Source organism: Neobacillus vireti, from assembly GCF_001026695.1.
Lineage (GTDB): Bacteria > Bacillota > Bacilli > Bacillales > Cytobacillaceae > Neobacillus > Neobacillus vireti.
The window spans coordinates 79,998-195,340 of record NZ_LDNB01000002.1; the positions used below are offsets into that span (position 1 = coordinate 79,998).

115 protein-coding genes, 1 riboswitch and 1 other annotated feature (1 of these 117 only partly in view) are annotated in these 115,343 nt (G+C 39.2%); of the genes, 73 read left to right on the plus strand and 42 right to left on the minus strand.

The window, feature by feature from the left end:
* Nucleotides 1-234: 234 nt before the first annotated feature.
* Nucleotides 235-1,140 carry a nuclease-related domain-containing protein gene (locus AA980_RS00710; RefSeq protein ID WP_024027515.1) on the minus strand — a complete coding sequence of 302 codons (906 nt, stop codon included), beginning with the start codon at nucleotides 1,138-1,140 and terminating at the stop codon, nucleotides 235-237.
* A 251-nt stretch (nucleotides 1,141-1,391) separates the two neighbouring features.
* Here AA980_RS00710 and AA980_RS00715 point away from each other — a divergent pair, with 251 nt between their 5' ends.
* Nucleotides 1,392-3,011, plus strand: coding sequence for a long-chain fatty acid--CoA ligase (locus AA980_RS00715; protein WP_024027514.1), 1,620 nt, complete (start codon nucleotides 1,392-1,394; stop codon nucleotides 3,009-3,011).
* A gap of 139 nt (nucleotides 3,012-3,150) precedes the next feature.
* Nucleotides 3,151-3,942, plus strand: coding sequence for an enoyl-CoA hydratase (locus AA980_RS00720; protein ID WP_024027513.1), 792 nt, complete (start codon nucleotides 3,151-3,153; stop codon nucleotides 3,940-3,942).
* 30 nt (nucleotides 3,943-3,972) lie between these two features.
* Here AA980_RS00720 and AA980_RS00725 read toward each other — a convergent pair whose 3' ends face one another.
* A complete protein-coding gene (locus tag AA980_RS00725) occupies nucleotides 3,973-4,158 on the minus strand; it encodes a YhzD family protein (protein ID WP_024027512.1) in 186 nt (61 codons plus the stop codon).
* A 122-nt stretch (nucleotides 4,159-4,280) separates the two neighbouring features.
* Between AA980_RS00725 and AA980_RS00730 the strand changes: the two genes are divergently transcribed.
* From AA980_RS00730 to AA980_RS00755, 6 genes are all read left to right on the plus strand, one after another.
* The gene (locus AA980_RS00730; protein ID WP_024027511.1) at nucleotides 4,281-5,180 is read left to right on the plus strand and encodes an ABC transporter ATP-binding protein; all 900 of its coding nucleotides are present in this window, start codon (nucleotides 4,281-4,283) and stop codon (nucleotides 5,178-5,180) included.
* Complete coding sequence (locus AA980_RS00735; RefSeq protein ID WP_024027510.1) at nucleotides 5,173-6,426, plus strand: ABC transporter permease; 1,254 nt, start codon at nucleotides 5,173-5,175, stop codon at nucleotides 6,424-6,426. Before AA980_RS00730 ends, AA980_RS00735 begins: the two co-directional genes overlap by 8 nt.
* Before the next feature lie 287 nt (nucleotides 6,427-6,713).
* Nucleotides 6,714-7,934: a metallophosphoesterase family protein gene (locus AA980_RS00740; protein ID WP_024027509.1), complete on the plus strand. Its 1,221-nt coding sequence runs from the start codon at nucleotides 6,714-6,716 to the stop codon at nucleotides 7,932-7,934.
* A gap of 17 nt (nucleotides 7,935-7,951) precedes the next feature.
* The gene (locus tag AA980_RS00745; protein ID WP_024027508.1) at nucleotides 7,952-10,954 is read left to right on the plus strand and encodes an AAA family ATPase; all 3,003 of its coding nucleotides are present in this window, start codon (nucleotides 7,952-7,954) and stop codon (nucleotides 10,952-10,954) included.
* Nucleotides 10,955-11,005: 51 nt separating this feature from the next.
* Nucleotides 11,006-11,944, plus strand: coding sequence for a 3'-5' exoribonuclease YhaM (yhaM, locus tag AA980_RS00750; protein WP_024027507.1), 939 nt, complete (start codon nucleotides 11,006-11,008; stop codon nucleotides 11,942-11,944).
* Between the two features lie 200 nt (nucleotides 11,945-12,144).
* On the plus strand, nucleotides 12,145-12,324 hold the full coding sequence (locus AA980_RS00755; RefSeq protein WP_024027506.1) for a sporulation YhaL family protein: 180 nt from the start codon (nucleotides 12,145-12,147) through the stop codon (nucleotides 12,322-12,324).
* A gap of 42 nt (nucleotides 12,325-12,366) precedes the next feature.
* Here AA980_RS00755 and AA980_RS00760 read toward each other — a convergent pair whose 3' ends face one another.
* Together AA980_RS00760 and AA980_RS00765 are read right to left on the minus strand one after the other, a co-directional pair.
* Complete coding sequence (locus tag AA980_RS00760; RefSeq protein ID WP_024027505.1) at nucleotides 12,367-13,224, minus strand: peptidylprolyl isomerase; 858 nt, start codon at nucleotides 13,222-13,224, stop codon at nucleotides 12,367-12,369.
* Nucleotides 13,225-13,450: 226 nt separating this feature from the next.
* Nucleotides 13,451-13,630: a hypothetical protein gene (locus tag AA980_RS00765; protein WP_007084261.1), complete on the minus strand. Its 180-nt coding sequence runs from the start codon at nucleotides 13,628-13,630 to the stop codon at nucleotides 13,451-13,453.
* A gap of 197 nt (nucleotides 13,631-13,827) precedes the next feature.
* On the opposite strand from AA980_RS00765, the gene AA980_RS00770 reads away from it, so the two are divergent.
* Nucleotides 13,828-14,166: a DUF1878 family protein gene (locus AA980_RS00770; protein ID WP_024027504.1), complete on the plus strand. Its 339-nt coding sequence runs from the start codon at nucleotides 13,828-13,830 to the stop codon at nucleotides 14,164-14,166.
* A gap of 7 nt (nucleotides 14,167-14,173) precedes the next feature.
* On the opposite strand, the gene AA980_RS00775 is transcribed toward AA980_RS00770, so the two are convergent.
* Nucleotides 14,174-14,749, minus strand: a complete 576-nt coding sequence (locus AA980_RS00775) for an HTH-type transcriptional regulator Hpr (RefSeq protein ID WP_024027503.1) — start codon at nucleotides 14,747-14,749, stop codon at nucleotides 14,174-14,176.
* A 256-nt stretch (nucleotides 14,750-15,005) separates the two neighbouring features.
* Between AA980_RS00775 and AA980_RS00780 the strand changes: the two genes are divergently transcribed.
* A complete protein-coding gene (locus tag AA980_RS00780) occupies nucleotides 15,006-15,197 on the plus strand; it encodes a hypothetical protein (RefSeq protein WP_024027502.1) in 192 nt (63 codons plus the stop codon).
* A 59-nt stretch (nucleotides 15,198-15,256) separates the two neighbouring features.
* Here the strand turns inward: AA980_RS00780 and AA980_RS00785 are convergent, their stop codons facing one another.
* A complete protein-coding gene (locus tag AA980_RS00785; protein WP_024027501.1) occupies nucleotides 15,257-15,784 on the minus strand; it encodes a tryptophan transporter in 528 nt (175 codons plus the stop codon).
* 148 nt (nucleotides 15,785-15,932) lie between these two features.
* Nucleotides 15,933-16,352 (minus strand): HIT family protein, encoded by a 420-nt coding sequence (locus AA980_RS00790; protein WP_024027500.1) that lies wholly within the window; start codon nucleotides 16,350-16,352, stop codon nucleotides 15,933-15,935.
* Between the two features lie 582 nt (nucleotides 16,353-16,934).
* On the opposite strand from AA980_RS00790, the gene AA980_RS00795 reads away from it, so the two are divergent.
* From AA980_RS00795 to AA980_RS00805, 3 genes are all read left to right on the plus strand, one after another.
* Nucleotides 16,935-17,675 (plus strand): ABC transporter ATP-binding protein, encoded by a 741-nt coding sequence (locus tag AA980_RS00795; RefSeq protein ID WP_024027499.1) that lies wholly within the window; start codon nucleotides 16,935-16,937, stop codon nucleotides 17,673-17,675.
* Complete coding sequence (locus AA980_RS00800; RefSeq protein WP_024027498.1) at nucleotides 17,668-18,879, plus strand: ABC transporter permease; 1,212 nt, start codon at nucleotides 17,668-17,670, stop codon at nucleotides 18,877-18,879. Before AA980_RS00795 ends, AA980_RS00800 begins: the two co-directional genes overlap by 8 nt.
* 100 nt (nucleotides 18,880-18,979) lie before the next feature.
* Nucleotides 18,980-19,702, plus strand: coding sequence for an EcsC family protein (locus AA980_RS00805; protein ID WP_024027497.1), 723 nt, complete (start codon nucleotides 18,980-18,982; stop codon nucleotides 19,700-19,702).
* 20 nt (nucleotides 19,703-19,722) lie between these two features.
* Here the strand turns inward: AA980_RS00805 and AA980_RS00810 are convergent, their stop codons facing one another.
* Both AA980_RS00810 and AA980_RS00815 read right to left on the minus strand, forming a co-directional pair.
* Nucleotides 19,723-20,901: an amidohydrolase gene (locus AA980_RS00810; RefSeq protein ID WP_024027496.1), complete on the minus strand. Its 1,179-nt coding sequence runs from the start codon at nucleotides 20,899-20,901 to the stop codon at nucleotides 19,723-19,725.
* A gap of 65 nt (nucleotides 20,902-20,966) precedes the next feature.
* Nucleotides 20,967-21,464 (minus strand): antibiotic biosynthesis monooxygenase family protein, encoded by a 498-nt coding sequence (locus tag AA980_RS00815; RefSeq protein WP_024027495.1) that lies wholly within the window; start codon nucleotides 21,462-21,464, stop codon nucleotides 20,967-20,969.
* Between the two features lie 249 nt (nucleotides 21,465-21,713).
* Here AA980_RS00815 and hemE point away from each other — a divergent pair, with 249 nt between their 5' ends.
* The 9 genes from hemE (at nucleotide 21,714) to AA980_RS00860 (ending at nucleotide 33,727) form a co-directional block, all read left to right on the plus strand.
* Nucleotides 21,714-22,760, plus strand: a complete 1,047-nt coding sequence (hemE, locus tag AA980_RS00820) for a uroporphyrinogen decarboxylase (RefSeq protein ID WP_024027494.1) — start codon at nucleotides 21,714-21,716, stop codon at nucleotides 22,758-22,760.
* Nucleotides 22,761-23,107: 347 nt separating this feature from the next.
* Nucleotides 23,108-24,040, plus strand: a complete 933-nt coding sequence (gene hemH, locus AA980_RS00825) for a ferrochelatase (RefSeq protein ID WP_024028507.1) — start codon at nucleotides 23,108-23,110, stop codon at nucleotides 24,038-24,040.
* Between the two features lie 36 nt (nucleotides 24,041-24,076).
* Entirely contained in the window at nucleotides 24,077-25,519 is a 1,443-nt protein-coding gene (gene hemY / locus AA980_RS00830) for a protoporphyrinogen oxidase (RefSeq protein WP_024028506.1), read from the plus strand.
* 209 nt (nucleotides 25,520-25,728) lie between these two features.
* Nucleotides 25,729-27,948 (plus strand): YhgE/Pip domain-containing protein, encoded by a 2,220-nt coding sequence (locus AA980_RS00835; RefSeq protein WP_024028505.1) that lies wholly within the window; start codon nucleotides 25,729-25,731, stop codon nucleotides 27,946-27,948.
* A 103-nt stretch (nucleotides 27,949-28,051) separates the two neighbouring features.
* A complete protein-coding gene (locus tag AA980_RS00840; protein ID WP_024028504.1) occupies nucleotides 28,052-28,786 on the plus strand; it encodes an MBL fold metallo-hydrolase in 735 nt (244 codons plus the stop codon).
* 16 nt (nucleotides 28,787-28,802) lie between these two features.
* Nucleotides 28,803-29,792 carry a lipoate--protein ligase gene (locus tag AA980_RS00845; protein WP_024028503.1) on the plus strand — a complete coding sequence of 330 codons (990 nt, stop codon included), beginning with the start codon at nucleotides 28,803-28,805 and terminating at the stop codon, nucleotides 29,790-29,792.
* A 142-nt stretch (nucleotides 29,793-29,934) separates the two neighbouring features.
* Nucleotides 29,935-31,497 (plus strand): fatty acid--CoA ligase family protein, encoded by a 1,563-nt coding sequence (locus AA980_RS00850; protein WP_024028502.1) that lies wholly within the window; start codon nucleotides 29,935-29,937, stop codon nucleotides 31,495-31,497.
* 79 nt (nucleotides 31,498-31,576) lie between these two features.
* On the plus strand, nucleotides 31,577-32,353 hold the full coding sequence (locus tag AA980_RS00855; RefSeq protein ID WP_024028501.1) for an enoyl-CoA hydratase-related protein: 777 nt from the start codon (nucleotides 31,577-31,579) through the stop codon (nucleotides 32,351-32,353).
* A gap of 99 nt (nucleotides 32,354-32,452) precedes the next feature.
* Complete coding sequence (locus AA980_RS00860; RefSeq protein WP_024028500.1) at nucleotides 32,453-33,727, plus strand: M48 family metallopeptidase; 1,275 nt, start codon at nucleotides 32,453-32,455, stop codon at nucleotides 33,725-33,727.
* Between the two features lie 184 nt (nucleotides 33,728-33,911).
* On the opposite strand, the gene AA980_RS00865 is transcribed toward AA980_RS00860, so the two are convergent.
* On the minus strand, nucleotides 33,912-34,148 hold the full coding sequence (locus tag AA980_RS00865) for an IDEAL domain-containing protein (RefSeq protein ID WP_024028499.1): 237 nt from the start codon (nucleotides 34,146-34,148) through the stop codon (nucleotides 33,912-33,914).
* Nucleotides 34,149-34,341: 193 nt separating this feature from the next.
* Here AA980_RS00865 and AA980_RS00870 point away from each other — a divergent pair, with 193 nt between their 5' ends.
* The gene (locus tag AA980_RS00870; protein ID WP_024028498.1) at nucleotides 34,342-34,917 is read left to right on the plus strand and encodes a competence protein ComK; all 576 of its coding nucleotides are present in this window, start codon (nucleotides 34,342-34,344) and stop codon (nucleotides 34,915-34,917) included.
* Nucleotides 34,918-34,936: 19 nt separating this feature from the next.
* On the opposite strand, the gene AA980_RS00875 is transcribed toward AA980_RS00870, so the two are convergent.
* Nucleotides 34,937-35,302 carry a hypothetical protein gene (locus AA980_RS00875; protein WP_024028497.1) on the minus strand — a complete coding sequence of 122 codons (366 nt, stop codon included), beginning with the start codon at nucleotides 35,300-35,302 and terminating at the stop codon, nucleotides 34,937-34,939.
* Nucleotides 35,303-35,568: 266 nt separating this feature from the next.
* On the opposite strand from AA980_RS00875, the gene AA980_RS00880 reads away from it, so the two are divergent.
* From AA980_RS00880 to addA, 5 genes are all read left to right on the plus strand, one after another.
* A complete protein-coding gene (locus tag AA980_RS00880) occupies nucleotides 35,569-36,513 on the plus strand; it encodes an LCP family protein (RefSeq protein WP_024028496.1) in 945 nt (314 codons plus the stop codon).
* 40 nt (nucleotides 36,514-36,553) lie between these two features.
* Nucleotides 36,554-37,219: a TVP38/TMEM64 family protein gene (locus AA980_RS00885; RefSeq protein ID WP_024028495.1), complete on the plus strand. Its 666-nt coding sequence runs from the start codon at nucleotides 36,554-36,556 to the stop codon at nucleotides 37,217-37,219.
* Nucleotides 37,209-37,763 carry a signal peptidase I gene (gene lepB / locus AA980_RS00890; protein WP_024028494.1) on the plus strand — a complete coding sequence of 185 codons (555 nt, stop codon included), beginning with the start codon at nucleotides 37,209-37,211 and terminating at the stop codon, nucleotides 37,761-37,763. The genes AA980_RS00885 and lepB overlap by 11 nt, the downstream gene beginning before the upstream one ends.
* A 242-nt stretch (nucleotides 37,764-38,005) precedes the next feature.
* Nucleotides 38,006-41,479, plus strand: coding sequence for a helicase-exonuclease AddAB subunit AddB (addB, locus tag AA980_RS00895; protein ID WP_024028493.1), 3,474 nt, complete (start codon nucleotides 38,006-38,008; stop codon nucleotides 41,477-41,479).
* Nucleotides 41,472-45,254, plus strand: a complete 3,783-nt coding sequence (gene addA, locus AA980_RS00900) for a helicase-exonuclease AddAB subunit AddA (RefSeq protein WP_024028492.1) — start codon at nucleotides 41,472-41,474, stop codon at nucleotides 45,252-45,254. The genes addB and addA overlap by 8 nt, the downstream gene beginning before the upstream one ends.
* Nucleotides 45,255-45,297: 43 nt before the next feature.
* On the opposite strand, the gene AA980_RS00905 is transcribed toward addA, so the two are convergent.
* The 6 genes from AA980_RS00905 to AA980_RS00930 all read right to left on the minus strand — a co-directional run bounded on the left by AA980_RS00905 (nucleotide 45,298) and on the right by AA980_RS00930 (nucleotide 47,358).
* On the minus strand, nucleotides 45,298-45,516 hold the full coding sequence (locus AA980_RS00905; RefSeq protein WP_024028491.1) for a spore germination protein: 219 nt from the start codon (nucleotides 45,514-45,516) through the stop codon (nucleotides 45,298-45,300).
* 62 nt (nucleotides 45,517-45,578) lie between these two features.
* On the minus strand, nucleotides 45,579-45,965 hold the full coding sequence (locus AA980_RS00910) for a spore germination protein GerPE (RefSeq protein WP_024028490.1): 387 nt from the start codon (nucleotides 45,963-45,965) through the stop codon (nucleotides 45,579-45,581).
* Nucleotides 45,946-46,152, minus strand: a complete 207-nt coding sequence (locus AA980_RS00915) for a germination protein (protein WP_024028489.1) — start codon at nucleotides 46,150-46,152, stop codon at nucleotides 45,946-45,948. Before AA980_RS00915 ends, AA980_RS00910 begins: the two co-directional genes overlap by 20 nt.
* Entirely contained in the window at nucleotides 46,149-46,766 is a 618-nt protein-coding gene (gene gerPC / locus AA980_RS00920; protein WP_024028488.1) for a spore germination protein GerPC, read from the minus strand. The genes AA980_RS00915 and gerPC overlap by 4 nt, the downstream gene beginning before the upstream one ends.
* A 113-nt stretch (nucleotides 46,767-46,879) precedes the next feature.
* Nucleotides 46,880-47,119 carry a spore germination protein GerPB gene (locus AA980_RS00925; RefSeq protein WP_024028487.1) on the minus strand — a complete coding sequence of 80 codons (240 nt, stop codon included), beginning with the start codon at nucleotides 47,117-47,119 and terminating at the stop codon, nucleotides 46,880-46,882.
* Between the two features lie 17 nt (nucleotides 47,120-47,136).
* Nucleotides 47,137-47,358 (minus strand): spore germination protein, encoded by a 222-nt coding sequence (locus AA980_RS00930; RefSeq protein WP_024028486.1) that lies wholly within the window; start codon nucleotides 47,356-47,358, stop codon nucleotides 47,137-47,139.
* Between the two features lie 285 nt (nucleotides 47,359-47,643).
* Nucleotides 47,644-47,730: riboswitch (cyclic di-GMP riboswitch) on the plus strand.
* Nucleotides 47,731-47,880: 150 nt separating this feature from the next.
* Here AA980_RS00930 and AA980_RS00935 point away from each other — a divergent pair.
* The 5 genes from AA980_RS00935 (at nucleotide 47,881) to AA980_RS00955 (ending at nucleotide 51,353) form a co-directional block, all read left to right on the plus strand.
* A complete protein-coding gene (locus AA980_RS00935; RefSeq protein WP_024028485.1) occupies nucleotides 47,881-49,107 on the plus strand; it encodes a CpaF family protein in 1,227 nt (408 codons plus the stop codon).
* A gap of 177 nt (nucleotides 49,108-49,284) precedes the next feature.
* A complete protein-coding gene (locus AA980_RS00940; RefSeq protein WP_024028484.1) occupies nucleotides 49,285-50,211 on the plus strand; it encodes a fumarylacetoacetate hydrolase family protein in 927 nt (308 codons plus the stop codon).
* Nucleotides 50,212-50,316: 105 nt separating this feature from the next.
* Nucleotides 50,317-50,667, plus strand: a complete 351-nt coding sequence (locus AA980_RS00945) for a YisL family protein (protein WP_024028483.1) — start codon at nucleotides 50,317-50,319, stop codon at nucleotides 50,665-50,667.
* A 139-nt stretch (nucleotides 50,668-50,806) separates the two neighbouring features.
* Nucleotides 50,807-51,079, plus strand: a complete 273-nt coding sequence (locus tag AA980_RS00950; RefSeq protein WP_024028482.1) for a ubiquitin-like small modifier protein 1 — start codon at nucleotides 50,807-50,809, stop codon at nucleotides 51,077-51,079.
* 52 nt (nucleotides 51,080-51,131) lie between these two features.
* Nucleotides 51,132-51,353, plus strand: coding sequence for a hypothetical protein (locus tag AA980_RS00955; RefSeq protein WP_024028481.1), 222 nt, complete (start codon nucleotides 51,132-51,134; stop codon nucleotides 51,351-51,353).
* Nucleotides 51,354-51,389: 36 nt separating this feature from the next.
* Here AA980_RS00955 and AA980_RS00960 read toward each other — a convergent pair whose 3' ends face one another.
* Nucleotides 51,390-53,219, minus strand: coding sequence for an aldehyde ferredoxin oxidoreductase family protein (locus AA980_RS00960; protein ID WP_024028480.1), 1,830 nt, complete (start codon nucleotides 53,217-53,219; stop codon nucleotides 51,390-51,392).
* A gap of 212 nt (nucleotides 53,220-53,431) precedes the next feature.
* Here AA980_RS00960 and AA980_RS00965 point away from each other — a divergent pair, with 212 nt between their 5' ends.
* Entirely contained in the window at nucleotides 53,432-54,460 is a 1,029-nt protein-coding gene (locus AA980_RS00965) for a ThiF family adenylyltransferase (protein WP_024028479.1), read from the plus strand.
* A gap of 48 nt (nucleotides 54,461-54,508) precedes the next feature.
* Here AA980_RS00965 and AA980_RS00970 read toward each other — a convergent pair whose 3' ends face one another.
* A complete protein-coding gene (locus AA980_RS00970) occupies nucleotides 54,509-55,072 on the minus strand; it encodes a DUF2777 domain-containing protein (RefSeq protein WP_024028478.1) in 564 nt (187 codons plus the stop codon).
* A 502-nt stretch (nucleotides 55,073-55,574) separates the two neighbouring features.
* On the opposite strand from AA980_RS00970, the gene AA980_RS00975 reads away from it, so the two are divergent.
* Nucleotides 55,575-57,098 (plus strand): alpha-amylase family glycosyl hydrolase, encoded by a 1,524-nt coding sequence (locus AA980_RS00975; RefSeq protein WP_024028477.1) that lies wholly within the window; start codon nucleotides 55,575-55,577, stop codon nucleotides 57,096-57,098.
* Nucleotides 57,099-57,136: 38 nt separating this feature from the next.
* Here AA980_RS00975 and AA980_RS00980 read toward each other — a convergent pair whose 3' ends face one another.
* Entirely contained in the window at nucleotides 57,137-58,009 is an 873-nt protein-coding gene (locus AA980_RS00980; protein ID WP_024028476.1) for an SDR family oxidoreductase, read from the minus strand.
* Between the two features lie 97 nt (nucleotides 58,010-58,106).
* The gene (locus AA980_RS00985) at nucleotides 58,107-58,598 is read right to left on the minus strand and encodes a YajQ family cyclic di-GMP-binding protein (RefSeq protein WP_024028475.1); all 492 of its coding nucleotides are present in this window, start codon (nucleotides 58,596-58,598) and stop codon (nucleotides 58,107-58,109) included.
* A gap of 135 nt (nucleotides 58,599-58,733) precedes the next feature.
* Here AA980_RS00985 and AA980_RS00990 point away from each other — a divergent pair, with 135 nt between their 5' ends.
* The gene (locus AA980_RS00990) at nucleotides 58,734-59,597 is read left to right on the plus strand and encodes a CvfB family protein (protein WP_024028474.1); all 864 of its coding nucleotides are present in this window, start codon (nucleotides 58,734-58,736) and stop codon (nucleotides 59,595-59,597) included.
* Nucleotides 59,598-59,668: 71 nt separating this feature from the next.
* On the plus strand, nucleotides 59,669-59,800 hold the full coding sequence (locus AA980_RS26005; protein WP_024028473.1) for a DUF3941 domain-containing protein: 132 nt from the start codon (nucleotides 59,669-59,671) through the stop codon (nucleotides 59,798-59,800).
* 31 nt (nucleotides 59,801-59,831) lie between these two features.
* On the opposite strand, the gene AA980_RS00995 is transcribed toward AA980_RS26005, so the two are convergent.
* Entirely contained in the window at nucleotides 59,832-60,695 is an 864-nt protein-coding gene (locus AA980_RS00995) for a DegV family protein (RefSeq protein WP_024028472.1), read from the minus strand.
* Nucleotides 60,696-60,800: 105 nt separating this feature from the next.
* On the opposite strand from AA980_RS00995, the gene AA980_RS01000 reads away from it, so the two are divergent.
* Complete coding sequence (locus tag AA980_RS01000; RefSeq protein WP_024028471.1) at nucleotides 60,801-61,643, plus strand: YitT family protein; 843 nt, start codon at nucleotides 60,801-60,803, stop codon at nucleotides 61,641-61,643.
* A gap of 93 nt (nucleotides 61,644-61,736) precedes the next feature.
* On the opposite strand, the gene AA980_RS01005 is transcribed toward AA980_RS01000, so the two are convergent.
* The 3 genes from AA980_RS01005 to AA980_RS01010 form a co-directional block, all read right to left on the minus strand.
* Complete coding sequence (locus AA980_RS01005; RefSeq protein ID WP_024028470.1) at nucleotides 61,737-61,922, minus strand: DUF3813 domain-containing protein; 186 nt, start codon at nucleotides 61,920-61,922, stop codon at nucleotides 61,737-61,739.
* Nucleotide 61,923: 1 nt separating this feature from the next.
* Complete coding sequence (locus AA980_RS27435; protein WP_024028469.1) at nucleotides 61,924-62,076, minus strand: hypothetical protein; 153 nt, start codon at nucleotides 62,074-62,076, stop codon at nucleotides 61,924-61,926.
* 111 nt (nucleotides 62,077-62,187) lie between these two features.
* Entirely contained in the window at nucleotides 62,188-63,003 is an 816-nt protein-coding gene (locus tag AA980_RS01010) for a Cof-type HAD-IIB family hydrolase (RefSeq protein WP_024028468.1), read from the minus strand.
* Between the two features lie 234 nt (nucleotides 63,004-63,237).
* On the opposite strand from AA980_RS01010, the gene AA980_RS01015 reads away from it, so the two are divergent.
* The gene (locus tag AA980_RS01015) at nucleotides 63,238-63,546 is read left to right on the plus strand and encodes a metal-sulfur cluster assembly factor (protein ID WP_024028467.1); all 309 of its coding nucleotides are present in this window, start codon (nucleotides 63,238-63,240) and stop codon (nucleotides 63,544-63,546) included.
* 182 nt (nucleotides 63,547-63,728) lie between these two features.
* On the plus strand, nucleotides 63,729-64,853 hold the full coding sequence (locus tag AA980_RS01020; RefSeq protein WP_024028466.1) for a TIGR04053 family radical SAM/SPASM domain-containing protein: 1,125 nt from the start codon (nucleotides 63,729-63,731) through the stop codon (nucleotides 64,851-64,853).
* Between the two features lie 53 nt (nucleotides 64,854-64,906).
* On the opposite strand, the gene AA980_RS01025 is transcribed toward AA980_RS01020, so the two are convergent.
* On the minus strand, nucleotides 64,907-65,599 hold the full coding sequence (locus tag AA980_RS01025; RefSeq protein WP_024028465.1) for a Crp/Fnr family transcriptional regulator: 693 nt from the start codon (nucleotides 65,597-65,599) through the stop codon (nucleotides 64,907-64,909).
* 367 nt (nucleotides 65,600-65,966) lie between these two features.
* Between AA980_RS01025 and moaA the strand changes: the two genes are divergently transcribed.
* Complete coding sequence (gene moaA, locus AA980_RS01030) at nucleotides 65,967-66,983, plus strand: GTP 3',8-cyclase MoaA (RefSeq protein WP_024028464.1); 1,017 nt, start codon at nucleotides 65,967-65,969, stop codon at nucleotides 66,981-66,983.
* A gap of 39 nt (nucleotides 66,984-67,022) precedes the next feature.
* Here the strand turns inward: moaA and ric are convergent, their stop codons facing one another.
* The gene (ric, locus tag AA980_RS01035) at nucleotides 67,023-67,721 is read right to left on the minus strand and encodes an iron-sulfur cluster repair di-iron protein (protein ID WP_024028463.1); all 699 of its coding nucleotides are present in this window, start codon (nucleotides 67,719-67,721) and stop codon (nucleotides 67,023-67,025) included.
* Between the two features lie 246 nt (nucleotides 67,722-67,967).
* Between ric and AA980_RS01040 the strand changes: the two genes are divergently transcribed.
* The gene (locus AA980_RS01040) at nucleotides 67,968-69,233 is read left to right on the plus strand and encodes a molybdopterin molybdotransferase MoeA (protein WP_024028462.1); all 1,266 of its coding nucleotides are present in this window, start codon (nucleotides 67,968-67,970) and stop codon (nucleotides 69,231-69,233) included.
* The gene (gene mobB / locus AA980_RS01045) at nucleotides 69,221-69,760 is read left to right on the plus strand and encodes a molybdopterin-guanine dinucleotide biosynthesis protein B (RefSeq protein ID WP_051427115.1); all 540 of its coding nucleotides are present in this window, start codon (nucleotides 69,221-69,223) and stop codon (nucleotides 69,758-69,760) included. The genes AA980_RS01040 and mobB overlap by 13 nt, the downstream gene beginning before the upstream one ends.
* Nucleotides 69,761-69,787: 27 nt before the next feature.
* On the opposite strand, the gene AA980_RS01050 is transcribed toward mobB, so the two are convergent.
* Genes AA980_RS01050 through AA980_RS01065 form a run of 4 tightly spaced genes read right to left on the minus strand, consistent with a single transcriptional unit; the run spans nucleotide 69,788 to nucleotide 73,913 of the window.
* Nucleotides 69,788-70,879, minus strand: a complete 1,092-nt coding sequence (locus AA980_RS01050; protein WP_024028460.1) for a GerAB/ArcD/ProY family transporter — start codon at nucleotides 70,877-70,879, stop codon at nucleotides 69,788-69,790.
* A 24-nt stretch (nucleotides 70,880-70,903) separates the two neighbouring features.
* Nucleotides 70,904-71,134, minus strand: coding sequence for a hypothetical protein (locus AA980_RS01055; RefSeq protein ID WP_024028459.1), 231 nt, complete (start codon nucleotides 71,132-71,134; stop codon nucleotides 70,904-70,906).
* Nucleotides 71,131-72,339 (minus strand): Ger(x)C family spore germination protein, encoded by a 1,209-nt coding sequence (locus AA980_RS01060; RefSeq protein WP_024028458.1) that lies wholly within the window; start codon nucleotides 72,337-72,339, stop codon nucleotides 71,131-71,133. The genes AA980_RS01055 and AA980_RS01060 overlap by 4 nt, the downstream gene beginning before the upstream one ends.
* Nucleotides 72,339-73,913: a spore germination protein gene (locus tag AA980_RS01065; RefSeq protein WP_034724016.1), complete on the minus strand. Its 1,575-nt coding sequence runs from the start codon at nucleotides 73,911-73,913 to the stop codon at nucleotides 72,339-72,341. The genes AA980_RS01060 and AA980_RS01065 overlap by 1 nt, the downstream gene beginning before the upstream one ends.
* Nucleotides 73,914-74,105: 192 nt before the next feature.
* On the opposite strand from AA980_RS01065, the gene AA980_RS01070 reads away from it, so the two are divergent.
* Nucleotides 74,106-74,834: a YwiC-like family protein gene (locus tag AA980_RS01070; protein WP_024028456.1), complete on the plus strand. Its 729-nt coding sequence runs from the start codon at nucleotides 74,106-74,108 to the stop codon at nucleotides 74,832-74,834.
* Between the two features lie 36 nt (nucleotides 74,835-74,870).
* Here the strand turns inward: AA980_RS01070 and AA980_RS01075 are convergent, their stop codons facing one another.
* The gene (locus AA980_RS01075; RefSeq protein ID WP_024028455.1) at nucleotides 74,871-75,563 is read right to left on the minus strand and encodes a Crp/Fnr family transcriptional regulator; all 693 of its coding nucleotides are present in this window, start codon (nucleotides 75,561-75,563) and stop codon (nucleotides 74,871-74,873) included.
* Nucleotides 75,564-75,844: 281 nt separating this feature from the next.
* Here AA980_RS01075 and AA980_RS01080 point away from each other — a divergent pair, with 281 nt between their 5' ends.
* Both AA980_RS01080 and clpB read left to right on the plus strand, forming a co-directional pair.
* Nucleotides 75,845-76,024, plus strand: a complete 180-nt coding sequence (locus AA980_RS01080) for a YjzC family protein (protein ID WP_024028454.1) — start codon at nucleotides 75,845-75,847, stop codon at nucleotides 76,022-76,024.
* A 124-nt stretch (nucleotides 76,025-76,148) separates the two neighbouring features.
* Nucleotides 76,149-78,743 (plus strand): ATP-dependent chaperone ClpB, encoded by a 2,595-nt coding sequence (clpB, locus tag AA980_RS01085; protein WP_024028453.1) that lies wholly within the window; start codon nucleotides 76,149-76,151, stop codon nucleotides 78,741-78,743.
* 55 nt (nucleotides 78,744-78,798) lie between these two features.
* Here clpB and AA980_RS01090 read toward each other — a convergent pair whose 3' ends face one another.
* On the minus strand, nucleotides 78,799-78,984 hold the full coding sequence (locus tag AA980_RS01090; protein WP_024028452.1) for a DUF2929 family protein: 186 nt from the start codon (nucleotides 78,982-78,984) through the stop codon (nucleotides 78,799-78,801).
* A gap of 195 nt (nucleotides 78,985-79,179) precedes the next feature.
* Here AA980_RS01090 and AA980_RS01095 point away from each other — a divergent pair, with 195 nt between their 5' ends.
* Complete coding sequence (locus AA980_RS01095; protein ID WP_024028451.1) at nucleotides 79,180-79,902, plus strand: hydrolase; 723 nt, start codon at nucleotides 79,180-79,182, stop codon at nucleotides 79,900-79,902.
* A 94-nt stretch (nucleotides 79,903-79,996) separates the two neighbouring features.
* Nucleotides 79,997-80,842, plus strand: a complete 846-nt coding sequence (locus AA980_RS01100) for a hypothetical protein (protein ID WP_024028450.1) — start codon at nucleotides 79,997-79,999, stop codon at nucleotides 80,840-80,842.
* A 93-nt stretch (nucleotides 80,843-80,935) separates the two neighbouring features.
* Here the strand turns inward: AA980_RS01100 and AA980_RS01105 are convergent, their stop codons facing one another.
* The gene (locus AA980_RS01105) at nucleotides 80,936-81,232 is read right to left on the minus strand and encodes a hypothetical protein (protein ID WP_024028449.1); all 297 of its coding nucleotides are present in this window, start codon (nucleotides 81,230-81,232) and stop codon (nucleotides 80,936-80,938) included.
* Between the two features lie 191 nt (nucleotides 81,233-81,423).
* Here AA980_RS01105 and AA980_RS01110 point away from each other — a divergent pair, with 191 nt between their 5' ends.
* The 9 genes from AA980_RS01110 (at nucleotide 81,424) to AA980_RS01150 (ending at nucleotide 91,802) form a co-directional block, all read left to right on the plus strand.
* Nucleotides 81,424-82,356: a beta-ketoacyl-ACP synthase III gene (locus AA980_RS01110; protein ID WP_024028448.1), complete on the plus strand. Its 933-nt coding sequence runs from the start codon at nucleotides 81,424-81,426 to the stop codon at nucleotides 82,354-82,356.
* Between the two features lie 51 nt (nucleotides 82,357-82,407).
* Nucleotides 82,408-83,646 carry a beta-ketoacyl-ACP synthase II gene (gene fabF / locus AA980_RS01115; protein WP_024028447.1) on the plus strand — a complete coding sequence of 413 codons (1,239 nt, stop codon included), beginning with the start codon at nucleotides 82,408-82,410 and terminating at the stop codon, nucleotides 83,644-83,646.
* 211 nt (nucleotides 83,647-83,857) lie between these two features.
* Nucleotides 83,858-84,625: a DUF2268 domain-containing protein gene (locus AA980_RS01120; RefSeq protein WP_024028446.1), complete on the plus strand. Its 768-nt coding sequence runs from the start codon at nucleotides 83,858-83,860 to the stop codon at nucleotides 84,623-84,625.
* A gap of 173 nt (nucleotides 84,626-84,798) precedes the next feature.
* Nucleotides 84,799-85,821, plus strand: a complete 1,023-nt coding sequence (locus tag AA980_RS01125) for an ABC transporter ATP-binding protein (protein WP_024028445.1) — start codon at nucleotides 84,799-84,801, stop codon at nucleotides 85,819-85,821.
* Complete coding sequence (locus AA980_RS01130) at nucleotides 85,821-86,831, plus strand: ABC transporter ATP-binding protein (RefSeq protein WP_024028444.1); 1,011 nt, start codon at nucleotides 85,821-85,823, stop codon at nucleotides 86,829-86,831. Before AA980_RS01125 ends, AA980_RS01130 begins: the two co-directional genes overlap by 1 nt.
* A 77-nt stretch (nucleotides 86,832-86,908) precedes the next feature.
* A complete protein-coding gene (opp4A, locus tag AA980_RS01135) occupies nucleotides 86,909-88,630 on the plus strand; it encodes an oligopeptide ABC transporter substrate-binding protein (RefSeq protein ID WP_024028443.1) in 1,722 nt (573 codons plus the stop codon).
* 183 nt (nucleotides 88,631-88,813) lie between these two features.
* Complete coding sequence (gene opp4B, locus AA980_RS01140; protein ID WP_024028442.1) at nucleotides 88,814-89,779, plus strand: oligopeptide ABC transporter permease; 966 nt, start codon at nucleotides 88,814-88,816, stop codon at nucleotides 89,777-89,779.
* A gap of 11 nt (nucleotides 89,780-89,790) precedes the next feature.
* Complete coding sequence (opp4C, locus tag AA980_RS01145) at nucleotides 89,791-90,702, plus strand: oligopeptide ABC transporter permease (protein ID WP_024028441.1); 912 nt, start codon at nucleotides 89,791-89,793, stop codon at nucleotides 90,700-90,702.
* Nucleotides 90,703-91,055: 353 nt separating this feature from the next.
* Nucleotides 91,056-91,802, plus strand: a complete 747-nt coding sequence (locus AA980_RS01150) for a YjbA family protein (RefSeq protein ID WP_024031035.1) — start codon at nucleotides 91,056-91,058, stop codon at nucleotides 91,800-91,802.
* Between the two features lie 64 nt (nucleotides 91,803-91,866).
* Here AA980_RS01150 and trpS read toward each other — a convergent pair whose 3' ends face one another.
* Nucleotides 91,867-92,856 carry a tryptophan--tRNA ligase gene (trpS, locus tag AA980_RS01155; protein ID WP_024031034.1) on the minus strand — a complete coding sequence of 330 codons (990 nt, stop codon included), beginning with the start codon at nucleotides 92,854-92,856 and terminating at the stop codon, nucleotides 91,867-91,869.
* A gap of 53 nt (nucleotides 92,857-92,909) precedes the next feature.
* Nucleotides 92,910-93,164: a binding site (T-box leader), on the minus strand.
* Between the two features lie 55 nt (nucleotides 93,165-93,219).
* A complete protein-coding gene (locus AA980_RS01160; RefSeq protein ID WP_024031033.1) occupies nucleotides 93,220-93,576 on the minus strand; it encodes a DUF3899 domain-containing protein in 357 nt (118 codons plus the stop codon).
* 222 nt (nucleotides 93,577-93,798) lie between these two features.
* Between AA980_RS01160 and AA980_RS01165 the strand changes: the two genes are divergently transcribed.
* From AA980_RS01165 to AA980_RS01185, 5 genes are all read left to right on the plus strand, one after another.
* The gene (locus tag AA980_RS01165; RefSeq protein WP_024031032.1) at nucleotides 93,799-95,514 is read left to right on the plus strand and encodes a peptide ABC transporter substrate-binding protein; all 1,716 of its coding nucleotides are present in this window, start codon (nucleotides 93,799-93,801) and stop codon (nucleotides 95,512-95,514) included.
* 113 nt (nucleotides 95,515-95,627) lie between these two features.
* Complete coding sequence (gene opp3b / locus AA980_RS01170) at nucleotides 95,628-96,560, plus strand: oligopeptide ABC transporter permease (RefSeq protein ID WP_024031031.1); 933 nt, start codon at nucleotides 95,628-95,630, stop codon at nucleotides 96,558-96,560.
* Entirely contained in the window at nucleotides 96,557-97,585 is a 1,029-nt protein-coding gene (opp3C, locus tag AA980_RS01175; protein ID WP_024031030.1) for an oligopeptide ABC transporter permease, read from the plus strand. The genes opp3b and opp3C overlap by 4 nt, the downstream gene beginning before the upstream one ends.
* A gap of 17 nt (nucleotides 97,586-97,602) precedes the next feature.
* Nucleotides 97,603-98,706 (plus strand): ABC transporter ATP-binding protein, encoded by a 1,104-nt coding sequence (locus tag AA980_RS01180; RefSeq protein ID WP_024031029.1) that lies wholly within the window; start codon nucleotides 97,603-97,605, stop codon nucleotides 98,704-98,706.
* Nucleotides 98,707-99,645 carry an ABC transporter ATP-binding protein gene (locus tag AA980_RS01185; protein ID WP_024031028.1) on the plus strand — a complete coding sequence of 313 codons (939 nt, stop codon included), beginning with the start codon at nucleotides 98,707-98,709 and terminating at the stop codon, nucleotides 99,643-99,645. It abuts the gene before it with no gap.
* 228 nt (nucleotides 99,646-99,873) lie between these two features.
* Here the strand turns inward: AA980_RS01185 and AA980_RS01190 are convergent, their stop codons facing one another.
* Nucleotides 99,874-100,059, minus strand: coding sequence for a hypothetical protein (locus AA980_RS01190; protein WP_047771184.1), 186 nt, complete (start codon nucleotides 100,057-100,059; stop codon nucleotides 99,874-99,876).
* Between the two features lie 586 nt (nucleotides 100,060-100,645).
* On the opposite strand from AA980_RS01190, the gene spxA reads away from it, so the two are divergent.
* From spxA to pepF, 5 genes are all read left to right on the plus strand, one after another.
* Nucleotides 100,646-101,041, plus strand: a complete 396-nt coding sequence (spxA, locus tag AA980_RS01195; RefSeq protein ID WP_024030332.1) for a transcriptional regulator SpxA — start codon at nucleotides 100,646-100,648, stop codon at nucleotides 101,039-101,041.
* A 255-nt stretch (nucleotides 101,042-101,296) separates the two neighbouring features.
* On the plus strand, nucleotides 101,297-101,968 hold the full coding sequence (gene mecA / locus AA980_RS01200) for an adaptor protein MecA (protein ID WP_024030333.1): 672 nt from the start codon (nucleotides 101,297-101,299) through the stop codon (nucleotides 101,966-101,968).
* A 63-nt stretch (nucleotides 101,969-102,031) separates the two neighbouring features.
* On the plus strand, nucleotides 102,032-103,543 hold the full coding sequence (cls, locus tag AA980_RS01205) for a cardiolipin synthase (protein WP_034724822.1): 1,512 nt from the start codon (nucleotides 102,032-102,034) through the stop codon (nucleotides 103,541-103,543).
* A gap of 102 nt (nucleotides 103,544-103,645) precedes the next feature.
* A complete protein-coding gene (locus tag AA980_RS01210) occupies nucleotides 103,646-104,842 on the plus strand; it encodes a competence protein CoiA (protein ID WP_024030335.1) in 1,197 nt (398 codons plus the stop codon).
* Nucleotides 104,843-104,960: 118 nt separating this feature from the next.
* On the plus strand, nucleotides 104,961-106,781 hold the full coding sequence (gene pepF / locus AA980_RS01215) for an oligoendopeptidase F (protein ID WP_024030336.1): 1,821 nt from the start codon (nucleotides 104,961-104,963) through the stop codon (nucleotides 106,779-106,781).
* A 39-nt stretch (nucleotides 106,782-106,820) separates the two neighbouring features.
* Here the strand turns inward: pepF and AA980_RS27440 are convergent, their stop codons facing one another.
* The 4 genes from AA980_RS27440 to AA980_RS01240 form a co-directional block, all read right to left on the minus strand.
* Complete coding sequence (locus tag AA980_RS27440; protein ID WP_024030337.1) at nucleotides 106,821-106,994, minus strand: hypothetical protein; 174 nt, start codon at nucleotides 106,992-106,994, stop codon at nucleotides 106,821-106,823.
* A 328-nt stretch (nucleotides 106,995-107,322) separates the two neighbouring features.
* Entirely contained in the window at nucleotides 107,323-108,213 is an 891-nt protein-coding gene (locus tag AA980_RS01230; protein WP_047771186.1) for a ClpXP adapter SpxH family protein, read from the minus strand.
* A complete protein-coding gene (locus tag AA980_RS01235; protein ID WP_024030340.1) occupies nucleotides 108,179-108,589 on the minus strand; it encodes a globin domain-containing protein in 411 nt (136 codons plus the stop codon). The genes AA980_RS01230 and AA980_RS01235 overlap by 35 nt, the downstream gene beginning before the upstream one ends.
* 179 nt (nucleotides 108,590-108,768) lie before the next feature.
* Nucleotides 108,769-109,365 carry a CYTH domain-containing protein gene (locus AA980_RS01240; protein ID WP_024030341.1) on the minus strand — a complete coding sequence of 199 codons (597 nt, stop codon included), beginning with the start codon at nucleotides 109,363-109,365 and terminating at the stop codon, nucleotides 108,769-108,771.
* 119 nt (nucleotides 109,366-109,484) lie between these two features.
* On the opposite strand from AA980_RS01240, the gene AA980_RS01245 reads away from it, so the two are divergent.
* From AA980_RS01245 to AA980_RS01260, 4 genes are read left to right on the plus strand one after another with little or no spacing between them, the layout of a single operon-like run.
* A complete protein-coding gene (locus AA980_RS01245) occupies nucleotides 109,485-109,844 on the plus strand; it encodes a UPF0738 family protein (RefSeq protein ID WP_024030342.1) in 360 nt (119 codons plus the stop codon).
* Nucleotides 109,845-109,862: 18 nt separating this feature from the next.
* On the plus strand, nucleotides 109,863-110,501 hold the full coding sequence (locus AA980_RS01250) for a GTP pyrophosphokinase (protein WP_024030343.1): 639 nt from the start codon (nucleotides 109,863-109,865) through the stop codon (nucleotides 110,499-110,501).
* Between the two features lie 53 nt (nucleotides 110,502-110,554).
* The gene (locus AA980_RS01255) at nucleotides 110,555-111,349 is read left to right on the plus strand and encodes an NAD kinase (RefSeq protein ID WP_024030344.1); all 795 of its coding nucleotides are present in this window, start codon (nucleotides 110,555-110,557) and stop codon (nucleotides 111,347-111,349) included.
* 14 nt (nucleotides 111,350-111,363) lie between these two features.
* Nucleotides 111,364-112,272, plus strand: a complete 909-nt coding sequence (locus AA980_RS01260; RefSeq protein ID WP_024030345.1) for an RluA family pseudouridine synthase — start codon at nucleotides 111,364-111,366, stop codon at nucleotides 112,270-112,272.
* A gap of 264 nt (nucleotides 112,273-112,536) precedes the next feature.
* Here the strand turns inward: AA980_RS01260 and prpE are convergent, their stop codons facing one another.
* Nucleotides 112,537-113,277, minus strand: a complete 741-nt coding sequence (gene prpE, locus AA980_RS01265) for a bis(5'-nucleosyl)-tetraphosphatase PrpE (protein ID WP_024030346.1) — start codon at nucleotides 113,275-113,277, stop codon at nucleotides 112,537-112,539.
* Between the two features lie 85 nt (nucleotides 113,278-113,362).
* On the opposite strand from prpE, the gene AA980_RS01270 reads away from it, so the two are divergent.
* Both AA980_RS01270 and fabI read left to right on the plus strand, forming a co-directional pair.
* Nucleotides 113,363-115,219, plus strand: coding sequence for a monovalent cation:proton antiporter family protein (locus AA980_RS01270; protein WP_024030347.1), 1,857 nt, complete (start codon nucleotides 113,363-113,365; stop codon nucleotides 115,217-115,219).
* 103 nt (nucleotides 115,220-115,322) lie between these two features.
* Nucleotides 115,323-115,343, plus strand: the beginning of a protein-coding gene (gene fabI, locus AA980_RS01275) for an enoyl-ACP reductase FabI (RefSeq protein ID WP_024030348.1). The gene runs 750 nt beyond the window's last position; the window shows 21 of its 771 coding nt (coding positions 1-21); it begins with the start codon at nucleotides 115,323-115,325; its stop codon lies beyond the right edge, outside the window.

Below are 115,343 nucleotides of genomic sequence, written 5' to 3' on the forward strand. Positions count from 1 at the left end.
TAAGGGGTATACCGAAACTGAGAAGGTCGTGCAATTTCGGTAGCTAATAAGGGGTATAAGCGACCGAAACTGAGAAGGTTGAGCAAATTCGGTAGCTTATAAAGGGTATAAGCTACCGAAACCGAGAAAGTCGAGCAAATTCGGTAGCTTAAAAGCGGTATAAGCGACTTAAACCGGGAAAGTCGTCCGAGTTCGGTCGCCAATAAGATAGCTTAGTATAAAAACAGCTCTTATTTACTCATAATAGGACCATTTCCCATAACCTACTTGTTTAAAGTTTTTCTTAAGAATCCGCCCAATCATTTTTTTGGATTCGATTATCTTACACCAATGATAAACTTCATTCGTAGTGATTTTTCTATTCGGAAAGAGGATCTTAATTTCCTCCACAATCCGTAAAACAGCCAATTCAATTTCCTCTTGGTGGTTGCATTTCTTACACACTATTTTATTTCTCCTGACAGACAGCGAACATGAACAACACGATGAACAAATTATCCTTTTCGGTATCTGATCATAATTATATCGAGGCAATTTTGTATTTAACGACTCAGTTTTGTGCAATGAAATTAGTTGGTTAGCAAACTTTTCATGGGTTTCATATAATCTAGATGGAACCATGTTCAATTTTTGCATAAAACGATTAAGTTGGGTTGGATAAACAATTGGATAGCTGCGTGGGGCTTGTAAAAGGGTCAGCTCGGGGTTGATATAGACCAAGTAAGCTTCAACATGGAAATGAACTCCGAGTTTTTGAAGTAATTGCCGGAATAGGGATTCACAACGTCTTAGCTGGAGCAAAGGATCCTTCGCTTCATCTCCATTTGCAAAATAAAGTTTCTCATTTTCATAGTAGTAATCGCCTTCGAAATTTTTCACATCAATTAGGTAAATCGTCTTTTGAAAAATGATACTTGTATCGATTTGAAATTCACTGTTGTTAACCTCAAGGAGCAAACCGTTTAAGACGAAACATTCATTCTGAAGTTTCTCGGTTAATAAATCAAACTTTAATTCTCCTTCAAAGCCTTTCTCAAGGTTTTTATAGTTCTTTTTTTCTTGCTGGGATAAAACCTCTCGCAAATTTAAAAGCCGCATAACGATCAATTCATTGGGTACCGGGCGGGGCATTTTTAGCATAATCCATCATCCTTTTTTATTTTTCATTCTAAATTAATTTTATAAAAGATTGCCTCTGTGGCAGATGTAAACTATGACTAATTTGTTAACATTTCTTTTTTCATTAAAGGAGTACAATCTGGCTTTTTTTAATGTTATAAAATTGTTCTTAATAAAGGATAATTCCATTCAATGTCGAATATATACATGGATTGTCCCAAACAATTCAATGGGGCAATAAAATGTTTTCATTAATGGAGGGGAATATAGCTATGATGCAAACGCCTTTAACGATGACGCAAATGATGGAAAGAGCGGAAAAGTATTTTCCAAAGAAACAGGTAGTATCAAGAACAGCAAGCGGCATACAGCGATTCACTTACAAACAAATCGCCGAAAGAACGAGAAGACTGGCCGACAGCTTATCAAAATTAGGGGTCACAAAAGGCGACAGAGTAGGGACATTAGCGTGGAATCATCACCGTCACTTAGAAGCCTATTTTGCCATCCCTTGTATGGGTGCCGTGCTGCACACCGTAAACATCCGGCTATCACCCCAGCATATTTCCTACATTATCAATCACGCAGAGGACAAGGTTCTCCTTGTTGACCCAGACATCCTGCCATTACTTGAAAGCTGTGCCGCTGAACTAAAGACCGTTAAGGCATTTATCATCATGACCGATGATAAAGAACTTCCAGAAACAATACTCTCCCCAGTCTATCATTATGAAAAACTATTAGCTGAAGCAAATCCGGACTATCACTACCCGGAAGATTTGGATGAAAACGATCCAGCTGGAATGTGCTATACATCGGCAACAACTGGAAATCCAAAGGGCGTTGTCTATTCCCACCGCGGAATTGTTCTCCATAGTATGGCACTAGGCCTTGCAGACAGTGCAGCAATAAGTGAAAAAGATGTAGCACTTCCTGTTGTACCGATGTTCCATGCCAATGCATGGGGAATGCCTTTTTCCGCCGTCTGGTTTGGTACATCGCTAGTATTGCCTGGACCGTATTTTACCCCAAAATTGCTAGCAGAGCTGATTGAGCAGGAAAAAGTTACCGTTACGGCTGGAGTTCCGACCATTTGGCTTGGCTTGTTAAAGGAACTTGACGAGGGCTCCTATGACCTGAGCAGTTTAAGAGGTGTTTTATGCGGCGGCTCTGCAGCACCGAAAGGGATGATTAAGGCATTTGAACAACGTCATAACATTCCATTCATGCATGCGTATGGCATGACGGAGACCAGTCCGCTCGTAGTCATTTCTACTCTAAAAAGCTACCAAGAAGAATTAGATTACGAGGAAAGATTAGAATTAAGAGCAAAGCAAGGAACGCTTGTACCGGGACTAGAAATAAAAATCTTAGGAAAAGACGGTGAAGTTGCCTGGGATGGCAAAGAAATGGGCGAATTGTGTATTAAAGGACCATGGATTGCCTCTGAATATTATAAAGATGAGCGAACCGAAGAGGCCTTCCGTGATGGCTGGCTCCATACCGGCGATGTTGTCACGATTGACGAAGAAGGGTTTGTGAAAATAGTAGACCGGACAAAAGATTTAATTAAGAGCGGCGGCGAATGGATTTCATCTGTTGATCTAGAAAATGCCTTAATGGCTCATGACTCTGTATTTGAAGCGGCAGTTGTGGCTGTTCCTCATGAACAGTGGCAGGAGCGTCCTTTCGCCTGCGTCGTTTTAAAGGAAGCCTATAAAGGAAAGACAACGAAAGAAGAGCTGTTAGAATTCTTAACACCACAGTTTGCCAAATGGTGGATTCCAGACGATATCCTGTTTCTTGATGAAATTCCGAAGACTTCTGTAGGGAAATTTCTGAAAATGACATTAAGGGATCAAGTGCAAAAGGAAGCACTAAGAAAAGGTTAGGAAATGGGGGCAAAGAGCTTTAAGTCTTTGTCCCTATTTCAATGGGAGGTAAAATTCATTATATTGGGAAAAGTGTTTTTATTTCATTCAGTCCCATTATATAATGGAATTGAATGAAGAAAGGGGGGGGGAGTTTGTCGTGTCAATCAATTTTGTTACGGATAAGGTGAATTTGAAAGTAGTTGGCCGTGTTGCAACGGTGGAGATGAACAGGCCGGATGCTTTAAACGCAATGGATACTGAAATGATTAAGGGGCTTGTCTGTAAGTTAAAAGAAATTGGGGAATCTGACGAGATTGATATTGTTGTGTTAAGCGGTAAAGGAAAAGCCTTTTCGGCAGGCGGGGATATTAAAACGATGCTTTCAAACATGAATGAGAGCGATTTCTTTCCAGTGATGGACTGTATTAGTGAATTGATTATTACACTTTACAGCATTCCGAAACTAACAATCAGCGCCATCTCAGGTGCAGCGGCAGGATTGGGATTCAGTCTAGCATTAGCAACAGACTATATCATTGCTGACAAAACAAGCAAACTGGCAATGAATTTTATCGGCATCGGTCTGATTCCTGATGGCGGAGCCCATTTCTTTTTGGAAAAAAGAGTTGGTGAAACAAAAGCAAAGCAAATTATCTGGGATGGAAAAATGATGGGTGCCGAAGAAGCACTAAAGCTGGGGCTTATTCAGGAAGTAGCTGAAGATGGTATTCAAGGGACGTTAGATGCTAGATTAACGGAATGGTTAAGCCGCCCTGTACAAGCAATGATTAAAACGAAAAAAATAATGGCAGAAAAGAACCGCCCACAATTGCTAAAAATACTAGAGTTAGAAAAATACGGTCAGCAAAAAATGCGGGAAACCCTTGATCATCAAGAAGGCATCAAGGCATTCATCGAAAAAAGAAAACCGAAATTCATCGGAAAATAAAACAACGAAGCCAATCGGCTTCGTTGTTTATTAAGAATGAAAAAGCAGCAGTTTACCGCTTGGTGAAGTGCAGCGGTGTGTCCGCTCTAATAAGTTTTTCTCTGATAATAGTTGTTCTCCTATCTTCTTAGCAGAATCATCATTTTCAGCTTGAAAGCTTTCATCTAAAATCTTTTCACCATTCGCTTCAAAGGCAGTTAATTTATACGTTTTCATTTCAATATCCCCTTTTTAATAGAATACTATTACTATTTTCACATAATTCGTTCAATTGTGCAAAAAGAAAATGAAACCTAAATATGTTATATTCGTATTAAAGTAAGAGAGGAGTGTGTGAAATGGTTCTTAAACTTGAACATGTCACGAAACGGTTTGGGAAATTTACCGCTGTAGATGATTTATCATTAGAGATTCCGGAAAAAGAAATGTTTGGTTTTCTAGGGGCAAATGGTGCCGGGAAAACGACAACATTTCGGATGATTTTAGGTTTGCTTGATTCGAGCGGTGGTCAGATTTCTTGGGATGGAAAGCCAATCAATTATTCCACCAGCCATTTGGTCGGCTATCTTCCTGAAGAAAGAGGCTTGTACCCGAAGCTAAAAGTCCGTGATCAAATCGTCTATTTAGCGAGATTAAGAGGGATGCCGAAGAGCGAAGCGCTGATTGAATTGAAAACCTGGCTTGAGCGCTTTAAAATCCCGGAGTATGAGAATAAAAAGGTTGAAGAGCTTTCAAAGGGAAACCAACAGAAAATCCAATTCATTGCTGCGGTTGTACATAAACCAAAATTATTAATTCTTGATGAGCCATTTAGCGGTCTTGACCCGGTAAACGTTGAAATGCTGAAGGAAGCCGTTATAGCCTTGAAAGAAAATGGAGCAACCATCGTGTTTTCGAGTCATCAAATGCACCATGTGGAGGAAATGTGTGAACATCTTTGTATCATGCATAAAGGAAGTCCGGTTGTGTACGGTGCATTAAAGGAAATCAAGCGCTCATTCGGAAAAAAGAATCTTGTTATCCATGCGGATTTTCCATTAGAATCTTTGGGGAATTTTCCCGGTGTCGTTAAGGCGAAATCGACAATGGAAGGAATTCAACTACAGATTGAAGGAGAATATGTTGCTGAAAAGATCTTGAAAGAGATTGTTGGAAAAGGATTTATTAGAAAATTCTCCCTTGAAGAGCCTTCTTTAAATGATATTTTTATTGAGAAAGTAGGTAATTCTTATGAATAGTTTCTGGATTATCTTGTTTCATACTTATTTAAATAAACTGAAGACTAAATCGTTTATTATCACGACCATCATCACAGTGGTGATTGTTTTAGCGCTGACAAACATTAATAATATCATCGATATGTTTGATAAAAATGGTGGGAAAGAGCAAGTAGCCGTACTCGATGAAACAGGTCAGCTGTTTGAGCCTTTTAAGAAGCAAGTGAACACCATTAACAAAGATATTAACCTTACACTTTACAAAAGCAGTGAAAAAGAGGCAGAAAAAGCAGTAGAAAAGGGCGATTTTAAAGGGCTCATTCAATTACGTTATAATAACGAGAACTTACCAGAGGCAACCTTTAAAGCCATGAGTATCGCGGATTCCTCCTTGTTTACTGACTTGCAGACTGGGTTGCAGCAATTGAAAACCATGCTTACTGCTTCTCAAATCAATTTGACTCCGGTACAACTGCAAAAGCTTTATGAACCAGTTTCTTTTGAAAAATTTGCCCTCGAGAAAAATGCAAAGACGGAAGAAGAACTTAACCAAGCCCGTGGCCTTGTCTATGTCTTGTTGTTTATTATTTATTTTTCCGTCATTATGTATGCTACTATGATTGCGATGGAAGTGGCGACAGAAAAGTCTTCACGGGTAATGGAAATATTAATCTCGAGTGTCTCACCGATTAAGCAAATGTTTGCAAAAATAATCGGGATTGGGCTTCTAAGTCTAACCCAATTAGCAGCGTTTCTAATCGTAGGTTACCTCTCGTTAACAAGAAATTTAGAATCACTAAAAGATGGATTTTTTGGTGTATATGGATTCAGCGATATCCCGATCGGAACAATTGTGTACGCGGTGATCTTCTTTATTCTCGGCTATTTCCTCTATGCGACACTTGCGGCCTTTTTGGGTTCACTTGTCAGTCGAATTGAAGATGTTCAGCAGATGATCACACCAATGACATTACTCGTTGTTGCTGGATTTATGATAGCTATGTTTGGTCTTGGGAAACCAGATGCAGCATTTATTACTATCACTTCTTATATTCCTTTCTTCACACCGATGATTATGTTTTTGCGGGTGGGAATGTTGACAATTCCTGCTTGGGAGGCGATTTTAGGGATTGCTATCTTGTTAGCAACCATTGCTGCTTTAGCCATATTTGGCGCCCGTGTCTACCGTGGCGGCGTCTTAATGTACGGAAAGTCCAACTCCTTTAAAGATATTAAAAAGGCGTTACAATTAACAAAGAACGAATAGGTTTGTTAGAGCTTTGCCAATAATGGTAAAGCTCTTATTTTATAATCATAATTAATATCTTTGAACTTCGATAACGGTCTAGCTCCAGCACCCAGCGGCTAGTGGACTTCGCTCTTCTCCCTACGATAAGTCAACATCGAATCTTGCGCAGCTCCGTGGTTCCTTTATCTCAGTCGAAGCGCTCCAGTCCATACGCCGCTAAACGGGTGCTTCCGCTTTTCGGTTAGAACGTGCATTCGTATTTCGAAAATGCTACAATTGAGAAAAGAGGATGAAAGGGAATATTTATGAAACAAATATCATTTATCCATGCAGCCGATTTGCATTTGGACAGCCCAATGGTTGGATTAAAACAATTGCCAGCAAACATCTTTGCGAGAATGAAAGAAAGCACCTTTACCGCGTTAAAAAAACTTACAGCAGCAGCGATTGCTAATAAGGTTGATTTTGTTATTTTAGCAGGCGATTTATTTGATGGTGAAGACCGGAGCTTGCGTGCGCAATCGCGTTTTCGTACCGAAATGCTTAAGCTCTCAGAACATGAAATTCCTGTTTATGTCGTCCATGGTAATCACGATCATTTAAACGGTTCGTGGGTTCACCTTGACATGCCTAAAAACGTGCATGTATTTCATAGTGAGGTAGAATCAAAGAGACTACAAACGAAAAGCGGAGAAATCGTCCATCTTTACGGCTTTAGCTATCCTACTCGGCATGTATTCGATAGAAAGATAGAAGATTATCAGATGCTTGCCGGGGCTGACTTTCATATTGGGATTCTCCATGGCAATGAAAGTTCCGGAACCGAGCATGATAACTACGCTCCATTTACAATCAAGGATTTACAGAAAAAAGATTTTGATTATTGGGCATTAGGTCATATCCATAAACGATGTATTTTGTCAGAAAATCCACCGATTATTTACCCTGGCAACATCCAAGGAAGGAATAAGAAAGAAACCGGGAGCAAGGGCTTTTATCATGTAACCTTGACAGATGTCGAAACCGAACTGGACTTTATTGAATCGTCTGATATTGTTTGGGAGGAGGTTACGGTTGATGCTGCTTCCGCGAATAGTTTTCATGACATTCTTCAATTATGCCAATCTACCATCCATAAACTTCGAAGAGACAAAACCGGAATCTTCCTAACACTTTTTTTAGAAAATATTCAGCTGGATAATGATCTCGAAAAGAGAAGCTTGGATAGCGAACTGTTAGAGCTGATTTTAGACGAAGAAAGAGAGGAGGATTCCTTTGTTTGGCTAGTCGGCTTAAATATCAAGGAAAGTCAGCAAATAGACAAAGAACAGTTGAAAATGGAAGCAAACTTTTATGCAGAACTTTTTGAGACAATCGAACATTATGATGATGTTAATTATACTCTAGCTCCGTTGTATGAACACCATTTAGGGAGAAAATATTTATCCCATTTGTCTGAGACAGAGCAGTTAGAGTTGATCGAAAAGGCGGAGAAATTGTTAATTACATTGCTTAATCCATCATAGGAAAGGGGGAGCAACGTTTGAGAATTGTTGAGATGCACATATACGGCTATGGGCAATTAGAGGATGTTAAAATTACAACCCTTGCCAATTTTCAAGTTTTCTTTGGTGAAAATGAAGCGGGCAAGTCCACGATAATGGCCTTTATCCATGGGATTTTATTCGGATTTCCAACTAGACTGCAATCAGAGCTGCGCTATGAACCAAAACATAGTACTAAGTACGGCGGCAAGATTAGAATTTATCATGAAGAGTACGGGTTTGCTGTCATTGAACGTGTTAAAGGCAAAGCCGCGGGCGATGTTAAGGTGTTCATGGATAATGGTAATATCGGAGACGAAGAACTTCTTAAAGAATTAGTAGCAAACTTTGATAAAAACCTATTTCAAGCGATATTTTCCTTTAATATCCATGGGTTGCAAAACATTCATCAAATGAAGGGTGAGGATATTGGTAAATTCCTATTTTCCGCAGGAACATTAGGAACAGAACGGCTATCAAAAACTGAATCGGCTCTGCAGAAAGAGCTGGATTCCCGCTTTAAACCATCAGGAAAGAAACCTATATTGAATGAAAAATTACAGGCACTTCATGAAATTAACAGTGAATTAAAAAAAGCGGCCGCAAAAAATAAAGAATATGAAAACCTAGTAGTAAAGAAAGAAATGATTCAACAGGAAATGCAGGAAACAAATAGCTTCCTTACGGAAATTCAGGAAAAATGCGAAAAACTGAATGAGTGGAAGAGAATAGAAACCGTTGTTAAAGAAGAAAAATGGACAAGGATGGAGCTAGACGAGCTTGGAGAAATTGAGTTCCCTGCCCGTGGGATTGAACGGATAGAAAAATTTAATCAGCTCATTCACCCGTACAATGCCGAGATTCTAAGCCTTACTGGAAGAATCGAAACCGTAAAGAAAGAGTTAGCAGCAATTCAGCCAGAGCCAAATTTTCTGGAAAATGAGCCTGCAATCTTAGCATTGCTTGATCAACTCCCGCTTTATGAGCAATTGAAGCTTGAGAAGCAGCAATGTGAAATGAAACTAGCGGAGGATAACGAAAAACTTTCCGTTACAAGCGAAAAACTTCATTTATCTTTGAAGGAAGAAGACATCTTTTCCATCAATACAAATATTTATATGAAAAACCAAGTTGAAATCATTTCACGGAAAAGACAAAAGCTGGCAGAGGCAAGGGAAGAGTTAGAGGATCGTTATCAAGAAGAAAAAAACCTATTGGAAGAAATAGAAAAAGAGGTTCGATTGGCAGAGCGTCAAGTTCTCCCTAAACAGGAAAGGGAACGGCTTGAGGAGCAAGTGGGTTACGGGAATGATAAGAAGAGCTTAGAATGGGAATTAAAGGCCTTACAAGATAAAGTTTCATTCATAGAAGAGGAAAATGAACGGGATAAGGCTGAAAAAGCAAGCGTTAAAAGGCAGAAAAAGTATCAGTTTTTTGTTTTTGAACTGATTTTTGCTGGGCTTTCATTGTATGGTTTGTTATCACAGAATTGGATTTTGTTCTTGTTAGGGGTGCTAGGCTGTATTGGAATGGTCATTTTTATGACGAAAAGCACGAAACATCCAAATAGTAAGAACATGGATCAAACACTTGATAGTTTAAGAGAAAAGGAAAGACAGTTAATTCAAAAACTACAAACTGCTGAATATGAAGATTTTACAAAACTCGAGAACCAATTATTGCTTGATAATCAACGGCTGGAAGAGCTGCAAATGTTAAAGTTCAAGTTAAAACAACAGCAATCCCAATATGAAAAGATAACGGCTAAATTTGCTGAATGGGAAATGGAGTCAGCGCAAAATAAAGAAAAACTGTTATCGATAAGCAGTGAATTACAAATACCTGAATATATCGCTACAACTTTTTTGCTGGAAGCTTTTGAACTAATTGAACAATATAAATCCATTTGCAGGGAGAAAAAGCAATTAAATACAAGACTAGAGCAAATCAATCAGCAGCAGACGAAATTAGAAGATGGACTGAAATCCTATGAAACCCGCTTTTTGCCTGAAAAAAGCTTAGATTTACACAATACGGCCTATCTACTGAGAAACAAACTTAAGGAAGAGCATGAAAAGCAAATTAAGACTCAAGAGAGACTGGAAAAGCTTGCCGGTCTTGAAGCAGATAGGAAGCAAAGGTCTCAAGAGCTAGAGCATTTAAAGGTAGAAAATAAAAAGCTCTTACATGCAGCAAAGGTGGAGACAGAGCAGCAATTCTATGAACTAGGTGCAAAAGCCGAAAAACAAGGAAAGCTTCTCGAAAGGCTCGAAACCATCCAAAGCCAGCTACAATACTCAATTCTTTCTGAACAGGATAGGGATGGCTTTTTATTGATTCATAACAGTGATGAATTAGTGATAGAATGTAATCAGGAAGCACAGCATTTCCAGGGAAAATTAAAAAGGCTTCATGAGGAGCAAGCATCAATTAACTATGAGATTCAAATACTTGAAGAAGGCGGCATTTATTCAGATATTCTTCATCACTACAAGCAGAAAAAATTTGAATTGGATGAAGCAGCGAGAGAATGGTCTGTCTATTGTCTAGCCCAGGAGCTCTTGTCTAGCACGATTGAAAAATATAAAAACGTTCACTTGCCAAGGATGCTTTTGAAAGCGGAAGAATACTTGTCCTTTCTTACTAATGGCAATTATCAAAAGATTCATCTCCAGCATTCAGGTCTTGGTTTCTTAGTAGAGCGTGAGGACCGGACGTTATTTGAAGCAAATGAACTTAGCCAAGCCACAACCGAACAATTATATGTATCGATTCGACTTGCCTTAGCGACAACACTTTATGAAAACTATCGATTTCCAATTATTATTGATGATAGCTTTGTCAATTTTGATGCAAAAAGAACACAAAAAGTAATTGAGCTTCTCAAAAGGCTAGAACATAATCAAATTTTATTTTTCACTTGTCATAGCCATTTACTTCCTCTCTTTCCAAAGGAGAATGTTCTAAGTTTAGCAAAAGGCGCTGTTCAGATAATTTCATAGAGTAATAGTTGGATATGTTATACTCTTAATAGTGGAAGGAGCGTGACTAGGTTGAGCAAAGGAATTTTAAATTATGATGTAGGATCACATGTGGAATTATATCTATTAATAAAAAGTTCTACAAAAGGGACTGCCAGTAATGGAAAACCATTTTTAACATTAATACTCCAAGATCAAAGCGGTGAAATTGAAGCTAAACTTTGGGATGCCAGTGAGGAAGACGAAAAAAGCTATGCCGCGCAAAATATAGTCAAGATACAAGGTGATGTACAAAATTACCGTGGGAAAAGTCAGCTCAAAATTCGTCAGATTCGAAAAACCGGTCCTTCTGACGGTGTGAAGCTAGAAGATTTTCTTGAGACTGCACCCCTAAGTCAAGAAGAGATGGTTGGCAAGCTGACCCAGTATATTTTTGAAATGAATAATTCTAATATCCAAAGGATCACTCGCCACTTAATCAAAAAGCATCAAAAGGCCTTTTTGGAATACCCTGCAGCAACAAAAAATCATCATGAATTTGTTTCCGGGCTCGCATATCACGTGGTAAGCATGCTTGACCTCGCCAAGGCGCTTGCTTTACTATATCCGAGCCTTGATAGAGACTTGCTGTATGCGGGTGTTATTCTGCATGATATGGGCAAGGTAATGGAATTATCAGGTCCGATTTCAACGGTCTATACAATAGAAGGAAATTTACTTGGACATATTACGATTATGATCAATGAAATTGGTAAAGCGGCAGAAGAACTAGGGATTGAAGGGGAAGAAGTTCTGATTCTTCAGCATCTTGTCCTTAGCCATCATGGAAAGGCAGAATGGGGAAGTCCAAAACCACCATTAATAAAAGAGGCAGAGATTCTTCATTACATTGATAACCTTGATGCAAAAATGAATATGCTTGACCGTGCCTTAGAAAGAGTGAAACCTGGTGAGTTTTCCGAGCGGATCTTTGCCTTGGATAACCGGTCATTTTATAAGCCTGTTTTTTAAAGAAAACTCGTCGATTGGCGAGCCGTTAGGCGAAGACAGAGACGTAGTTGCACTTATGCCTGATAGGAAAGTTACACTTTCCTATCGGCAATAAATAACCCTAAATGGGTTATTTTTTTTATCGAAAATGAATATTTTTGTAATAGTCGAATAAGTTGTAATAAAAAGTGGACAACCGCTGTTGAAGGGAGCAAGAGAAATTGACTATACCAATTTGGATTTATGCAGTTGTGGTTGGAATTGCTGTCAGTGCCCTAATGGCAATCAAAACAGGCAGGGAAGAGCGGCAGTTAGAGCTTGAAAACATTGAACAAGAAGGGGAAATTTATATCAAACGATTGGAGCAGGAAAAGGAAATGCGCCGCGAGGGAACAGAATAAAAAAAGGAGGGACTCGAGTAACAAGTCCCTCCTTTTCCACTTTTATTGTGCAGATTTTGATAGGTTAAGCGCATCTTTTAAGTCTTTGTCACTTACTTTTACATTTGCGTCTTTAAGTTCACGCTGCATTGCCTTATTAATGTCCTCGCTTGTTAATTTCTTTGATTTTAATTCCTTTTCAAGTTCTTTCTTCATTTCTGCAAATGGTTTTTTCTCTTTCTTCTCCGTTACTTGGATAATATGATATCCATGTTCTGACTTAACTGGAGCACTAATTTCATTAACCTTAAGAGCATATGCTGCCTTCTCAAATTCAGGAACCATTGCTTTAGGACCAAACCAGCCTAAGTCACCGCCATTTTGTGCAGAACCTGTATCTGTTGAATATTCCTTTGCAACTTCGTCAAATTTAGCGCCGCCGTCTAGCTTTTTCTTTACTTCATTTGCTGTAGCTTCATCCTTAACAAGAATATGGCGGGCTCTTATATCAGGATATGTATCATAATATTCCTTTAATTCTTCATCAGTTACCTTAACGTCTTTGAGTGCAGCTTGTTCTTGCATCATGCCAAGCTTCATCGTTTTCTTTAAATCATCTACGCCTTTATAGCCATATTGGGCAATGGTAGCGTCAAAATTTTCACCTAGGTCTTTTTTTAATTGATCAATTTTTTCATTTAATTCTTTATCCGTTACTTTGTATTTCTTGGAAAGAACTTTTTCAAATACAAGCTGCTGAAGGGCTTGGTCTCCGTACTTCTCCTTCATTGACTTGTATAGCTCATCTTGTGTAACATTTCCGGCTTTGCTTTCTGCAACCGTAGTAGAACCGCTTTGACCACACGCACCTAATGTAAGAACACCACCAGCTAATGTGAGGGCTAATATCCATTTCTTCATGATGAATCTCTCCTAAATAGTTAATTTCTTGTGAGTTAATTTGTCCACAATGTTTACTATAACATAAATGGGAACTACTGCAAAAATATAAGCAGCAGTAGTTTATTAAATTTTCACAACAGTATGTAACAGTATGTAATACAAACAAAAAGCGATGAGGCATACCCCATCGCTTCCGTTTTAGCGGATTGCTTGTAAAAGTATAAATCCAACTATAATTATTGGATTATGTATATAAAATTTCCAGATAGGAAGAGATCAGTAATATCGTGATTAGAACATTAATCGTACGAAACACTTTATGCTGGTTTTCTTCCGGGATTTCTTTTTGAATACAAAGAGAATTGGTCATTTTATTTACATAAAACAAGATAAAAATGGCAAAGACAATAAAAACGGAGATCATCAATGATTCCCTCCCTGTTGTACGTATTATTCTTTATACAATATCAAATATTACGGAAAAAAGATAGTTATTAAGAATGGAAGAATATAGAGTTTTTTAAAATGAATTTTTTGATTTTCAAAAAAAGGTTTACCCAAGCCTTTAAAAGGTTAATAATGAATTTAGGTTTTGTATCGGTTTGAAAAGAGGGTCATTGTATGAATGAACATGAATTGCTATTGGAAAGAATTAATCTTCTTGAATATCATCAGAAGCTATTAATAAAGCTGCTAAAAAACCCTGAGCTCAAATTTTATCAGTTAGTGATTGAAAATGGGATAACCAAGCAGGAAAAAGAAAAGTTTTATTATTTATGTGACGAATTGAGCATGAAATTGGAAAAACAAAAAGCGGAGGGGTATGTCTACTTTCAACCGCTTTTCGATGAATTGTCAGCATTTTTACCAACGGAATTGTCTATGAAAGAAGTAATAAATGCATGCCTCGTTCAGAATATCTATAAGCCTCTATTTTTGGAGTTAGCAAAATACTTATAAATAATCTTTAAGCAAGTTCTTGGTTTGTTTTTACTGCTTTTCTTAGTTTCCCGTTTTCTTCAGTAAACTCAGTTTCAATATTGTGGAAAGATCGCTCGAATATTCCCATGAAATCGTCACCATAAATATTGCGAACGATCGCCATCATTTCGATAATGTCCGGAAATTTTCCGTATAAATCTCGAAGTGGCAAAGCGCCAGAAAATGCTGCATTGCCATCAGGCTTATAGGTTTCTAATAGTTGAAGTAAAATCTCTTCCCCCTGGTCAGTAAGTTTAATGTACGTATTACGTTTGTCATTCTCCTTCTTGGAAAATTCCAATAAACCTCTCTCTTCTAACTTTTTTGAAAAATTAAAAGCTGTTGAGACATGCATAACGCCAAACTTGGCAACATCTGATATGGAAGCACCATTTAGATGGTAGGCAATCCAAAGGATATGATGCTCATTAATATTTAGATCAAAGGGCTTTATCCATTGCTGCCAGTCTTTCTCAATCGATTTCCATAAGGCTTTACTTAATTGTGCAATTCTCTGACTAAAGAGAAGCGCTTCCTTCATTGAATATTCTTTCTCCGTCATCCCTATTTTCACCTACTTTTACATTTCTCTATTATCATTATGCCAATAAAATAAAAATTAATAAAAATATAAATTCACAAAATCTTTAGAAATTGAAAAAATATTATGTTGAAGTTTAAATTTTCAGACCCTTTAGCTGTTAAATGTCCTATCCTCCTGGTTTTTAGGAGACAACTTGTTCATAAGAACGGACGGTGAAACATATAAATAGTTACAACGATTGTTCGAAATTTCTAATTCAGTAGGGGGATAAAAAATGAAGAGTATCACTGTGATGTTTTTTATCTTAGGTGTTATTCTGTTTTTGGGAACTTGTAAATATATTTTGGACTTAAAAAGACCTGGTGTTTATCCGCCTAAACAAGTCTTAAAGAAACGCGCAGCAGCATTAGCAGGTGGCGGAGGGATCTTCTTGCTGGCTGCTTTTATGCTGTCCTATTTTTTATAGAAAATTGAATTTAAGAAAAGAACCCAAAGGGGTTCTTTTCTTAAAAAGGATCCCGTGCATTATTTTTGAATGACGGAAGCTGGAGTTATTTTCGTTCTTTTAAAGATGGATTGAGCGATTGGATACAAAATAACCATTATTGCGGTGTTGAGTGCAATAGCTGGTAACACACCTGCTGCAAATAGGACGGCGAAAGATTTTGGCAATTCTGCAATGAAATAGGCAGATGCTAAAAATACTGTTCCTGAAACTAATGTTCCTAATGCTGATAAAACACCCACACTAACAATCGAGTTACGGTATTTTTTTAATGCTAGAAACAACCCGAAAAATACTAACGCAGTAATGGGCTTATCAATGATATTAGGAATTTGTCCGCCAGGGAACCCAGTCGTTAATGCAGATAAAACTCCGGTCACAATGGACAGAAGCAGGACACTTTTGATTTCTGGAACAAGAATAATCCCTAAAAACATCATTGCCAGCATCATATCCGGCTTAATTCCGAAAAAATTTGGTGTTACAGTGTGCAAGACTACCCCAATCCCGGCTAAAAGTGCTAAAATTACAAGGTTTTTCGTATTCATTTCTCATCTCTCCTCTGCTCTTCTAAGCAATTTTAGTTCCTCCCACAGTGCGCTCATTGCCTGTAGCGAAAAACCTACCATCATTATAACATATTAATATAATTTTAATAAAGATATAATTTTCAGATAATTATATACATCGTGAGAATTATAGCTGCTTATTAATAGCTGCTGCCATTTCCTGTAACATTTGCGCTGAATAATCACTTTGGTTATTTTTCCAGACGGCACCGAAACCATCACCTTTACCATAGCGCGGTATCAAATGCATATGGTAATGAAAAACAGATTGGCCCGCCTGTTCTCCGTTATTATTGATGGTGTTTAAGCCGATTGGCTCGAATTCTCTTTTTAAGGCATTAGCAATGGCAGGGACCACTTCGAATAGATTTCTAGCCATCTCAGGAGTTAATTCAAATAAATTCTCTTTATGTACTTTCGGAATGACGAGAGTATGACCTTTTGTAACCTGACTAATATCTAAAAAAGCCACGACATGCTCGTTCTCAAATACCTTTGCTGCAGGTATTTCCCCATTAACAATTTTACAAAAAATACAATCGCTCATGAATAACACAGCCCTTCTATTTGGTTTGTATTATTTTACCACAGGAGATGAAGAAATAAAAAAGAAAGAGACAGGATTCGTATAGAATCCTGCCCTCTCGAAGGGGATTGCTTCAAAGTGACGTTCAATTAGGAGTGTTCTTTGATAAACACCTCATTTTTCATAGAGTGTTTTTTTATAAAGAGACATCATTGTTCAAGCTGACCATCCCCTATATAGTTTTTATATGTTTTCCCAACTTATAAAAACGGGTCGCGATCTGCGGTAAACACCTCATTTTCCGTTTATTTTTTAAGATAAACAGTTGGTGTTGAACTCTAAATGGTTACCATGTACATTGTACAATACAACCATCCCCTTATCTGATACGATTTGGAAGCTAACTTATATTGAAATGTTATTGTCTTTAACAGACACCTCATTTCAAGTTTTGATGAATTTCTTCATCGAAGTAAGTTGTTTCCCCTTCGAATATTATGATGTCCGGTAGCGAAAGAAATATACAAAAAAAGTGAATTCCTATTTTTATTAATTGCATTTTGGTAAAATAAATAATAATCATGCTACGGAAGGACGTTGCCAATGTCTTTATTATCAATCGAAAATCTTGTTGGTGGATATACAAGAAACCCGGTCTTAAAGGATGTTTCCTTTGAAGTTCAGAATGGTGAGCTGGTCGGACTTATTGGTTTGAATGGTGCGGGGAAAAGTACGACGATTAAACATATCATCGGCTTAATGGGGCCGCACCAAGGGGCAATAAAATTAAAGGGGAAAACCTTTACCGAGGACAAAGAAGCCTATCGGCGATTGTTCACCTTTGTTCCAGAAACACCCGTTTTATATGAAGAACTGACACTTGAAGAGCATTTGCGGCTTACCGCTATGGCTTACGGTTTAGATGAGTCCACTTATAATGAACGCATTCCTCACCTGCTATCAGAATTTCGAATGGAAAAACGATTAAAATGGTTTCCGGCTCATTTTTCCAAAGGAATGAAACAAAAGGTGATGATTATGTGTGCCTTCCTCGTGCAGCCATCACTTTATATTGTTGATGAACCTTTTGTCGGCCTTGATCCGCTTGGGATTCAATCGCTGCTTGATTTGATGAAAAAAATGAAAGAAAACGGGGCCGGTATTTTAATGTCGACGCATATTCTGGCAACGGCGGAAAAGTATTGTGACCGTTTTATCATCCTGCATGAAGGAAAGATTCGTGCCAAAGGGACCCTAGTAGAGCTAAGGGAGCAATTCTCAATGCCTTCAGCTTCTTTAGATGATTTGTATATTCAATTGACGAAGGAAGAAAATTATGTTTGATGATAAAAAGCTTTGGAAGGAGCGGGCTGGCGGCCGCGTTAAGGATTTAGGAAGGTATTTACGATACATATTTAATGGGCACCTTGTGATTGTGTTGTTGTTTCTAATTGGAGCAGGCGCCTTTTATTACCAAGAGTGGTTAAAGACACTTTCGGCCGACTTCCCTGCCGAACTCGTAATCGCAATTCTAATCGGCATTTTGTTAACGTACAGCCCAGTTTATAATTTTCTCCTTGAAGCGGATCAAGTCTTTTTAATCCCGCTGGAAAATAAATTAAAGGGATACTTCCTGCGTTCCGGTGTAATAAGTCTGACGTTTCAAGGGTATATTCTCTTAATGGTTCTAGCAGTACTTATGCCGATGTATGCCCATATTAACAGCAGCGGCTTTCGTTTATTTGTTCCATACCTGGCTGTGTTGTTATTTGTCAAAACCTGGAATATGGCGGTTAATTGGAGAATCCATTATTTCGTTCAGCCTTCTGTATATAAATGGGACATGGTTGTCCGTTATTTTATGAATGCTGCCTTTACGTATTTATTATTAAAACAAGCTAACCTGCTATTCCTGTTGCTGATAGTTGTAGTAATGGCGTTTTATTACCGTTCATTTTTTGTTCGAACTAGAAATATGGGGCTCAAATGGGATATATTAATTGATGGGGAAGAGAAACGAATGGCTTCCTTTTACCGCCTCGCCAATATGTTTACTGATGTGCCGCAGTTAAAAGCTACAGTCAAAAGGCGAAAATGGCTCGATATTTTGATTAATCGGATAGCTTTTACGAAGGACAAGACCTATCTGTATTTATATTCACGTGCATTTTTGCGCTCATCGGATTATCTGGGGCTATTTATCCGCCTAACGGTCATTGGCGCACTGGGGATCTATTTTATTTCCTTTGGCTTGGGGCAGATGGTGCTTAGCGTTTTATTTTTATATTTAACGGGGTTTCAATTGCTGCCTTTATGGAATCATCATCAAAACAAGCTTTGGGTTGACTTATATCCAGTAGCTCCAAAAAGTAAAATCGCAGCTTTCCATAAGTTAATGATGATTATTTTATTAATCCAAACGGCAATTTTTGCTTTATTTATCCTAATTAAAGGTGAGATGATGATTGCACTGTTAGTTTTATTGGCAGGTGCTGTGTTTAGTTATTTATTCGTTTATCTATATAGTAAAAAACGGTTAAAAGTATAGTTGAAAATCTCCTTTCGTGTTGAAGGGAGATTTTTTTGAAACTTTTACGCGGATGCCATCGTAATGAAGGTTAATTTAATTTGGAGGGGAGTGGGATTATATGAACGAATATGAATTAAAGGTTTATCAGGAAGTTGAAGAATGGAAACGGAAAATATCGAGACGTTCAGGAATGATAAATCGCTTATCGAAAAAAGCCCAATGGAAAATTAATGGCTGGATTCCCGAGAAGGTTCATGAGGTATTGACGGAGAGCATAAAGGCAATGGTAAAAGCCACATTATTTGGCTCGCAGGCAACCACAACGAAGGATCAGGCACGCGGGTTAACGCTTTCTGAAAGAGATGAATTGGCACGCAGGAAAATTGCGGCCTATCAGAAGACAGCGGTGGTGGAGGGAGCGGGGACCGGCGCGGGCGGAATCTTACTCGGTCTCGCAGACTTTCCCTTATTACTCACCATAAAGATGAAATTTCTGTTCGAAGCAGCTTCCGTTTATGGTTTTAATACAAAGGAATATGAAGAACGTTTATTTATTCTCCATGTTTTTCAGCTTGCTTTTTCAAGTAATGAAATTCGCAGAACTACATTAGCCGATATTGAAAACTGGGAAAGCCGCAAGCATGACCTGGTTGAAATGGATTGGCGAAAGTTTCAGCAGGAATATCGGGATTATATTGACCTTGCGAAGCTATTCCAGCTTGTCCCTGGTATTGGTGCGATTGTCGGTGCCTATGCCAATAACAATCTTTTAAAGCAGTTAGGGGAAACCGCAATGAACTCCTATCGCCTGAGGCTGCTGCAAAAATCCCCTGAACTATGAAAAGGTCAGGGGATTAAATATTATTCTTTTCCGTGAATGTTAATTGCTGCTGTGCCAAGCGTTTTTGCGGCAATTAGCATCGCATTTTCATCGATATCAAATTTTGGATGATGATGTGGATAACCTTGCGAATTATCAAGCGGTTTGGCTCCGGTGAAAAAGAATGTTCCCGGCACCTTTTCTAAATAATAGGCAAAATCCTCGCCGCCCATTTGCAGCTCAGTTTCCTCGATTGTTTTCACCTCAGCAACCTCACGAGCGCAGGCAATTAAAAACTCAGTTTCCTTTGCATGATTAACTACTGCTGGGTACCCTCTGACAAAATCATAGTTATAGGCACAGTCGGACGTAAAACATGTACCATGGATGACGCGTTCAATTTCCTCCTCAATGAATGTTCGAACCTCTTCATTAAAGGTCCGGACGGTTCCAACAAGCTTTGCCTTATCTGCAATGACATTGAAGGCATTTTGCGCCGTAAAGGAGGCGACCGTAACGACAGCAGATTCCACGGGATTGACTCTGCGGCTGACGATTTGCTGGAGATTTACTACAAGCTGTGAGGCGGTTAGAATCGCATCTTTTGTTTTATGAGGCTGTGCCCCATGTCCGCCTTGGCCTTGAATTTCAATTTCAAAGCGGTCTGCCGCCGCCATAATAGGGCCTATTCGATATTGGATAGTTCCAGTCGGTTCGCCTGCCCATAAATGGGTGCCGAATATGACATCGACTCCATCTAAACAGCCGTCCTCAATCATTGGTTTCGCCCCGCCGGGTGCATATTCTTCCGCGTGTTGGTGAATAAAGACGTATGTGCCTTCAAGCTCGTCTTTAAGTTCATTTAATGCTTTAGCGAGCAAGAGAAGTGTTGCCGTATGCCCGTCATGGCCACAGGCATGCATAACGCCAGGCACCAATGACTTGTAGGGAACATCTTTTTCATCTTGGATGGGCAATGCGTCAAAGTCTGCTCGCAATGCAACCGTTTTACCCGGCTTGCTGCCATATACTCGTGCGACAACGCCATTGCCGCCAACCTTACCTTTTACTTCTATATTCAGCTTTTCATAAAAGGATTGGATAAATTTCGCAGTTTTATCTTCCTGAAAGGAAAGTTCTGGATGCTGGTGCAGGTATCTGCGGATAGCAACCATATCTTCATAGGATGCTTCTAATTTAGAAAACAACTTTTCTAGCATTTATAATCCCCCCGCCTCTTTTAAATTGAAATCAATACATTCTTCTTTGGTAGCTAAGACGACGCCTATTCCGTTATCGAATATTTGCTTACGTATGAGCCGCTTTCGAAAATTTTTGGCTGCAGGTTATTCACGAAAGCATTAGTTTGGTGGGCTCCAAAAAAAGACTCGGAACTTTGCCAGGTTTGATAGGAAAGTTCATTTTCCCACACCGTCATGATGACATAAGTATTGGAAGATAACGGGCGGAGGACTCGAAATGACCTAAACCCTGACTGATTCTTCACTTTTCCGATACTATTTTTCACTTGATGTTCAAATACGGGGCGTCCTTCTTCTGTCACAGGAATATTGTTCATGACCGCAAAGCCCTCTTTTTTTAATTCACCGCTTGCTTCCAGCACTTCATAGCGGCGCGGTTCTTTAAATAAAGTTTTTCCGTTTGTTTCATGAAGTAATAAGGCTCCATTCTGGTTGACCATAGTCACCATTACTTCTTCTGGATATGTGTTTTCCATTCTTTTTAAAAAATCAAATGTTCCTGCGGTCAAAAAGATGTTCATTTGCATCTTCCCCTTCCAATAATAATTTTCTACTAGTCTATACTGATAATTCTCCAGTATGCTCACTGTTAAATCAAATAATTTATTGCGAGAAATACGACTTTTTTTTGACAGTTATTATCGTTACCTATACACAAATAGGATAAACAGATATAGTGGAGAGAGTTTACAACTAGCGAAAGTTTTTATATTTATGCGTAATATATTAAAATGGATAGCAGATATGTCTTTGAAAGGTGGATTTTATTCATGAATAGAACAATTAATGAAACATTTTTAAAAGCAGCCAGAGGAGAGAAAACAGATCATGTACCTGTCTGGTATATGCGCCAAGCTGGGCGGTCCCAGCCGGAGTACCGGGAAATTAAAGAAAAGTATTCGCTATTTGAAATCACACATCAGCCTGAACTCTGTGCATATGTTACACGCTTACCTGTTGAACAGTACAACGTTGATGCAGCAATTCTTTACAAAGATATCATGACTCCACTTCCAGCGATGGGGATGAATGTGGAAATTAAGAGTGGAATTGGACCAGTAATTGACAATCCGATTCAATCACTAGCAGATGTTGAAAAATTAACAGAAATTCATCCGGAAGAAGATGTTCCGTATGTATTAGACACAATTAAGTTATTAACGAGAGAGCAATTGAATGTGCCATTAATCGGTTTTTCCGGGGCACCGTTTACACTTGCCAGCTACATGATAGAAGGCGGCCCTTCAAAAAACTACAATAAGACAAAAGCGTTCATGTATACAGAGCCTAAAGCATGGTTTGCATTGATGGATAAATTAGGCGATATGGTTATTACATACGTGAAGTCACAAATAATGGCTGGCGCAAAGGCAATCCAGATTTTTGATTCATGGGTTGGGGCCTTAAATGTAGAGGATTACCGTTATTTCATTAAGCCTATTATGAATCGCATCTTTGCGTCATTAAAAGAAGAAAATGTTCCGTTAATTATGTTCGGTGTTGGCGCAAGCCACCTGGCATTAGAATGGAATGACCTTCCTATCGATGTCGTCGGGTTAGACTGGCGCTTGCCAATTCAACAGGCAAGAGCACTTGGCATTCATAAAACTGTTCAAGGCAACCTTGATCCTGCTATTCTCTTAGCTCCTTGGGAGGTTATTGAGGAAAGAGCAAAAGAAATCTTAGACCAAGGCATGGCACAAGACGGTTATATCTTTAATTTAGGTCACGGGGTATTCCCATCTGTTAAACCAGAAACGTTGAAAAGATTAGCATCATTCATACATGAGTATTCTGCCTCCAAATTAAGTCGCTAGGTGCTCGTCAGCAAGTGTTAAAATTGGTAAGCTGTCCAGTTTTTTGGCACAATAGAATGAGCTGCTTTTTAAGGGTCATTAATTAGTAGAATCATGGCCCTTTTTTGCCTAAAGGCTGTGTTAAAGAATATTGCTGATATTGATCACAATGTTGATTGGAGTGGAAGGCGCGAGACTCCTGCGGGAGCAGCGGGACAGGTGAGACCCCGCAGGCGCTTTAGCGCCGAGGAGGCTCACCGCCCGCCCCGCGAACCGCTCGCGCCTGGAACGGAAATCAACATTCCCTTTTAACACAGCCTACCTAAAAAAGCAAACGCGTAGAGACTTAAAAATGAGGTGCTAGCAAAATGACAAAGAAGAAAATGGGCCTCCTTGTGATGGCTTACGGAACCCCATATAAATTAGAGGATTTAGAAAGATATTATACGCATATTCGGCATGGCCGGAAACCAACTCCAGAGATGATTGACGAGCTTCGTAGTCGTTACGAAGCAATCGGCGGGATTTCTCCACTTGCAAAAATCACTCTTGATCAGGCGGAAAAGCTTGAAGAGCACTTAAATGAAATTCAAGATCAAATCGAATTCAAAATGTATTTAGGGTTAAAACACATCGAACCATTTATTGAAGATGCTGTTAAACAAATGCATGAAGACGGGATTGAAGAGGCCGTAAGCATTGTCCTGGCGCCTCATTTTTCAACCTTTAGTGTCAAATCATACAACGGAAGAGCTGTAGAGGAAGCAGAAAAAATGGGTGGCTTAAAAATTAGAACAATTGAAAGCTGGTATCAGGAACCAAAATTTATTGGCTATTGGGCCGAAAAAGTGAAACAAATCTTCGAACAGTTGCCGGAAGAAGAAAAAGATGAAGCAGTACTTATTGTATCAGCACATAGCTTGCCAGAGAAGATCTTACAATTTCAAGACCCTTATCCAAAACAGCTTCAGGAAACGGCTGATTTAATTGCGGAACAAGCGGGAATAAAGAATTACCAAATTGGCTGGCAAAGTGCCGGAAATACACCAGAGCCATGGATTGGACCAGACGTACAGGATTTAACAAGGGATTTATATAAAGAACATCATTATAAAGCATTTGTATATGCACCTGTCGGGTTTGTTTGTGATCACCTAGAAGTGCTATATGATAATGATTATGAATGTAAAAATGTAACGGACGAAATAGGAGCAAGCTACTACCGTCCGGAAATGCCGAATGCCAAGGAAGAATTTATAGATTGCTTAGCATCTGTCGTTCTTAAAATGGCAACGGAATGAACATTGTAGGAAAATAAACGGAAGAAGGTGACGTCCGTGACGGAAGAAAAACAAAAGGTTGTCATTATTGGAGGAGGAATAACAGGGCTCGCGTCGGCTTTCTATCTTCAAAAAACAATACAGGAACATAAACTGCCAATCGAAATTCAACTCATAGAAGCATCACACCGTCTCGGAGGAAAGATGCAGACCGCCCATCGCGACGGATACACGATAGAAAGAGGCCCGGATTCATTTTTGGCGCGGAAAACAAGCATTATACGACTGGCAAAGGAAGTTGGGATGGATGACCAATTAATTCCAAATTCCACGGGGAAATCGTATGTTCTCGTTAACGAGAAACTGCACTCTATGCCCGGAGGTTCGATCATGGGAATTCCTACAGAGATAGGACCATTTATTACAACAGGTCTTTTTTCCGTTCCCGGTAAACTAAGAGCTGCGGCTGATTTTATTCTCCCCCGGTCAGAAAGTGGAAAAGACCAATCATTAGGCGAGTTCTTTAGAAGAAGATTAGGCAATGAAGTGGTTGAAAATTTAATTGAACCGTTATTATCAGGCATTTATGCCGGTGATATTGACCAATTGAGCCTAATGTCCACATTCCCGCAATTTTACGAGGTGGAACAGAAATATCGAAGCCTTATCATTGGAATGAAAAGATCCACCCCAACACAACCGAAAAAGCTTGAGACTAGGGAAAAAACAAAAGGTGCTTTTTTAACCTTCAAAAGCGGTCTCCAATCATTTGCGGAAGCGATTGAAGCAAAACTGGACCCTAAGTCGATTTTAAAAGGGCACCGTGTTGATAAAATTACTAAAGTACAGCAAAAATATGAAATTTATCTTAATAATGGGGAAACGATAAAGGCGGATTGTATTATTGCCGCTACCCCTCACAAGGTAACGCAAATGATGTTTTCAACCTATAGCTTTTTTGATCCATTTAAATCCGTTCCTTCAACATCCGTTGCTACAGTAGCACTAGCCTTTCCAAAGGAAGCAATTAAGAAAGATATTGACGGAACAGGATTTGTTGTTTCAAGAAACAGCGATTATTCCATCACTGCCTGTACTTGGACACATAAAAAGTGGGCTCATTCTACTCCAGAAGGTAAAGTATTGCTCCGCTGTTATGTGGGAAGAGCAGGAGATGAAACAATTGTCGACCTTTCAGATGATCAAATCACTAAAATTGTGCTCGATGACTTAAAGAAAACGATGGATATCACGATGAATCCTGATTTCTCACTTGTTTCCCGTTGGAATAATTCGATGCCGCAATATACCGTAGGACACAAACAACGGTTAACATCCATTTTAGAGCAAGTAAAAGCAGAGCTGCCGGGAGTATTCTTGGCTGGTTCATCTTATGGAGGCGTCGGCATTCCCGATTGCATTGATCAAGGAGAGGCAGCCGTCGAGCACGTACTCGATTACTTAAAAGTGAACAATAATTCAAAAGAAGCTGTCCATTAATGGCAGCTTTTTTTTCTTGCCAACTATTAAAAATGGATGTATACTCTTAAAGTATTAACTGACTGAAATACTCATACGGTCATTTATGAGTATTTGGATTCAAACTAATGTGTATGTATTAAGGATTGTCACTCATGATAGTCCCTATTTTTAGCAGTTTAATGACCAAATGAACAAAATAGTCATTAATATAAAAGGAGGTATTCAAGGTGAAAAACATCTTGTTAAAGGAAGAGCTATTGACGATTTTCAAAAATAAAAAAGTGCTTATTCCGATTATCGCTGTAATGTTTGTCCCCGTTATGTATGCTGGGATGTTTTTATGGGCGTTTTGGGATCCGTATGACAAACTTGACGAGCTGCCTGTTGCGGTTGTGAATCAAGACGCAGGTGCAACACTTGACGGCAATCATCTTAAATTGGGTGATGACTTGGTTGCAAAGCTAAAGAAAAGCAAGGACTTTGGTTTTGAATTTGTTGATAAAGAAGAAGGCTATACAAAGCTAAAAGAGCAAAAATATTATATGGTCATTGAAATTCCTAAGGATTTTTCCAAGAATGCGACCACCTTATTGGATGCAAATCCGAAAAAACTGGAGTTGATTTATACTCCAAACGAGAGCTATAACTTCCTTTCAGCGCAAATCGGCGGCACCGCAGCTGAAAAAATCAAAACGGCTGTTGCTGAAAAAGTAACCGAGACATATGCTGAAACAATGTTTAGCAAAATTACCGAGCTTGCGGTTGGCGTGGTTAAAGCAAGCGACGGTGCAGGCCAGTTGAGCGATGGTTCAGTTGATTTAAATAAAGGCTCCAAGGATTTAAATGAAGGTCTTGCGACGCTGGCAAAGAAATCGATTGAATTTAACAATGGGATGAAAACAGCGGATTCTGGTGTTAAGGACATTGCTGACGGTAATAAAAACTTAAATAATGGTCTTGATCAACTGCTGGCTGGGCAAAAGCAGCTTGAGACTGCCTCTGGTCAGCTTGAAAACGGCAGTAAGGATTTACAAGCCGGTATTAAACAAGCAAAGGATGGCATTCAGACTATTAATGGTAAAATGCCTGAGGTTGTTGGTAGCACAGAACAAATAAAGACAGGTGCAAACACTTTGTCAACAAAATTAAATGAGTGGCAGCAAGGTTCAAAGAATGCTGCAGAAGGCGCTGAAACATTAAATCAAGGAATAATCGCTTTAAAAACACAATTAGAGCAAATGATGCCATTACTAGGTTCATTGCCAGATGCTCAAAAAGCAGCATTAGCAAAAGGGTTACAGGACCTTGAAGATGGCAGCGTGCAATTAAAAGATGGGACAAAAACGTTATCCGATTCAGCTGGGCAATTATCAGCAGGAGCTAGTGTTTTATCTGATAAACTGGGTGAATTAAAGAAAGGTCAGATTCAATTACAAAATGGAATCTCTCAACTATCTGAAGGGAGCAATTTACTTGAAGATGGTACGAACAAGCTTGTTGCTGGTCAACAGGATTTTACGTCTGGGATGAAGCAGTTTGGTGAAAAATTTACTGAAGCTAAAGCTGGTGGAGATAAACTTACTAGCGGAGCATCTGTCCTTGTTAGTGGCATGAATCAATTAACTGCAGGTTCTTCTGCGATCACTTCTGGGGCAGGACAATTAGCAGATGGGTCTGACCAATTAAAAGAGGGTACAACAAAATTGTCTGATGGTGCCAAGGAATTAGCGGATAAGCTTGCAGATGGAGCCAAAGAAGCTTCAAAAGTCCATTCAGATGATAAAACCTATAATATGATGGCAGATCCAGTAAAACTCACCAACGAAAAAATTAATCATGTGCCAAACTATGGAACCGGATTTGCGCCATACTTCCTTTCACTTGGATTGTTTGTTGGTGCACTGCTGTTATCGATTGTTTTTCCGCTCCGTGATGCGGCGGTCGTGCCTTCAAGTGGTTTTAATTGGTTTATTAGCAAGTTTTCGATTATGGCTGGTGTTGGGATTATCCAAGCTATAGTTGCCGACATTATTCTTCTTGCAGGGTTAGGTCTTGAAGTTCAAAGTATACCGAACTTTATTTTGTTCTCAATCGTTACAAGTTTAACTTTTGTCACGTTAATTCAGCTTCTTGTATCGGTTTTTGCTGATGCTGGGCGTTTCCTTGCGATTGTTATCCTTATTTTCCAATTAACAACAAGTGCTGGGACATTCCCGCTTGAATTAATTCCAAACTTCTTACAGCATTTTAATGCATTCCTGCCAATGACCTATTCCGTTCAGGGCTTTAAGGCAGTAATTTCAAGCGGCGACTTCAGCTTTATGTGGCAAAACATTATAATCCTTTTGAGCTTCCTTGCTGCATTCGCCCTTGTTACCATCTTGTATTTTATAGTGAGGCATAGACATCAGATTAAACATCAAAATACAACTTTAGTAAGTGAATAAGTTTTACGAACCAGCCGTTCCTCTCGGCTGGTTTTTTAAATATGAAATGAAATCGATTTTTGAGTATATTAAATATAAGACTTAGATTTGGAGGAAGGTATACATGAAACTAACAGTTATCGGTTTTTGGGGCGGATACCCGAAACAGAATGCAGCAAGCTCTGGCTATTTACTTGAACATGATGGTTTTCAATTATTAATTGATTGCGGCAGCGGAGTTCTCTCCAAATTGCAAAATATCACTCAGCCTGAAGGACTGGATGCTGTCATCATTTCCCACTATCATCCTGATCACATTGCAGATATTGGTGTCCTGCAGCATGCTAGACTGATTCAAGGGTTTTTAGGCAAGGAATTCCCAACATTGCCGCTATATGGCCATGAATTTGACAAACATGAATTTGCCAAATTAACGTATAAAAATATCACAGAAGGGGTTGCCTATGATCCCACTAGTACACTTGCGATTGGCCCATTCCAAGTTTCATTTTTAAAAACTAATCATCCTGTCCCATGTTACGCGATGAGAATGGAAGCAGGCGGGAAAGTGATTGTGTACACGGCTGATAGTTCTTTTAAAGAAGAGTTTATCGAATTGTGCCGCAACGCCGATGTTTTACTATGTGAATGCAATTTCTACGGTTATCAAAACGGCCAGTCAGCAGGACATATGAACAGCGTGGAGGCAGGGCAATTAGCAGAAAAAGCAGCTGTTAAACAGTTAATTCTTACTCATCTTCCCCATTACGGAAATTTATCGGATTTAATTAGTGAGGCCTCGGACGAATATACTGGTATAATTAGACTTGCAGACGAGTTTCTAGCAATTTCACTATAAGAAGGGGCAGAATACAATGTTATTTATCGATAATAAAGGCATCACCGACCCACGTATTAATCTGGCAATTGAAGAATATGCGTTGAAAAATCTTGATATCAACGAAACGTATTTATTATTTTACATAAATGAACCATCCATCATCATTGGAAAAAACCAAAACACAATTGAAGAAATTAATACTGAGTATGTGGAGAGTAATGGGATTCACGTTGTTCGCAGGTTATCTGGCGGTGGAGCGGTATACCATGATCTCGGCAATTTGAATTTTAGTTTTATTACGAAGGATGATGGGGAAAGCTTTCATAATTTCCGCAAATTTACGGAGCCGGTGATAGCAGCACTGAACAAACTAGGTGTGAATGCACAGCTCAGTGGCAGAAATGATATTGAGGTAGAGGGAAGAAAAATTTCCGGAAATGCGCAGTTTTCAACAAAGGGAAGAATGTTCAGTCACGGCACCCTGATGCTTAATTCCGAAATAGAAAACGTTGTCTCAGCGTTAAGAGTTAAAAAAGATAAGATTGAATCAAAAGGAATTAAATCAGTCCGCAGCCGGGTGGCTAACATTTCCGAGTTCTTAACAGAAAAAATCGAAATAGGAGAGTTCCGTTCGCTGTTGTTAAAATACATTTTCGAAGGGCAAGAGCCAATCCCAGAATATGTGCTGACAGAAGAAGATTGGGAACAGATTCACCAGATCTCCAAAGAGCGCTACCGCAACTGGGAATGGAATTATGGAAAATCACCTAGTTTCAATCTTCAGCACTCCCATCGTTTTCCTGTTGGCTCCATCGATGTCCGGCTTGAAGTAAATAAAGGAATATTAGAGAATTGTAAGATTTACGGCGACTTTTTTGGTGTCGGCGACGTCAGTGAAATTGAAAATCGCTTAAAGAACATTCGTTATGAAAAAAGCGAAATTGAAAAAGCACTTTCAGCAATTGATACGAGTTATTATTTTGGGAAAATTACTAAGGAAGAATTTATTAACTTAATTTACTAACATCAAAAAACACGGTGAAAATCGTGTTTTTTGATGCAAATTTATTTCTACACTTGAATACTTAAGATTCTAGCAATATAATATATTTAGAAAATTTTTACGAATTTATGAATGAGTATTCATTCACTAGGGGAGGGAAAGCATGAATCTATCATCGCAGCTTCATGAAACAGCTAAGAAATTTGCTAATAAACCGGCGTATTATTTTATGGGTCAAACGAGTACGTATGCAGAATTAGATGGGGCGATCACAAAATTCGCTTCAGGTCTTGAAAAATTAGGGATCAAAAAAGGGGATCATATTGCCTTATTATTGGGGAACTCACCACATTTTGTGATTAGCTTATATGGGGCGCTGCGGCTAGGGGTAACCGTAATTCCCGTAAATCCAATTTATACACCAGATGAAATTGGCTATATATTAAATAACGGCGATGTGAAAACGGTCGTTGCACTTGACTTAGCGATCCCATTGGCGGAAAAAATGCATACGTTTCTGCCTAAAATAGAGAATTATGTATTCTGTGAAACAACGCCAAACAGTATTATCCAATCAGAAATTGCAAATCTTACTGTTTACTCAAAAATGAAATCGTTTTCAGATGTCGTTGCTGCGGGGGAATTGTCTTTTCAAGGTCCCGAACTAAAGGAAGATGATACCGCGATTATTCTTTATACCTCCGGAACTACCGGAAAACCAAAGGGGGCGATGTTAACCCATAAGAATTTATTTAGTAACGCCAACGATGTCAGCGGATACCTAAAAATGAATAATGATGACAGAGTAGTAACAGCGCTGCCAATGTTTCATGTTTTTTGCTTAACGGTATCCTTAAATGCACCATTATTAAGTGGTGCAACAATGTTAATTGTGCCGAAATTTAGTCCTAAGGAAATTTTTAAGCTTGTTAAAGACTATGAAGCAACTGTTTTTGCAGGTGTCCCGACCATGTATAATTTCCTTTATCAATATCCTGAAGGAAATCCTGATGACCTGAAATCATTGCGTTTGTGCATTTCAGGCGGGGCTTCGATGCCTGTCGCTTTATTAAAGAATTTTGAACAGAAATTTAATGTGTTGGTTTCTGAAGGGTATGGGTTATCAGAGGCGTCGCCTGTCACAAGCTTTAACCCGCTTGACCGACCGCGCAAGCCTGGCTCGATTGGTACATCAATACTAAGAGTGGAGAATAAAGTGGTCGATGAATTAGGGGAAGAGGTTCCTGTTGGCGCTGTTGGTGAACTAATTGTCCGCGGGCCAAATGTAATGAAGGGCTATTATAAAATGCCGGAGGAAACTGCTGCAACAATCCGCAATGGCTGGCTTCATACTGGTGATATGGCGAGAATGGATGAAGATGGATATTTCTATATCGTCGATCGGAAAAAGGATTTAATTCTTGTTGGCGGCTATAATGTTTATCCGCGTGAAGTAGAAGAAGTCATCTACAATCATCCGGATGTGGTTGAAGTCGCTGTTGTCGGTGTTCCCGACCCTAACCAAGGTGAAGCAGTAAATGCCTATGTTGTCAGAAAAAATCCGGAACTTAACAAGGAGCAAGTCCTCGAATATTGTAAGGAGCATCTTGCTAAGTATAAAGTCCCAACCACAATTGAGTTTTTGGAGGAACTGCCTAAGAACACGACAGGGAAGATCTTAAGGCGTGCTCTTAAGGCTCAGGTTACACAAGCTGTTGGAAAATAATTTTTATAGAAATTTTTAATGAAAAAGGCAGGCATTTCGCCTGCCTTTTTAGAATTTATGTACTGAAGGGGTGAAAAAATTGGAGCAAATTTTACTTGAGATTAAAGATCATGCGGCGGTAGTTACCATTGATCGGAGCGAAGCATTAAATGCTTTTAATTATGAGACATTACTTGAATTACAGAGCAAAGTGGAACAAATTAGTATCAACCTTGATATCCGCGCTGTCATATTTATTGGAGCAGGGGAAAAGGCCTTTAGTGTTGGTGCCGATTTAAAAGAACGAAAAAACCTTACAGATGAGCAAGTGAAGCGAAATTTATTTAAAATCAATGAGGTTTTCAATGCGATTGATCAACTGCCGCAGCCGACGATTGCAGCCATTAATGGCTTTGCCTTTGGCGGCGGTATGGAACTTGCTTTGGCCTGCGATTTTCGTTTTGCAGCAAAAGAGGCATTAATGGGGTTAACCGAAACAAGCCTTGCGATAATTCCAGGTGCTGGCGGGACACAGCGGCTTCCAAGACTAATCGGTCAGGCTAGGGCACTAGAGCTCATCCTGACCGCACGGCGGCTGACAGCAGATGAGGCTCTCAACTACGGGCTTGTTACGAAAGTTGTTGAGCGAATAAATTTGGTAAATGAGAGCCTATCCTTTTGCAGACAATTGCTTGCAAATGGTCCGATTGCGCTCCAGCAAGCAAAGTTTGCAATAAAAAATGGGATGAATGCCGACTTACATACAGGGCTTCAGATTGAACGAAAGGCATACGAGGTAACACTCCCGACTGAAGACCGCGTGGAGGCCTTACAAGCTTTTTCTGAAAAAAGAAAACCAATTTTTAAAGGGAAATAAAACATGGCAGCCGCCATGTTTTTTTTATCCCTTGTTCTAATTTATCGCTTTTGTACTAAACTAAGTATAGAGAGGTTGTACACAAAGGGGGACAAAATCATGGTAAGAAAAATGGGGGTCTATGCGGTTTTGGCCTTTGTCCTATTTGGATTATTTTTTTATTGGTACTTATTTTATTTCGCCGATACGAAACTGCCATTTGAATATGAGGGATCAAAAGCCGACCCATCAACTTTTCTTAATGGAAGAGAGCTAGATTTAAGCGAGGATTATTCGAAAATCAGAAACCTATTGTTTTTCTTATCGACTCCGTTCGAATGGCTTTTTTATTTTCTAATTTTATTATTTGGATTCTCAAAGGCATTTAAGCGCTGGGCTGAAAATACTTCTAAGTATAGACTGCTACAAACAGCCATCTATTTGATTTGGTTATCTTTTTTTTCCTTTGTAGCGACATTTCCATTAAACTACATTAGTTATTCTTTATCGAAAACGTACCATATTTCAACGCAAACCTTTGGCTCATGGATGAAGGATGAGCTAATTGACTTTTGGATTAATTATGGAACCTGGTTAATTATTGTTCCTATTCTTTACTGGCTGATGAAAAAAAGTCAAAAGCGCTGGTGGCTTTATGGCTGGCTGTTATCAATCCCGTTTACCATTTTCATGATGTTCCTGCAGCCGGTTGTCATCGACCCGTTGCATAATGATTTTTATCCTTTAAAAAATAAGGAGCTCGAAACGAAGATACTGACGCTTGCTGACAAAGCAGAGATTCCAGCGAGGCATGTTTTTGAAGTAAATATGGCCAATAAAACAAACGCTTTAAATGCTTATGTAACAGGGATTGGCTCTAACGCTCGAATTGTCCTTTGGGATACGACTTTAAATAGGCTGTCAGATAACCAAATTTTATTTATAATGGCCCATGAAATGTGCCATTATGTCGAGAAGCATATTTATTTCGGGATTGGCGGCTACCTGCTGCTTTCGCTGCTCGGGCTTTACTTGACCTATAGGTTAATGAATTGGACTGCACGGCGTTTTGGCAAGGAACTGAAAATCTCAGATGTTAGGGATATTCGCTCACTCCCATTATTTTTCATGATTCTGTCCATGCTGTTATTTGTGGCAAGCCCTTTAACAAATTTGACTTCCCGTTATGAAGAAACACGAGCTGATAGGTATGCAATTGAAATGACTAAAAATCCAGAGGCAGCGATCGCCTCTTTTCAAGAATTAACTCGCTCGGGATTAAGTCAGGTGAACCCGCCGTTATTAGTAAAAATTTTCCGCTATACGCATCCTTCCATGCTTGACCGTATTTCCATGCTGGAGGAATACGAGGTAAAACATCGAAATTTACAATAAAAATAAGGCTAAAGACAAACACTCAATGTCTTTAGCCTTATTTTTATTAAAGAAAACTCGCCGATTGGCGAGCCCGTTAGGGCGAAGACAGAGGCGTAGTTGCCCTTATGCCTGTTAGGAAAGGTATACTTTCTTATCGGCCAAAAAAAGAACCGCCATAACGACGGTTCTGTTGGAGTGTGTTTTAAGTTCCAAATCGTTTATTAATTTCCTTCAGCTGCCCAGATAAACGGAGAAATAATTTTTTGTCCTGACGATCAATGGCCAAGTCAATGTTCCGCAATAATTTTTCCTTTTCTACTGTAAGCTGGATTTCGGATAGGAGCATCTCGATGTATAAATCTTGGACGAAGTTCTCTTTCATTCGATTGCGTTTCATAGCACCAAGCTTCATTAATTCGGTGTATGATTTTTCATTCATGAAAATCACCTCTGATGCTTTTTATAATTATATGGATTTTTTTGCTTAATATCAACAATAATTATAATTTTCTGAAAAACATTTTCTTTAACATAAAATTTGTGAATAAATTAGCACATTTCAGAATTATGGGTGGAATCGTGAACCAGTAGTGGTAAGATGTGGTGGATACCAAAAAAAGGAGTTGAATGTGTTGCAGGAAAAGGTAATAGAAGATTATGAGGTTAATTCTCGTACCATGTTTATTGTCCCGGTGAAATATGGAAGTAAAGTTTATTCCAAAATTTACGAAGTGGAGGATGTGTTTTTGTGTCCGTTAAGCCCACTGGAGATTATCAAAAAAAGCTGCAATTATTTTGGAGTCGATTATGAAAGCAGGAGAAAGGGCTCTCGAAATATCATTGGCAATAAACGAAAGCTTCCGATTGTAATTGAATTAACTAACCAGCTCATCTTTTTTCCTACGCTATCACCATATAGCAAGGAATGTATTTGGATTGCATCTGAACATGTGAAGGATTATCAGCGTATTGGGCCACAAGAGGCAATAATCCTTTTCTATAATAAACAAACCCACCGCTTCCCAGTGCCCTGCTCAACAATTGAAGCGCAAATGTTAAAAACTTCGTTATTAAAAACAGAACTTCTGAAGAGAATAGAACATAATGAGAAAAGGCTAAATTATATATTGAGCAGAACTAAACTGCCCCAGGCATTAGAAACCACTAGTCAATACGAGAGTGAGTTTCATGTGAAAAATCCGAAATAATTGCTTCTTATTTCTTACGCTAACGGGATAGGTGTTTTTTTAATAAATACGCTTCCATTAATTCTTGAACCTTGTTGCGAATTCTTGGATTAAAGTAATTATGGTTTTCTTCATAACCTTTATAAATAAACATGAACATCGTAAAGGCATCATCCCGTTTAGTTTCAATGACTTGAAGTTTATTCTTTTTCAAATACTGTTTTACCTCAGAAAGTTCCTTCTGCACGTCCTTCAATGCCTCTTCGATTAAATCCAAATAAGGCTTCTTTAATTTAAATGGCGCATTTTCCACTACAGATAAATCTCGGTTTAAGACGATTAGTACCATCGGTAAATAAATAGCCTTCTCCATGATGTCACGATCTTCCTCAGGAATTCTGGTCATTCTGCCACCCGCACCTTTCTAAAATATCGAACTAATGTTCCTATATAATTTTACAAAAAAGAAACCTTAAAAGCAATAGAACTTTTCCTTTAGTAGCTCGTCGATAATTGACGAGCTTTCTTTGTTGCAAAAAATGACCGAAATATGAGAAAGTTTTTATTAATAGAAGGATATCTGATAGGGGAAAATGAATTAAATGAAAAAACCTTTAAAAAAAAAGCCGCATATAGGCGAAGTTCAAATCAAGAGCGAATGGGTGGGAAACAATGAGGGTAGATAGATATCAACAGAAAAAGAAAAAGAGAAGATGGACGTCCATTTTGCTTGTATGCCTATTACTAATCGGCGCAGTTGCTGGCTATGCTTATTTTCAGTTTAACCAAGGAGTTAACCAATCATTAAAAAAAATAAATAATGATAATAAACAAGCAAATGAGGTCTACACATTTGAAGGGAAAAAAGATCAGTATGGGGATACGAATATCCTCTTGCTAGGCAGTGACGCACGGGGAAAAGAAAAGGCCCGAGCAGATACAATCATGATTGCTCATTATAACGAAGACAAAGGGACATTTAAGCTGACTTCTATAATGAGAGATAGTTACGTCGAAATTCCGGGATATGGCAAGCATAAAATCAATTCGGCCTTTGCCCGCGGCGGGCCGGAATTAATAAGGAAGACAATTAAACAGAATTTTGATATCGATCTGCAATATTATGCAATTGTCGATTTTGATGGCTTTGTCCAGCTGATTGACGAAGCTTTCCCGGATGGCGTCGAAATAAATGTAGAGAAAAAGATGGAGAAAAATATATATATGACGCTAGAGCCCGGTCTGCAAAGATTGAATGGCACGCAAATGCTTGGCTATGTACGCTTCCGGTACGATGCCATGAGCGATTTTGGAAGGGTAGAGCGTCAGCAAAAAGCAGTTAAAGCAATTAGAGAGCAATTAAGTGGATTTAAAACGATTACCAAACTCCCCAAATTAATTGGTGTCCTCAGTCCATACGTAAATACAAATATCGATACAGCAGATGCGTTATTTATGGGTAAGGACTTCCTTTCTAGTAATAGAGGCACAATGGCAACACTTAGGATTCCGGTTGAAAACAGTTTTACGGAACCGCGAATACAAGGGGAAGGAGCCGTTTTGGATATTGATGTCGAAAAAAACAAAGAGGCACTGCATCAATTTATTACCCAGTAACATCGTTCAAACCAACTAAAGAAAATGTAAGGAGATTCGGATGGACTTTGAAGCATTAAAAGATTGGTTTACACTTGAAAATATTATGAGTCTCATACAGGAATATCGAGCCTTAGGTCCGATACCGGGCATCTTGCTTGTCGTCCTTGAAGCATTTTTGCCGTTTCTCCCGTTGTTTATATTTGTCATGGCAAATGCAAATGCCTTTGGACTTTGGCTCGGATTTTTATATTCATGGCTAGGAGCGTGTTTGGGCGCACTCTTGGTCTTTATGCTCATTAGAAAATATGGACAAAAAAGGATATTTATTTTTTTATCCAAGCACCCGAAGGTCCGAAAGCTGATGTACTGGGTAGAACGCCATGGATTTGGCCCCCTCTTTCTACTGCTTTGTTTTCCATTTACACCGTCAGCAATCGTAAACATCGTTGCCGGTCTTTCGAAAATAAGAACGGCCCAATATATGCTGGCCGTGTGCATCGGGAAAATGGTGATGATTTTTACGATGAGCTTTATTGGTTATGATATTCGTTCACTGATTACTCAGCCCTACCGGACCGTTCTGGTATTAATTATTATTCTCATTCTTTGGTTTGTTGGCAAAAGAATTGAAGGAAGAATGAATAAGACTATAGAAAATGACCATAATGAAGGAATAGATAGAAACAAAGAAAAGGAGAAACGGAGGAACTTCAATGAAAATTGAATGGAAAAAGGAAGGCATGGAATGGGTTAAGGCATTTGCGATTGGAATTATTATTTTTGCGTTTATTCGTACCTTTTTCTTTTCCAACTATGTAGTAGAAGGTGAATCAATGATGCCGACCTTGCAGGATGGAAATAAGCTGGTGGTCAATAAGCTTGGTTACCAAGTAGGCGAATTGAATCGCTTTGATGTCATTGTGTTTCACGCAAATGCGAAAGAAGATTTTGTCAAACGGATAATTGGTCTTCCAGGGGATAAAATTGAATATCGAAACGATGAGTTATACATTAATGGGCATAAGTATGAGGAGCCATTCTTAAATGTTTATAAACAAAAAGCACAAGGAGTTAAAATAACAGGTGATTTCAGCTTGGAGGAACTTACCGGAGAAAATAAGGTGCCTGATGGGAAATTATTTGTGCTTGGCGATAATCGATTAGGCAGCTGGGACAGCCGCCAATTCGGATTCATTGCTACTGCTCAGGTTGTTGGAAAAGTGGACTTGCGTTACTGGCCGCTAAATGAAATGAATATTCATTTTTAACATAGAGCACGATTGCAAAAAATCGTGTTTTTTTTATTGGCCGATAGGAAAGTATAACTTTCCTATCAGGCATAAGGGCAACTACGCCTCTGTCTTCGCCCTAACGGGCTTGCCAATCGGCGAGTTTTCATTAAATTTTTTTCCATATTTGGTTTGATTCTGTTCCTGTATAATCCAAACGCCTGTGCTCATTTTATGGTAGAATAAGAGATACATAGGAATGAGGAAAGCGGGGTTAGTTAATGTCATTAAGAATGGTAATTGGACGGTCAGGAAGCGGTAAAACAGCGATGTTTCTTGATGAAATAAAAAAAAGGCTAATCGAAGACCCAGAAGGAACACCGCTTATTTATCTCGTGCCAGAACAAATGACGTTTCTATCAGAATACCGATTAGCAACAGACTCAAGCGTTGGCGGGATGATTCGAGCACAGGTGTTTAGTTTTTCCCGTTTAGCATGGAGAATTCTGCAGGAGACAGGCGGGATTAGCCGCTTACATTTAAGCAGTGTCGGGATGAGTATGTTAATTCGTAAAATAATTGACGAGAATATTGACCAGTTAAAGCTTTTTCAACGGGCTGCTGATAAAAATGGCTTCGTCCAGCAAATAGAACAAATAATCACCGAATTTAAACGGTATTGTATTACACCCGAGGAGCTGACACAGGGATCAGTAAATTCCAAAGCATTAAAAGATAAATTATCTGATTTAGAAATGATCTATCAACGGTTTGAAGATGAGATTTTTGGCAAATACATTGATTCAGAAGATTATTTTCGACTCTTAGCCGAGAAAATTGCAGCCTCAGCATATTTAAAAGAGGCAGAAATCTATATTGATGGTTTTTATCATTTTTCACCGCAGGAATATCGAGTGATGGTGGAATTAATGAAACATTGTAAAAGTGTGTCCATCGCCATGACGACAGACCGTCTGGCCTTCGAGACGGCACCGGATGAACTTGATTTGTTCCGCGCCGCAAGCGAAACGTGTTACACCATTTATGAGTTGGCAAAATCTGCGGGTATCCAAATCGATCAACCAGTAATCTTACGAGAGCAAAAAAAATGGAGTCAGCCTTCTTTAGGATATTTAGAGGAAAGATTTGATGCGCGGCCAGTAGCTGCCTTTCATGGGGAGACAGCGATTCATATTAGTCAGGCAGTCAATCGACGAGCTGAGATTGAAGGGATTGCCCGCGAAATTCGTCAAATAGTCCGGACAAAGGGGTACCGTTACAGAGATATCGCCTTGTTAATTAGAAATGGCGGCGATTATCATGAAATCGTAGAGCCGGTTTTCGCCGATTATCAGATTCCCTATTTTATCGATCAAAAGCGAACGATGCTGAATCATCCTCTTATTGAATTGATTCGCTCAAGTCTTGAAGTAATTAATTCTTACTGGCGCTATGAACCTGTTTTTCGAGCTATCAAAACAGACCTGCTATATCCTTTACAGGAAAATCCCAATAAAATGCGCGAGAAGATGGACAGGCTGGAAAACTTTTGTCTAGCATACGGAATAAACGGGAGTAAATGGACGAGAAAGGACCGCTGGATTTATCGGCGCGTTCGAGGGTTAGAATTAGAGGCAAACGTCCAAACAGATGCAGAGAAAGGGATAGAACAAGAATTAAATGAATTAAAGCTCATGATTACAGCACCGATTTTGCGGCTGTCGAGACGGTTGAAAAAAGCAGACACCGGTCAAAAGCTGTGTGAAGCTGTTTATTTATATTTAGAAGAATTAGATATTCCGGAGAAGCTAGAAAACTGGAAAGCGGCGGCCGAAGAAAAGGGCAATCTTGTTCGGATGCGTGAGCACGAACAAGTGTGGAATGCTGTCATTGATCTGCTTGACCAATATGTCGAAATACTTGGGGAAGAGCAAATTACGTTAAAATCATTTGCTGCTATTTTAGAGGCAGGATTTGAATCATTACATTTTTCCCTCATTCCTCCAGCACTTGACCAGGTCTTGATTGGTGATTTAGAAAAATCAAGGCTAAATGAAATGAAAATTGTTTTCGTCGCTGGGGTCAATGAAGGTGTATTGCCTGCGAAAGTTTCTGATGAAGGAATATTGGCAGATGAAGATAGAGAAATGCTTTTAGCGGCCGGGATTAATGTCGCTCCAAGCAGCCGCACCCGTCTGCTTGATGAAAATTTCCTGGCTTACAAAGCCTTTACGGCACCAGCTGATACGCTTTATGTCAGTTATCCACTCGCTAATGATGAAGGAAAGGCGTTAATTCCTTCTTCATACATTAAACGGTTAAAAGACATGTTTCCAGACGCAAGCGAACTTTTCTATGTAACAGATCCTGCTGAACTTCCTGAGAAAGGTCAGCTAAGCTTTATATCGAATTTTACGACTGCTTTGTCCTACCTCAATGCCCAGCTTCAATTAAAAAAACGGAACTATCCAATTTCTGATTTGTGGTGGGATGTGTATAACTATTATCTTGAGGGCACCTGGAAAAACAAGGCGCAAAAAGTATTTTCCAGCCTGTTTTATTCCAACAGGACCATCCCTCTTTCGGAAGAAATAGCGAATGACTTATATGGGGAGACCATTCAGGCGAGTGTTTCTAGAATGGAATTATATAATTCCTGCGCCTTTTCACATTTTGCCCAGCACGGCCTGAAGCTTCGTGAACGGCAAATTTTCCGCTTAGAGGCACCTGATATTGGCGAGCTATTTCATGCGGCCTTAAAGCAGATTGCTGATACTGTTAATGAACAAAAGATGTCCTGGGCAGGATTAACAAGGAAACAATGTGAAGACCTTTCTAAAGAAGCGGTTAAGACTTTAGCACCCAAGCTGCAGCACGAAATATTACTGAGCTCAGAACGCCATCATTATATTAAACGCAAATTAGAGCAAATCATTACCCGAGCTTCCTACGTCTTAAGTGAGCATGCAAAGGTAAGTGGATTCTCGCCAATTGGTTTGGAGCTTGGCTTTGGACCAAATGGAAAGCTGCCGCCGTTATCCTTCACATTGAAGAATGGTAAGAGAATGGAATTGGCCGGGAGGATTGACAGAGTCGACCAAGCGAAAGCTGAAGACGACAGTGTTTATTTACGGGTCATCGATTATAAATCAAGTGAAAAGGATGTCAATTTAAGTGAAGTGTATTATGGGCTTGCATTGCAAATGTTAACCTATCTTGATATTGTCGTCACCCACTCCAATGAATTAGTGGAAATGAAAACAAGCCCGGCAGGAGTCCTTTATTTCCACGTCCATAATCCATTTATCAACGCGTCCAAAATGCTGACAAATGATGAAATTGAAAACGAAATGATGAAAAAGTTTAAAATGAATGGGCTGATGCTAAGCGATCAAAATGTCATTCAGCTCATGGATCAATCGCTAGAATCCGGAGATTCGCAAATTATCGCAGCCGGAATAAAGAAAGATGGGAATTTATCGAAAAAGTCAAAGGTCGCAAGTATGGATGAATTTGCTGATCTAAGACACCATGTCCGTAATTTATATCAAAAAACAGGCAATGCAATTATCGAGGGTCAAGTTGGCATTACACCTTATAAGCTGAAAGACAAAACTCCATGTAAGTTTTGTGCCTATAAATCGGTATGCCAATTTGATGAATCGCTTGAAAATAATCAATACAGGATTCTCACTCCGCAATCGAAGGAAGCTGTTTTGGAGCGAATTAGAAGCGAGGTAAGCGAAAATGAGTAATTTCGTCATTCCACCCAGGCCGGAAGGTGCCAATTGGACAAACGACCAATGGAAAGCGATTATGGCAAGGGATCAAGATATCCTAGTCGCTGCTGCTGCAGGTTCGGGAAAAACCGCTGTCCTTGTGGAACGGATTATCCAAAAAATTCTTTCTGTTGAAGCCCCGATTGATGTTGATGAACTGTTAGTCGTGACATTTACGAACGCTTCAGCGGCAGAAATGCGCCACCGAATTGGTGAAGCTTTAGAAAAGGCGATTGATCAAGATCCAGGATCCCGGCATTTAAGAAAACAGCTTGGTTTATTGAATAAAGCATCGATTTCGACGCTTCACTCCTTTTGTATGGAGGTCATTCGTAAATATTATTATTTAATCGACGTTGATCCCGGATTCCGCATCGCTGATGAAACAGAGGCACAGTTAATCAGAGATGAAGTAATCGATGAGTTGTTTGAAGAAGAATATGGAAAAAAGGATAATGAGTCATTTTTCAACCTAGTAGATTCGTTTACCAATGATCGAAGTGACGCTGCCTTACAGGATATCGTTCGCTCAATCTACGATTTTGCTCGTTCAAGTCCGCTGCCAGACAAGTACTTACATGAAGTTGTATCGATGTATGATGTGGAGGAAATGACAAATGTAGAGGAACTACCCTTTATTCAGTCGCTTCTATTTGATGTTAAATTACAGCTTGAAGCAGCTAAGGAAATGATTAACAGAGGATTAGAGGTAACGAAGCTTCCAAACGGACCGGCACCAAGAGCGGAAAATTTTTCGGATGATTTATCCGTCATTGATACATTATTAATGGCACAGCGGGACTCCTGGGCGACGCTGTATCAAGCAATGCAAACCTGGTCTTTTTCAAGGGCGAAACCGCTGAAGAAGGACCAATATGACAAAGATTTATCTGAGAAAGCTCAAAAGCTCCGCGATAAAGCAAAGAAAAAAATCCAAGACATTAAGGACGAACTCTTTTCCCGAAAACCAGAAAGCTTTTTACGGGATTTGGCTGAGATGCGCCCATTGGTCGAAACACTTGTCCATCTTGTGAAAGAATTTTCCATCCGTTTTGAAAAGGTAAAAAGAGAAAAAGGGCTTGTTGATTATTCGGATTTGGAGCATTACTGTTTGGACATATTGACAGAAGAAATTTCAGCTGAAGGAGAATTTCTTCCATCTGCAGCTGCTCTTGCCTATAAAAGGCATTTTAATGAGGTTTATTGTGATGAGTATCAGGACGTAAATATGGTGCAGGAAACAATTTTACGACTGGTAACGAAAGAAGAAGAACAGAATGGCAATCTGTTTATGGTCGGAGATGTCAAACAATCGATCTATCGTTTCCGTTTAGCTGAGCCCAATCTTTTTTTAGGAAAGTATAGCCGCTTTAGAGTGGACGGTGAGGCATCAGGACTCCGAATAGATTTAGCGCGTAATTTCAGAAGCCGCAAAGAAGTTCTCGATGGCACCAATTATTTATTCAAACAAATCATGGGTGTCAAGGTCGGCGAAATTAATTACGATGAGGCGGCCGAATTACGAAATGGTGCCCCATATCCTGAGGATGAGTTGTTTCCGGTAGAGCTCATGCTGATTGATCAAAAGGCTGTAACAAAGGAAACACTACCAGATAGTGAAACCGAGTCGGAAGCGGAGCTGCCTGCCGAGTTTGATGCAGCTGACCTTGAGCAGTCCCAATTGGAAGCAAGAGTAATCGCGGCGAAAATTAAAGAGCTGGTTGCGAAGGGAGCACCGGTTTATAATACAAAAACGAAGTCCAGCAGGTCGATGATGTATCGCGATGTAGTGATTCTGCTTCGTTCGATGACGTGGGCGCCGCAAATCATGGAAGAGTTCAAGCAGCAAGGAATTCCGATTTATGCCAACCTATCAACTGGTTATTTTGAAGCTACAGAAGTAGCGGTAATGATGGCGCTTCTTCGCGTTATTGATAATCCCTACCAGGACATTCCGTTAGCATCTGTACTCCGTTCCCCTATCGTTGGTTTGAACGAGGAGGAACTGGCAAAAATTCGCATCCATCAAAAGCGCGGATCATTTTGGGAGGCAGTTTCTTCTTTTTGCCGGAACAAGGCGGCCGAAAACACAGAGGTGTTTTATGAAAAGGTCCGCCAATTTTATGAGTTACTAAAAGAGTGGCGGGGCATTGCACGTCAAGGGGCGCTATCTGAGCTTATTTGGCAGCTTTACCGGGATACACAGTTCTATGATTTTGCAGGCGGCCTGCCAGGTGGAAAGCAGCGTCAGGCTAATTTAAGAGCCTTATATGATAGGGCGCGGCAATATGAACAAACCTCATTCCGCGGACTTTTTCGCTTTTTACGCTTTATTGAACGGATGACGGAAAGAGGAGATGACCTCGGGGCTGCAAGGGCTCTTGGCGAGCAGGAGGATGTGGTCCGGGTTATGACCATTCACAGTAGTAAAGGACTGGAATTTCCCATTGTGTTTATTGCAGGAATGGCGAGGAACTTTAATATGGCTGATATTCGTAAACCATATATGCTCGATAAAGAATACGGATTTGCGGCGAAGTATGTAAATGCAGAAAAGCGGATTTCCTATCCATCGCTGCCACAGCTTGCCTTTAAGCGAAAGAAAAAAATGGAAATGCTTGCCGAAGAAATGCGCGTCTTATATGTGGCCATGACAAGAGCTAAAGAAAAGCTGTACATGACAGCGACATTAAAGGATGCCATAAAAAAAATCGACCAGTGGAATGACGTTTCATCCAATACGGAATGGTTGTTAAAGGATTATGAGCGAGCGTCGGCAATGAGTTATATCGACTGGGTTGGAAGAGCGCTTATCCGCCATCACGATTGCACGGATTTAAGGTTGGCAGGAGAGACTAATATGTTTGTCCCGGAAGAAATCACTAGACATCCTTCCTCCTGGAAAATTTCTTTAATGAATGCAGAAGAAATCCAAATACAAGGAATGGGGTTAGAAGAGGAAGACGATCAATTTTTGGAGCGGGTTCAAAAAGGTCAAACGGTCCAAGCAGCATCTGTTTTCGCCACTGAAATAAAGGAACGGCTGACATGGGAATATTCTTTTTCAAGTGCTGCGTCCCACCGCTCCAAACAATCGGTTTCAGAAATGAAGCGCCAAAGGGAAATGGTTGACGAGCAAAGTGGGACTGAGCTGGTTCGCAACTTTAAAAAGTCAATCAGCAAACGGCCTAAGTTCATGCAGGAGAAATCTTTAAGCCCTGCTGAGCGGGGAACAGCCATGCATATGGTGATGCAGCATGTTGATTTGACAAAGAGAGTTAGTGAAGAAACGATTAACGAACAGTTAATGTGGATGATCCAAAATGAATTGTTAACCCCTGAGCAGGCTGAAGTCATTGACAGCAAATTGATTGTTCAATTTTTCAACTCTCATTTAGGGCAAAGATATTTTCAAGCCAAAGCCATCCATCGAGAAATTCCATTTACACTTTCATTACCCGCCCATGAAGTTTATCCAGCCTGGACTGGGGAAGAAGAATCCGTTTTTATCCAAGGGATTATTGACTGCATTCTTGTGGATGAAAATGGTTTAGTATTGATTGATTATAAATCAGATGGAATAACTGACCGTTTCAAAGGTGGTTTTGAGCAAGCTAAACCAATTCTTGAAGACAGATACAAGCTCCAAATCAATTTATATACAAAGGCAATCGAACAAATTTGGAAACGCAAAGTCAATGAAAGATATTTATTTTTCTTTGATGGTGCCCATATTTTGAAAGTCGAGTAAAAATTAAAAAAATGACATAGACCAGTTAGGTTTATGTCATTTTTTAATTGTTCCCTGCAATTGGCTGGTCAATTAAATTCGTATCAAGCGTATTTGTACCACTTAACCCATTATTCGTGATAATTAAGCCGCCGGTATTAAATCCTCCAGAGCCGGCAAAGGTTTTCGTGCTGCTTTTCGGAGAAATATAAAGCGTGTCTCCAAACTGAATAATTCCTCCGCCCACATTAATGATTTGAACTGGACCAATAATCGCTGGCATAAAAAACATCCTTTTCCATATGAACTATCCAGGTTTTTGCTTTACAGTAACATATGCAGTAATCATATGTCCTGTTCATGACCTTCTAGCAGAAGCTGGCGGATATGCTTAATTCTTGCCTCCAATGAAATATACCGGCTGTTCCCCACATGTAAAATAGACGAAGAAGAAACTGCTGTAACATGCAATTTATTAACTTTTATGATTGGATTAAGATCATGGCGAAAAAAAGACATTGATTCGGTTATAGGAGGCAATGGCAGAGGCTTTTTAAAGATTCGATAAGAAGGGAAGTTTCCTTCATCTCCGAAAAATATTTCTGCTTCTCTTTGAACAGCCAGCGCCCGGGAAAATCCATTAATGATGGAGGAATCCCCTAGCTGAATAATAGAGCTAAAAGCTACCTGCTTTACTTCGAGATGGTCAACGTTAGAGGTTCGGGTCAGCATAACCAGGGGTCACATCCCGTTCTAACGGAACAAACGGCCCAATAATTAATGATTCAGGCGGTGTGTCAAACGCAGATGTCAGTTGGATTGTTTCTGTATCGCCCACCATAAATAACGAGGAGCTTGCTACCCCAATGATTCTTATGCTTTCGACATGGAGGACTCGGTTGTAAACCTCAAAGTTCATTCCTTCTTCATTCCTTTCACATGCTCAGGTAAGTTATTTAAAAAGACATTGACACCACTTTGAATTTCCTGCTTTAGTGCTTCTATGACTATTTTCTCGATTGGCGATGCTCCATTAGCCGACTGAACCTTACCAGCGTTAGCTTTAAGATGAAAGTCAATCCGGCTTGGAAGCTGTTTGATAATATCTTCTTTAATGAAGGATAAATAGGACTCATTTGGCGGTATCGCTAGGTTCCTTTGGGTATCATTAATTATTTGCGGCAAGTCTGTTTGTAAATATTCATGAATGGCTTCTTCAATTTCCATAGATAAACGCATTTGTTCTTTAGGAGAAAATGGCGCTTGTAATGATTGGTTTTGAACGGCAAGGTCCTCAATTCCCGATAAATCGTTGGGATTTAAGCCAATATTTAACGTTCCTTCAAGTGTCTCAACCTTCAATTGATCAAATTTATATTCAATTGTATCAACATGAACAGTGGGCTTTTCCCGAATTTGTTTTAAATCCACTTTTAATTTTTGAATAGTCTGTTCTAATGTTGCAATTCTTTTTTCTTGTGCTTGAATATTCATCTGCAACCATTGAAGATATTGGTAAACATCCTGATACACGTAAATCACCTCGTCTGCGAATCGCCTTTTATGCTTGTGTTCTAACTATATGCAGCAACACATTTGGATTTGCTGATTTTCCACAAGTTCAAAAGGCGGACAAGGTTTTCCGATTATCTAACAGGGGCTTGCAATGGTACTGAAGGTGCTAATATTTGCCCTTGTATTTGACCTTCTATATGCCCTTCGGGTTTTATTCCCGCTGGCGCAGGTTTTGTGAAGCCGCCCGTATTATATAGAAGTGCTTGAGGCTTTATGATTCCAGCGCTCCCGATTTGCAGGACAGAGGAATTGGTAATACCGCCAATTTTTATAAGATATATTTGAATGGACTGTTGGATATAAAAATTCATTTAGAACCACCCGTTCATTACATATTAAGGAGATTATTTTGATCAAGGACATCCGGATCATTTGTATTCGTTGAACTTAATCGGTTGTTAACATCAACCTGGTCGCCAGTGTTAAAAGAACCGGCACCAGAAAATGTTTTAGCCGTAGCAAATGGCATGATTTTATAGACATCACCAATATGAAAAATAGAACTATTCCCAAGTGTAATGACCTGTGCAACTCCAACAATCGCTGGCATGAACAACACCCTTTATGATTATTTCTCTTTACATCCTATGTATGGGCGAATGTAATGTGATTTGTTCGCCTAATTTTAGTTGGAAATCCCCAAAAAATATTGCCATTATTTTCATGAAAAATGGTTATATTCACACTATCATCGTAATTTATTAGGTTATTAGACTAAAAATAAGTCTAATTGCCTAGTGATTTAGACACGGAATGATAAATTAGTAGGATATTCGATACGGTTAAAACGTACTATTATGTGAGTAAGAGATCAGTCGGAAAAACAAACACTGAATCTCGATAAAGGCAAAGCTGATGAAAATCAGTGACGCAAAGCTACAGGGGCTAAGGTGCGAAGGCACTACGCCAGCCAGTTACCGAAAGATCAGGTTGTTTCATATTAGATATTCTTTTGTCTGCATAGGTGTATGCCTATGTGTTCATGGATGTTCTATGTTTATTAACCCCCCTTTCGGTAAAGGCGGGGTTATTTCTATTGCATTGGAAATAATGATAAGGTGGGGTTGAATGAATGAGTTTACTTGCGCGAATTCAAAAAAAAAACAATCCAATCGTTGGAGAACCGAAAAGGCATGATTCTTCTCTTGAAAATCAACCTCGCTCATCCATGCACGACATGGAGTTCCGCAGACAAATTGATCGGAAAAAAGTGGTCGATGAACTAATTAATGATTTTACTGGCTTTGGACCAATTAATCCACTTTTGTTAGATGAGGATGTTTCTGAAGTCATGGTTAATGGCCCAGACCAAGTATATTGTGAGCGGAAAGGAAAATTAGTGCTAACAGAAGTTTCATTCCGTGACAACGAGCATGTCATGAAAGTAATAGAAAAAATTGTTTCACCGCTAGGAAAGAGAATTGACGAAAGTTCACCAATAGTTGATGTCAGACTTCCGGACGGCTCACGTGTAAATGCGATTATTCCACCGCTTGCCCTAAATGGTCCAACGATTAGCATCAGGAAAATTGCTAAGGACTCTTTTCAGATTAACGATTTAATCAATTTCGGAACGGTTACAGAGGAAATCGTGAGTTTCCTTGATGCCTGTGTCAAGGCAAGGTTAAATATGTTTGTAAGTGGTGGTACTGGTTCCGGAAAAACAACCACACTCAATGTCCTGTCCAATTTTATTCCAGATGATGAAAGAATCGTGACAATTGAGGATGCAGCTGAAATCCAACTGGGGCAGGAGCATGTTGTTTCATTAGAGTCGCGCCCTCCAAATATTGAAGGTAAAGGGGGAATCGCAATTCGCGAACTTGTTAGAAACTCTCTAAGGATGCGACCTGACCGGGTCATTATTGGGGAGGTCCGCGGGGAAGTGGCCCTCGATATGCTTGAGGTAATGAACACTGGATATGATGGTTCCTTAGCGACAGGTCATTCAAACAGTCCAAGGGATATGATTTCCCGGCTTGAAACAATGGTTCTATTAGCCAGAGTGGATTTACCGGTAATGGCAATCCGGGAACAAATTGCCGGTGCAATTGATGTGATTATTCAGCAGTCGCGCCTAAAGGACGGGACAAGAAAAATTGTCAGCATTACCGAGGTACAGGGTATGGAAGGGGAAATAATCCAGTTACAAGATATTTTTACTTTTAAAGAAGAAGGGCTTAATTCAGATGGAAAAATAATGGGCAGTCTTGTTCCAACCGGTGTAAGACCGAAGTTCTATGAGCGTCTCGAAGCCTCTGGAATTCATATTTCGGCATCGGTGTTTATTGAAAATTAGGAGTAGAGCTAATGAAACTCTTCCTTATATTCTCCTTTTTCAATTTATTGAGCCTTTTTAAAAATAGATAGACCCTTTGCATTAAGTGTAAAGGGCTTTTTATGTTACTATATTTATTAGATTGTTCTGTTTATTTTTTTGATAAGTCGCAGTCAATAAAAACAGGGGTGAGTAACAATGAGATTTGTAACAGTCCAATATAATAATGAACCGTTTGTAGGTGTAGTCGATGCCAATGAATCAAAAATACTTTTACTTAATCCTGCTGAAGAAGCAAGGACAGGACAAAAATGCTTCCCAGCTTCCTTGCTGGAATGTATCGCCTTGGAGGAGCGTTTTATCAATCAAGTCAATGGTCTTTTAGAATGGGTGGAAAGTAACGGGAAATCTGATTCATTTTTCATTCCGCTAGAAGCGGCGACCTTGCTTGCGCCAATCCCAAGACCGGAAAAGAACATCTTTTGTGTAGGGAAAAATTATGCGGAGCATGCGATTGAAATGGGGAGCGCAGAAGATATCCCTGAGGATGTTATGGTGTTTACCAAAGCGCCTACCACAGTTATTGGTCCTAATGGAACGATTCTTTCCCATCATAATGTAACGAGCCAGCTGGATTATGAAGGAGAACTAGCAGTAATCATTGGAAAACAGGGCCGGGCGATAAAGAAAGAAGAGGCACTTGATTATGTTTTCGGGTATACCATTATTAATGATGTAACAGCGCGTGATTTACAATCAAGGCACAAACAATTTTTCATCGGAAAAAGCTTGGATACGACATGCCCAATGGGACCGTGGATTGTCCATAAAAGCATGATAGACAATCCCAATCTTTTGGATATTCAAACAAAGGTAAACGGAGAGATAAGGCAAAACTCTAATACTAAGAATTTTATTTTTCCTGTCGAGGAGGTCATATCCGTATTATCAGCAGGTATGACGCTTGAACCAGGTGATATTATAGCAACGGGCACTCCTGCTGGTGTAGGGAAAGGTTTCAACCCCCCTAAATTTTTGCAACCTGGCGACCAAATAGATATTTCAGTTGAAGGAATCGGTACTTTGGTAAACAAGGTTGGGGATAAGGAAGCCTACGACTTATAAAAAAACATACTCTGTTTATCACTATATCGGGGTTCATTTCTTCGTATTTTAAAATTGCCTATGGTATGATATAGTCGAAAAAGTTTACATAGGGAGGCAATTTAAATGATTCACGGTCATGTAACAGCTTGGGCTTTAGCTCTAATATTATTTTTTGTAGCGCTTTTCTTGCATAAAGGCGGAAAGGCAAAAGGATTTAAAATTGTCCAAATGATTTTAAGAGTACTATATTTGCTGATTATTGGAACCGGAATTGGGATGCTTGTTAAGACCGGTTTGGACACTGAACATATATTAAAAGCAGCTGCAGGACTGTGGATAGTCGTTTTATTTGAAATGATTCTTAGTCGTGTCGCAAAAAACAGAAGGACATCTGTTTATTGGATCCAGTTTGTGGTTGCATGGGTACTTGTTCTTTATTTAGGTTTTCATGTTTTACATATTTATGATATTTAATATCTATAATGATATTAAACCAAGGCTGCTGAGAATTTAATCCTCGTCAGCCTTTTTATTTTGCGGAAGACGATAATCAAGGGTGACAACATTGGTCATTGGTTTTAAAATTGGTAGTAGTAGAGAGGAGAGGATCCATATGCTCGTAAAGGTGTTTGCAAATCTCCGGCAAATTTGCGGCGGGGTAACGGTAAAGGTGCAGCCTGATGGGGACCGAGTTATCGATGTGCTGGATAAAATGATTGTGATGTTCCCTGAATTAAAGAATGAAATATTTACAGCAGAAAAAGAGCTACTTCCGTTTGTCCATGTGTATGTTAATGGGAGGAATATTATCCATCTTGACAACCTTCAGACTAAGGTCGAGGAAACTGACCAGTTTGCGCTTTTCCCTCCGGTTGCAGGCGGCTGATGTGATAATAAGAGATTTAGAGTTTCGCGGAATAAACCGGGAGCACCTCGGGATGTATTTTGAAGAACTCGGTGCAGTGCCAATGTCGGACACCTTCCCTTACGTCTTTGCTGGGGATGGCTGGAGCGGAAAAATCTTATCTGAAAAGGAAATAGCATTTACTACAAGTTTTAAAGTTAATGCAGTACAAGTCCGTTTTGAAGCGGAGAATGAAGTTGCAATGTTAGAACTCATCAAACAATATCGGTACAAAACAACCAGAATAGGCGGTTAAAAGGCTCCTGCACAATATAACGCAGGAGCCTTTTTATTACGCTAATTGATTTTCAGGGTCAATTATTCCTAGTTCACGAAGTTTTTCTTCCGGTACCAGTCCGTCTTTCCAGCCGCGGACTTGATAGTATTCTTCTAGCATGATATCCATTCGGCTGACAGCCCCGGCACTGTTTCCAGAAGCAGGTTCTTCAGTGAACCGTTTTGGCAGGAAGTCATCGTCACGCTGATTAAAGCCAGCAAGGTTATTATAGTATCGCTCAAGATTATAAATTCTTTCTCCAGCCTTCATCACGTCATCCGCTGTCAATTGGACGCCAGTCATCGCACTATATTGCTCGGCATAATGCTCAGCGTTTTCAGAGAAGGAGGAGAACTTACAAATATTCATAGAATCAGAGAAGGCAAGCATATCTTGGAATACCTTTAATAATTCCCCTTTCCCTTCAGGCTGCAGGCGGTCAGTTGGTTCAGGTATGCCGGCAATTTCACTGGCTACTGTATAACCGCGCAGGTGGCAGGCACCGCGATTACTTGTTGCATAACCAAGGCCAATACCTTGGATTCCGCGAGGATCGTAAGCTGGAATAGATTGACCCTTAACGGACATGGATAATTCAGGAGCACCCCAAAGTGCTGTGGCACGTGCTGGACCTTCAGCAAGAACACCGCCAAAGCCTTCACGGTAAGCAATTTTTCTTGTTAATTCAATCATGGAGTCGGCGTCACCCCAGACTAACTCTTCGGAAATGATCCCTTTTTCATAGGCCTCCATCGTTACAGAGAAGGCGTGCCCTAGCTCAATCGTATCAAGACCATATTCATTACAGCGGTCAATCATATAAGAAATCGCTTCCGCATCGCTTAACAAACAGTTGGAACCAAGCGACCAGGCAGACTCAAACTCAATACTTTCGACGCGTGTCTTATATTTACCATCTTTTACTTCAACTTCAATTTTACAGCCAACCGGGCAGGCATGGCAGGTGTTGTTGGCCACACGTAAATGGGTGTTAACATATTCACCGCTGTGCTTTTCTGCCTCATCCCAGTGAGTAAGCTGTGAGTTTTTTGTTGGCAGTGCCCCGACTTCATTAATTAAGTTTGTTAACACGTTTGTACCATAAACGGATAATCCGCCTTTATTTGGTGCTGTTAAGCCGCCGTCAAGAATCGCTTTAACCGCCTTTTTGTTGGCTTCCTTATAGTCACCATCCAATTTTGGCACTGGCATATTGCCTTTTTGCGCAGCCTTAATCACAATTGCCTTTAATTTTTTATAGCCGGCAACAGCAGCTGTACCGCCGCGGCCTGCTGCACGGTCATGTTCATTAATAAAGGAGGCGAAACGAACGGTATTTTCACCAGCTTGACCAATGGTCATCACACTTAGGTCAGACTCACCGTATTGGTCTTTCATTGCCTTGATAAATGTTCTTGTACTTGTTCCCCAATAGTCAGAAGCATCACGGATTTCTGCTTTACCATCTTCAATATAAAGGTAAACAGGCTTATCGCTTTTTCCAGTAAAAATAATATTATCGACGCCGGCCCATTTCAAACGCGCAGCTGTCCAGCCGCCGATATGGGAATCGGTAACAGTACCGGTTAGCGGCGATTTTGTTACCACACAAAGGCGTCCGCTCATGGACGAACGTGAACCGGTGACAGGACCAGTCATGATACATAGAGCATTTTCTGCCGATAACGGTTCGACTTCAGGACCGTTATCTAAAACATATTTGACCCCAAGTCCCCGGCCGCCAATATACTTTTTTGCATCCTCTTCGTTGATGGACCTGTATCCAACCGTTCCTTCCGTTAAATCAACTAGCACTTCCTTATTTTTAAACCCGCCTAGATTCAATGTTTTTCCCTCGCTTTCAATTAAATTAATCTCTTATCAACTAGCTAAGAGATTGCGCCAAAAATTATCTATAAACCCAATATTTATTATACACTTTTTAGAATATTATTAAAATTAAAATATATGTAAAGAATGATAATTTGATAAGATAATAGTATATTGCTGTTTTTGATATTGGGAGTAAACAAAGATTTTGAAAAGAGGAATAATCGATGGATAATTTAGAACGTTATTCAAGACAAATTCTTTTTCGGGCGATCGGGGAAGAGGGACAGCGAAAATTGCTGACAAGCAGAGTAGCTATTGTTGGAGCAGGAGCACTTGGCACCGTGATTGCAAACCATCTTGTCCGCTCCGGTGTTGGCCATCTTAGGTTGATTGATCGTGATTTGGTGGAATTATCCAATCTGCAGCGGCAAACGCTTTTTGATGAGGAAGATGCCAGATTAAATCTTCCTAAGGTTATTGCTGCCCAAAAAAGACTAAATAAAATTAATTCCTCGATAACTGTAGAGGCAGTGATTGCTGATTTAAACCTCGATAATGCAGAAGAATTATTAAGCGGATTTGAAGTCATTGTCGATGGCACGGATAATTTTATGACCCGGTTCTTAATTAACGATGTCGCTGTTAAATCCGGAACCCCGTGGGTACATGGCGCTGCGGTAAGTTCTAGAGGAATGTTTGCCGTGATAAAACCAGGGATTACCCCATGCTATCGTTGTCTGTTTCCACATGTGCCGGCCGGAACGGGTGAAACATGTGATACGGTCGGCGTCCTATCGCCATTAACAGATATTATCGGCTCCTATCAAGCAATGGAAACAATTAAATTATTGGTCGAGGCGGATACCACTCCTAACCTGGAACAAATTGATATTTGGGATGTTACTGCGATGCAAATGGATATTTCTAACGGAAGGAATCCAAATTGTCCTACATGTGTCCAAGGACAATTTGACTTTCTAGACAGGTCTTCTGAGCTTCAGGTTGCATTTACGACCCTATGCGGCCGTAATACAGTTCAAATCAATCCAAGGAATAAAGGGGAGCTTGATTTGAAAAAATTAGCAGAGTTTCTGAAGGTTAGCGGAAAAGTGGCGGGAAATGAATTTTTATTGCGTTTTTATCCGGAAGCGGATATTTCAATTGTCGTATTTAAGGATGCCCGCGTCCTCATCCATGGAACAAATGATATTGTTAAAGCAAAAATGCTCTTTGCAAAATATATAGGGAACTAACCTTATGCCGCTATAAAAGGAGGGCATGGATTATTCCATGCCTCTTCCTTATGAAATCATCTTTTCAATTATTAAACGCTTACCGGTATTTAGGGTGAATTCAAACCGGTCATTAATCTTTTCAAAGTAGCAAAAATGATGCTGAACATTACAAATTTGCTCCTGGTTATCAAACACCATAAAGTTCACACCATCTTTTCGCTGTTCATCTGATAAAAACGATAAATGGTTATAACAATAGATGCAATCGAAAATGGAGAAGTTTAATGAGTTTAAAGTGGTGATGAAATGGAAAAAGGCATCATCATTTATCCCCTCTAACAATCTTTCGAGTGAATAGATTAAATGTTTCCTAATCCGCACTAAATCATGGTCGCGGAGCATGATGGCTTCATTCCCAATGCGGATTTTACCTGATTCAAACAATATTCCCTTTCTCCAGCGATTCTTCCGAAAGATTTCTATCTCCTGCTGCAGATAATCTTCTAGCATCGCAGCCTCTTCGGACTCCTCATCAAAAAATATCCATTGATCGTTTATTTGTTCAACAGTTCCTTCGGTATAGGCTCGCTTTTGAATATCGAATAGATAGATTCGTTGTTGTCGATTCATTGTTAACCTCCGTGCCAGATGCTTACATATCCTTTTTAGACATCTTCCTGAAATTTTATAACCTGATTATTTTAAAAGAATAAGGATAAAACTCCCTAATCTTGATAACACTTACCCAAAGTGATTTCGAATTTTCAATTTATGGACAATTAACCAAAAAAAATGGGCTGAATACAATAGAGCATGTAATAAAAGTAAGAAAAAGCTGGTAACAATTTGCGCTTATCTGTAATAGGCAATGATAAAAACAAACAGAAAATGTCCGCAAAATTCCCCTTACTAAAGGATATTCCTGTAAAGGTCATTCTGATACAGAAGTCCTGTTAAATGCCTATAAAGAATGGGCATAAAAATGTGAGAATTTCTTAAGAAGGGAACAATTTAATAAATTGCGGATATATTGCCGATTCAAGGTGAATTTATTTGGAATAAAATCCTGATTCAATTAAAATGGTTGTAGGGAAGGGGTAATCCTCTTCCCTTTTTATGAGGAGGAAAAGATATGAAAAAGTGGACACTCTTTTTGGCGGCGTTATTACTATTCTCAGCAACTCCTGCAGATGCTGCTGTAAAAAAAGAAGGCAGGCTGTGGCAGGATGAATCGGTTTATTCAATCATGATAGACCGTTTCAACAATGGGGATATAAAAAATGATCTGGATGTTAACGCAAAAGATCCGCTTAGCTTTAACGGCGGTGACTTTCAAGGAATTATTGAAAGATTAGATTACATACATGATATGGGATTTACCGCGATTCGCTTGACTCCTATCTTCGCTAATGCTAAGAATGGCTACCATGGCTATTGGGTAGAGGATTTTTACAAGACGGACGAGCATTTTGGTTCTATTAAGACTTTTCAAGAGCTTGTAAAAGAAGCGCATAAACGAAAGATGAAGGTAATTTTCGATTTTGTCACGAATAACGTAGCAGCCAGTCATCCATGGGTAAGTGAAGCCAGCAAGCAGGAATGGTTTCATGAAAAACGGCAGATTGGCGATTTGAATAATCAACAGGAGCTTGAAAATGGCTGGGTCGATGGTTTGCCGGACCTTAATCAGGACAACCCCGAGGTTAGGAAATACTTAATTGATGCAGCGAAATGGTGGATTAAGAAAACGAATGTGGATGGGTATAGTCTGCCAGAGGTAAACAATGTACCGCTTAGCTTTTGGGCTGATTTTTCAAAGGAAGTGAAGAAAGAGAAGCCAGACTTTTTCCTGCTGGGTGTAATGTCAAAAAATACTTCCTCTGACTTGAAGAAATACGAAACAGCAGGAATAGACAGCCTGTTTGATTACTCATATAATGCCGAATTAAGAAAAACGCTGGCAACAACAGATCAATCCTTCAGTAACCTTTATCCAAATGCTGTTGACAGTCAGCCATCCTTTTTAAGGCCAAATTTTATGGATGATGAATATTCTGTAAGATTTACAAATGATATTGTTGAAAAGAGGCAATTCCCAGGCTCACGCTGGAAAACAGCGTTGACTTATCTTTATACCACCCCAGGAATTCCGATGGTTTATTACGGAACTGATATCGCCCTAAGTGGGGGAGAAATTCCCGATAATCGCCAACAAATGAATTTCAGGACGGAGAAAGAACTGATTGATTATATAACCAAGATTGGCGATTTAAGAAATCAACTTCCATCTTTGACAAGAGGGACGATGGAAATCCTTTATGACAAGCAAGGCATGGTTGTTTATAAACGAGTCTTTCAAGGTGAAACAACGGTTATTGCAATAAATAATACGAGCAAATCGCAGAAGGTAATCTTAACAGCTGAGCAGCTAGCGGGCAGCAAAGAACTCCGCGGCTTACTTGCCGGGGACATTGTCCGCAGCCATGATAATCAATATATTCTGATAATCGATCGTGATAATTCAGAAATATATGTCCAAACAGAAAAAAGCGGAATTAATATCACACTAATTGCGTCGTTGGTTTTTGTTTATATACTTGTCTTTATCTTCTTGTTCTTTATCATCAAAAGAAGAAAAAATAAAATAAAAGAATAAAACGCAACGGCGGGATGATCCCCGCCGTTAAATTTTTCTTATCCATTTACGATTGTCCCGCCGTTGACGTGAATCATTTGGCCGCTGACATAAGAGGAATCATCAGAGGCCAGGAAAACATAGCTTGGTGCGAGCTCGTATGGTTGTCCGGCTCTTCCCATCGGAGTGGTTGAACCAAATGTTGCTACTTTGTCAGCGGTAAATGTTGAGGGAATCAGCGGCGTCCAAATTGGTCCCGGAGCAACACCATTGACTCTGATTCCTTGCGATGCCAATGATTTTGAAAGCGAGCGGGTAAAGGAGACAATCGCTCCTTTTGATGCAGAGTAATCCAATAATTGTTCATTTCCTTCGTACGCTGTGATTGAAGCGGTGTTTATTATGGATGCACCTGCCTTTAAAAAGGGAAGGGCCATTTTTGTCATATAAAAATAGGAAAAAATATTGGTCCTGAATGTTTTTTCGAGCTGGGCAGAAGTAATATTCAGCAGGCTTGGCTGTGGATGCTGCTCAGCAGCATTGTTTACAAGAATGTCGAGCTTGCCAAATTCAGCAATTGTATGATTAACAACCTCCTTACAAAATTCCTCATTTCCAATATCACCAGCATAGAGAAGACATTTTCGCCCCTCCGCTTCAATAAGCTGCTTTGTCTCTTCCGCGTCCTGATGCTCTTCTAAGTAGACAATCACGATATCTGCGCCTTCTTTGGCAAAATAAATAGCGACAGATTTTCCAATACCACTGTCGGCTCCTGTGATAATGGCTGTTTTGCCCGCTAATTTTCCACCAGCCTGATAATTGGCATCAACAGATGTCGGCCGGGGGTTCATTTCACTTTCTAGTCCAGGCTGCCCGTTCTGATGCTGAGGTGGAAAGGTCGGCTTTTGACTATTTTGATTATTGCTCACTTTACGAAAACCTCCATATGTTTATTCAATTGTTAGTGTTTGATAAATGAGCAAAAATATGAAAAAAGGCGTGAAGGAAAACTCCTTCAGCCTTTTTTTAACGATAATTTATAAACTGCACATCTACTGTTAAGTCAGCCTCACGAACCAAGGAAATGATCTTTTGCAAGTCATCTCTGTTTTTACCGCTAACCCGCACTTGATCGTCCTGCACTTGACTTTTCACCTTTACACCACTGTTTTTGATAATCGTATTAATCTTTTTGGCATTTTCTTTATCGATACCTTGGACAAGCTTGGCTCTTTGGCGGACAGTGCCTGCAGATGCTTTTTCGATTTTTCCGTAATCAAGATTTCTAACCGGGATACCTCGTTTAATCATTTTGCTAAACATAACATCCTTCAGCTGGTCCATTTTGTATTCATCATCTGAAATGAGGACAAGCTCCTCTTTATCAAGTGTCACTTCACTTTTGCTGCCTTTAAAGTCGTAGCGCGTGCCAATTTCTTTCATTGTTTGTGTAATTGCATTTGTTACCTCAGAAAAGTCCACTTTGGATACAATATCAAATGAGCTGTCTTTTGACATAACCAAACCTCCATTTTATCAACAATAGCCAGAAACATTACCTGCTAAAGTTTCCCTTTATGGCTACATTATAGTAAAATATAGCGGTTATAACAAGATTCAGGGAAATCTCCATGAACAGAAAGGGGAGTTAAAATGTCTTTAGATCAACTTGTTGGCCAAACAACAACATTATCCGTTGCCCGTAAAGCGGCATTCGGTTATTTTTTAACGGACGGAAATGAAGATGTTTTGCTGCATATAAATCAAGCCAATCAAGAATTGGAAGAGGGAGATCAAGTAGAGGTATTTCTTTATGTTGATTCGGAAGGACGAACTTCGGCTTCTACTACCATCCCGGAAATAGCCGTTGGCCGCTATGCCTGGGTTAAGGTAACAGATTCAAATCCGAAAATAGGCGTTTTCTTAAATATTGGGCTTCCAAAGGATATTTTGTTAGGGATAGACGATTTGCCAACACATAAATCAGTCTGGCCACAGACAGGAGATTTAGTCTATATCACATTAAAGCTGAGCCGCAATTATTTGCTTTATGCGAAGCTTGCCACTGATCCGATAATAGAATCTATATCCGTAAAAGCAACAAGAGAACATTTCAACAAAAATGTTCAGGGACATATTTACCGAACAGCAAAAGTAGGAAGCTGGATTTATACAATTGAAGGATTCAAAGGGTTCATTCATGAATCACAGCGGCAGCAGGAGCCGCGTTTAGGGCAAAAGGTCGAAGGGCGAATTATCGACATAAAGGAAGACGGCTCGATTAACGTCTCCTTGCTTGCCAGGAAAGAGGAATCCCAAGATCAAGATGCAGAAAGAATATATGAATATTTAGTGAGTAGAAATGGTGCCATGCCATTTAGCGATAAGAGTATGCCGGAAGAAATTCAAGAGCGTTTTGGCTTAAGCAAGGGGGCGTTTAAACGTGCCCTAGGGAAATTGATGAAAGATGGCAAGGTGTATCAAGAAGGCAGCTGGACCTATGTTAAGAAAGATTAAGCAGTTGAATACATACTCTTTTTTAGATTGCTTACACTAATAAGCGTAAGCAATCTGAAAGGGGTAAGGTTATGCCGCATACTTCTGATAATGACAAAAAAGCAAAAGATAATAATGCCCTAAGACACGAAAAGAATATGATGCGCGAGAAAAATCGTCAGGCGGGAAAAAATCAATACTCTAAACAGACAGACCATAAATAAAAAATGAGTGAGGGCGTTCCTCACTCATTTTTTATTGGTTAGGCATTTGATTTAAAAAGAATATCGAGATGGTTCCTGCGCCTGTATGGGAGCCTACAGCGGAGCCAATCGAAGAAATATAGACTTCTTTCGGATGAAATGCTTCCTCAATCAGTGCTTTCATTTCTAAAGCCCCTGCTTCATTATCGGCATGGCTAATGCCAATTACTTGTTCCTTCATACCATTTCCGCGCTCTGACATGATTTCGATAATCCGGCGAAACACCTTCTTCTTCCCGCGGATTTTTTCGATTGGAACAAGTTTGCCGTCTTCCACGTTTAATATCGGCTTGATGTTCAATAATCCGCCCAAAAAGGCTGACGCTTTCGAGACACGGCCGCCCTTTGCCAAATAATCTAAATCCTCTACCGTAAATAGATGCTCCATATGCCCGCTTCTAAATCGCACATCTTTTAAAATTTCTTCTTTAGCCACGTTATTTGAGGCTAGCCTTGCTGCTTCCATGACGACAAGACCAGAACCAAGTGATGCACATTTCGTATCAATAATCGTTAAATTAAAGTTTGGATATTTTTCCTTCACTTGGTCAAGAATCATAACAGCGGTTGAATAAGTACCAGATAATGCGGAAGAGAATGCTATGTATATACCGTCTTCATTTTTTTCTGCCATTTCGGTAAAGATTTCCTCAAACGCAAGCGGAGATGCTTGAGATGTCTTCGGAACAATTCCATTTCGGATTGCATCATAGACGGTTTTGGGATCAATCGTTTTTACATCTTCAAATTCTTCATCATTAATATGGACCTTCAAGGGGATTAAAGTGACATTATTTTCTTCATAAAAACTTTTTGGTAAATCGCATGCGCTATCAGCGAGGATTTTTACCTCCATGAAGCTCACCTGCTTTCACATCATATATAGTTTCAGTGTATCGGTTTCACCATAAAAATACAATTATCAAATTGCAGATTATCAATTATAAAGGGGGACATACCATTGCTTTGGCTCCAAACGAAAAAGACGGTCATTGTGATATTCGGTGCATTATTAAACGCGATTGCGATGAATTTATTTCTGATTCCAGCAAATGTTTATTCAAGCGGCTTTACTGGAATCGCCCAATTACTTTCTAAGGTGTTAAGTGATTATACACCAATCCATATTTCGATGGGTTTTTTATTACTTTTGTTAAATATTCCAGTCGCCATTTTAGGCTGGATAAAGGTAGGAAAATCTTTTACCATTTATAGTTTTTTAAGTGTCGTCCTTTCCTCCTTATTTCTGACGATGATTCCAATTAAACAATTATCGCATGATATTTTATTAAATGCCGTATTTGGCGGTGTTATTTTAGCCATAGGAGTCGGGATTACCTTGAAATGGGGGGCTTCTACTGGTGGTGTTGATATTATTGCCATGGTGTTATCAAGGATGAAGGACAAACCAATTGGACCGTATATGTTTGTATTAAATGGCATCATTATTATGACAGCAGGCCTTCTCTATGGTCCAGAGAAAGCTCTTTATACGCTTGTCGCTTTATACACCTCCACAAGGGTGATTGATGCTATCCATACAAGGCATGCCAAACTTACTGCGATGATTATTACCAAAAAGACGGATGAATTAAAAAAAGCGATTCATGCTTCACTTGTTAGAGGAATCACGATGATTCCAGCAAAAGGGGCATTCTCAAATGAAACAAGAGACATGCTGATGATCGTGATTACCCGCTACGAGCTCTATGATTTAGAAAGAATTATTCAAGAAGTGGACCCCAATGCCTTTACAAATATCATCCAGACAACAGGGGTTTATGGCTTTTTTCGTAGAGATTAAGAAAAGCCAAGCTTCAAATACAACTCGTATCGACTGGTGCTTTACAAGAAAAAAGGAAAAGCGGAAGTGCCCCTATGGACACCTCCGCTTTTTCTAGGTAATCTGTTCAAGCTCTTGCTGCATTTGTTGGAGCTGGGCTTGCTCTGCTACAGTCGAATTGGCATAGGCAGAATGAAGTGCATTCTTTGCTTTAGCAACAGCAGAATCAAGGTCAGCTGGGTTAGCGGATTTCGCCATCTCAACAAATCTCCGTGCTTCCTGGAACAATTGGTTTCCCATGTTAAATTCCTCCCAGCGAGGATTCATGCACATTGGCCATTTTTTGAGCTTCTGCTTCAGCGTAGGTCATGTGATAAGGAATACGTTCGGCATGCTTGGCAACTGTATCCTTTCCTTGCTGGACAAAGCGTTTTGATTTGTTTGATTTACCCATTCGAATCCCTCCAATATGCTAAGAAGCTCGTATTGAAACAGCAGCGCTGCCTCACATAATAGTATGTTCCAAAAGGGCAGGGTTCATTTAGAGAAACGTGCTGCTTTCGCTTTATAATTTTATATTTAACAATTCCGCCAAATATTGTCCAACGCCGTCTTCTTCATTCGTTAACGTGACTTCATTGGCAATACTTTTCACCTGATCAATCGCATTTCCCATTGCAATTCCGCGGCCGGCATATTCAAGCATTTCCAGATCATTATCTTCATCACCAAATGCGACAATTCTTTCAGCTGGAATGCCAAAATATTCAGAAGCTTTTTTCAGACCTACTGCCTTGTTTAAACCGACCTTAATAATTTCAATTACATGCCATGGAGCTGCCCAGCTGCGATGGTCAATTACTTCGGCATGCACCGCAGATAAATGATCACGAATCGTTTTTAACTGATCTTCCTCGGTATGGATCAGCATGCTTGTTGGAGCATCCTGCAAGAAATTAGCTAAATCCCCTGTTGTAATTTTGGGGTTGCCATAGCTAAAAATATCTAAAAGCTTTTCATCGTGATAATGGAAATAGACATCATCAATCACTTCGGCAATAATATTATGAAACTGAAAGCTTCTGCAGGCTTCAACGATATCTTTTGCTACCTTTACATCAAGAGGCTCGTGAAAATAGCCCCAATTAGGGTTTCGCGGATGGTGCATAAATGCCCCGTTAAAATTGACAATCGGTGTGTCCAAATCCAGCTCGCGATAATACATTTCGCTGGAACGATAAGGCCTTCCCGTGGCAATCATAACGATGTGTCCATCTTCTCTTGCTTTTTTTATTATTTCCTTTGTTTTGGAGGAAATTGTTTTATCGTCTTTTAATAACGTCCCGTCAAGGTCTAATGCGATTAAATGTCTCTCTGTCATATGAGGTCCCCTTCTTACTATTAATTTTTCTCTATCAATGCGTCGCTTTAGGAAAAAGTTTGTCTCCATGATACACTAACATTATGGGAAATTTTTTCTCTGTATTTACTATGTTAACAATTTAATATCTAACCTGTAAAAAAATTCACATCAAAAGCTTTAGAAAAAAGCTATATTAATTTTATATCAGGTTAATTTATTCTAGATAATATCAAAAATTAGGAGTGAATGGAAATGAATGAAGAATTAAAAGAAAATATTATGGGTGCTATGGAGTTAGTTATCGATCCAGAACTTGGCGTAGATATTGTTAATTTAGGTTTAGTCTATGACGTTGAAATGGATGATCAAGGTCAAGTAACGGTTACGATGACATTAACCTCAATGGGCTGCCCGCTCGCTGGGACGATTGTAGATCAAGTGAAAAGAGCTTTGGCTGATATCCCTGAGGTCAAAGACACAGAAGTAAATATTGTTTGGAATCCGCCATGGAACAAAGAGATGATGTCCCGTTATGCGAAAATAGCATTAGGTATCCGTTAAAAGCAGTGGATTTCTTAAAAACAGCAGAGTTACTCTGCTGTTTTTTTTGGGACTTCACAAAACGGACATATTCACACTAAAGGATGTGAGATAGTTCACATTTTTCAACTATAAACACCTTTATAATACAAGGTATTAAGGCTGTTTGAGTTTGAAATAGCTGTTTTCGGGAGGCGTTTCATATGGCTTTTAGTCGAGATTTTAATAAAGATCCATTTATCGTCATTTGGGAGCTTACACGCGCATGTCAGTTAAAGTGCTTGCATTGCCGCGCTGATGCCCAGTATAAAAGGGATCCTCGTGAGCTGTCGTTTGAAGAAGGGAAACATTTAATTGATCAAATATATGACATGAACAACCCAATGCTTGTATTTACGGGCGGAGATCCGCTTATGCGGGAAGATGTTTTTGAAATTGCTAAATATGCAGTTGAAAAAGGCGTCCGAGTATCGATGACACCAAGTGCGACACCGAATGTTACCAAAGAAGCAATTGAAAAGGCGAAGGAAGTGGGGCTTTCCCGTTGGGCATTTAGTATTGACGGTCCAACAGCAGAGATTCACGACCATTTCCGTGGTACGGCTGGTTCATTCGATCTCACCATGGAAAAAATTAAATATTTGCATGAAGTAGGATTGCCGATTCAGATTAATACTGTTATTTCCAGATACAATATTGAATATCTAGAAGAAATGGCAAAAATGGTTGAAGATTTGAATTGTGTCTTGTGGAGTGTCTTTTTCCTAGTTCCAACAGGAAGAGGCCAGGTCTCTGATATGATTTCTCCAGTTGAACATGAAAAAGTTTTCAGATGGCTTTATGATTTAAGCAAGCGGGTATCCTTTGATATTAAAACAACAGAAGCAATGCATTATCGCCGTGTTGTAATTCAGCAAAAAATGCGCGAAGCGAAGGAAACCGCAGATGAAATTGATTATTTAAGTGCCTTAACGGAAAAAGGGCTAACGGGATCAATCGACGGACTTGGACGAGCGCCGAAGGGCGTTAATGACGGAAACGGATTTGTATTTATTTCGCATATTGGGGATGTGTACCCAAGCGGATTATTACCTGTAAAGGCAGGCAATGTCCGTGAAACTCCTTTAGTTGAAATTTACCGTGAGTCACCAATCTTTCAATCGTTAAGAAATCAAGATCTTTATAAAGGGAAATGCGGCGTTTGTGAATTCCGTTATGTATGCGGCGGTTCAAGATCGCGTGCATATGCGATGACCGGCGACTACCTTGAAAGCGAACCATTCTGTGTCTATATTCCAAAGTCATTAAGAGAGAAACAAGCGCAATAAAAACGGGAGGCTGCCTCAAGATTATTGAGACAGCCTCGTAAACAATACTAATTTTATTCTATATTACAGTAAACCGCTGAACAATTTTCACAGCCAATTTCGTCCTTTAAGTATTGTAAATCTAATATCGATATTTTTCCTTTTTTTACAGAAATAATTTTATCACGCTTTAAATCACTAAGAATGCGGTTTGTACTTTCCCGAGAGGTTCCGCAGAAGTTTGCGAGTTCTTGATTGGTTAACGGTAAGTCTATTAAAATTTCGTTGTTTTTTGGGATTCCATAACTATTAGACATCCGAATAAGTGTTGAGAATAAGGCGCCGCGTTTTCCATTTAAGACTAGATCGCGAAATTTCGTCTGTGTTTTTCGAAAATGGTCGCTCATCCATTTCATAAATTCAAACGCTAGCTTACTATTTTGAAAAATTTCACTTTCAATCACTTCTTTTTTAATCGCGACAATTTCTCCTTCTTCAAGAACCTTGGCACTTAATAAATATCTTGGGTTGTCTGTAAAAAGAGTTAATTCGCCGCAAATATCGTTTTCTCCACAAATTCTTAAGGAAAGTTCACGACCATCTGATGTAATTTTGCTGATTTGAATTTTGCCGGAAACGATAATGTAAAGCTCTTCCGCCAGCATTCCCTCCTGAAACAGGAAGCTTCCTCTTTCACTTCTAAATCTCCGATCAGCAAATTTATGCAATTCTTTTATTTCAATTGAATGGGTTGGTTTCATTGTCATCATCGTCATTTAATTCACCTCTAACTTCTTTTTTTAGCTAATCTATTTTTTGATTAATTTAAAGGATTCGTTAGTATTAGTTTAGCGTAATAATGGTCAATGATGAGAGGTAAACAATGACAATATAGTGAAAACTTATACGGAATTTTTAAATGTAATTGTGATTATATGATTTGGAGTGTAAGTTGAATCGAACTAGGGTAAATAAAGATGTATCCAAAAACAAGCATTTATTCATTTGGGTACATCTGTTAAGATAAACATAAGATTAAAGAGTATAATGATAGTGAAAAAAGTAACAGCCATTTTTCTAATACACTGGTACACTAATATAAAATAGCTTCTTAAAATAATGGAGTTGATATAAATGGAAAAAACCATTATTAAAGATAAATTAAATAGACCATTACGTGACTTGAGAATTTCGGTGATTGACCGCTGTAATTTTCGTTGTCAGTATTGCATGCCGGCAGATCAATTTGGACCTGATTTTGAATTCCTGCCAAGAAGTGCGTTACTGACATATGAAGAAATTGAACGGCTGGCCAAAATCTTTGTCAGCTTAGGTGTGGAAAAAATCCGCTTAACCGGGGGCGAACCTCTATTACGAAAAGATATGCCCATTCTTGTTAAGAAGCTGTCTGCGATTGAAGGTTTAAGTGACATCGGCTTAACAACGAATGGTGTGCTGCTCCCAAAATTGGCAAAGGATTTAAAAGCGGCAGGTCTAAAAAGGGTAAATGTAAGCCTCGATACCTTAAATGATGAGTTATTTGGGGAAATTAACGGGCGTGGGGTTGGTACTGGACCAGTACTTGAAGGTATTGATGCGGCGAAACAGGCAGGCCTTGGGGTCAAAATCAATATGGTGGTAAAAAAAGGTCTAAATGATTCAGAAATTATTCCGATGGCAGAATACTGTAAAAATCATGGCCTTGAGCTTCGTTATATTGAATTCATGGATGTCGGCTCGACAAACGGCTGGAAAATGGATGATGTTGTTACGAAAAAGCAGATTTATCATTTATTAAAAGAACAATTTGAATTGGAGCCAGTTGATCCGGCTTATTATGGTGAGGTGGCAAAGCTTTACCGCTATAAGGATGCAGACGTGAATGTAGGGTTTATTACTTCCGTCTCAGAATCGTTCTGCACAAGCTGTACCCGTTCCCGGCTTTCCGCAAATGGACAAATTTTTACTTGTTTATTTAATGGAAATGGTCACGATATTCGTAATTTCATGAGAAACGGCGCCACTGACGAAGAAATTGTTGCGCGCATTACAGCCATTTGGAATGGCCGTGATGACCGATATTCCGACGAAAGAACAGCTGAGACAAATAAAAACCGTAAAAAAATTGAAATGTCCTATATTGGTGGATAATATAACAGCCCGCTAAAAAGATTAGCGGGCTGTTAATTATTAAGAAAGGTATCTTGGGAATAAAATATTGTTTTCAAGATGCACATGCATGAAGGTTAATCCTTCTAGTGCTTCTAATCTGGCATAGACTAATCGATAGGTTCCACAAGCGTCAAGAGGAAGTTCATAATCAAATGTTACAGCACGGATTTGGCGTAAAATTTCACCAGCATGATCATGCTCTTTCTCAAGTTCAACAATCATCGCGATTGCTTCTGTACGGTTATCAACTGTTCCGTCCGCAAGTTGTTTAATTAATGGGAAGACTATTGCTTCTTCTTTTGCCATATGCTCGATTAATTCCTTTTTGAATTCATAGAAGAGTTCATATACTTTAATTAGCTCTCGATGATTGTCGCCATGTACCCGTGAAACCTTCGTTACGTATGGGCTTAGCGCAGCTAATTCTTCTTCAGATACCCGATGGTAATTTGTAATCACATGATCGATAATTGTATTGGAGTCGGAATCAGTCCAAACTTCTACATCTTTCTCTGCGTTTTCGTATTTTTCAAAAACGACATTTAATTCAGCAATCAAAGTGTCCATATTAAGGCCGTTTTGAGCAACCGCTTCTGATAATGGGATATTGCCGCCGCAGCAAAAGTCGATGCGGTTCTTTTTGAATACATCACTTGTTTTCGGTAACTCGTTTACAATATCTTTTACTAATGAATTCGAAGTAATAGGGAAAGTCATGTTAAATCCTCCTTGAATTTTTAAAAGGTAGTTTATTTCTGACTTAAGCATAATTGAAAATGAATCTTAATTAGGTGACCTGCATCACACATTCACTATGATTTTTAAACTTTTTGTGAAAGATTGATTTATTTTTGTGACATTTGATATGTCAGCAAATTATATGTAGGTTTATAATGAAGATTAGTCATTTAAATTTAGTACATATATGGGGAAGTTACCCGTTTTAGGCAGGAGCTGATTAGTTTGTTAGAAAGAAGAAAACCGATACAAGTTGGGGAAGCAGTCCAAAGGATTATGGAACACCAATTACCTGGTGCAACCGAACTTGTCTCGATAAATGAAAGCTTTGGCCGCTTTCTTTCCGAAGATATAATTGCAACCAGCGATGTACCGCACTTTGACAGGGCACCATATGATGGTTTTGCGGTTAGATCAGTTGACACAAGTGTTGCCTCTCAGTCCAATCCTGTTGAATTTGAAGTGGTTGATCATATTGGTGCTGGAGCAGTTTCAACTAAAGTGGTTGGTCAAAATCAAGCAGTGCGAATTATGACTGGTGCGATGATGCCTGAAGGTACAGATGCAGTTGTCATGTTTGAAGTTGCACAAGACTATCAAAAAGATGGAAAGCCATTTATGTCGATTAAGCGCAGCTTTAAAAAGGGTGATAATGTTTCCTTTACTGGTGAAGATGCCAAACAAGGAGAAATCTTAGTGAACAAAGGAACCTTGATTAATCCCGGCATTCAAGCGATGCTCGCCACGTTCGGCTATAAACGTGTACCTGTAGCTAAAAAACCGCTTGTTGGATTGTTTGCGACCGGTACAGAGCTTTTGGAAGTGGAGGAAGAGTTAGTTCCGGGAAAAATCCGCAATAGTAATTCTCATATGATTGCTGCCCAAATCGAGAGGGCCGGGGGTATTGTTCATTACTTAGGTAAGCTGCCAGATGAATTCAATACATGCTTTGAAGCAGTCAAAAACGCCTTAAATGAGGTAGATGTTTTAATTACCACTGGTGGTGTTTCCGTAGGTGACTTTGATTACCTTCCTGCGATTTATGAAAAACTAGGTGCAGAAGTGTTTTTTAATAAAGTGGCGATGCGCCCTGGAAGTGTGACTACCGTCGCTAATAATAATGGAAAAATCTTATTCGGACTTTCAGGAAATCCTTCCGCATGCTATGTCGGTTTTGAATTATTTGCCAGACCGATTATTCGCAGGATGCTGTTTTCGGAAAAACCACACTTACGAAGAGAAAAAGCGGTTCTTGAGGTCGACTTTCTTAAGGCAAATCCATTCACGAGATTTGTTCGCAGCTCTGTATTTATCGAGGATGGCAGGTTAAAAGTTGCCCCAAGCGGACTGGATAAGTCCAATATCATTATGAGCCTTTCAGGTGCTAATTCCTTGACGATTCTTCCGGGAGGTACGAGGGGATTTACTGCCGGCAGCGAGGTAGCAGTGCTATTACTTGAGGACCAAACCGGCAGTGAGTGGCCTTGGTAAAGCCAGTAGTTTTTCAGGTAGTTGGTTATCAAAATAGCGGCAAGACAACTGTAATGATAAAGCTTATTCAGGCGTTAAAAGACCTGGGCTTAACAACTGTTACAATCAAGCATCACGGTCACGGTGGCAAACCAGAAGTAATAGAGCAAAAGGATTCTACGAGACATCTTTCAGCAGGAGCATCCGCCTCTGTCGTTGAGGGGGATGGAAGACTGATTCTGCATGCAGAAAATATCCATAGCAGTTTAGAAGATCAAATTAGACTCATGGAATATTTTCAACCTGATGTGCAATTGATTGAAGGGTATAAGTTTGAAAATTATCCGAAATTATTGCTGGTAAGGGATCATAAAGACCTTTCGCTGCTAGCAAGGGTGGACAATATTAAGGTAATCATGTATTGGGAAGAAACGCTGAGAGAACCTCTTAATGAGCAGACAAAAATCCCTTGTTTTCCTATTCATGATCAAACAGCCATTCTTTGGACTGCTCGAACAATCAAAAAGCTTTTTCTTTCTAAAACCTAAAAAAGAAGGCCTTGGCCTTCTTTTTTATTATGCCTTTCTAAGTTTTTCTCTGATGACAGCGACAAATAAAAGTAGCATAGGAATGAGCAGCTGAATGGTAATAAAATAAAAAGGTGTGGTAGTCCCCATACTTCGAATCATTTCTTGAAATGAGGATGCTGACCAAACAGAAAAAAGAATAATTAAAAATCCAAATGGTAAGATAATCGGCTTATGACTATGCAGTTTCAGCCATTGTGAAGTGCCAAGGACGAGCATATAAAAAAACGCTGAAAGCTGTACAAAACCACCAAGAACCCAAACAGCTATGACAATTGACTCGACATGTTCAAAAATTGATCCAATGCTAATATATCTTGCCGCTTGAAACACTGGAAATTGAGTACTGGTAATAATTCCGCCAAATAGAAAAATATTCCCGAGATTGATATAGACCATTGTCATGACGCTCACAGATACAGACAATATACTCCATTTCATCCCTTTAGTTTCGTCCGATAAAAAAGGAAGCAGGAAAGACAATAATGAAAATTGGCTTAACCAAGCATGTGGTGCAAGGGAACCTTTAATAGATGGTATCCAGCCATACTCCATGATTGGAAATATATTTTTTACGTTCAGGTCGGGAATTAGGAATAAATAGATTATTAAGTAAAGAACCAAGACAATAGGCAGGAAAATAATAGCACATCTTCCTAATACCTCTATGCCCCCATGGACAGCAAATGCACAAGTTAGTGCAATACCTCCTGTAACTACAACTAATGGAGTTTTATGCAAAAAAGCACTTTCGACGAATTCCCCATACTCCCTAAAAGCTATGGCCGTATCATATAATAGGAAGAACAAGAAGATGAACCCGATGATTTTCCCCAAGGTTCGACCAAGAATGAGTTCACTATATTCGACAAGGGTCTTCTTCGGGTAAAGTTTATAAAGTTTAGTAATAATAAAAACAATCAAAAAACCGCTTAAAGCAGCCCAAATAGGAGAAAGCCATAAATCACGTTTTGCATGTTGTGCAGTAATAAATGGAATATAAAGAATGGCCGTGCCAACAACGACCGCGTATATAATTAGAGCCATTTGGAAAGGGGAAATTTTTCCTTTTTCGATCATTTTGCTTCATTCCTTTATAAGAGACTAACTAATTTCCCAATATCTGCCGATTGGTTTGAAGATAAAGTCAATTAATTGGCTTGGTCCAGGCATGTTTGGGAATAAAACGAGTAAAATAGCTAGCACCCATCCAATCGTGATTAAGGTAAAAAACACTACTATTATTTTCCGTCCATTTTTCTTAAGTTTTGGCCATTCCCATAAGTAGATAAGCACTATTAGAGCAGTTATCCCAAATATACCTCCCACCTTCATTTTTCTTCACCACCTTTTCTTGCTTCCTCATTCTCTAATCCTGTTCTAATAATATTTACTTTCGTTTCGAATGTAATATCTACTTTTGGGAATATCTCCTTCCATTCGCTGCTCTTCCTTCTCCATATTCTTGGGTATTTCCGTTGAAACGCTTCTGCAAACCCGAAAATGTCAGCATTTAATTTTTCTTGCGTTTTCGATAAAGCTAATTTCTCTCTATCTTCAATTTCTTGAACAACTTTCCGTTCTACTTCTTTTAACGATTTTGAATGTAATAAACTTAGATTTGATGTATTTTGGATAACTTCTAGATCCGCATCTGTCTTCACTCTAATGCTCCATTTTCCATTCATAATCTTAGGCATCAGCTGATTATTGCTTCTTAGCAAATTTAGAGATACATAACCCGTTTCGCCATTTGTACGAATGGTAATAATACCTGATTTCATTTCATTTCTCGGCCAAAGAATCCCTCGAGTTTCTTTATCGCTCAACCACCCGACCATCTTATCTCCTCTCAATACGGCTGCCCCTTGAATGAATGGAATGTTCTTCCCTTTGTTAACTCCCAAATTGGACGGTGACAATTTTGCAACCCAAGGAATAACGGCTGCACCAGCTTCCCCTGATAACATTTCCGACAAATCTTTTACCGTTACTTTTACACCAATCTGTGAGTCGACCAATTTGCGAAGCTGTTTAGCAGAGTCCCGCTCCAACTCAGGCATCGACTCCAAAACCTCCTTTGCTGAGTCCATAGAAACAAAAACATCAGCACGTTCGCGAGGCTCCGAATGCCGCATCCAAAAATCAATTTGATCCTCAATTCCTCTTTTTGCTAATTTCTCACCGATAACTAGCACCTCGTTTTGTCCCCAGAAAATCCGCCTTGTAAGTTTCTCTTGGAGCCTAGACATCGCATCAGCAATTGTTACTCCTTCGGCTGATCTGACTAAGGTTTGACTACTATTAGTTCCGCTTGACACCCCTTCTTGTTGTCCGCCTTCTGCCGGTTTTGGTATAAATACTTGGACGGACAGTTCAATCGCCTCCTTTTTGCTTACATCAACACCAGTTGCCAAAATGATTGCTAAGTCATTTACCTCTGTACGATCCCAGCATCCAGCAAGCAAAAGGATTATGAGGCAAAGAAGAAGGACTAGGGAAATATAGTTATTCTTCCTCCGTCTGGAAGAGTCCATCATTAATCACCACCTTTACTTGGACCGGGTTTCTGACCATGAGGCTGCCGCTGCAGGTTTCCTAATTCAGTAGACAAGGAATCGGGACGTGTGTTCATTGCCCACCAAGGGGCGCGAATGAGTACATCCCTTAAATTGTGAATCTTAAGTGGGGCAATTGAATTTAAATACGGAACACCGAAAGAACGTATGGTGCAAAGATGGACGACAATAGCGATAACCCCAAGCATAACCCCTAATAAACCTAATATTCCGGATAATATCATGATTGGAAAGCGTAGCATCCGAATCGCAATTCCTGCAGCATATCTTGGTAGTAAAAACGAGGCTACCCCCGTAATCGCCACCACCATTACCATCGCTGATGAAACAAGACCAGCCGTGGTTGCTGCTTGTCCAATGACAAGTGCGCCAACGATACTTACTGCAGCACCTACTTGTTTCGGCAGTCTTATACCCGCTTCGCGCAATGCCTCAAATGTGATTTCCATAATGAATGCTTCAATCAATGCCGGGAATGGGATTTGCTCACGGCTTTGGGCAATGGTTAAGAGGAGAGATGCAGGGACCATTTCTTGGTGGTACGTAAGAATAGCAACATAAGCTGATGGAGCAAGCAATGCAATAAAAAAGAATAAATAACGCAGCCAACGGATGAATGTACTGATTAAAAATCGGTTGTAGTAATCTTCTGGTGCTTGTAACAAACTTGCGAACGTACATGGAGCAATAAGGGTGAAGGGAGTCCCATCAATCAATATGACAACCCGTCCTTCTAAAAGGCTGGAGGCAGCAACATCCGGCCGTTCGGTTGATAATACTTGCGGGAAAGGAGAAAAAGGATCATCCTCAATCATTTCCTCGATATACCCGCTTTCTAAAATACCATCGATTTCAATTCGTTCTAACCGATTTGTTACTTCTTTGATTAATGTATTGCTTGCGATCCCTTCAATATAAGCAATGATTACTTGCGTTTCTGTGAACTTACCGATTGTCATTTGTTTCATTTTTAAGGCGGGATGGCGAATTTTTCTTCGTAAAAGGGAAGTGTTTACTCTTATTGTTTCAACAAAACCTTCCCTCGGACCGCGAATAACGGATTCGGCAACCGGATCCTCGATTCCCCGTTTCTCCCACTTTGGTAAACCTATAGAAATTCCTTTTATTTTATTGTTAATAAGAATCACGGGGTTTCCAATTGAAATTTGTTTAATAACATCAGTAATGGTTTTGATTACGCTTACATCAGAAACAGCTAATTTCTTACTTACATTTTCAATCGATATTCCTGGATCAAAGCTTTCCAACTGTACGAGCGGCATGAGAACCTGTTGATCAATTTCCTGAGTATTTGAAAGCCCATCGATATAAATGAGAGCAGCCTTTGTCCGAGCACCGATGGTAAATTCACGAAATACGACATCGGAGCAATCGGTATAAGCAGATTTTAGTATTTCGATATTTTGATTCATATCCTGATTGATTGGTATGTTGGGTAATATAGATAGTGTTTCCGTTATTTGCTGGCATGGAAAACGGTCTCCACTATTTTTTTTATGCTTAAAAAAATTCATCACTTGGATCCCCTTTTCAATAATCAAGGTTATTCTTTCCAAAAAAAACGGGTTTATGAGCATTTTCTAGATGTCTACTAGAAAGTGATGAAATTTCTTCACAATTGAAGGTGTCATTATGTGATATGTTTCACTTTTTTTTCTGCTTCGCTGCTTTATATTAGAGGCAGTTAGGAATAAGGAGTGACTAAGATGAAGTTATTTTTACCAAAACAACATGGTGCGTGGGCAATGCTGATCATCCCTTTTTGGCTTGGGGTCATCAATGGGGGCTTTTTATGGCAGCATATCCCGTTTTTTATCGGCTGGCTCTTATTGTACTTAGCAACCTATCCGATGCTCCTCTTATTTAAAAAGAAAAAAATCTCGTTTTATACAAAGTGGACACTTATTTATATGGTACCGGCATTATTGCTTTTAGCCATTCCATTAGTTGTAAGACCAAGTATTGTTTATTTTGGACTTTTAATGCTCCCTTTTTTTATGATAAATGCTTACTATACTTCAAAGAATCAAGACCGAGCCTTTATGAATGATATTAGCGCTATCTTCGCTTTTTCAATTGCTAGCTTGGCTAGCAGTTATTTGTTGGAAGGAAATGTGACCGTCACGGCGATTATTTTCGCCTTCATTACATCTGTGCTATTTTTTATTGGCTGTACCTTTTACGTAAAATCAATGATCAGGGAAAAGAAGAATACGAAGTTCAAATGGATTTCATGGGCATATCATTTCCTGCTCGTTCTAGTCTGGATCATGGGTGGTTTTTGGATTGTAGCACTCGCCTATATTCCCAGCTTGCTCAGAGCTATCTTTTTTTACGGAAAGAAGTTATCTCCAAAGCAAATTGGTATTTACGAAATCCTAAACTCATGTTTGTTCTTCTTCATCATTGCTATCCAAATAATTTTACAAAAATAAAAAAAGCCGATCCCGGCTTTTTTTTCGTGGAAATTGCTAATCAACCTTACATATTTCGGTTGGACAATCTTCGCAATCGATTTCCCTTTTTAAATACCCTAAATCATGAATTGTAATTGTGCCCTTATCTATCGAGATCGTGCCAGTTTTTCTAAGGTCGCTCAGTAACCGGTTTACCACTTCACGGGAGGTGCCGCAGAAATTAGCCAATTCTTGATTGGTTAACGGTAAACCAATCAATATCCCTTTATTTGTTTTAATACCATAGCTATTGCTGATTCTAATCAGTGTGGAATACAAAGCGCCTTTTTTGCCGTGAAGAACTAAGTCACGAAATTTGGTTTGTGTTTTACGGTATTGCAAACTCATCCATTTTATGAATTCAAAGGAAAGCTGAAGGTCTTGCGAAAGTTTTTCTTCCAGAACGTCCTTCATAATGACGGCAACTTCACCACTTTCAACGACCCGAGCGCTTAATAAATACCTGGAAGCAGGGGAAAATAAATTTAATTCACCGACAAAATCACCGCTAGAGCACATTCTTAATGTAAGCTCTCTTCCGTCAGGAATAATTTTACTGATTTGAAGTATCCCGCTTTGGACTATATACAATTCATCGGCAATAGAACCTTCCTGAAAAAGAAACGTGCCTTTTTTTATTTTTCTTACATGGTGCACCGTATCAAATAGATGGGAAAATATTACGGGTAATTCTTTAACTGACTGCATGCTCATAACCACCTTTAAAGGTGCGAAATAAATCGCAAATTTGATTTTAAAAAAAATGACAGTCATGATTGGATTTTACAAGATATTACTATAATTATATTGTTAACCAGGAATATTTAGCAATAAATGTGGAATAAGTTCATATAATCGTCAAAAGTTAAACGACATATAAATATTTCTCAGGAAATAACGTCGATGTTTGTTGAAATTTGAAAGAAATTCCTATAATGACAACACTCAAAAAGGAAATAATAAAGAGTAGATGAAAAGGAGGGAAAACAATGGGCCAAAACCGCCAGTTTAAATCCGGAAAAAAAGCACCAAATAACGGAATTTATATTGAAGAAGGTGAAACGGGAAGCAATGTACTCCACCCCAAACAGATAAAGCTTAAAGCGGGAGATGCATTTCCTGAGACTTCGAATCATAATCGGGTTTGGACGTACCAAAGAAAGCCTTAAAATATATGAATCGATAAAGTCATCCAAGCGGGTGGCTTTTTCTGTTACAAAATTTTACTTCATAATTGGATTGTTTTATAATTAATATAATAGGTCAAAAATGGTCAAATGAGGAGTGGAGACAATGGACTTAAATCGAATGACTGAACGATTGCAGAAAGGATTAATGGACGCACAGTCATTAGCAGTGAAAAATAGTCATCAGGAGATTGACGAACCTCACTTACTTTTGGCGTTAATGGAGCAGGAGGACAGCCTTATTGCAGCTATTCTTGAAAGGGCCGGATTGCCTGCCGAAAAAATTAAAAACAGCCTTCTGGATTCATTGGCTAAATACCCTCAAGTTACAGGAGGCGGAGCCCAGCAAGGGAAACTTTATATCACGGCGAAGCTGCAAAAATTGCTGGTAAGTGCTGAGGAATTTGCGTCCAAGTTTTCCGATGAGTTTATCTCTGTTGAGCATATCCTCTTAGCTGCTTCGTATGCAAACGATACTGAGATGAGGGAGATTGTAAAGGCCTTTGGGAAAACAGCGGAGGAAATATTAAAAGCGATAAAGGAAATAAGGGGGAATCAACGAGTGACATCACAAAATCCGGAAGCTGGATATGATGCTCTAAAAAAATACGGCAGGGACCTTGTTGCCGAGGTAAAGGCCGGAAAAATGGACCCGGTCATTGGAAGGGACACAGAAATCCGCAATGTTATTCGGATTTTATCGCGGAAGACAAAAAACAACCCCGTACTTATTGGTGAACCTGGAGTAGGGAAAACAGCGATTGTAGAAGGTCTTGCTGAGCGGATTGTCAGAAAGGATGTTCCTGAAGGTTTGAAGGATAAAACGATTTTTTCACTAGATATGAGCGCGCTTATTGCCGGGGCGAAATTCAGGGGCGAGTTTGAAGAAAGACTGAAAGCAGTCCTAAATGAAATCAAAAAAAGTGATGGGCAAATATTGCTGTTCATCGATGAAATTCATACGATCGTTGGGGCTGGTAAGACCGAAGGAGCCATGGATGCTGGCAATATGTTAAAACCAATGCTTGCCCGCGGGGAGCTTCATTGTATCGGGGCAACAACACTTGATGAGCATCGAAAATATATTGAAAAAGACCCGGCACTTGAGCGGAGGTTTCAGCAGGTACTTGTCCAAGAACCGAATGTTGAAGACACCATTTACATTTTGCGCGGCCTAAAGGAACGGTATGAGGTATACCATGGGGTAAAAATTCATGATCATGCCCTGGTTGCCGCAGCAACACTTTCAGACCGTTATATTACTGACCGATTTTTACCAGATAAAGCTATTGACTTGGTTGACGAAGCCTGTGCTCTGATTCGTACAGAAATTGATTCCATGCCGACTGAATTGGATGAAGTGACACGTAGGGTGATGCAGCTTGAAATTGAAGAAGCTGCGTTAAGAAAAGAAAGCGATGAAGGAAGTAAACTGAGGCTTGAGGTTCTGTTAAAGGAACTAGCAGATTTAAAAGAGCAGCTGGATTTAATGAAGACAAAATGGCTGAAAGAGAAACAAAGCATTCAGAAACTTCAAGAGAAACGGGAGAAACTTGAAAAACTCCGCAGAGAGCTGATTCAGGCCGAGGACAAATATGATTTAAACCGGGCAGCGGAACTTCGCCATGGGCAAATTCCATTAGCGGAAAAGGAACTTAAGGAATTGGAAGCAGAGGAAAAAATGGGGGAACGGTTACTTCGCGAAGAGGTTACCGGGGAAGAAATCTCAAATATTGTATCGAGATGGACAGGAATTCCTCTCTCTAAGCTTGTCGAAGGGGAAAGAGAAAAGTTGTTAAAATTAGATTCCATTCTACATGAGCGAGTAATCGGTCAAAACGAAGCCGTCCGCTTGGTAACTGATGCCGTTCTCCGTGCACGGGCGGGAATTAAGGATCCTAACCGGCCGATTGGTTCATTTTTATTTCTAGGACCAACAGGCGTTGGAAAAACGGAGTTAGCGAAAGCATTGGCAGAATCACTATTTGACAGTGAAGAACAGATTATACGTATTGATATGTCCGAATATATGGAGAAGCATGCTGTTTCACGATTAATTGGTGCACCGCCTGGCTATGTCGGCTATGAAGAAGGCGGACAACTGACTGAAGCGGTAAGAAGGAGACCTTACTCGGTTATATTAATGGATGAAATTGAAAAGGCTCATCCGGAAGTGTTTAATATTCTCCTGCAAGCACTTGATGATGGGCGAATAACGGATTCACAAGGCAGGGTTGTCGACTTTAAGAATACTGTTATTATTATGACATCCAATATCGGATCGGATTTTTTATTAGAACGAGGAGAAAATGAGATTGAAATCTCTGAAGCGACAAGAGATAAGGTGATGAGTCAGCTTAGGGTCCATTTCCGTCCCGAATTCTTAAATCGAATTGATGAGACCATCCTATTTAAGCCACTGTCTTTAAGCGAAATTAAAAATATTGTTGTAAAGATGATGAAGGAGCTTGAAGAAAGGTTGAAGATTCAGCGAATTGATATTTCCATACGTGAGGATGCAAAAGAATTTATTGCTGTAAATGGCTTTAACCCAATCTATGGTGCAAGACCTTTGAAACGGTATATTCAAAGAAATATTGAAACCAAACTGGCTCGAGAAATCATTGCCGGGAGAGTAACTGACCAGTCAAAAGTTGAAATCACTATCGAAGATGGAGAAGTGGCATTAACGGTGTATTAAAGCAAGATCAATATAAGAAAAAAGGTCATCCATAACTTATGGAAGACCTTTTTCTTCAATGATTTTCAACTGGCTCTTTAGGAATGACAGCGGTAGCAATGAATATCAAAATGGTTACCGCAACAGATACATAAGCACCAGGGAGAAAATCAAATTTCGCACCTGGGGTCATTGAACTTACCACATAGGAAAGCATTTGTACTAAAAGAAAAGTCCAGAAAAATGTCCAAAAGAATCGCACTATTTTTCACCTCTAACCTATTTTACATCTTCACTCATATTATCATATGTTTTCGAAATAATAAACGGTTTATCAACAATTCTAAAAAACCACCGGGACCATTTCAAATATACACAGGTAATAGGCAAACTCCCATTCATCTTTTGTGAAATGACATACAATATTTTGAGGAACTATGTAAAAGGAGATTTATCTATGGAAAATCGCAATTTTCAGATGAATACCCAATGGAATATTATTCATTACCCAGAAAAGCCCGCAGGATTTGGGGTTTTAATCATTGGAGATGAAAGGCATTTTGTCGATGAGAGTAAATGCTTTTGGACACAAAATGAAGGCAAACTGGCCTTTATCGACCAACTAAAAGAAAAAGGGTACACCATTTTTTCCTCAAATCTTTATGGGCGAAACTGGGGCAGCGAAAGTGCTGTCGAGCTTGCGCAAAGGTTATACCAGTATGTCATTAGAAGTGAAATCCTTAATAATCAAATTCATATATTGGCTGAAGGAATGGGGGCTCTAGTTGCCGTACAATTAATGGAAAAGATGGAGGGGTGTATTAGGTCGGTGATCCTTCTTAATCCGATTCTTTCCTTAAAACATCATATTGAACAAGAAAAGGAGCATAAATTTTTTTATAAAAAATTGATGATGGAACTTACAGCAGCATATAAAATGGACCAAAAAGCGCTAGAAGGCAAAATATCCAGCATGGAGGATACCGTTAGTCTTGAGTTTGACTTTCCAGTTAAGATTATTCATGTCCTATCTGGCGGAAAATCGTATGCACAATCAAAACTATATCAACAAATAATTCGTACTCCAGAAATCCATCCTACCTTTATTCTTCCTGAAAAAAAACCACAGCTCGGCAAAATTTTTATTAAGTTTTTTAAAAGCCATGAAACAGTTCTGTAAGGCACCTACCTCCCCAAAACCAATACAATTAGAAATATTTCCTTCATGAACCGCATAGGATTCTATAAGGGCTAGATTTGGGGAGGAAGATTCAATGGACAAGGCTGTTATATTTGGTGTTTACGAATTTGTCAGTTTTCATGCTTGCAAAACACTGCTTGATAAGGGTGTAGAGGTTGTAGGCATTCATATAAATGAAATAGAAAATAATTTTTTTCTTGAGGACAAGAGACTTGAGATCGGCCGGAATGCAAACTTTAATGAACAAACATTAGCAGAGCTGGAAAATTACCGTGAGGAAGCCGATGTAAAAACTGCTTTTATTCTTTCAGTATACGATTTATATGTCCTCAACAAGGAAGCAATTTTACGAAAAGAAAAGGTAATAGAATCGATATTTCACTTTTTGGAACGTAATCAAAACCATATTGAATTAATCCTTCTATTGCCAATTCAAATGCTTGGCACGAACAGGGAGATAGAATTAACTGATTTCTTAAATAAAGCGGGGAGCCGGGTGAAGAATAGCCAAATATTTTATTTGCCAGCCATCTATGGACCCTGGCAGCCAAAGGCATTTTTGTTTCAGCAGGCGATTATTTCAAAATTCCAAAAGCAGGAACTCAGGATGGCAAACAGGGAATGGACTAATGATGTTCTTTTTGTGGAGGATGCTGCAGCATCCATTTTTGAAATCCTGGAAACAAGAAAATACGGGGGCCTTCGCAAAAGTTATCTGCTAATAAGCGGAAAGAAGAGTTATTGGACCAGTTGTGCCGCTTTTCTTCACATAGAAGAAGCTTTGGTAAAATCCAACACTTGTGAACCATTGAATGTGGATAATGAAATTGTCACAGTTTCCGTAAACGTAACTTCCATTGAAGATTCAATCACCAAACAAATAGAACATGTAAACCGACTATTCCCAACCGATTTGTAAAGTCACCTGGATTTTGCTAATCGTAACCACTTTAAATAATCTCCAAAACCTAGGTTGGAGGAAAAGAAATAAGCTGCCGCCTTTGTGTGCAGCTTATTTCTTTTTCCAAATTTGTTGGATAAATGGATACACCTGTTGAAATAATGGCTTTAAACCTTGGATAGATTCCCAAAAGGTATCGATGTGCATCATGAGTTCCTCATAATCTAGATTGGATTGGTTGTAAACTTGCTCTTGATTCTCTACATGATGAGAATGTCCTCTCCTGCGGCCAAACATTAAAGCGGTGAACGGATCTAGTTCCATTTTATCTTCTGATTTATGTTCTTTCAGGTCATCAATTTCTAGTTCATCATCTCTTTCCAGACTTTCCCCTTCCTGCTCATCCATTATCATAGCTTCCCCTTTCCGCATATGTCTTTTAATTATAATATGATAAAACGAATAAAAGGAATGTACGTTAGCGGAGTATAAAAAGGAAGAAACAGTTGCCTAACTTGAGGTTCATTTGATAAAATTAGTACCAAGTCTTAATAATTGATATAAATCTAGTAGAGCCAAATAAAAAGGAGCTGGAACTTGTGAGAGCTGGCATTGTTGGAATTGGCAGGTATTTACCTGAAAAAATTGTCACCAATCATGATTTAGAAAAAATGATGGATACCTCAGATGAGTGGATTCGTACTAGAACAGGAATTGAGGAAAGACGAATTGCAGCGGAAGATGTTGATACATCGGATATGGCATTTGCAGCAGCTCAAAAGGCTATTGAAGATGCAGGAATTACCGCAGAAGAGATTGATTTGATTTTGGTTGCTACGGTTACTCCAGATACCCCTTTTCCTTCTGTAGCCTGTAGAATTCAAGAAAGGTTAGGGGCCGTGAAAGCAGCGGCAATGGATGTCAGTGCGGCTTGTGCAGGGTTTATGTATGGAATTGTGACAGCCAAACAGTTTATCGAGTCCGAAGTTTATAAAAATGTACTTGTAGTTGGTGTTGAAAAGCTATCCAAAATCACGGATTGGAATGACCGAAATACAGCCGTTTTATTTGGCGACGGAGCTGGAGCTGCTATTATCGGACCTGTTTCAGGAAATAGGGGGATTTTATCCTTTGAGCTTGGTGCAGATGGAACAGGAGCTAAACACCTTTACCAAGACGAGTATATCATTATGAATGGGCGGGAAGTATTCAAGTTTGCTGTCCGTCAAATGGGCGAAAGCTGTGTCCATGTGTTAGAAAAGGCTGGTTTAACAAAAGAGGATGTTGATTTCCTCATCCCGCACCAAGCCAATATACGAATCATGGAAGCATCTAGGCAAAGATTAGAGCTGCCTGCCGAGAAAATGTCGAAAACAGTGCAGAAATATGGCAATACCTCTTCGGCGTCCATACCAATTTCGATTGTCGAAGAAATAGAAGCTGGAAAAATAAAAGATGATGACGTTATCGTCATGGTTGGCTTTGGCGGCGGTCTTACCTGGGGTGCTATTGCGGTAAGATGGGGAAAATAATTTTTGATATTATTTATATAGGGAAAGTTATAGAGAAAAGGAGATGGAAAAATGGAAAAGCGTAGAGTGGTTGTGACGGGTATCGGTGCGGTAACTCCGCTGGGACTCGATGCAGATACAACTTGGAAAGGTATTCTTGAAGGAAAATCAGGTGTAGGGCCGCTGACAAGGGTCAATGCAGATGAGTATCCGGCAAAGGTTGCAGCAGAAGTAACAGACTTTAATCCGGAAACGTTTATAGATAGAAAAGATGCCAGAAAAATGGACCGATTTACTCAGTTTGCTGTAGCATCCGCAATAATGGCAGTTAAAGATGCCGATTTAACGATCAATGAAGAAAACTCTCATCGTGTAGGTGTCTGGATTGGTTCTGGAATTGGCGGAATGGAAACATTTGAACAACAATATGAAATTTTTCAAAAAAGAGGGTACAAACGTGTCAGCCCATTCTTTGTACCAATGTTAATTCCGGATATGGCAACTGGCCAGGTTTCAATTACTCTTGGGGCAAGAGGCTTCAATTCTTGTACTGTTACAGCCTGTGCAACAGGAACGAATTCTATTGGTGATGCCTTTAAAGTAATTCAACGCGGCGATGCTGATGTCATGGTATCGGGGGGTGCTGAAGCACCTATTACCAAGATGTCTGTGGCCGGGTTCTGTGCCAATACAGCTCTTTCTACCAATCCAGACCCGCAATCAGCTAGCAGACCATTTGATAAAAATCGCGATGGCTTTGTTATTGGTGAAGGTGCCGGAATTGTTATTTTGGAAGAATTAGAGCATGCCTTAGCTCGTGGCGCAAAAATTTATGCGGAAATCGTTGGCTATGGTGCAACAGGTGATGCCTACCATATTACCGCACCGGCTCCAGGTGGAGAAGGCGGTGCGCGGGCGATGAAAATGGCGATTAATGATGGCGGATTAAAGCCTGAAGATATTGACTATATTAATGCCCACGGTACAAGTACCGAATATAACGATAAATTCGAAACGCTGGCAGTGAAAGAAGTATTTGGCGAACATGCTTACAAGGTAGCAATGAGCTCTACGAAATCGATGACCGGTCATCTTCTTGGAGCAGCCGGCGGAGTGGAAGCCATCTTTACTGTGCTGGCAATGAGAGATAGTATGCTCCCGCCAACCATTAATTATGAAACACCAGACCCGGATTGTGACTTGGATTATGTCGTAAATACAGCACGTCCAAAAGAAATTAAGGCAGCAATGAGCAATTCACTGGGCTTCGGAGGTCATAACGCAACGATTGTGTTTAAAAAATACGAATAAGAAAAGCGCAAGCGACCTTTTAGCGGCGCTTGCGCTGGACAATTCTCATAGTTCAATGATAGCAATTCTGATATTAGTAAAAATTAGGCTCGGCCAGACAAATTTCTGGCCGAGCTTTTTATATTTCTCATTCCTGCAAACCAAAGAACCTCTTTAAATAACATTCATAAAATGTTCAAGAGGGAGAACTTGCGGTGAATGGGGTGAAGCAATGGGCATTATTCAAACGGATCAATGGCTGCAGAAGGAATTTGACCGCCCAGTGAAACTATGCAAAAGGCTGCAGCCATATTTTAAAGACCAAACAGCGAATGGAATATATGATCAATTAGTGAGTTTTGGGATGTACCGGCCATCACGGCCCGCTTTAAGCAATTTAAATTGGATGGTTGAACAAAAAGCATGGGATAAGGTGGGAAAGCTTTTTCAAAAGTATAAAACTAAATGGAATGGCCCAGACATTCCTGTATTCCTGTTTCCTTTGGCGCAGAATCGCGGTTTTTTTATAAGAGAAGAAAAAAGCAAAGCTGGAGTATCATTCCCGGATAAAATGTTCCTTTTTCTTTCGCAGTATGAAGATCCGAAAGAAATCGAAGCCCTTTTGGTGCATGAATACCACCATGTTTGCAGGCTCCGGATGCTCAATAAAAAAATGCAAGACTACACATTGCTCGATTCTATTGTCATTGAGGGGCTGGCAGAATATGCCGTATTAAAAAACTGCGGCCAGGAATATTTAGCTAGCTGGTGCAATATGTATACAGAAAAAGAGATTTCAAGATTTTGGGAACAGTATTTGAAAAAACACTTAGGCAAGAAAAAGAATGAAAGAGCACACGACGAACTTCTATATGGAGGCGGGAGGATTCCCAAATTACTCGGTTATGCTGTCGGGTATAATATTATTGGAAAATTTTATGAAGAGCATAATTATTCTACAAAACTATCTTTTAAAATTCCAGCAGAGAAATATCTATAATTTAAAGAAAGTCAACAAAGAAAAGCCTATCATTTCGGGCTTTTTTTGTTTCTGATAGCATGAATGTTAACGAATCTTTAAAAAAGTCTTGCAATTGTAACAATTCTGTAATAGAATTCTATTTAAATATAACAAATAAACAGAATAATTCAAAAAAAGTAAGAAGGTGTATTATGAGCACAAAAAAAATGCTGCGTAATGAGGCACCATTGCTCGAAGTGAAAAATTTAGAGACTGCCTTTGATATTGAAGGAACCGATTATAATGCAGTAGATAATGTTTCATTCAAAGTAAAGCCGCGGCAAATTGTTGGAATTGTAGGTGAGTCTGGCTGCGGAAAATCTGTTATGAGTTTATCGATTATGAAGCTGCTCCCAAAGGGAATTGGAAAGGTTAAGTCAGGTGAAATCATTTTTGATGGCATAAATCTCGAGAAAATGTCTGAATCGCAAATCAATAAAATTCGCGGAAAAGATGTTTCGATGATTTTCCAAGAGCCAATGACCTCTTTAAATCCTGTATTCACAATTGGCTATCAACTGCAAGAAGTTCTTTTTAATCATATGAAGATTTCAAAACAGGAGGCGCGTCAGAAAGCAATTGCGCTATTAAAAAGTGTTGGAATCTCACGGCCTGAAAAACTTGTTGATGAATATCCGCATCAATTATCTGGCGGAATGAGGCAGCGGGTTATGATTGCGATTGCGATTGCCTGCCAGCCAAAATTATTAATCGCTGATGAGCCAACAACGGCTCTTGATGTAACGGTTCAAGCACAAATTCTTGAGCTTTTAAAAGAAATTCAAGCCGTAAATGATATGTCAGTCATTCTAATCACCCATGATTTAGGGGTAGTAGCGGAAATGTGTGACGAAGTCATCGTAATGTATGCCGGGAAGATTGTCGAACGTGCCGACGTCGATACTCTATTCCATAACCCGAAACATCCATATACCACTTTACTCTTGGGAGCTATCCCGAAAATGGATGAACAGGAAGAACGATTAAGCTCGATTAAGGGGATCGTTCCGTCTCTTACTAATATGCCAAAAGTCGGGTGTCGATTTGCCCATCGTTGTCCAAAAGCAATGCCAGAATGCTTTACAGTGACCCCAGTACTAGGAGATGTCGAACAGGACCATGAGGTTGCCTGTTTGCTCTATGAAACTAGTAAACCTAGAGAAGGGGTGAAATAATGAGTACAACATCTGTACATAAAGGGAAAGAAAAAACTTCCACTGATTCCGAAAATCTATTAGAGATTAAAAATCTTAAAACCTATTATCCTGTTAAAGGCGGTTTTTTCAAACGCACCGTGGGCAATGTAAAAGCAGTTGATAACGTTTCTTTTGAAATAAAGAAAGGTGAAACGCTTGGACTAGTAGGTGAATCAGGCTGCGGGAAATCAACTGCAGGCCGGACGATTTTACGGTTATTAAGACCAACTGATGGAAAGATTATCTTTGATGGTAAAGATATTACCAAAGTATCTGGGAAATCACTGCGGGAGATTCGTAAAGATATGCAAATGGTCTTCCAAGATCCATATGCTTCCTTGAACCCGATGCAAATGGTAGGAGATATTATCGCTGAGCCGATTTACAACTTTTCTAAGAAAAGCAAGGCTGAACTTAAGAATGAGGTCATGGATTTACTAGATAAAGTTGGGTTGCCGCCTGATGCTTATTACAAATATGCACATGAATTTTCCGGCGGTCAGCGTCAGAGAATCGGGATAGCCAGGTCTCTGGCATTACGACCGAAATTAATTATAGCCGATGAACCTGTTTCAGCACTCGATGTATCCGTGCAATCACAGGTCTTAAATCTATTAAAAGATTTACAAAAAGAATTTGATTTAACATTTTTATTTATCGCACATGACTTAAGCGTTGTTAAACATATGAGTGATCGAATAGGAGTAATGTACCTAGGTAATATGGTTGAGGTAGCGGATAAAGGCCTCCTTTATGCAGAACCTCTCCACCCATATACACAGGCTTTAATATCGGCGATTCCATCTCCGGACCCAAGGATAAAGAAGGAAAGAATTATTTTAAAAGGTGATGTGCCGAGCCCGATCAATCCGCCTTCTGGATGCCCGTTCCATCCGCGCTGTCCAATGGCAATGGAGGAGTGTTCGAAGACAAAACCTGTATTAAAGGAGGTGAAGCCATCTCATCGAGTAGCTTGCCACCTTTATTAAAAAAGCGGAGATGCCAAGGCGCTTCTGCTAGTCAGTAATCAAATTTATCCAAACAAAATTTTATAGGGGGGAAACAAATGAAGAAGAGAAGTATGTTAATGCTTGCTGCATTAATGCTTGTCCTGTCAGCTTTTTTGGCAGCTTGCAGCGGCGGCGGCGAAAAAGCAAATACGAAGGATAAGGAAAAAGATAAGCCATCAAGTGGTGAAACAGCTGATAAAGTACAGGATGGCGGGACATTAGTGTACGCGTTAGACTCTGCGCCGGAAGGGAAATTTAACTTTTCATTCCTTGGAAATGTTACTGACGAAGAAGTAGTTGACTTCTTTGACGAGAACTTAATTAAATTTGATGACAAACTGAAGCCGCAGCCTCATATTGCATCATGGACAACGGATGACAATAAGGTTTATAAGTTTGAAATTAAAAAAGGTGTTAAATGGCACAATGGCGATGAATTATCCGTTAAAGACTGGGAATTCGCGTTAAAAGTAGTTGCTGATAAGGACTATGAGGGTCCACGTTTTGAGAACGTTGTAAATATTGAAGGTGCTCAAGATTATCACGATGGTAAAGCAACAGAAATCTCTGGTATTAAAGTAGACGATGATTACCATATCCAAATTACATTTGATAAAGCACGTGTAAACAACTTAGAAAACCTACACACATATCCAATGAACCGTAATGCATTTAAAGGTATCGCTGTAAAGGACATGATGGCTTCTGAAACAGTCCGTACTAAGCCTGTTGGTTTAGGACCATTTAAAGTAGCAAAAATTGTTCCTGGGGAATCAGTAGAAATGGAACGTTTCGATGAGTACTTCGGCGGAAAGCCGCATATGGATAAAGTTGTCATAAAAGTAATCGATCCATCTTTATCTGTTGGTGAACTTAAAAACGGTACGCTTGATATGACTTCTTTCCACCCAAGTATTATTGATCAAGTTAAAGCGCTCGATAATGTAGAAGCAGTAACATATCCTGGCTTAAGCTATTACTATGTTGGCTTCAGATTAGGTACATGGGATGGCAGCAAAAACGTAATGAATGAACAAAAATATCAAAATGTAAAATTACGTGAAGCGATGTATTATGCAATTAACCGGGAAGAGTGGGTTAAAGCGTTCTTCTTCGGAGTGGGTAAACCAGTTAACCGTCCAGTACCAACAAATCACTGGATTGCAGCTGATAATAAAGATCTTGAACAATTCGAGTATAATCCTGAAAAGGCGAAACAATTGTTAGACGAGGCTGGGTATAAAGATATTGACGGCGATGGTTTCCGTGAAGATCCAAACGGCAAGAAATTTGTTGTAAACTTCTCACACTACGCAACACAAAACCCAACATTCGAATCTCGTGCTAAAGCATTGACGCAATATTGGGAAGAAGTTGGCTTGAAAACAAAGCTTACGATGACTGATGCAAACCTTTACTATGACATGCTTGAAAAAGCTGATAAGTCAATGGAAGTATTCTTCGGCGGCTGGTCAACTGGTGCAGATCCAGATCCAACTGCACTTTGGAGTTCTAAAGCACTATGGAACTATCCTCGCTGGGTAAATGCTGATAGCGACAAATTCCTAAGTGATGCTATCGATATGGACGTTGTTGGGACAGATGCCGATAAACGTAAACAACTTTATGTTGATTGGCAAAAACTATTCATGAAAGAACTTCCTGCATTACCGATTGCTGAGCTTGAAGAAACAATGGCAGTAAGCAAGCGTGTTCAAGGTGTGACATTTGACGTGTCAGGTAAGAACCGTCCAAATGAATGGTGGATTAAGCAATAACTGAAGCAGACTAATATGTAATGGACTTGTGTTAAATGCTTCATATGATTTAATTTATAACTCATGCAAGTTCAATTGGGGTGAGTTTGAAGGAGCATTCTTTCAATACTTCTCCCAATTGGACTGAGCCTTGAGTTACATACACCACTGTGAAACACAAGTTTATAGACAAGGAGAATGCACATGCTAAAGTATGCATTTCGAAGAATTTTGGGCATGATTCCGATGTTATTTTTAATCTCCATTGTAGTCTTTACCTTGGCAAAATTAATGCCGGGGGATTCTTTTTCAGGAGAAATCGACCCAACAAAAACAAACCCACAATATATCGCTGAGATGCGTGAAAAATTAGGCTATAATGACCCATTACCGCAACAATATTTTCGCTGGATTGGCAAATTCGTTGAAGGTGATTTTGGCAAGTCAACACGTTATAAAATAAAAGTATCAGAGGTAATTAGTGAAAAACTACCAAATACCTTATTACTAGGCTTTTCTTCCATCATCATTACATATATCCTTGCCTTCTTTATGGGATTATATTCTGGCCGAAAACCATATACAGTTGCAGATAACTTAATCGGAGGGTTAAATTATTTAGGGTTATCGATTCCATCCTTTATCGCCGGGGTATTTGCTATCTTTCTATTTTCCTTTACGCTTGGATGGTTTCCGTCCAATGGCTCTATTGATATCGGCATGACAGAGGGTACATTTGAATATTGGTTAAGCCGTCTTCACCATGTATTTTTACCAGCCGTCGTCTTAGGATTATTAAGTACGGCAAGTTACACCCAATTTTTACGCAATGATATTATTGAAAATAGCCGAAAAGATTTTGTCCGCACAGCCCGTGCTAAAGGGACAACAGAAAAAAAGATCTACAATGTTCATATTTTAAGGAATTCAATTATTCCACTTATTACATTTTTAGGGTTTGATTTAGTAGCTATTATTAGCGGTGCAATCATAACTGAAACGATTTTTACTTATCCAGGTCTAGGACAACTATTCTTACAATCCGTGGGCACTAGGGATTATCCAGTTTTAATGACGTTGACAATGTTATTCTCCTTCTTAACACTGATCGGCAACCTTTTAGCTGATATTTTATATGGTGTTGTAGATCCGAGAATTAGGTTAGATTAGGGGGAATAGAGATGGAAATTTTGACAGAAAAGGATACAAATATTAGTGCAGCACCCCCGAAAAAAAGCTCATCACAATGGGCAATTGCCCGTAAAAAATTCTTAAAGAATAAACTTGCTTTGACAAGTCTCATCTTTTTAATATTTGTTGCGATTATTTCATTCTTGGCACCGTATATAACCACCGCAGACGTTACAAGAATTAATATTGGCGAAATGTCGCTTGAGCCATCAAGTCAGCATTGGCTTGGAACAGATAAAGCAGGCCGTGATGTTTTTACAAGATTATTGTATGGCGGCCGAATCTCATTGCTAGTTGGTATGAGCTGTACGCTATTTGTTATATTGCTTGGGACTTTAATCGGCGCTGTTGCTGGGTATTTTGGTGGTACAGTTGATAGTTTATTAATGAGATTTACTGATTTTATCTTGAACTTCCCTTTTCTAGTGTTTGTAATAGTCTTAAATGCAATTCTTTTTGGGAAAGTGAATGGACTATGGGTTTTAATTGGTGTCATCAGCTTGCTTAGCTGGGGTGGAATTGCCAGGATTGTCCGCAGTAAAATCCTTGCTGAAAAAGAAAATGAATATATTATTGCTGCCGTTTCAATTGGCTGTTCACCGGCAAAGATAATTGTCAAACACCTATTACCGAATGTTTTATCGACAATTATTGTCCAAGCTACGATTACTTTTGCATCAATGATTGTAATTGAATCAGCTTTAAGCTTTCTTGGCTTTGGTGTACCACAAGAGATTCCAAGCTGGGGGAATATGCTTGATTCTGCAATTGAACCAGATGTACTGCAGTTTAAATTATGGATTTGGATGCCGCCGGCTATCCTGATCACCATCACCATTTTATCGATTAACTTCATTGGTGAAGGTTTAAAAGATGCCTTTAATCCTAAATCAAGAAGATAAAAATCTACCATGACAAAATGGTAGATTTTTTTTGCTTTAAATTTAGTTGTGTTAAAGCACATTGTTGATTTTGAGCACAATGTTGATTGGAGTGGAAGGAGCGAGACTCCTGCGGGAGCAGCGGGACAGGTGAGACCCCGCTTATCTCTTAGCGCCGAGGAGGCTCACCGCCCGCCCCGCGGAAAGCTCGCTCCTGGAACGGAAATCAACATTCACTTTTAACACAGTCTAAAATTTAAACATAATAATCCTGAATCATTTACGATTGGAGCAAAATATATATTAAGGAATAATTTAACTTACCTCTGCCCATACTGATTGACAAACAGTTTCTTGAAGTGAGGGGTTGTCCAATGTTGTATCTTCATGATGTTTGGGTAAATTGGTTTGAAGGGGAAGAAAACGGTTATAATGTCTGTCACTTTCATGAATGGCGGAAGGACGATGGTGTGGAGCTACTAGACCAAGTACCGCTAATTAAAATTGAACCGGTTTTATTTAACTATATTGAGAATGATTTATCTGAGTTGCCGGAACAGCTGCTTGCTGATATTTATCAGAAAGCCTATTTAAGAAAAAACCATGAAAGAGTCCAACTTGACTATTGCTTTGTTGTGACAGATGGAATTGGAATTTTAGCAATTGATACGATTGGATACACCATTCCGATTCGAAAAAGCAGGCTTATCCCAAGACAAGAACAGCTTGTTTACGAAATGATTAGTCAGCATGATGCTAAACAGTACCTTTATTACGACCAGCCAAAAATGAAAAATTTCCATATTCTATCGCCTGAGCCGGAACTGATGAGAGGATTAACAAGGAAGGAACGGCAATTAAAACAGCTGTTATTTATGGCCCTTGATCAATTGCTCTCATCAAATAATCAAGCAGAAGTGCGGTATTGGTATACCGAATGGTGTCCAGAGCAATATTCAACAATCCAAGAAATGGATTTCGAAGATGCTAGGGAACAACTGTTCGAGGAAATCAAATATGGCTGGTCGAACCGGCATGAGTCATTCTGTGAGAATCTAATTAAAGGGCAGCCATTTTTTGAAAAGCTCTGGGAAATGGAGCATGGTCCTAAAGTAAACTAAAAGCCTGACCCAAAAGGTATTAACTACATACCTTTTGCGGACAGGCTTTTTATTTGCAATAAGATTATCTTCTTTTCCGACCTAGCCCCATTGCATTTTCCATTTTCTTAAGGGTTTTATTTGCTGCCTGATTTGCTTTTTCAGCCCCGCGGTCCAAAATATCGTCAAGTTCACTTGATTCCATTAAACTATAGTATTTATCCTGAATCGGCTTAAAGAAATTAACAACCACTTCAGCTAAATCGCCTTTAAAATCTCCGTACCCTTTACCGGCATACATTTGCTCTAAATCGGTAATCGATTTTTCAGCCAATATCGAGTAAATTGAGAGCAGATTGGAAACACCTGGTTTATTTTCTTTATCAAATTTAACAATTCCCTCTGAATCAGTAACTGCAGACTTAATTTTCTTGACGATTTGATTAGGCTCATCCAATAGCGTAATGAAGCCCTTTTTATTCGGGTCGGATTTACTCATTTTTTTCGTTGGTTCCTGAAGTGACATAATGCGTGCTCCAACCTTAGGAATACTGATTTCAGGAACGGTAAGAATGTCATTATACTTCTTGTTAAATCTCTCAGCTAAGTCCCTTGTCAATTCCATATGCTGTTTCTGATCTTCACCGACAGGTACTAGGTCAGTGTTATACAATAGAATATCAGCAGCCATTAGCGGCGGATACGTTAAAAGACTAGCCTGAACCGCATCCTTTCCTGTCGATTTATCTTTAAACTGGGTCATTCTTTCTAATTCCCCGATATAGGAAACACATTGCATCAACCATCCGGCTTGAGCATGTGCTGGAACTTCTGATTGAATAAAAAGGGTAGCCTTTTCTGGATCTAAACCAACTGCAAGATACAAGGCAGCTAAACTTCTAATGTTTTTCCGAAGTGTCACGGGGTCTTGCGGAACAGTAATCGCATGCTGGTCTACTATACAAAAAAAGCAATTATATTCGTTTTGCAGATCGACAAACTGCTTTAAGGCCCCAATATAGTTGCCAAGCGTAATCGTACCACTCGGCTGAATACCTGAAAAAATCGTTTTCATAGCAAAATTCCTCCTAAATATAAATAAAAAAAACCATTCGTTCCCATAAAATTGCTAGGGACGAATGGTTCGCGGTACCACCCTAAATTACTCGCATAGGAGTCACTCAGCTCCATAATTGTCTGTTTAGACATTCTGGAATCCTTTTAACGCAAGGAAACGTCTACTCCTACTATTTCAATCCTTTTGATAAAAGGTTCAGAAAGAAGCTCAAAAGTCCATTCCGTATTTTTTCGCGTTTGTTTTCACCAGCCACAAACTCTCTGAAACGAATAAGAATACGTACTACTCTTTATCATTGCTTTATAACTTTATTTGGATTATTCACATTATATATGAATTCCATATTTAATTTCAAGTGAGTTAGAAATAATAAGCAAGTAGGGCAACCATCATGAGTAATCCAGTGACTAAACCATAAAACAAAAGCGGCCTTTGATTTACCGTTATAAGTTGAGATAATCCTGGGACTTCATCGAATCTCCTTTTATCCTTCCCTCTTGAAAAGGCAAGATTTAAGGACCGAGAGAATACATCATAGAACCCACTTTGAATGGTATAAATTAATAATGCTAATAATAGAAAAATTGCCGTAAAGTAAAAAGATATATTGATATAGCTAACTAGAGAAATATTACGATAAAAGAGAAAAGAAATAATAAAAATCGCAACCTGTGTAAGCGTTACCGCGAATAATCTTTTCTTGAGCACATTTTTCACGAAAAAACCTCCGAAACATTGATGGACTAAGGATTGCCTTATATATATTATACCCGAAAATCTGTATAAGTCTAAATTATATCACAGGAAAATGTAATGATAACGTAAGAATTGTATCTTTTCTGTAAATTAAATTTGAAAAAGTAATGTACAATTTCTAAAAAATATGTATAATAGGAAATGTAGTAATTTTTCAGAATAATAGAAAAGGGAGGTCTACAAGTGAAGAAATCAAAACTTTCACTACTTTTAGTACTATCTCTAGTTCTTAGCATGTTCCTTGCAGCATGTTCAGGCGGAGATAAGAATGAAGGCAAAGACACTGGTAAAAATGAAGGCAAAGATAAGCCTGTTACAGAGGAAAGCAAATTAGCTGATAAACAAGAACTTAATGTTTTTGAATCTGCTGAAATTCCTACAATGGACAGCGTTTTAGGAACTGACGTTATGAGTTTCACAACGTTGAACGCTGTAAACGAAGGTATGTATCGTTTAGACCAAGATCAAAAGGTAGTACCTGCTGGCGCTGAAGCAATGCCAGAATACAATGCTGACAAAACAGAATTAACTGTTAAATTACGAAAAGATGCAAAATGGTCTAATGGTGACCCTGTAACTGCTCATGATTATGTATATGCATGGCAGCGTGCAATCGATCCAAAAACAGCATCAGAATACGGTCCATACTTCATGGAAGGTAAAGTTAAAAACGCTGATGCAATTATCGCAAAGAAAGATAAAGCAACTGCTGAAGATATCAAGTCTCTAGGAATTGTAGCTGAAGATGATTATACTTTAAAAATCACTTTAGAAAGACCAATTCCATATATTGAATCTTTCATTACATTCCAATTGTTCTATCCACAAAATCAAAAATATGTTGAAGCACAAGGTAAAGACTATGCCAAAGATGCCGCTCATATTCTTTATAATGGTCCATTCAAAATGACCAAATGGGATGGCCCTACTGCAACTGAATGGGTTTTAGAGAAAAACGAATCGTATCATAGTGCTAAAGATGTAACGTTAACAAAAATTAACTTTAACGTATCTAAAGATCCACAAGCATCTGCGAACGCATTTACTGCGGGCGAAGTTGATATTACACCAAAGCTTGGCCAAGCTGCGATTATTTCACAATTTGAAGGTTCTAAAGAGCTAATCCAATATCAAGAACCATCTCTTTTCTGGATTAAAATGAACGAGAAGAATAAAGCATTGAAAAACATTAATATTCGTAAAGCAATTGCTTTATCTATCGATAAACAAGCCTTAGTTGATGATGTATTAGCTAACGGATCAATTGCTGCTGATTTCCTAGTACCTAAAGGATTTGCTTTCCTTGATGGTAAAGATTTCCGTGAAGGTACAAAACCATACCTAGCGATGAATAAAGAAGAAGCTAAAAAACTTTGGGAAAAAGGCTTATCTGAGCTAGGTGTTAAAGAATTAGCGCTTAATTATGTAGGTGGCGATACCGAAACATCTAAAGTTTCTGATTCATTCATCAAAAATCAGTTAGAAACGAACCTTCCTGGGTTAAAGCTTACAATTCAACCGGTACCATTTAAAATCCGTATCGACCGTGAACAAAAAATGGATTATGATTTATTATTCACTGGATGGGGTCCAGACTATGCTGACCCAATGACATTTATGGATTTAATGCTTACTGGCGGAGATCACAACAAAATGGATTACAGCAGTGCTGAATATGATAAGCTAGTTAGAGCTGCTCAAACAGATTTAGCTGCTAAAGACGAAGAACGTTGGAAAGCTCTTCAAGACGCTGAAAAAATCTTAATTGAAGATGACGCAGCAATCGCTCCAGTGTATCAACGTACAGTTAACCTTTTAATTAATGAAAAGGTTCAAGGCTTTGCTCACCATGCATTTGGTCCTGATTATAGTTACCAATGGATTAAAATCCTTAAATAGTAGCTATACTAATCAAATAGGAAGAGAGTATATTAAAAAAAATATACTCTCTTTTTACCTGTGATGGAATTGTCGAAAAATGTCGAAAATTAAACCAATTAGGAGGTGTAGGCATGGCGAAATACTTATTGCAACGATTTCTCTATATGATTCTTACGCTGTTCATTGTTGCATCGATTACTTTTTTCCTCATGAAGCTAATTCCAGGAAGTCCATTTAATACTTTCCAAAAACTCTCAGTAGCCCAACAGAACATTCTGCTGGAAAAGTATGGATTAAAGGACCCATTGCCTGTTCAATATTTTAATTATATGAAGAATTTGGTAAAGGGTGATTTGGGAGTCTCCTTTCAATTCAATAATACCCCTGTAACGGAACTGCTTGGAAATCGAATTGGACCATCGGCGATTTTAGGTTTGCAGGCTATGGTTTTGGGCGCAATAGCTGGGATCTTTTTAGGTACCATTTCTGCGCTTAAGCAAAATACTTGGATAGATTATGGCTCTACTTTTATTGCTGTAATTGGTAAATCAATCCCTTCATTTATTTTTGCGGGATTGCTGCAGTATTACATTGCTGTTAAATTAGGCTGGCTACCTGTTATGTTGTGGAAAGGGCCGGAATACACGATCCTGCCTACAATTGCCTTAGCAATGTTCCCAATTTCAATTGCGGCTCGTTTTATGCGAACAGAAATGATTGATGTATTGGGGTCTGATTATATTACTTTGGCAAAAGCAAAGGGTGCAAGCTTTTGGCAAATTAGCTTTAAGCACGCAATAAGAAACGCATTAATACCTGTAGTTACGGTTATGGGTCCCTTGGCCATTAGCTTAATGACAGGTTCACTAGTAATTGAAAAGATTTTTGGAATTCCTGGACTGGGAGAGCAGTTTGTTAAATCAATCGGTACCAATGATTATCCAGTCATTATGGGAACCAACCTTTTATTTGCTACTTTATTCGTAGTCATTATTTTAGTTGTTGATATTCTTTATGGAATTATCGACCCACGTATTCGTATTTCGGGGGGGAAAGCAAAATGATCAATAAAGAAGATACCATTTCTAAGGATATGTTTGCACCCGCCCATGTTGATCCATCTAAAAGTGAAAAAATTGCTAAGCCAAGTTTGAACTTCTGGCAGGATTCTTGGTTCCGGGTAAGGAAAAATAAGGCTGCAGTCGTAAGTATGGTAATACTCGTTATTCTCATTATTATGGCTTTTGTGGGTCCATTATTAACACCGTATGCTTACGATACCCAAAATACGAAACACAATAACCTGCCACCAAGAATTCAAGGCTTAGAGAATGTACATTGGCTTCCTTTTGACGGGACACTAACCAGAAGAGACGGGAATGTATATAACGCTTATGAAGTGCGTAAAATTGATGCTTATTATTGGTTTGGAACTGATAACTTAGGTCGTGACCTTTTCGCACGGACTTGGGAAGGTACACAGGTTTCATTATTTATTGCTTTCATGGCGGCATTGATTGATATGCTAGTTGGGGTATCATATGGAGCCATATCTGGTTATTTAGGTGGTAGAACAGATAGTTTCATGCAGCGGATTATCGAGGTTATTGTCGGCATACCGAACTTGATTGTTGTTGTATTAATGATCTTAGTCTTAAAGCCGGGAATAATGCCGATTATCATAGCCTTGTCCATTACTGGATGGACAAGCATGGCACGTGTTGTCCGCGGGCAAGTATTAAAATATAAAGGCCAGGAATTTGTTTTGGCGGCTAAAACATTAGGGGCATCGGATACATCGATTATTTTCAAGCATATGATTCCTAACATGTTTGGGGTTATTATCATAAATACGATGTTTTCAATTCCGAGTGCCATTTTCTTCGAAGCGTTTTTAAGTTTTATTGGCTTAGGTCTTCAAGACCCACACGCATCTTTAGGAACATTAGTTAATGATGGATTTGTATCGATGATTGCTTTTCCATATCAAATGATTATTCCTTCCATTATGATTGCGTTAATAATGATATGCTTTAACTTGGTAGCTGACGGATTACGAGACGCATTAGATCCAAAAATGCGAGATTAAAAGGCAGGTGAATGGTAGTGGAGAAAATTTTACAAGTAAAAGATTTAAATATTTCGTTCCATACGTTTTCCGGTGAAGTAAAAGCCATCCGCGGTGTTAACTTTGATCTGTATAAAGGGGAAACGTTAGCGATTGTTGGTGAATCAGGCTCCGGTAAATCGGTAACCACGAAATCAATTATGCGCTTACTTCCCGAGCACAATTCGGAAATAAAAAGCGGGGAAATTCTGTTTAACGGAAAAGATTTAGCGAAATTAAAAGATAGAGAAATGCAAAAAATTAGGGGTCATGATATTTCGATGATCTTTCAAGATCCGATGACATCGCTTAATCCAACCATGAAAATTGGCAACCAGATTACCGAACCTTTAATTAAGCATCAAAACATGAGTAGACATGATGCAAAGGAAAGAGCACTTGACTTATTAAAGCTTGTGGGAATTCCAAAACCGGAAATTCGGATCAACCAATATCCGCACCAGTTTTCTGGGGGGATGAGACAAAGGGTTGTTATTGCCATTGCCTTGGCATGTAATCCGAAAATTCTAATCGCTGATGAGCCGACAACGGCACTTGACGTGACGATTCAAGCGCAAATCCTTGAATTAATGAAAGACCTGCAAAAGAAAATTGACACATCAATTATTTTCATTACTCATGACCTTGGTGTTGTAGCCAATGTAGCGGATCGTGTCGCGGTCATGTATGGCGGTAAGATTGTTGAAATTGGAACGGCTGATGAAATTTTTTATAATCCAAAGCATCCATACACATGGGGATTAATTAGCTCTATGCCAGATATGGATACAGAAGAAGAGGAATTATTCTCGATTCCAGGAACACCACCCGATTTATTGGACCCTCCAAAGGGCGATGCGTTTGCACCTCGTAATCCATTTGTCATGAAAATCGATTTAGAGCAAGAACCACCGTTCTTTAAAGTGTCTGAAACGCATTATGCAGCTACATGGTTATTACATCCGGATGCACCGCCAGTTGATCCGCCTGATGCCGTTAAGAGACGTCAAAGTCAATACTTAGAGATGACAGGTGTAAACTCTGGGGCTGTTGGATTAGATAAAGGAAATAGTCAATTCCCTGGAAAAAAGGAGGGGAAATAAATGGCTGAAAGAAAGAAGTTACTAGAAATAAAAAATTTAAAGCAATATTTTAATGAAGGAAGACCTAACGAAGTTAAAGCAGTCGATGATGTTTCCTTCGATATTTATCAAGGTGAAGTCATGGGGCTTGTGGGTGAGTCAGGCTGTGGGAAGTCGACAACAGGCCGGACAATCATCCGTTTGTATGATGCTACTGGCGGCGAGGTTCTGTATGACGGAATCAACGTCCATGGCAATAAATCAAAAAAGCAATTAAAAGCTTTTAACCGGAAAATGCAAATGATTTTCCAAGATCCATACGCGTCTCTTAATCCAAGATTAAAGATTGCCGATGTTATTGCCGAGGGAATTGACATACACGGCTTAGCAAAATCAAAGCAAGAACGGATGGAAAGAGTTTATGAGCTTTTGGAGACCGTTGGATTGAACAAAGAGCACGCTAACCGCTACCCGCATGAATTTAGCGGCGGTCAGCGTCAGCGGATTGGAATTGCTCGTGCATTAGCAGTTGAACCAGAATTTATTATTGCTGACGAACCGATTTCTGCGTTGGATGTTTCCATTCAAGCTCAGGTTGTTAACTTAATGAAAAAGCTGCAAAAAGATAAAGGGTTAACGTATCTTTTCATTGCCCACGATCTTTCAATGGTTAAATATATTAGTGATCGGATTGGTGTAATGTATTTCGGCAGGATGGTTGAGCTGGCATCCGCGGATGATCTTTATCGAAATCCACTTCACCCATATACACAGTCACTCTTATCGGCGATTCCAGCTCCTGATCCAATCAGTGAACGGACTCGCAAACGTAAATCCTATGATCCTGCGAGTCATAACTACGGGGACAATGAATCCGTTGAATTTAGAGAAGTTACTCCTGGCCATTTCGTACTTTGTTCTGAAAAGGAATTTAAGCAATATCAAGCACAATCAAAATAATAGAAAAAACGATCTCAAATTTTTGAGATCGTTTTTTTTTAAATATCAGAATTAATATCATTCGACTTTGAGAATTGTCCAGCTCCAGCGCCCTAGCGGCTAATGTCCTTCGCACTCCGCCCTACGATAAGTCAACATCGGATCGCTAACGCTCTCCGTGTTTCCTTTATCTCAGTTGGAGTGCTCCAGGCCATACGCCGCTGAACAGGGCGCTTGCGCTTTTCTTTATTATTTACGTTTCCCGCCGACAGTTTTCCAGCCAGTCTGGTATTTAGCACTCTCATCGACAAATTCACTGCGATGTTTGCCGCCGAATACTTTTTCACCAAAACTGTTTGTTATAACACCCATTAATGCTGTAATCCCAACGATTAATAAAGCAACAATGGCCAAATCTGTTATGTAAGCACCCATGCTAACACCCCTCCATTATAAGCTTACCAGAATATTCATATAGACATATTAAATATCCCCTACTGTATAGTTTATAAGAACTTGCTAGTTATTGAAAGAGGAAAGTAAATAATCAATATTAAATTTAGTTATTAAATGAATGCGTTTTCATTTTGAAGTGTTAATTGAGAATCAAACTTAATAAAATAGTAAGGTTGGCACATTATAATTTGATTAGAGGGACTCTATTATTAGCATTTTTGAACGACCCTCATAAAATGCACGAAAGGAGGCGAACATTCTAATAAGAAATATTAAAAGGTATGAAAAAAATCAATTTGATTTTGTATTATTTTGAAACTTTTAAGGGAATTATTCGTCTAATATAATGTATCAAGTTATTTGAGTTTAATTTTTGTCCGGTTAATTATTTTTGAAAAAAGGATACCTTTATTAGGAACAGTGGTGTATAATTATTAATATAAATTACTTATTTATAATTATTTTAATTAGGTATATGTAATATTTCCACTTAAAAGAGTTTAAACTTCACTATAGAGGGTATTATTAAAACGAATCGTAAATAAAAGAGGAGTGTGAAATACAGATGGTAACATTATACACTTCACCAAGTTGTACATCATGCAGAAAAGCTAAATCATGGTTAGAAGAGCATGAAATCCCATACACTGAAAGAAATATTTTTTCTGAACCATTATCAATGGAAGAGATAAAAGAAATTCTTCGAATGACCGAAGATGGAACTGATGAAATAATTTCTACAAGATCCAAAACATTTCAAAAGTTAGATGTGAACTTAGATGCAATGCCGCTTCAAGATTTGTTTGGACTTATTAAAGAGAACCCTGGTCTGCTGCGCCGACCAATTATTATCGATGAGAAACGATTGCAGGTCGGTTACAATGAAGATGAGATTAGAAGGTTCTTGCCAAGAAGAGTTAGAACGTTCCAATTGCGTGAAGCACAACGGATGGTAAACTAATAAAAAGGCCTTCTTAACTGAAGGCCTTTTTTTGTTTATTGAGCCCAATGTTTGAGGTTTCGAATACATTTTGCTACAATAAATGAAATCGACAAATAGGCGTTATAATGGATTTTTTGATTTTTGGTTTTTTTATTTCCCTTATTAGTACTTTTGTCATAAAATGAGAGTACAGGAATATTTACTTTTTTATTGGCATGATCTGCTGGGGGTATTTAGTCCCTTCAATATGGAAAATGGAAGGGAGAGGTTATGATGGAGATTGAACGCATTAATGAAAATACAGTTAAATTCTATATTTCCTATGGTGATATAGAAGAAAGAGGCTTTGACCGCGAAGAAATTTGGTACAATCGCGAGCGCAGTGAAGAACTTTTCTGGGAAATGATGGATGAAGTTCACGGTGATGAAGAATTTGTCGTTGAAGGTCCACTATGGATTCAAGTCCAAGCTCTTGATAAAGGGTTAGAGGTTCTGGTGACGAAAGCGCAGCTTTCAAAGGATGGACAAAAGTTTGAACTCCCTATTCCAAATGATAAAATAAAAGACATTCCTGTTGATGAAAAAATTGAAGAGCTATTGGATCAGCATTTTAATCCAAATCATTCTGATGAGGAGGATATTTTGCTTGAGGAAGAAACATTGGAATTTCTTCTTGTCTTTAAGGATTTTGAAGATGTCATCAGCTTATCACATCGTACAGGATTAGATGATTTAGTGACAATGCTCTATCACTTTGAAGGAAAGTATTATTTATATACTGAATTTCCCGAGGATTTATTTGAGGAAGACGAAATTGATGATATCTTAAGCGTCTTACTCGAATACGGCTATGAGACACAGCTGACGATTCATCGGATTCAAGAATATGGTAAAGAAATAATTTCAGAAAACGTTTTTGCAGAGTTACGAAAGCATTTTAGCTGATAACAGTACCGATTTCAAATTGAAATCGGTATTTTTTAAATGATGTTCTGGCAGGTGAGGTTTCTGAAAAATACAGTAAGGGTTGTCATATTTTTAGCGGTATTATCCGTACTATTGTTTTTCTTTAAGGGTCGATTGGAAAGTGGGATTTTTGGTTTCTTAAGCGTGTTAATTTCGCTGTCAGTCATATTTATTGGATTTGTCATTTTCCTTGAAAACCGCCATCCTACGCAAACGATTACATGGTTAGTAGTGTTAGGGAGTTTTCCGCTTGTGGGATTTATTTTTTATCTTCTTTTTGGCCGCAATTACCGGAAAGAGAAGATGTTTAGAAAGAAATATTTTCTTGATAAGCAGGCATTTCTAACGGTTGAAGGGGAAGATGACCCAAGGAATGAGGAAAAGCTTAGCTTAATGGGGGAGCACCAAGGAAAATTATTTAATTTGGCGCAAAAACTAGGGAACAGTCCAATTTCTTTTGATACAGCTACCAAAGTATTGTCCAATGGAGATGAAACGTTCCAGCATATTATTGAACAATTAAAAAGGGCAAGGCACCATATTCATCTTGAATATTATATAGTCCGCCATGATCATATAGGCCGGGAAATCAAGGATATTCTCATAGAAAAGGCAAATCAAGGGGTTAAAGTCCGCTTTCTATTTGATGCTGTTGGTTCATGGCAGCTTTCAAAGAGGTATATTCATGAGTTGAAAAATGCTGGCATAGAAACAGTTCCGTTTGGACCAGTAAAATTGCCCTTTTTAAATAATAAATTTAATTTCAGGAATCATCGAAAAATAATTGTGATTGATGGAACAGTTGGTTTTGTGGGCGGATTAAACATCGGTGATGAATATTTAGGAAGAGACAAGACGATAGGCTTTTGGCGCGATACCCATTTAATGCTTAAAGGAGAAGCAGTTCGGACACTGCAGCTTATTTTTTTGCAAGATTGGTATTATATGACGAACCATAGTTTTTTAACTGCTGAATATTTATCACCGCAAATTGATCACAAAAGTCATGGTGGTGTGCAGCTCATTGCCGGAGGACCTGATACTGAATGGAGCGTCATTAAAAATATTTTTTTCTCGATGATTGGATCTGCAAAAAAATCAGTTTGGATTGCCTCTCCGTATTTTATACCTGATGAAGATATTTTTTCCGCGATTAAAGTTGCTGCCCTAAGCGGAATTGATGTCAGGTTGCTCGTACCTAACCGTCCTGATAAACGTATTGTTTTTCATGCATCGAGATCTTATTTTCCTGAACTTTTGGAAGCTGGGGTAAAGGTGTACGAATATGAGCGAGGTTTTATGCATAGCAAGATCGTTATTGTTGATGAAGAACTTGCCTCGATTGGAACTTCGAACATGGATATGAGAAGCTTTCATTTAAATTTCGAAGTAAATGCGTTCTTGTTCAGGACAAAAAGTACAGAGAAGCTCGTCGTGGAATATTTAAATGATCTTAAATTTACCAAACAATTAGAGTTTTCAACTTTTCAAGAACGGCATTTGGGACTAAGACTACTAGAATCAACAGCGCGGTTACTTTCACCACTATTATAAAAAGAGGAAATTCGTCAAAATAATGACGAGTTTTCTTTTTTTTTATAAAGGATTACATAGAAATTTGTCGAATTAATAATCGTGAAAGGTGGAGAGAATGAAATGTTAAGCGCACAAACTAAATCTGGAAAAAGGATTTGTCTTGGGTTAGATTACAAAAAGGAAACTCTTTTGTATCTACGAAGCAAAGAAGAATTTATTTGTCCAATTTGCGGAGAAGAAGTTTCGCTTAAATTGGGCGATCAGCGGATTTTTCATTTTGCCCATAAGCAGGGAGGACAATGCCGCGATTTTTATGAAAATGAATCACAGTATCACATGGAAGGGAAAAAACAGCTGTATCAATGGCTAATCCGGCAAAAAATCCCATCAGTTCTAGAGTATTATGATAAGGAAATGCAGCAGCGTCCGGACATTATGTTCGAGCATAAGGGTAAGAAATATGCCTTAGAGTATCAGTGCTCCACGTTACCGGAAAAGGTTTTTATCAAAAGAACCCATAGGTATCTTGAGAAAGATTATATTCCGTTATGGATTATTTCGAGCAGCCATATCCATGCAAAAAAGAGAAATACCATTGCATTATCTAACTTTCATTATTTCTTTTTGCGGAGTACTTCTACCGGTTATCTTTATATTCCTTCATACTGCCCCGAAAAACATCTATTTCAATTGGTAGAACCGATTACTTCCTACTCTATAAAAAACGTATTCGCACACTTTTCCTTCTATCGTCCAAATGATTTGAAACTTGATGGTTTAATGGAGCCAAGTAGAAAACAACAGCTTAATCTATCAAGCTGGAATAGAGAAATTGAAAAATCCAATTTGAACTTGACACTGTACCCAGGGAAAGCACAACAACCATTTCTACATGAGATATATAACAAAAATCTTAATCTGTTCTTATTACCGCCAGAAATTGGCCTTCCAGTACCTCACTCAATATCCATCCAAACTGCTCCGATAATTTGGCAAACGTATTTATTTCTTGATGTTTTAGCCAACAAAAATCCCAACGATTTGATTACGCTTCAGGAAATTAAAGCTCACTTTAAAAAAAGGCTGATTAGGAAGGATATTATTTTGCGAAAATTACCTCAGCTAGAAGAAATCAATCCTTTAGGTGCCTTAATTGAATATTTACAACACCTTGTACGATTAGGAATTTTAAGCCGGAATGGAGAAAATCACTTTCAATTGCAGCAGAAAATTATCATTCCAAGGTCCAATCGAGAGAAGGAAGAGGCTAAAATCCTTTTTTATCAAAAAAACCAGTTAATACTTTCAGGAAAATAAATAAAAACGGGGTATAATATGGAGGATAGCACACTTTTTAAAAGGAAATTAGAACATTTAGGAGAATATACTTATTTAGGGGTCTCCCCGCAATCCGAATTTGAATGGAGGAAGAATGATGACAAATGAAACGGCTGTAAAGTCTTTGCCAGCTAGAAGTGAGATTTCAGTGGATGACACTTGGAAACTAGAGGACATTTTTGCGACTGATAAGGAATGGGAAAAAGAATTCCAAGAGGTAAAAAAACAAATTCCCGGCATTAAAGCGTTTGAAGGGAAGTTAGGAGAAAGTGCGGAGACACTTTATAATGCTCTTCAGTTCCAGGATCAACTGTTGGAGCGAATTGGAAAGCTTTATACATATTCGCATATGCGCTATGACCAGGATACAACGAACTCTTTTTACCAAGGCTTGGATGACAGAATGAAGAATTTGTATTCGCAAGCAGCCAGCCAATTGGCCTTTATTGTTCCGGAAATTCTTTCGATTGATGAAGTCAAGGTGACAAGCTTTTTGAATGAAAAGCAAGAATTAAAGCTATATGAACACGCCATCGAAGAAATTAATCTGCAAAGACCGCATGTGCTGACAGCTGAGCAGGAATCTTTATTAGCGGAAGCAAGCGAAGTAATGGATGCTTCTAGTAATACCTTCGGAATGTTAAATAATGCTGATTTGGAGTTCCCATCCATTAAAGATGAAAATGGGGAAGATGTTGAAATTACTCACGGCCGATATAGCCGTTTCTTAGAAAGCGGAGATCAGCGGGTAAGACGCGATGCCTTTAAAGCAGTTTATAAAACATATGGAGCATTTAAAAATACATTCTCAAGCACATTAAGCGGCAATGTGAAAAAGGATAATTTTAATGCAAGAGTGAGAAAGTATGATTCAGCAAGGCATGCAGCCCTTTCTGCCAACAATATTCCGGAGAGTGTGTACGATAACCTAGTCAATACTGTCACAGAAAATCTTCCATTATTACATCGCTATGTGAAGCTTCGAAAGAAAGTGCTGGGGCTTGATGAGCTTCATATGTATGATTTGTACACGCCACTTGTAAAAGATGTGAAAATGGAAATTAAATATGAGGAAGCAAAGGATTTAGTCATTAAAGGGCTGGCCCCGTTAGGTGAGGAATATGCAAAAATTCTAAAAGAGGGCTTTGATAATCGTTGGGTCGATGTTCATGAGAATAAAGGGAAGCGGAGCGGCGCTTACTCTTCTGGCGCATATGGAACACATCCGTATATTCTTATGAACTGGCAGGATAACGTGAATAATTTATTTACCTTGGCCCACGAATTCGGTCACTCTGTGCATAGCTATTATACACGGAAATCACAGCCATATCCGTATGGAAACTACTCGATTTTTGTTGCTGAAGTGGCTTCGACCTGTAATGAAGCATTATTAAATGATTATTTATTGAAAACGATTGATGATGAACAGAAACGTATCTACCTCCTTAATCACTATTTAGAAGGGTTTAGAGGAACGGTATTCAGGCAGACGATGTTTGCGGAGTTTGAGCATTTAATTCATCAAAAAGCTCAAAATAATGAGGCATTAACCGCTGATGCTTTAACAGAGGCCTATTATGAATTGAATAAGAAGTATTTTGGTGAAGAGGATATTGTAATCGATGAGGAAATCGGCTTAGAGTGGGCGAGAATTCCGCATTTTTATTACAATTATTATGTGTACCAGTACGCTACCGGCTTCAGTGCTGCAACTGCTTTAAGCAAGCAAATTTTAGAAGAAGGCGAGCCAGCAGTAAAACGCTATATTCAGGAGTTCTTAAGTGCTGGAAGCTCTGACTATCCAATTGAAGTGCTAAAGAAAGCTGGAGTCGACATGACGAGTGCAGATCCTGTTAAGAATGCTTGTAAGGTATTTGAAGAAAAACTGAATGAATTAGAGCGATTATTATCATAAGCGCAGCAAAAAGGATGGTTTCTTTACGAAGCCATCCTTTTAAAACCCTTTAAATCGTTTTCGATTATTCAGGTAAATGATGAAAAGTAAAATTGAAATAAACAGAATTGGCGTACTTAATAATAACGGGAAAATCTTCATCAAAGCTAGGATATGAAGAAAAAAAGCAATCAGGATGAAGACAATCATGCTGATAAGAGATAATTTGCCCATTCTAAAACTCCACCTTTTTCACGGTTACTTCCTTTTATGTTTATTGTCCCATTCATGAAAATATGACAATTATGTGAAATTAAGCACAAACTATTGTCATGTATTCAAAGGCATGCTATATTATATATGTGAAGTTAATCACAACAAACATATACCCCTTTTGTTTGACCGTGAAAAATTTCTCCCATCCCCTTTGTTCGTATAAATAGAAAAATGCCTTGCAACTTTTAAGCTGCAAGGCATTTTCGTTTTTATGAAATGAAGGCTGACGTAGCTAGCAGGAAGAAAATAGACAAATGACCAGAATATTTTTATTCCAGCGATTTGCCTATTCATCAATATACCTCCAAAATGTTCCGTATTTCGCGGGGATCTGTTCCACGACCTGTTTTAAAAGTAGTTTTTTCATTTCCCGTTCAATTTGCGCAATGGGCATATTATAAACAACGGAAATTTCCTTTGAGGCGACAAATTTAAAAAACTTCATAAATGTTTCTAATGGAGGCGGCGGCGATTTCATTGGTTTCTTTGGAAGCATTTCCTCTAAAATTTGTACATAGACCTCATAGGGATAGCTCCCGGTAATTTTGATGCCTTCATCCTCGGCATTTTCATTAAAAAATACCAATGTTGGAATTTCGATTACTTCCATTTCCGCTGTTATTTTCAAATCACATTGGAATGCTTTTGCAGCACTTTCAGAATGAATATCAATCATAAATTCTTCAACATCCAATCCGGAACGGCCGGCGCAATCCTTTAACACCTCTAGATTAGAAATGTTTTGCTTTTCTAAAAATAACATCTCTTGAATTTTCCGAAGAAAACGAAACCCAGCACGTCTTCCCTGTAATTCAGCTGCTTTAAGCGCAATTGAAACGGTAGACGGAGTATCCACCGGATTCTCTAACCAAAGACTTCCATCGCATGACATTCCTGATTTGCTTGCTATTTTCTCCCAGACTTGAGCGATATTCTCATAGTTTTTCTTTTTACTCAAATTTAAATTGGCCAGCCGTCCGCTTAAAACATTTTTAATGGAAAAATACTGTCCATATTCAATTCTTAGTTTTTTTAGAATGGGTTCAAGTCCCCAACATTCAGGGCATAAAGGATCAATAAACATGTAAATTTCAATGGGTTTTTTATCAATGCCGCTGCACTTAGAGCCATGTAATGTAAAATTATTCACGATTTTCACCTGATAAATCGCCGCCATCTGGAGTATTAATCATATGTTGCGCCGTAAGGTACAGTCGTGAGAAAAATTCCTCTCGTATCGGGCCTTCCAGTTCAACCTTGTCCATTGCTTGTTCCATGCAGGATAACCAGGCTTTCGAACGTGTTGGTGTAACAGGGAAGGGCAAATGGCGCGCACGCATCATTGGATGACCATGCTCTTCGGTATAAATGGGCGGACCACCTAAATATTGAGTCAAAAATTGCTTTTGTTTTCGGGCAATTTCTGTGAATTTATTTGGAAAAATTGGAGCAAGATCAGGATGTTGTGCAACAAGGCCATAAAAGGTATCCACAAGCCGGTTTAAATTATCTTCACCAATGACCTCAAATGGTGTAAGCTTTTTCTCAATCATGTTGACAACTCCTTAAATGTCTTTCGTTGTTCTTATTTTATCAATGACCCTTTCATATCTCAAATTAATTGCCTTAAGAAAGAGGTGTAATCACTTGAATACAGTCTTAATGTATACAAAGTTGTTGTTTATTGGTAAAAACAGGAGAAAATTGGCGGTTGAGAGCCTTCCTTGAATCGTTAAATATCCAATAGATTCTGCTGTTTATATTTTTGATGATAAAAGCGGCGGATTTTGTTGTCTGTTTTTCGCTCCGGAATCTGAAATTGATTAAGAAGCTCCAGAAAAACACGCTTTCCTTCCTGATAGTTTTCCACCTCATACTCTAATTCAAAGTCTTCCTTATTCAGATAGAAACTTTGATCAAGTACTAGTAATCCATTCTTATATGCCAATTCCACCCTGTTTGTTGATAAAGAGCCGAAATACTCGATCGTAGAAAAATTGACATTTTCTTTTTTTAAAAGGTTTTGGATTAAACCAGCAGGAAGCTTCCTAGAATGGATTGCTTGTTCTGCCTCTTTATAACTCAATGTCTGATTCGTCTCGAGAATACCAACCGCTGCCGGCTGCTTTAGGGTCATCTCAAATGACCGCTGTTTTTTGCGGATTCTTAGTGCAGATCCTAGCTCTTTTAAGGTGAAATCAGGAGTATCAAAGTAGTGATTTTCTTGACTGAAAATTTGACTTTTATCTATATTGAATTCCAAGAGAAACCTTTCATATTCCTCTTTTGTAAGCATATTCTTAAATTCAATCTCAATATTTTGCGACATTGCATGTCTTCCTTTCAGAAAATGATTATTTTATTTTCTCGTCTTCAACTCATACTCCTATCCTTGGGAGAAATGGGTGAATTATGCTAAAATAAAAAGGTGAAGATGGAGGTATGAAAATGAAGAAAAGAATAACAATTCTAAAGGCAAGCATAACAGAAAATCGACTATTGTTAGAAGCAAATGAACCCATCAGCGGATTAGTTCCTGCAGAACAAATCCTTGTCGACACTAAGCAATACTCATTTATTTACTTAATGGAGGCTAAAGAAGATTATACATATATTGAAATACCAGAACAAATCTGGTCTTTCTTAAAGTCCGCTCAAGAGCAAAAGTTACCGGTGTGGATCAATTTTCAGGACCAACAATTAGAACTTTTACATTTCCATGAGGAGTTAGAATATGTCATTAGCAATATTGGCGGGAATAGTAATTATGGAAAAGAAATGGTCACAAAAGTAGAGGCTATTTTTTAGAGATAAAGAGGTGGATTCATGAAGCATTGGGACCTATTTTTAGCACCCTATAAACAGGCTGTAGCAGAGCTGAAAATAAAATTAAAGGGGATGAGGGGGCAATTTGATCTCGATTCAACTCATTCTCCTATAGAGTTTGTTACCGGACGGGTAAAACCTATAGCAAGCATTCTCGATAAAGCCAATCAAAAAGGAATTCCGCTCGAGAATTTGGAAGCGGAAATGCAGGATATTGCGGGAATGCGGATCATGTGTCAATTTGTCGATGATATATATACCGTGGTTGAATTATTAAGGAATCGTAATGACTTTGAAATTGTTGAGGATAGAGATTATATTTCCCATAAAAAGTCCAGCGGATACCGATCGTACCATATAGTCATTTGCTATCCAGTCCAAACAATCCACGGGGAAAAAAAGATTCTTGCCGAGATTCAAATCAGGACGCTGTCGATGAACTTTTGGGCGACGATTGAGCATTCGCTAAACTATAAGTACAAAGGAATCTTTCCAAACGATATTAAAATGAGGCTCCAAAGAGCCGCTGAAGCTTCCTTTCGGCTTGACGAGGAAATGTCATTGATCCGCGGGGAAATCCAAGAAGCACAAGCTTTTTTTACAAGAAAAAAGGAGTTTAAGCAGGAAGAGAAGAACTAAACTAATGACTTGACGCTCTTTAACAAGTATTACAGTACAAGGAGTATAAACCTATGAAATTTGCGATTACATCAAAAGGAGATCAGAAATCAAATATTTTGATGCACAAAATGAGAACTTATTTACTTGATTTTGATCTTAAGTACGATGAGGACCAGCCGGATATCGTTGTATCCATTGGCGGTGATGGGACACTTCTTTACGCCTTTCACCGCTACAAAAGCCGTTTAAGTAAAACTGCTTTCGTAGGAATTCATACGGGGCATCTTGGGTTTTATGCTGATTGGACCCCCGATGAAATTGAGAAGCTCGTAATTGCGATTGCCAAAACTCCGTTTCAGGTTGTGGAATACCCGCTGCTTGAAGTTATCATTCGTTACTCGCATGCCGGAAAGGAATCGAGATATTTAGCCTTAAACGAATCTACAGTAAAAAGTGTCGAGGGGACGCTCGTCATGGATGTAGAAATCCGCGGTCAGCATTTCGAAAGATTTCGTGGGGATGGCCTTTGCGTTTCTACTCCTTCTGGAAGTACAGCTTATAACAAAGCGCTTGGCGGAGCGATTATCCATCCATCCATTTCTGCCATTCAAGTAGCTGAAATGGCGTCAATCAATAACAAAGTTTTTCGAACAGTGGGTTCACCCCTCATCCTGCCAGCGCATCACACATGTATGTTAAAGCCTGTGAACCGCACCGATTTTCAGGTTACAGTCGATCACCTAACACTGCTGCATAAGGATGTAAAATCGATTCAATTCAGGGTGCCTGAAGAAAAAATTCGTTTTGCCCGGTTCCGGCCGTTTCCTTTCTGGAAAAGGGTTCATGATTCGTTTATTTCGGATTGAAAGAGGGGACCTCTATGACGGCTTCTCGTTTTCAAATGAATTGGATTATAGCACAGGGTGATGCCGGAAAGCTAATAAAGGAATTTTTAAAACACGAAGAAATCTCACGAACGGCCCTAACGGATATTAAGTTTAAGGGTGGCAGTATCCAAGTAAATGGCGGGGAAGTGAATGTCCGTTATAAGCTGGAAGCTGGCGATAGATTAACCGTTGTTTTTCCAGTCGAGAACCCGAGCGAGGGGGTTGGCGGCGAAGATATCCCGTTGAAGATTCTGTTTGAAGATGAATACCTGTTAGTTGTTAATAAGCCTGCTGGTATGAATACGATTCCCTCACGGGAGCATCCTGAAGGAAGCTTAGCAAATGCGCTTGTCGGCTATTATCAGCGCATCGGCCTTCAGGCTGCTCCGCATATCGTCACCCGGCTTGACAGGGATACTTCGGGAATTGTGTTGATCGCCAAGCATCGCCATGTGCATCATTTGTTTAGTATGATGCAGCAAGGGGGGCAAGTTAATCGGACGTATGAGGCTTTTGCTGGTGGAGTGATTTCGCAGGACTTCGGTACTGTTCGCGAGCCGATAGGACGTAAACAGGAAAGTATTATTGAGAGGGAAGTTCGTAGCGACGGTCAATATGCCTGCACCCATTATCGGGTGATTGCGAGGCATCGTCAATTTACATATACTGAGCTGCAACTCGAAACGGGACGGACCCATCAAATAAGGGTACATATGTCTTTCAAAGGGCACCCGCTGCTTGGCGATGATTTGTATGGCGGTGATGTATCATTAATTGATAGGCAGGCCCTCCATTGTAAAAATGTCAAATTTACACACCCGTTTTCATTGAAGGAAATGACCTTTACGGCACCGCTCCCATCGGATATGAGCAAAATATTAGAGGCCGACCCGCTTTTATAGGGATTAGCCTTTTTCATTTTTTAGAAAAAAGTATAAAATTTTTGACTTTGAGAATTGTCCAGCTCCAGCGCCCTAGCGGCTATTGTCCTTCGCTCTCCGCCCTACGATAAGTCAACATCGGTTCGCTACGCTCACCGTGTTTCCTTTATCTCAGTTGGAGCGCTCCACAAGGAAAGCTTCGACAGCATATACCATCGCACGAAGAAAAAGCGTTAGCTTTTTCGAGGAGGCCATACGCCGCTGACCAGGGCGCTTACGCTTTTCTCAGTCAAATTGTTTAAATTTTCCCTCGATATATGGCATAGTAGAAACAACAGAAACCAAGTCCATTTCCGGGTACCTTAATGCGGTCAGTTTGCCGCCGAAAACAGCACCGGTATCAATGTTATAAGTATTGTTGATAATTCGCGGCTCCTTCACGGGGGTATGTCCGTATACAATACAGGCATCACCGTGATACTCCTTGGCCCAATCCCGTCTGACCGGCGAACCGTCTGGATGCTTTTCACCCGTTATATCACCGTAAAGAACAAACTCCTTCACCTTACCATGGGTTTGTCCGATAAATTCCTGTTTGATTCCTGCGTGGGCAATAACCAGCTTTTGTTTGTCTAATACTAAATAAAGTGGCGCTTTTTCATAAAGCTCGATAAATTTTTTACGAATGGATTGCTGCTCTTTTTTATATAATGATTCATATTCTGCAACCGTTGTTTCAAGCCCATGGGCAATTTGGACCTTGTTGCCCAGGAAGAAACGGTATAACTTATTACAGTGATTACCTGGCGTGTAGATAGCAGTTTTATCCTTGATAACAAGCTGCCAAACAACCTCAATGACCTTAATCGATTCTGACCCTCGGTCAGTTAAATCGCCAACAAAACCGAGTATTCTACCGCCGGGATGGATTGGTACACCACCGGTCCAACTATAGCCCAGTTCTAATGTGAGCTCGGTAAATTCGCTGAAACATCCGTGGACATCGCCGATAATATCAATCTGCATAGGATGAAGCCCCCTTTTCTTTTATTTTTTGTGAAATAGTCAGATTTTATAAACGGAATCCCTAGTTTTGAGAGGTGGAACAATAATGGAACAGCATTTATCAGTTATCTCTTTACTAATTGTTGTCACAATGGCATTTTTAACGCCGATTATCCTCCATCGGTTAAAAATAAATTTTATTCCTGTTGTCGTTGCCGAAATTATTATCGGACTTATTATTGGAAAAAGTGGCTTCGATGTCGTTCATCAAGACATGTGGCTCTCAACACTCTCGACCCTCGGCTTTATCTTCCTCATGTTTTTAAGCGGTCTTGAGATTGATTTCACTGCCTTTACTGGTAGGAAAAAGCGACAGAAACTTCCAAATGGGAAAATGGAGCCGAATTCATTTGCCGTTGCAACCATCATCTTTGCCGGAATTTTTGTTTTTTCATTAGGATTATCCTACCTGTTTGTCATCGCTGGATTTATTGATAATGCCTTCTTAATGACACTGATTATCTCGACGATTTCACTCGGTGTTGTTGTGCCCACCCTGAAAGAAGCCCAGCTAATGAAAACTGTTATTGGGCAAATCATTTTATTGGTTGCCGTCATCGCTGACTTAGTAACGATGGTCTTACTTGCGGTCTTTGTCTCGCTAAATGAGCCGAAGCATGGGAATACATGGCTGTTATTAATTTTGTTTGCTGCTGGTATTGTGCTTTATTTTGTCGGAAAAAGATTTAAAAATAGGACTTTTATTGAGACGTTGTCAACAGGTACGGTACAAATCGGAACTCGAGCAGTGTTTACACTCATCATTGTTCTAGTTGGATTGTCAGAAACCCTCGGTGCGGAAAATATTCTCGGTGCCTTTCTTGCCGGTGTGCTCGTATCGTTATTATCGCCTAATCAGGAGCTTGTCCATAAGCTTGACTCATTCGGATATGGTTTTTTGATTCCAATCTTTTTCGTGATGGTCGGGGTGAATCTTGATGTCTTGTCACTTTTTAGTGAAAAAAAACTTCTGTTATTAATCCCGCTCTTATTGATTGGGCTTCTCTTATCAAAACTTGTGCCTGTGTATCTTTTAAAAATTTGGTACGATAAGAAAACAGTTTTTGCATCGGGATTCCTGTTAACTTCAACCCTTTCACTTGTGATAGCCGCCGCAACAATTGGCGAGAGAATCGGGGTTATATCAGAACAGATGAAGGGGACATTAATATTGGTTGCCGTAATCACCTCTATTTTTACGCCGATTTTATTTAAAAAGTTGATTCCGAAAGAAGTCGCTGTGAATAAAAAGCTGCCAGTGGCTTTCCTAGGAGCCAATCAAGTTACCCTTTCATTGTCCCGGGAATTAAAATCGGGTTTATATGATCCGGTGCTTTATCATCTGCAAATGGATAAATCAGAGAAGCAGATTGCAGACTCGCTTTTTGAAATCGTTGAAATTCCTGATTATACAATTGATACGATTGCTCAAACCCAGGTTTTTCAATCAGAAATTGTGGTCATTTCAACAGGAAATGAGGAGCAGAATGCGGCCCTGGCGATTAGAGCAAAAGAAAACGGTGTTCCACGGGTAATTGCCCGAATTGAAAGTCCAGATATCGAGCAGAGCTTACGAGACCATCAAATCGAAGTGTTTTCTTCCTTTATGTCAACAAAGATGCTGCTTCGTGCGTTAATTGAATCGCCTGCCGTCATAAACATCCTTTCGAATCAAGAGACAGGGCTTTATGAAATTGTTATGATGAACAGTCAATTTGATGGTATGACGTTACGCAAATTTCCGTTTACTGGCGATATTATTTTTGTCCGGATATTTAGAGACAAGGATTCAATCGTCCCACATGGGGATACCGAGCTTCAGCTGCATGACCGCTTGATTGTTACAGGTACAAAGGAGTATGTGGATGAACTGAAAAGAGAACTGGAATTCTGTGAAAGCTGATAAATTTTTTATTAAATACGCAGCCCTTTTCATTTTTCAAATAGTAGTGTAAAATTAGTACCAAGTACTAATAACTTGTATTTATTGTGGGAGGAATTTTTCAATGAGTCTTTCGTTAACTGGA

Coding starts and splice junctions, on each gene's coding strand:
- AA980_RS00850 (WP_024028502.1), top strand. CDS start 29,935: ATGAATCTATCATCGCAGCTTCATGAAACAGCTAAGAAATTTGCTAAT.
- AA980_RS01230 (WP_047771186.1), bottom strand. CDS start 108,213: ATGGCGGCGATTTATCAGGTGAAAATCGTGAATAATTTTACATTACAT.
- AA980_RS00880 (WP_024028496.1), top strand. CDS start 35,569: ATGAGGGTAGATAGATATCAACAGAAAAAGAAAAAGAGAAGATGGACG.
- AA980_RS00765 (WP_007084261.1), bottom strand. CDS start 13,630: ATGATCTCCGTTTTTATTGTCTTTGCCATTTTTATCTTGTTTTATGTA.
- AA980_RS01055 (WP_024028459.1), bottom strand. CDS start 71,134: ATGAAGGTGGGAGGTATATTTGGGATAACTGCTCTAATAGTGCTTATC.
- AA980_RS00865 (WP_024028499.1), bottom strand. CDS start 34,148: ATGAATGAAAAATCATACACCGAATTAATGAAGCTTGGTGCTATGAAA.
- AA980_RS00935 (WP_024028485.1), top strand. CDS start 47,881: ATGAGTTTACTTGCGCGAATTCAAAAAAAAAACAATCCAATCGTTGGA.
- AA980_RS00790 (WP_024027500.1), bottom strand. CDS start 16,352: ATGAGCGATTGTATTTTTTGTAAAATTGTTAATGGGGAAATACCTGCA.
- prpE (WP_024030346.1), bottom strand. CDS start 113,277: ATGCAGATTGATATTATCGGCGATGTCCACGGATGTTTCAGCGAATTT.
- ric (WP_024028463.1), bottom strand. CDS start 67,721: ATGACTTTCCCTATTACTTCGAATTCATTAGTAAAAGATATTGTAAAC.
- AA980_RS01210 (WP_024030335.1), top strand. CDS start 103,646: ATGTTAAGCGCACAAACTAAATCTGGAAAAAGGATTTGTCTTGGGTTA.
- AA980_RS01270 (WP_024030347.1), top strand. CDS start 113,363: ATGGAACAGCATTTATCAGTTATCTCTTTACTAATTGTTGTCACAATG.
- AA980_RS27435 (WP_024028469.1), bottom strand. CDS start 62,076: ATGGGTAAATCAAACAAATCAAAACGCTTTGTCCAGCAAGGAAAGGAT.
- AA980_RS00925 (WP_024028487.1), bottom strand. CDS start 47,119: ATGAATTTTTATATCCAACAGTCCATTCAAATATATCTTATAAAAATT.
- AA980_RS01005 (WP_024028470.1), bottom strand. CDS start 61,922: ATGGGAAACCAATTGTTCCAGGAAGCACGGAGATTTGTTGAGATGGCG.
- AA980_RS00995 (WP_024028472.1), bottom strand. CDS start 60,695: ATGGAGGTAAAAATCCTCGCTGATAGCGCATGCGATTTACCAAAAAGT.
- AA980_RS26005 (WP_024028473.1), top strand. CDS start 59,669: ATGCCGCATACTTCTGATAATGACAAAAAAGCAAAAGATAATAATGCC.
- AA980_RS00710 (WP_024027515.1), bottom strand. CDS start 1,140: ATGCTAAAAATGCCCCGCCCGGTACCCAATGAATTGATCGTTATGCGG.
- AA980_RS00885 (WP_024028495.1), top strand. CDS start 36,554: ATGGACTTTGAAGCATTAAAAGATTGGTTTACACTTGAAAATATTATG.
- AA980_RS01065 (WP_034724016.1), bottom strand. CDS start 73,913: ATGAATTTTTTTAAGCATAAAAAAAATAGTGGAGACCGTTTTCCATGC.
- AA980_RS01050 (WP_024028460.1), bottom strand. CDS start 70,879: ATGATCGAAAAAGGAAAAATTTCCCCTTTCCAAATGGCTCTAATTATA.
- trpS (WP_024031034.1), bottom strand. CDS start 92,856: ATGAAAACGATTTTTTCAGGTATTCAGCCGAGTGGTACGATTACGCTT.
- moaA (WP_024028464.1), top strand. CDS start 65,967: ATGGAAAAAACCATTATTAAAGATAAATTAAATAGACCATTACGTGAC.
- AA980_RS01015 (WP_024028467.1), top strand. CDS start 63,238: ATGAATGAAGAATTAAAAGAAAATATTATGGGTGCTATGGAGTTAGTT.
- AA980_RS00940 (WP_024028484.1), top strand. CDS start 49,285: ATGAGATTTGTAACAGTCCAATATAATAATGAACCGTTTGTAGGTGTA.
- hemE (WP_024027494.1), top strand. CDS start 21,714: ATGAATAGAACAATTAATGAAACATTTTTAAAAGCAGCCAGAGGAGAG.
- AA980_RS00845 (WP_024028503.1), top strand. CDS start 28,803: ATGTTATTTATCGATAATAAAGGCATCACCGACCCACGTATTAATCTG.
- AA980_RS00780 (WP_024027502.1), top strand. CDS start 15,006: ATGAAGAGTATCACTGTGATGTTTTTTATCTTAGGTGTTATTCTGTTT.
- lepB (WP_024028494.1), top strand. CDS start 37,209: ATGAAAATTGAATGGAAAAAGGAAGGCATGGAATGGGTTAAGGCATTT.
- AA980_RS00950 (WP_024028482.1), top strand. CDS start 50,807: ATGCTCGTAAAGGTGTTTGCAAATCTCCGGCAAATTTGCGGCGGGGTA.
- mecA (WP_024030333.1), top strand. CDS start 101,297: ATGGAGATTGAACGCATTAATGAAAATACAGTTAAATTCTATATTTCC.
- opp4C (WP_024028441.1), top strand. CDS start 89,791: ATGGAAATTTTGACAGAAAAGGATACAAATATTAGTGCAGCACCCCCG.
- AA980_RS01250 (WP_024030343.1), top strand. CDS start 109,863: ATGAAGCATTGGGACCTATTTTTAGCACCCTATAAACAGGCTGTAGCA.
- AA980_RS00905 (WP_024028491.1), bottom strand. CDS start 45,516: ATGCCAGCGATTATTGGTCCAGTTCAAATCATTAATGTGGGCGGAGGA.
- AA980_RS01240 (WP_024030341.1), bottom strand. CDS start 109,365: ATGTCGCAAAATATTGAGATTGAATTTAAGAATATGCTTACAAAAGAG.
- AA980_RS00930 (WP_024028486.1), bottom strand. CDS start 47,358: ATGCCAGCGATTGTTGGAGTTGCACAGGTCATTACACTTGGGAATAGT.
- pepF (WP_024030336.1), top strand. CDS start 104,961: ATGACAAATGAAACGGCTGTAAAGTCTTTGCCAGCTAGAAGTGAGATT.
- AA980_RS01010 (WP_024028468.1), bottom strand. CDS start 63,003: ATGACAGAGAGACATTTAATCGCATTAGACCTTGACGGGACGTTATTA.
- AA980_RS00805 (WP_024027497.1), top strand. CDS start 18,980: ATGAACGAATATGAATTAAAGGTTTATCAGGAAGTTGAAGAATGGAAA.
- opp3b (WP_024031031.1), top strand. CDS start 95,628: ATGGCGAAATACTTATTGCAACGATTTCTCTATATGATTCTTACGCTG.
- AA980_RS00735 (WP_024027510.1), top strand. CDS start 5,173: ATGAATAGTTTCTGGATTATCTTGTTTCATACTTATTTAAATAAACTG.
- AA980_RS01105 (WP_024028449.1), bottom strand. CDS start 81,232: ATGGATGAGCAGGAAGGGGAAAGTCTGGAAAGAGATGATGAACTAGAA.
- opp4A (WP_024028443.1), top strand. CDS start 86,909: ATGAAGAAGAGAAGTATGTTAATGCTTGCTGCATTAATGCTTGTCCTG.
- AA980_RS01255 (WP_024030344.1), top strand. CDS start 110,555: ATGAAATTTGCGATTACATCAAAAGGAGATCAGAAATCAAATATTTTG.
- AA980_RS01095 (WP_024028451.1), top strand. CDS start 79,180: ATGGAAAATCGCAATTTTCAGATGAATACCCAATGGAATATTATTCAT.
- AA980_RS00985 (WP_024028475.1), bottom strand. CDS start 58,598: ATGTCAAAAGACAGCTCATTTGATATTGTATCCAAAGTGGACTTTTCT.
- AA980_RS01025 (WP_024028465.1), bottom strand. CDS start 65,599: ATGACAATGAAACCAACCCATTCAATTGAAATAAAAGAATTGCATAAA.
- AA980_RS01245 (WP_024030342.1), top strand. CDS start 109,485: ATGAAGAAAAGAATAACAATTCTAAAGGCAAGCATAACAGAAAATCGA.
- AA980_RS01260 (WP_024030345.1), top strand. CDS start 111,364: ATGACGGCTTCTCGTTTTCAAATGAATTGGATTATAGCACAGGGTGAT.
- AA980_RS00955 (WP_024028481.1), top strand. CDS start 51,132: ATGTATTTTGAAGAACTCGGTGCAGTGCCAATGTCGGACACCTTCCCT.
- addA (WP_024028492.1), top strand. CDS start 41,472: ATGAGTAATTTCGTCATTCCACCCAGGCCGGAAGGTGCCAATTGGACA.
- AA980_RS00730 (WP_024027511.1), top strand. CDS start 4,281: ATGGTTCTTAAACTTGAACATGTCACGAAACGGTTTGGGAAATTTACC.
- AA980_RS01125 (WP_024028445.1), top strand. CDS start 84,799: ATGAGCACAAAAAAAATGCTGCGTAATGAGGCACCATTGCTCGAAGTG.
- AA980_RS01075 (WP_024028455.1), bottom strand. CDS start 75,563: ATGCAGTCAGTTAAAGAATTACCCGTAATATTTTCCCATCTATTTGAT.
- AA980_RS00800 (WP_024027498.1), top strand. CDS start 17,668: ATGTTTGATGATAAAAAGCTTTGGAAGGAGCGGGCTGGCGGCCGCGTT.
- AA980_RS00815 (WP_024027495.1), bottom strand. CDS start 21,464: ATGAACATCTTTTTGACCGCAGGAACATTTGATTTTTTAAAAAGAATG.
- AA980_RS01060 (WP_024028458.1), bottom strand. CDS start 72,339: ATGATGGACTCTTCCAGACGGAGGAAGAATAACTATATTTCCCTAGTC.
- hemH (WP_024028507.1), top strand. CDS start 23,108: ATGACAAAGAAGAAAATGGGCCTCCTTGTGATGGCTTACGGAACCCCA.
- AA980_RS00810 (WP_024027496.1), bottom strand. CDS start 20,901: ATGCTAGAAAAGTTGTTTTCTAAATTAGAAGCATCCTATGAAGATATG.
- AA980_RS00875 (WP_024028497.1), bottom strand. CDS start 35,302: ATGACCAGAATTCCTGAGGAAGATCGTGACATCATGGAGAAGGCTATT.
- addB (WP_024028493.1), top strand. CDS start 38,006: ATGTCATTAAGAATGGTAATTGGACGGTCAGGAAGCGGTAAAACAGCG.
- AA980_RS01185 (WP_024031028.1), top strand. CDS start 98,707: ATGGCTGAAAGAAAGAAGTTACTAGAAATAAAAAATTTAAAGCAATAT.
- AA980_RS00990 (WP_024028474.1), top strand. CDS start 58,734: ATGTCTTTAGATCAACTTGTTGGCCAAACAACAACATTATCCGTTGCC.
- spxA (WP_024030332.1), top strand. CDS start 100,646: ATGGTAACATTATACACTTCACCAAGTTGTACATCATGCAGAAAAGCT.
- fabF (WP_024028447.1), top strand. CDS start 82,408: ATGGAAAAGCGTAGAGTGGTTGTGACGGGTATCGGTGCGGTAACTCCG.
- AA980_RS00725 (WP_024027512.1), bottom strand. CDS start 4,158: ATGAAAACGTATAAATTAACTGCCTTTGAAGCGAATGGTGAAAAGATT.
- AA980_RS01020 (WP_024028466.1), top strand. CDS start 63,729: ATGGCTTTTAGTCGAGATTTTAATAAAGATCCATTTATCGTCATTTGG.
- AA980_RS00770 (WP_024027504.1), top strand. CDS start 13,828: ATGAATGAACATGAATTGCTATTGGAAAGAATTAATCTTCTTGAATAT.
- AA980_RS00785 (WP_024027501.1), bottom strand. CDS start 15,784: ATGAATACGAAAAACCTTGTAATTTTAGCACTTTTAGCCGGGATTGGG.
- AA980_RS00910 (WP_024028490.1), bottom strand. CDS start 45,965: ATGCTGACCCGAACCTCTAACGTTGACCATCTCGAAGTAAAGCAGGTA.
- AA980_RS01130 (WP_024028444.1), top strand. CDS start 85,821: ATGAGTACAACATCTGTACATAAAGGGAAAGAAAAAACTTCCACTGAT.
- AA980_RS00970 (WP_024028478.1), bottom strand. CDS start 55,072: ATGAATCGACAACAACGAATCTATCTATTCGATATTCAAAAGCGAGCC.
- clpB (WP_024028453.1), top strand. CDS start 76,149: ATGGACTTAAATCGAATGACTGAACGATTGCAGAAAGGATTAATGGAC.
- AA980_RS00840 (WP_024028504.1), top strand. CDS start 28,052: ATGAAACTAACAGTTATCGGTTTTTGGGGCGGATACCCGAAACAGAAT.
- AA980_RS27440 (WP_024030337.1), bottom strand. CDS start 106,994: ATGGGCAAATTATCTCTTATCAGCATGATTGTCTTCATCCTGATTGCT.
- AA980_RS00965 (WP_024028479.1), top strand. CDS start 53,432: ATGGATAATTTAGAACGTTATTCAAGACAAATTCTTTTTCGGGCGATC.
- AA980_RS00775 (WP_024027503.1), bottom strand. CDS start 14,749: ATGACGGAGAAAGAATATTCAATGAAGGAAGCGCTTCTCTTTAGTCAG.
- AA980_RS01080 (WP_024028454.1), top strand. CDS start 75,845: ATGGGCCAAAACCGCCAGTTTAAATCCGGAAAAAAAGCACCAAATAAC.
- AA980_RS01070 (WP_024028456.1), top strand. CDS start 74,106: ATGAAGTTATTTTTACCAAAACAACATGGTGCGTGGGCAATGCTGATC.
- AA980_RS00975 (WP_024028477.1), top strand. CDS start 55,575: ATGAAAAAGTGGACACTCTTTTTGGCGGCGTTATTACTATTCTCAGCA.
- AA980_RS00795 (WP_024027499.1), top strand. CDS start 16,935: ATGTCTTTATTATCAATCGAAAATCTTGTTGGTGGATATACAAGAAAC.
- AA980_RS00715 (WP_024027514.1), top strand. CDS start 1,392: ATGATGCAAACGCCTTTAACGATGACGCAAATGATGGAAAGAGCGGAA.
- AA980_RS00915 (WP_024028489.1), bottom strand. CDS start 46,152: ATGAACTTTGAGGTTTACAACCGAGTCCTCCATGTCGAAAGCATAAGA.
- opp4B (WP_024028442.1), top strand. CDS start 88,814: ATGCTAAAGTATGCATTTCGAAGAATTTTGGGCATGATTCCGATGTTA.
- AA980_RS00760 (WP_024027505.1), bottom strand. CDS start 13,224: ATGAAGAAATGGATATTAGCCCTCACATTAGCTGGTGGTGTTCTTACA.
- AA980_RS01100 (WP_024028450.1), top strand. CDS start 79,997: ATGGACAAGGCTGTTATATTTGGTGTTTACGAATTTGTCAGTTTTCAT.
- AA980_RS01235 (WP_024030340.1), bottom strand. CDS start 108,589: ATGATTGAGAAAAAGCTTACACCATTTGAGGTCATTGGTGAAGATAAT.
- AA980_RS01190 (WP_047771184.1), bottom strand. CDS start 100,059: ATGGGTGCTTACATAACAGATTTGGCCATTGTTGCTTTATTAATCGTT.
- AA980_RS00860 (WP_024028500.1), top strand. CDS start 32,453: ATGGTAAGAAAAATGGGGGTCTATGCGGTTTTGGCCTTTGTCCTATTT.
- AA980_RS00740 (WP_024027509.1), top strand. CDS start 6,714: ATGAAACAAATATCATTTATCCATGCAGCCGATTTGCATTTGGACAGC.
- AA980_RS00945 (WP_024028483.1), top strand. CDS start 50,317: ATGATTCACGGTCATGTAACAGCTTGGGCTTTAGCTCTAATATTATTT.
- AA980_RS01150 (WP_024031035.1), top strand. CDS start 91,056: ATGTTGTATCTTCATGATGTTTGGGTAAATTGGTTTGAAGGGGAAGAA.
- opp3C (WP_024031030.1), top strand. CDS start 96,557: ATGATCAATAAAGAAGATACCATTTCTAAGGATATGTTTGCACCCGCC.
- AA980_RS01120 (WP_024028446.1), top strand. CDS start 83,858: ATGGGCATTATTCAAACGGATCAATGGCTGCAGAAGGAATTTGACCGC.